The following is a 115343-nucleotide window of genomic DNA, read 5'->3' as shown; positions in this document are numbered from 1 at the left end:
CGCCGACATGGGCTTCGACGTGGACGTGGGGCCGCTGTTCTCCACCCCGGAGGAGGTCGCGCAGCAGGCGATCGACGCCGACGTGCACATCGTCGGCGTCTCCTCGCTGGCCGCCGGCCACCTGACCCTGCTCCCGGCGCTGAAGAAGGCGCTGGCCGAGCAGGGACGTGACGACATCATGGTCGTCATCGGGGGCGTCATCCCGCCGGACGACGTGCCGACGCTGAAGGAGATGGGCGCCGCCTCGGTGTTCCTCCCCGGCACGGTGATCGCCGAGTCCGCGCTGGACCTGCTCGCCAAGCTGCGCGACCTGCTCGGCCACTGAGCACGGTGGAGGTCGAGCGGCTGCTCGAGGGGATCCGCGCGGGCCACCGCGCGCAGGTGTCGCGGGCGATCACGCTGGTCGAGTCGACCGCGCCGCGGCACCGCGCCGCGGCGCGCGAGCTGCTGACCCGGTTGGTCGAGGACGCCGCCGGCCGCGCGCCGGCGGTGCGGGTCGGCATCTCCGGCGTGCCCGGGGTCGGCAAGTCCACCTTCATCGAGGCGCTCGGTGGCCGGCTGACCGCCGCGGGGCACCGGGTCGGCGTACTCGCGGTGGATCCGTCGAGCGTGCGCACCGGGGGATCGGTGCTCGGCGACAAGACCCGGATGGCGCAGCTGTCGGTGGACCCGAACGCGTTCATCCGCCCCTCGCCGTCCGCCGGCACCCTCGGCGGCGTCGCTCGCGCGACCACCCAGGCGATGGCGGTCCTCGAGGCGGCCGGGTACGACGTGGTGCTGGTCGAGACGGTCGGCGTCGGCCAGTCCGAGATCACGGTCGCGGGAATGGTCGACACGTTCCTCTTCCTGACGCTGGCCCGCACGGGCGACCAGCTGCAGGGCATCAAGAAGGGCATCCTGGAGATCGCCGACGTGATCGCGGTGAACAAGGCCGACGGTGACCGCGAGCGGGAGGCCCGGGGTGCGGCCCGCGAGCTGGCCGGCGCCCTGCGGCTGGTCCGCGGCCACGACGAGTGGGCGCCGCCGGTGGTCACCTGCTCGGGCCTGACCGGCGACCGGGTGGAGGAGGTCTGGGACCAGGTCCTGCGCCACCGCGACGACCTGGGCGCCGACGGGCTGACTCGCAAGCGTGCCGAGCAGCAGCTGGAGTTCACCTGGGCCCTGGTCCGCGACGAGCTCGACCAGCGGCTGCGCAGCTCCCCGGGGGTGCGGTCGGTGCGCGACGACGTCCGCGACGCGGTCCTGGGGGGCGCCCTGACCGCGCCGCTGGCCGCCGACCGGATCCTGGCGGCGTACGACGCCGACGGCCGCGGGGCTTGATGGCGCCGCACTTTTCGTCGATTTCGGGGATTACTGGCTGAGGTCTCCCGGGCGAAGTTGCGAGAGAGTCCGCATCCCGAGACAACGGAGCTACCACCATGCGCCTCTCCAGGATCCCCCTCGCCGCCGTCGCCGTCGCGCTCGGCGCCACCACACTGAGTCCCGCCCAGGCCGCACCGCCGCCCGCGGAGCCGGCCACGCTCGCCGGCGGCCTCATCTCGCCCCTGCGGGCCGCGATCGCGAACGACGGCACGGCCTACGTCAGCCAGAACTTCGCCGGCCAGCTCCTGAAGGTGCGCCGCGGCGCCGAGCCGCGGGTGGTCTACCAGGCGGCCGAGCCCGGGGCCGAGGTCGGCGCGGTCTCGGTGCTCGGGAAGAGGGTCGTCTTCGCCATCACCCCGGCCGAGGAGATGCCGGAGGAGCCGGTTCCCGGCGGCGCAGCGCCGCGTCTGTCCGCGGGGGCCGAGTCGCCCGCCACCCCCAGCGCCTCGGTGATGGTGCTGAAGCGCGGGGGGAAGGCCCGCGTACTGGCGGACGTCGGTGCGTTCGAGGCCGCGCACAACCCGGACGGCGACGTCACGTACGGGTTCTCGGGCCTCGACGAGGAGTGCGCGGCCCAGCTGCCGCCGTTCCTGCTGCCTTACCAGGGCGAGGCGTACTCGCACCCGTACGCGACCGCCGCGACGCCGCGGACCACGTACCTGGCTGACGCCGGCGCCAACGACGTGGTCGCGATCTCGCCCTCCGGTCGGGTCCGCGAGGTAGCGGTGCTGCCGGCGGTGAAGGTCGTCGCGACGCCCGAGGTGATCGAGGCCGCCGCGGCCGCCGAGGTGCCCCTGCCCGAGTGTGTGCTGGGCAAGGAGTTCACCGGAGAGCCGGTGCCCACCGACATCGAGGTCGGTCGCGACGGGTTCCTGTACGTGACCACGCTGGGCGGCGGGATCGGCGAGATCCTGCCCGTCGGCGCCATCCACCGCATCAACCCGCGCACCGGCGCGGTCCGCACCCTGGTCACCGGGTTGGCGGCGCCGACCGGACTCGCCCTCACCCCGCGCGGCGCGATGTACGCCACGGAGCTGTTCGCCGGCCGGATCGTCAAGATCTACCCCGGGTCCTCCCGGGTCTGGCCGTTCGCGGAGGCGCCGACCCCCGCCGAGGTCGAGATGAACGGCTGGCGTCTCTACGCGACCGTGAACGCGCTCGCCGAGGAGCCCGCCGGCGAGCTCGTCCGGTACCGCTGACCCGCCGTCCGCCGGATGTCCGCCGCCCCTCCTGCGGGTGGTGGGCATCCGGCGATCGGGCCGTTGGTGTCCGTCGCCCGCGAACCGCGTAGCCTGCCGACGTGGAACTGGACGGTGTCTCCGAGGCGGTCGCGACGATCGACGCCTGCGTCGGCAAGGTCGAGGACGAGCTGATCGAGCTGCGCCGCGACCTGCACCGCCACCCGGAGCTCTCCTGGCAGGAGCGGCGCACCACCGACCGGCTCGGCGAGGTGCTGGCCCGCGCCGGCTGGGACGTGCGGCCGATGCCGCGCAGCGGCCTGGTCGCCGACCTCGGCCGCGGGCCGCGCTGCGTCGCGCTGCGCGCCGACCTCGACGGCCTACCGGTGCAGGACCTCACCGAGGACCCGTGGACCAGCCAGGTGCCCGGCGTGGCGCACGCCTGCGGCCACGACGTCCACATGGCAGCGCTGATCGGCGCCGCGCACGCGCTGACCGAGCTGCACGACCGCAGCGCGCTGCCCGGCCGCGTGCGGCTGCTGCTGCAGCCCGCGGAGGAGGTGATGCCCGGCGGCGCCAAGCACCTGCTCGCCCAGGAGGTGCTCGACGGCGTCGACCGGGTGTTCGGACTGCACTGCGAGCCGGCCGTCGACTGCGGCACCGTCGGGCTGCGCGTCGGCCCGCTGACCAGCGCGGCCGACCGGCTGGAGGTCAGGCTGGAGGGCACCGGCGGCCACACCTCGCGACCGCACCTGACCGGCGACCTGACCTTCGCCCTGTCCAAGGTGACCACCGAGCTGCCCGCGGTGCTGAGCCGTCGGATGGACCCCCGCGCGGGGGTCAGCGTCGTCTGGGGCCTGCTGCGGGCCGGCGCGGCGCCGAACGTGATCCCCGACCGCGGGCTGGTGGCCGGGACCGTCCGGATCCTCGACGCCCAGGCGTGGACCGAGGTCGAGGCGGTGGTCCGCGAGGCCGTCCACGACATCGTCCGGCCCTACGGCATCACCGCGAACGTCGACTACCTGCAGGGTGTCCCGCCGGTCGTCAACGACGCCGACAGCGTCGAGCTGATCCGCGAGACGGTGCAGGCCCTCTGGGGACCGCACCGCACGATCGAGGTGCCGCAGAGCCTGGGCGGCGAGGACTTCGGCTGGTACCAGACCCAGGTGCCCGGCGCGATGTTCCGGCTCGGCACGCGTACGCCGGGCGGCCCGACGTACGACCTGCACCAGGGCGACCTGCGCGTCGACGAGGGCTCGATCGGCGTCGGCGCGCGGGTGCTGGCCGGCGCCGCCGTGCGATCGCTGGCCGCCGGCTCCTGAGCCTGCCGACCGGTCCCTCCTCCTGCGCGGCCCCGGTCTGGGTCGTGTGCCTGAGGCCCCGGTATGGCGATGTCTCGGGCACACGAGGCGGTTCTGGGTGCTGGGGGTCTGGCGCTGGTCTGGGTCGTGTGCCTGAGGCCCCGGTATGGCGATGTCTCGGACACACGACCCCGCCGCACCCCGGCGACCCCGCCTGCAGCCGCTGCGCGACCGGCGGCCACCGCGCCACCCGAACGCGACAGCGCCGCCCCGGCGGACCGGGGCGGCGCTGTACGAGCGGCGAGGCGCCGCGTCAGCCCTTGCGGTAGGGGATGCCGTCGGCGGCCGGTGGCCGGGAGTGGCCGACCAGGCCGGCGACCGCGACCACGGTCACGACGTAGGGCAGCATCAGCATGAACTGGCTGGGCACCGGCGAGCCGAGCACCGACAGCACGCCGGACAGGTTGGTCGCGAAGCCGAAGAGCAGCGCGGCGAGCGTGGCGCGGATCGGGTGCCAGCGGCCGAAGATCACGGCGGCCAGCGCGATGTAGCCCGCGCCGCCGGTCATCTCGCGGCCGAACTGCGGCACCGAGACCAGCGTGTACGTCGCCCCGCCGGCGCCCGCGACCATGCCGGCGATGAGCAGCGTGGTGTAGCGGGTCCGGTTGACCTTGATGCCGACGGTGTCGGCCGCCTTGGGGTGCTCGCCCACGGCCCGCACGCGCAGGCCCCACTTGGTCCGGAAGAGCGCGAAGTAGACGACCGCGACCGCGACGTACATCAGGTAGACGAGGATCGTCTGGCGGAACAGGACGGGGCCGACCAGCGGGATGTCGCCGAGCAGCGGGATCGTGATCCGGCTGAAGTGCGGCGGCGAGTTCAGCGTGTCCGGGTTCTCCGCCATCACCTGGCTGAACAGGAAGCTGGTCACGCCGATGATCAGCACGTTGAGCACGACGCCGACGATCACCTGCTGCACGTAGTAGGTGATCGCGAAGAAGCCGAGGAGCAGCGCGACCACCGCACCGGCCAGCATCGCCGCGACCAGGCCGCCCCAGGTGGAGGCGAGCAGGGTGCCGAACATGGCCCCGGCGAACGCGCCGAAGAGCAGCTGGCCGTCGATCGCGATGTTGACCACGCCGGCGCGCTCGCCGAGCACGCCGCCGAGGGCGCCGAAGACCAGCGGTACGGCGAGGGTGATCGACCCGGCCAGCAGACCGACCACGGGCACCGTCTCACCGGCGGCGGCCCAGGCCAGGAAGCCGATCATCGCGACCACCGAGAAGACACCGACCAGCCACAGGGAGGTCTGCCGGCCGCGGTAGGTCAGGTAGGCGGCGAACGCGGTCATCGCGATCAGCGCCAGGGTCACCACGCCCACCGCGGCGTTGGCCGAGACCGTCACCTCGGGCAGCTCGAAGAAGTCGTTGGCGGTCGCCAGGCGGAAGGTGGTCTCGCCGTCGCGCTGCTCGAAGAGCGCGAGGTAGGCCATCGCCAGGCTGACCACCCCGAGCATCACGGCGGCCTTCCATGTCACCGGCGCCTCCACGGTGCCCGCGCCCTCGACGTTGGCCGGGACGGGCATGTCGGTCGTGGTGCTCACGCCGTCGCCTCCTTCTGGGGGAGCCGGAAGATCGCACGCACCAGTGGCGGCGCGGCGATGAACAGGACGATCAGGGACTGGATGACCAGCACGATGTCGATCGGGATCCCCTCGGACACCGACATCACGAAGCCGCCGGCCTTGAGGGCACCGAACAGGATGCCCGCGGCGAGGATGCCGAGCGGCCGGGAGCGGCCGAGCAGCGCCACCGTGATCGCGTCGAAGCCGATGCCCGCGTCGAGGTCGCCCGCGACGCCGCTGGTCACGGTGCCCAGGACCTGGTTGACGCCGGCCAGGCCGACCAGGGCGCCGGCGATCACCATCACCATCACGTAGGAGCGGCCCACGTCGATGCCGGCCGACCGCGCCGCGTCCGGGTTCTCGCCGACCGCGCGGAAGCGGAAGCCCATCGCGGAGCTGTTGAGCAGCCACCACACGAAGGCCACCGCCAGCAGCGCCAGGATCAGCCCGGCGTGGAGGTTGAAGCTGTCACCGAGGATCTTGGGCAGGATCACCGAGTCCGGCATCGCCGCGGACTTCGGGTTGGTCGAGCCGGGTGCCTGGAGCAGGCTCTGTCGGGAGAGCGCGAAGAAGACCAGGTAGTAGGCGACGTAGTTGAGCATGATCGTGACGATCACCTCGTGCGCGCCGGTCCTGGCCTTGAGGAGGCCCACGATGCCGGCCCACAGCGCACCGGCCACCATGCCGGCCAGGATCGCCAGCGGCAGGTGGATCGCCGTCGGCAGGTCCATGCTGACGCCGACCCAGCCGGCGGCGGCGCCGGCCATCAGCATCTGGCCCTGGCCACCGATGTTGAACAGCCCGGCGCGGAAGGCCAGGCCGACGCCGAGTCCCGCGAGGGTCAACGGCGCGGCGAACTTGAGGGTCTCGGTGAGCGGGCGGATCTGGGCCTGGAACGTGTCGGCGTCGGTGTTCCAGATCGCGCCGCGGAACAGCGCCGAGTAGGCGCCCCAGACGGAGTCCCAGGCGGCCTGGAAGAAGTCGCTGGGGCGTGCCGTGATGTAGCTGAGGCTGCTGCGCACCTGCTCGTCGGTGGCCAGGATCATGATCGACCCGACGGCGAAGGCCAGCACGATCGAGAGCACGGCGACGATCGCGTGGCCGGAGGTGATGTCGCGGAGCGCCTCGCGCCACCGCTCGTCGTCGCGCTGCGGCGGCGCGGCCTCGGAGGTCGGCTCCGCGTCGGGGGTCGCGTCCGAGGGGGTGGGCTCGACCTGGTCGTTCACGCGTCCTCCTCCTTGAGGTGTCCTGGCTGCTCGGGATCCTCGCCGAGCCCCGGCGGTCGCTCGCCGGCCATCATCAGGCCGAGCGTCTCGCGGGCCGTGTCGGCCGGCACGATGCCCACCACGCGGCCGCGGTAGAGCACCATGATCCGGTCGGAGAGGGCGGCGATCTCGTCGAGCTCGGTGGAGACCAGGAGGACCGGGACCCCTTCGTCGCGGGCGGCGACGACCTGCTTGTGGATGAACTCGATCGAGCCGACGTCGACGCCGCGGGTGGGTTGGGCCGCGACCAGCAGCCGCAGGTCGCGGGAGAGCTCGCGGGCGACCACGACCTTCTGCTGGTTGCCGCCGGAGAGCTGCGACGCGGTCGAGGTGATGCCCGGGGCGCGCACGTCGTACTCGACCAGCTTGGTGTTGGCGAAGTCGTCCAGCTCCTTGCGCCGGATCGTGCCGCCGCGGACGAACGGAAGCCCGTGGCTGCGGTTGAGCATCAGGTTCTCGGCGATCGTGAACTCGCCGACCAGGCCGTCGACCTGGCGGTCCTCGGGGATGAAGCCGACGCCGCGGTCGAGGACCTTGCGCACGGACTTGCCGACCAGCTCCTCGCCGTCGAGGGTGATCGAGCCGGTGACGTGGTGCTGGAGGCCCATCACGGCCTCGCTGAGCTCGGTCTGCCCGTTGCCCTGGACGCCGGCGACGCCGAGCACCTCGCCCTTCGCGATGCTGAAGCTGATCCCGTCCAGGTGCACGTGGCCGTCGTCGTCGCGGACCCGCAGGTCGCGCACGACCAGCGCGTCGGGACCGGGCTTGGCCGGGTCCTTGTGCACGGTCAGCTCGACGGGGCGGCCGACCATCAGCGCGGCGAGCTCGGCGTTGGTCGCGGTGGGCTCGGCCTCGCCGACGACCTTGCCGCGCCGGATCACGGTGATCCGGTCGGCGATCTCGCGGACCTCGCGCAGCTTGTGGCTGATGAAGACGATGGCGGCGCCGGACTCCTTGAGCTGGCGCATGATGTCCATCAGCTCGTCGGTCTCCTGCGGGGTGAGCACCGCGGTCGGCTCGTCGAAGACGAGGACGCGGGCGTCGCGGGAGAGCGCCTTGATGATCTCCACGCGCTGCTGGACGCCGACGGGGAGGTTCTCGACGAGGGCGTCCGGGTTGACGTCGAACCCGAACCGCTCGGAGATCTCCTTGACGCGCGTGCGCGCAGCGTCGAGGTCGAGGGTGCCGGCGAACCCGGTCGCCTCGTTGCCGAGCATCACGTTCTCGGCGACGGTGAAGACCGGGATCAGCATGAAGTGCTGGTGCACCATGCCGATGCCGGCGGCGATCGCGTCGCCCGGACCGTCGAACGCCTGGACCTCGTCGTCGAGCAGGATCTCGCCCTCGTCGGCGTCGTAGAGGCCGTAGAGGACGTTCATCAGGGTCGACTTGCCGGCGCCGTTCTCGCCGAGCAGTGCGTGGATCTCGCCGGAGGCGACGGTGAGCGAGATCTGGTCGTTGGCGACCAGCGAGCCGAAGCGCTTCGTGATGCCCCGCAGTTCGAGCTTCATGATTGGGATCCTGTCTGAGCCGGCGCGTGATTGCCAGTGCTAGGTCGGCGACACGCGGCCGTACGCGGGCTGGACATGAGCCGGGGGAGGCCGGCATGAGCCGACCTCCCCCGCACCGTGGGTGCCTCAGGACCTCACTGGTTGAGGTAGGAGGTCACCGGGATCGAGCCGTCGATGATGCCGGCCTTGACCTCCTCCAGCTCGCCCGGCAGCGAGTCGGAGATCTTGTCCTCGTAGTTGTGGAACGGGGCGATGCCGACGCCGTCGTTCTCCAGGGTGCCGACGTAGGCCTCCGGGTCGAACTCGCCGCCGCCCGCGGCCACGACGGCCTCGTAGGTCGACAGCTTCATGTTCTTCAGGATCGAGGTGAGCACGATGTCCTGCGTGCTCGGGTCGGTCTCGTAGAAGTCGGCGTCGACGCCGATCATCGCGACGTCCTTGCCGCTGTCCCCGATCGCGGTCAGGGCGCCCTGGTAGATCGGGCCGCCGACGGGGAGGATCACGTCGGCGTTCTGGTCCAGGATCTGCTTGGCGGTGTTGGTGGCCTTCTCGTTGGCCTCGAAGCCGCCGGTGAAGACGCCCTTGTCGCCGCCGCTGTAGCCGACGAGCTTGACCTTCTTGCCCTTCTCCGAGGCGTAGTAGTCCACGCCCTGCTTGAAGCCGTCCATGAAGATGGTGACGGTCGGGTACGGCGCGCCGCCGTAGGTGCCCACGACGCCGGTCTTGGTGAAGTCCGCCGCGGCGTAGCCGGCCAGGAAGGCGGCCTGCGCGGTGTCGTAGAGGAGCGGCTTGATGTTGTCCGCGTCCTTGGTGCCGTCGAAGTCGTTGTCCGCGGCGTCGTCGATGAGGAGGTACTCGATGTCGGGGTTGGCGGTGGCCGACTCGACGGTCGCGGCCGACAGCGCGAAGCCGACGGTGACGATCATGTCGCAGCCCGCGGAGACGAAGCCCTCGAGCGCGCCCTGGTAGTCGTTCTCGCTCTGCGACTCGAACTCCTTGAAGTCGGCGCCGAGCTCCTCGGCGGCCTCCTTCACGCCCTCGTAGCTGAGCTGGTTGAACGACTTGTCGTCGAACCCGCCCGCGTCGGAGAGGATGCAGGGGAGGAAGTCGACCGACTCGGTGTCGCTCTCCTCCGGGGCGTCGCCGCAGGCCGCGAGCGCGGCGCTCGCCATGAGTGCCACGGCGGTGGCGGCGGTCGTCCTCTTCCAGGTCTTCACAGATGTCCTCCAGGTCAGCGCCCCGAGCCCGGGCGGGCAGGGCAGGTCGGCTGGTGCTTCGCTGCATAGTGGCCCAGCCACCCGGCTCCGCAAAGCCGGCAGGGCCAACGTTACGAAGTTGCGACCTTTTCTCCCCCCGAGACGTGCTAAGTGGGTGAGTCCGCGCACCGGGCCGGCCCGGGCGCTAGCGTGGCGGAGTGGTCGACGTGGATGCCGTCTGGGACGGCGACTGGGATGCACTGAAGCGAGCGGCGGTCGAGGTCGCGGCACGGGCCTACGCGCCCTACTCCGGCTATCGGGTCGGCGCGGCGGCTGTCGCCGACGACGGCCGGGTGCTGGTCGGCTGCAACGTCGAGAACGCGGCGTACGGCGTCGTGCTGTGCGCCGAGTGCGGGGTGGTCTCCCAGCTGCACGCCACCGGCGGCGGTCGCCTGACGCACTTCGTCTGCGTCAACGGGGTCGGCGAGGTGATCATGCCGTGCGGCCGCTGCCGCCAGCTCCTGTGGGAGAACGGCGGCGCGGAGCTCGAGCTGGTCACCCCTGAGGGGCTGCGCACGATGGCCGAGGTGCTGCCGATGGCCTTCGGGCCCGAGAACCTGGCCTGAGACCGCGTCGCCGCTGGTCGACCGTCGCGGCGCAACCCGTCAGGCGACCAGTCCGACGCTGAACCGGATCGGCACGCGGACGCGGTGGATCCGGGTCGTGGCGGGTCCGCCGCCGGGAGGTGTCATGCGCACGCGCACCCGGGCCGCGACGAGCTGGTAGGTCAGTGAGCAGGTGACGACCTGGCCGGGGTCCAGGGAGACGGTGGCGGCCGGGCGTGCCGGGGTGGAGGCCCGGAACACGATCCGGCGGTGGACCTGGGCACGGACGTTCCGCTTGACCAGGCGGAAGACGGCGGTCCGGGTCACCCCGAACGTGCGGCCGCTGACCTTGAGCTTGCGGACGTGGCGGTGGAAGAGGCAGTCCTTCTCGATCGGCTCGTCCGTCGTGTTCCGGAGGACGACCGACTCGACGATCCGGTTCGCGCGCTGATGGCGCAGGAGCTGGTAGCAGAGCGTGTAGCCGGTGGACGGGTCGAACGCGCACGGCGCACGGCGCGAGACCGCCGCGGTGCTGCTCGGTGCGAGCGCGGTGATGAGCCCCAGCAGCACGACGATGGTGGTGAGACGGACGGTCAGGCGCATCGGAGGTCCTTCCGCAAGGTGTGAGCCAGGTCACAGTAGCGCCTCGGGGGTGCCGCTGGGAGGGGGCGCTCGGACGAGTGGGCGGGGGCGCCACGCCGGGGGTCCGCGCACCGCTGGGTAGGGTCGCCGGGGCAGGTGCATTTCGAGCGCCGGATGCCGATCCGGTGCGTGCCGAGGAGGGCAGCGTGGCCGACCAGTCTCATGACGCCGTCGAGGTGATCACCACCAAGCGCGACGGTGGTGCGCTCAGTACCGGCCAGATCGAGTGGGTGGTCGACGCCTACACCCGCGGCGCGGTCGCCGACGAGCAGATGTCGGCGCTCGCGATGGCGATCCTCCTCAACGGCATGGAGCGCCGCGAGATCGCCGAGTGGACCGCCGCGATGATCGCCTCGGGCGAGCGGATGGACTTCTCCTCGCTGTCGCGGCCCACCGCCGACAAGCACTCCACCGGCGGGGTGGGGGACAAGATCACCCTTCCGCTGGCGCCGCTGGTCGCCGCCTGCGGGGTGGCCGTGCCCCAGCTCTCCGGGCGCGGGCTGGGCCACACCGGCGGCACCCTGGACAAGCTCGAGTCGATCCCGGGCTGGCGGGCCACGCTGAGCAACGCCGAGATGATGGCCCAGCTGGAGGACGTCGGCGCGGTGATCTGCGCCGCCGGCGACGGGCTCGCCCCGGCCGACAAGAAGCTCTACGCCCTGCGCGACGTCACCGGCACCGTGGAGGCGGTGCCGCTGATCGCCTCCTCGATCATGAGCAAGAAGATCGCCGAAGGGACCGGCGCCCTGGTGCTCGACGTGAAGGTCGGTTCCGGCGCCTTCATGAAGGACCTGGCCAAGGCCCGCGAGCTGGCCGAGGTGATGGTCGCGCTGGGCACCGACGCCGGCGTGCGCACCGTCGCGCTGCTGACCGACATGTCGGTCCCGCTCGGCCTGACCGCCGGCAACGCGATCGAGGTCGCCGAGTCCGTCGAGGTGCTCGCCGGCGGCGGGCCCGCCGACGTCGTCGAGCTGACGCTGGCGCTGGCCCGCGAGATGCTCGTCGCGGCCGGAGTGACGGACGTGGACCCCGCCGACCGGCTCGCCGACGGCTCGGCGATGGACGCCTGGAAGCGGATGATCCGGGCCCAGGGCGGCGACCCCGACGCGCCGCTGCCGGTGGCCCGGGAGTCGCACGTGGTCACCGCGCCCGCCGACGGCGTGCTGACCCGGCTGGACGCGATGGCCGTCGGCGTCGCCGCGTGGCGGCTGGGCGCCGGCCGGGCCCGCAAGGAGGACCCCGTGCAGGCCGGCGCCGGCGTGGTCTGGCACGCCCGCCCCGGGGACGCCGTGACCGCGGGGAGCCCGTTGTTCACCCTGCTCACCGACGAGCCCGCGCGCTTCGACCGGGCGATGGCGGCCCTCGACGGCGGCTGGGAGGTGGCGGCCGGCGGGTCGTCGTACGAGCCGGGGGCGTTGGTCCTCGACCGCATCTCCTAGCGAGCCGGGCCTCAGGCACCCCCGAGCCGGGCCTTGCGCACCGCTGAGTCCGCACGCAACGCGAGACGGGGCCCGCGGACTCGAAGGTCCGCAAGCCCCGTCTCGGAGGTGCGCGACCAACGGTTCGGGGGTGCGCAAGCCCCGGGTCGGCTCAGGGGAGGAGCAGGACGACCGTCTCGGCGACGCAGGCGGGCTTGTCCTGGCCCTCGATCTCGATCGTGTGCTGCACGGTCAGCTGCTTGCCCGTCGGGATGTCGGTGACGGTCGCGATCTTCACGTGGGCGCGGATCCGCGAGCCGACCAGGACCGGGGTGGGGAAGCGGACCTTGTTCACGCCGTAGTTCAGCTTGGCGCCCGGGGTCTGCAGGCTGAACACCTGGCTGCCCAGCCACGGAATGAGCGACAGGGTGAGGTAGCCGTGGGCGATGGTGCCGCCGAACGGGCCCTCCTTCGAGCGCTCGACGTCGACGTGGATCCACTGGTGGTCGCCGGTCGCGTCGGCGAACTGGTTCACCCGGTTCTGGTCGATGGTGAGCCACTCGCTGGCGCCGAGGTCCTCACCGGTGGCGGCCTCGATCTCGTCGAACGTGCTGAATACCTTCATCGCTGCTCCCTTGGTGCGATGCCCGAGCGGGCGTGGGCGGGTCGGTGTCCCTGGCGGTGCGTTGTTGGAACAATGCGCTCATGGAACCTACACGTGGCCTGCCGACAGCGCTGTTGAGGTCCGCGCCCAAGGTCCTGCTGCACGACCACCTCGACGGTGGCCTGCGCCCGGCGACCATCGCCGAGCTCGCAGCGGACTGCGGACACGAGCTCCCGACCACCGACCCGGACGAGCTCGGCGCGTGGTTCGCAGCCGCGGCCGACTCCGGGTCCCTGGTCCGCTACCTGGAGACCTTCAGCCACACCGTCGGCGTGATGCAGACCGGTCCGGCGATCACCCGGGTGGCCCGCGAGTGCGTCGAGGACCTCGCGGCCGACGGGGTGGTGTACGCCGAGATCCGGTACGCCCCCGAGCTGCACGTGGACCAGGGGCTGACGTTGACCGAGGTGGTCGCCGCGGTTCAGGAGGGCTTCGAGCAGGGGATGGAGGCCGCCGGCGGCCGGATCGTGGTGCGCCACCTGCTGACCGCGATGCGGCAGGCCGCGCGCTCCTCGGAGATCGCCGGGCTCGCCATCGACTGGCGCGACAAGGGTGTGGTCGGCTTCGACATCGCCGGGCCGGAGGCGGGCTACCCGCCGACCCGCTTCCTGGACGCCTTCGAGTACGTGCGTCGCGAGAACGGCCACGTCACCATCCACGCCGGCGAGGCGTTCGGGCTGCCCTCGATCTGGGAGGCGGTGCAGTGGTGCGGCGCGGACCGGCTCGGCCACGGCGTACGGATCGTCGACGACATCGACCTCGACGGCACCGCACCGCGGCTCGGGCGCCTGGCGGCGTACGTCCGCGACAAGCGGATCCCGCTGGAGATGTGCCCGTCCTCCAACGTGCAGACCGGCGCGGCCGCCTCGATCGCCGAGCACCCGATCAAGACGCTGGCCGACCTGCGGTTCCGGGTCACCGTCAACACCGACAACCGGCTGATGAGCGGGACCTCGATGACCCGGGAGTTCGCGCTGCTCAGCGAGGCGTTCGGCTACGGCCTGCGCGAGGTGGAGTGGTTCACCGTGAACGCCATGAAGTCGGCGTTCGTGCACTACGACCAGCGGCTGCGGCTGATCATGGACGTGATCAAGCCCTGGTACGCCGACCACGCCTGAGCAGGGGCAGCGCCGGTCCGGTGCGCGGTCAGATGACCGCCCACGGGTAGTCCCACCCGGCGATGCCGACCCGCTGGCCGCGCCAGCGGTCGGCCTCGACGACCACCAGCGCGCCGGCGGCCGGGTCGAAGACCCGCACCGAGGTGCCGCCGTCGAGCGACTCGAGGGCGAGCACCACGTGGCGGGGCAGCCAGGCGTTGCCCAGGTAGACCGCGGCCGGCCGGGTCCGCAGCTGGGCGAGGAGCACGTCGTACCCGGTCTCGGGGCGGGGACGGGTGATCACGGTGGCGACCCGCTCGCCGGCGAGCACGCCGATCGCGTCCGCGACCGCCCACGGCGGCGTGCCGAAGCGCCGCGGCCAGGGCACCTGCAGGCGGTCCCGGGCGCTGCGGGTCGACGTCAGCCGGCGGTGCTCGGCCGTGATCTCGGCGACCGGGTCCTCGGGGCGCCACGGCGCCCGCAGCAGCGCCCGGGCGGCGACGACCGTCGTCGCTCCGCAGCTGACCGAGTTCGGCTGCCGCAGCATCGAGGGAGGCAGGTCATCCGGCCACCGCACGGCCGCCCTCCCGACGGGTGAGCTGGCCGTAGGCCTGGTGGCCGGTGGCGACCCGACAGCCGGCGGAGACAGCGCCGCGCACCACACGTCGCTGGGCGCGGGCGAGCGCGAGCCCGCGCCGTACCAGCACCGTCGGCGCCTTGCGGCGCTCCTTGAGGTCCCGGCTCAGGCGCCGCCAGAACGTGACCATCGGGTGCTGGGTGATGCAGTACGCCGCCGCCAGCACGCCGGAGGCCTGGCAGTGCGCCACCACGGCCGGGGCGAAGATCCCCTCGGCGCAGAAGTGGGTCGCGCCGCCCAGGTCCAGGACCTGCGTGCCGATGCGCCGGCTCTCGGAGAGCGAGTAGACCGGCACCTCCGCGCGGCCCTCGCGGCACAGGGTCAGCAGGGTGGCGACGGCGTCCTCGTGGCTCCAGGTGTCGGCGTGGTCCCAGTCGACCATCCCGGCGTTGGCTCCCTCGGTGATCCGCGGGAGGTCGGGGGCGTCGGCGTCGCGGTAGAAGTCGTCGAGCCGCAGCGTCGGCCAGCCGTGGGTCTGCTCGAGCCGCGCCGCCAAGCGCGACTTGCCGGACCCCGAGGGACCGGCGAGGACGATGACCTGGGCGCCCACAGGTGTCCCCCGCAGGTCAGTAGCCGCTGCCGGCGGGGCCGCCGCTGAGCAGGGCCCGGCTGCCGGAGACGCCGAGCCGGGTCGCCCCGGCCCGGATCATGGCCTGCGCCTGCTCCATCGTGCGCACGCCGCCGGAGGCCTTCACGCCGAGCGACGGGACGGTGGCCGCCATCAGCCGCACGGCGTGCTCGCTCGCGCCGCCGGAGGGGTGGAAGCCGGTGGAGGTCTTCACGAAGTCGGCACCGGCGGCCTCGGCGGCCCGGCAGACGCCGACGATCTCGTCGTCGCCGAGCGCGGCGGACTCGATGATCACCTTGAGCACGGTCGGCGCCGGCGCGGCCGCGCGCACCGCGGCGATGTCCGCCTCGACGGCGGCGAAGCGGCCCTCCTTGGCGGCGCCCACGTCGATCACCATGTCGATCTCGTCGGCGCCCAGCGTCACCGACTCGGCGGCCTCGGCGGCCTTCACCTTCGAGGTGTGCTTGCCGCTCGGGAACCCGCAGACCACAGCCACCTTGAGGTCGCTGCCCTCGGGCACCGAGACCGGCAGCATGGAGGGGGAGACGCACACCGAGAACGTGCCGAGCTCGGCGGCCTCGGCCACCAGCGCCTCGACGTCCTCGTGCGTGGCCTCGGGCTTCAGCAGCGTGTGGTCGATCATCGCGGCCACCTCGGCCGCGGTGGGGTGGGGCTGGCCGGAGGTCGGTTCCGTGGTGCTCACCGACCCAGCATAGGCTGTCGGGGTGGGTGTCCAGCAGTCCGCGAAGGGCGAGGAGTTCCGGACCACGGGCTCGGTGGTCGTGGGGTGGATCGGCCTGGTGACGATCGCCGCGGTGCTGGCGCTGGGGCTGTTCGAGATGGGCACCGACTTCCCCGTGTGGGGCCTGGCGCTGTGCGGCCTGCTGGCGACGCTGGTGTGGTCGGCCCTGGTGCGGCCACGGATCCGCGTGGTCGGTCCGGAGCTGGAGCTGCGCGGGATGCTCGACACGGTGACCGTGCCGCTGGCCGGTGTCTGCGGGGTGGCGGTGCGGCAGGTCGTGGTGCTGCGCGTCGCCGAGCGTCGCTACGTCAGCGCCGCCGTGAGCCGCTCGCTGCGCGAGATCACCCGTGGCACGCCGCGGGGCGAGCCGTCGTACGCCGGCCTGGTCGAGCAGCGGCTGCAGAAGCTCTCCGACGACGCCCGCGCGCTGCGCGGCATCGAGGCCGACAGCGAGGAGCAGTGGGCCCTCGTCTCGGAGGTGCGCAGCAGCCGGGCCTGGCCCGAGATCGCGCTGCTGGTCGGGCTGTCGGTGGTGCTGCTCGTCGCCGCCCTTGGCTGAGCGGCTGTCGAGAGGCAACGTGGGGTGAGAGTGCCTACGCGTTGCGTGACAGCTCGCGGCACGTCGGCTGCGTGAGGTGGACGGCGTCGCGGTGGTCGATCGGCATCCGGGGGCGGGGCTGGCCTGCATGTAACACGCGGCGGTGCATCCCCGGAGGTGGCTCGTGTGCCCCACACCCCGGCATAGCGGGTTCTCAGGCACACGACCCGCCTGGTCGACCGGTGATGCCGACCCTCCTCAGATCCCCGCCGCCGCCGCGATGTCGGCGCGCAACGCCGCCAGTCGCTCGGCCGCGACCGAGCGCGCCGCCGCGACGTCGCCATCGGTGACCGGCACCACCACCTCCAGGTAGCACTTGAGCTTGGGCTCGGTGCCGCTCGGGCGGACGATCACCCGCGAGCCGCCGTCGGTGCGGTAGCGCAGACCGTCGGTCGGCGGCAGCTCCGCGCTGCCCTCGTTGAGGTCGTCGGTGGTGGTCACCGGCTCGCCGCCCAGCGTGGTCGGCGGGGTGGCGCGCAGCCGGGCCATGGCGGCCGCGATCTCGCCGAGGTCGCTGACCCGCACCGAGAGCTGGTCGGTGGCGTGCAGGCCGTGCTCGACCGCGATCTCGTCGAGCCGGTCCTGCAGCGTGCGCCCCGCCGCCTTGGCGCTGGCCGCCATCTCGCACAGCAGCAGCGCCGCCGAGACGCCGTCCTTGTCGGCGACGTGGTCCGGGTCCACGCAGTAGCCCAGCGCCTCCTCGTACCCGTAGGCGAGGTCGGGCAGCCGACCGATCCACTTGAAGCCGGTCAGCGTCTCGGCGAACGGCTGCCCGTGCGCCGCGGCCAGCCGACCGAGCAGCGAGGAGGAGACGATCGAGGTGGCGTAGACGCCCGTCCGTCCCGAGCGCAGCAGGTGGTCGGCGAGCAGCGCGCCGACCTCGTCGCCGCGCAGCATCCGCCAGGTGCCGTCCTCCGCGCCATCGCCGCCGGCGACCGGCACCGCCACCGCGCACCGGTCGGCGTCGGGGTCGTTCGCGATCACGATGTCGGCGCCGCTGAGCGCGGCCAGGTCGAGCGCCAGGTCCATCGCCCCCGGCTCCTCGGGGTTGGGGAACGCGACGGTCGGGAACGCCGGGTCCGGCTGCTCCTGCTGCTCCACGACCCGCGGTGCCGGGAAGCCGGCCTCCGTCAGCGCGCGCAGCAGCGGGCTGGCGCCGACCCCGTGCAGCGGCGTGTAGACGATGGTCAGGTCGCGGGGGCCGTCGCCGGCCAGCGCCTCCACGGTGCGCAGGTAGGCATCCAGGACCTCCTCGCCGAGGACGCCGCCGCCGGTGGACTCCGGCTCGGCCCTCACCACCGAGGTCAGGTGGCCGACCGCCTTGATCCGGGCCGCGATCTCCGCGTCGGCCGGCGGCACGATCTGCGACCCGTCGCCGAGGTAGACCTTGTAGCCGTTGTCCTGCGGCGGGTTGTGGCTGGCGGTGACCATCACCCCGGCCACGGCGTCGAGCTCGCGGATCGCGAACGCCAGCACCGGCGTCGGCAGCGGCCGGGGCAGCAGCAGCGGGCGCAGCCCGGCGCCCGCCATCACCTCGGCGGTGTCGCGGGCGAAGACCTCGGAGTTGTAGCGCGCGTCGTAGCCGATCGCGACCGCCGCCCCGGGCTCCGCCCCCTGGTCGAGGAGGTACGCCGCCAGGCCGGCCGCCGCGCGGGTGACCACGACCCGGTTCATCCGGTTCGGGCCCGCGCCGAGCGCGCCGCGCAGGCCGGCGGTGCCGAACTCCAGCGTGCCGTGGAAACGGTCGGTGAGGTCGGCGACGGCCGCCGCGTCGCCGCTCTCGGCCGCGGTGGCGACCTTCTCCAGCTCGGCCCTCGTCTCGGGGTCCGGATCCTCGGAGAGCCAGCCGTGTGCGCGGGACAGCAGGACGTCGACTTCTGGGGTCGTCATGCTGGCACGCTAACGCCGCACGCCCGGTTCGCGCTGCCCCTGGTGGCGGTGGCTTCGAGGCTCGCTCCGCACGCACCCCAACCACCGGTGGGCGAGCATGGGGCCGTGCGCGCCGGCTACCGCTTCGCCTCGACCTGGACGGTGCCGGTCCGCGCGGAGCGGGTGGCCGACCAGCTGCTCGACCTGGCGGCGTACCCCTCCTGGTGGCCGCAGGTGCGGGCGGTGGCCCGGCTCGGACCCGACTCCGCGCGGCTGCTGTGCCGCTCGACGCTGCCCTACACCCTCGACCTGGTGCTCGAAGCCGTCTCGCGCGACCTGCCGACGCTCGAGGTCCGGGTCGCCGGCGACCTCGACGGCTGGGTGCGCTGGACCCTGACGCCGGTCGGGGACCTCACTCGGATGGACCTGCGCCAGGAAGTGACGGTGGGCGGCGTGCTGGCCGTGGCGTCGGTGCCCGCCCGGCCGCTGCTGCGCTGGAACCACCGGCGGATGATGGCCGGCTGCGAGCGCGGGCTGCGGGCCCGGCTCGGCTCCGAGGTCAGCGGTCCGGCTTCGCCTGGGCCCGCTGCTGGTCGATGAAGCGCGTCGCCATCCGGTTCATCAGACCGGGGGAGAAGCGACCGAGGCGCCACGCCGCCCGCGCCTGGACCGGCTCCACCACCAGCGGCCGGTTGGCCGCGACGGCGGTCAGCGCGACGCGGGCGAGGTGGTCGGGGTCGACGGGCCGTCGTACCCCCTGGCCCTTGAGGTAGTAGTCGCGGCCGCGGAAGCGACCGATCTCGCCCTTGTCCAGGATCGGGGTGTCCACCGCCGCCGGGCAGATCGCGGTCACCCCGACGCCGTGGCCGGCGGCCTCGGTGCGCAGCGCGAGCGAGAGCCCGACCACGGCGTGCTTGGTGGTCACGTAGGAGGTCATCAGGCCCGCGGCCATCAGTCCGGCGGCCGAGGCGGTGTTGACGATGTGGCCCCAGCCCTGCCGGATCATCACGGGATAGGCGGCGTGCACGCCGTGCACCACGCCGCGGATGTTGACGTCGATGATCGCGTTCCACTGCTCCAGCGTCAGGTCCTCGGTCTCGCCGAGGAAGGTGATGCCGGCGTTGTTGAACATCAGGTCCAGACGCCCGGCGTCGGCGACGACCGCGTCGACCAGCTCCTGTACGCCGCCGGCGTCGGTGACGTCCACGCCGAACGCGCTCGCCCGGTCGCTGAGGCCGGCCGCGGTGGACTTGGCCGCGGCCTCGTCGAGGTCCGCGCACGCCACGCTCGCCCCGGCCGCGTCGAGCGCCCGGGCCAGGGCGGCCCCGATGCCGGATCCGGCGCCGGTGACGATCGCGGTCCGCCCGGCGTACTCCTCCAGCCGGGCGCTCATGCGAAGGCCTTCGTGACCAGGTCCATCAGGTCGGGGTAGCGCTGCAGGTGGGCCCCGCCGTTGATGTCGAGGGTCTCGCCGGTGATCCAGGCGGCCTCGTCGGAGAGCAGGAAGCGGCAGGCGGCGGCGATCTCCTCGGGGCGGCCGGGCCGGCCCAGCGGGGTGTTGGCGACGTACTCGTCGCGGACGCCGGGGATGTCCATCGCGGGCGCGGTCAGCGGCGTGACCACCAGGCCCGGCGCGACGGCGTTGACCCGCACCCGGCGCGGCCCGAGCTCGAGCGCGGTGACCTCGGTCAACGCGACCACGCCCGCCTTGGCGGCGCAGTACGCCGCCAGGCCGGTGCCCGGCTGGCGGGCGTTCAGCGAGCTCAGCGTGACCAGCGAGCCGCCGTCGGCGACGTGTCGGCCGGCGTGCTTGAGGACGAGGAAGGAGCCGGTGAGGCAGACGTCGACGACCCGGCGCCACTCGCCGGCGTCGTGGTCGACGACGGGGGAGAGGGTGCTCACCCCGGCGCAGTTGACGACCCCGTGGGGCGCGCCGTGGCGCGCGGTGACGTCGGCGAAGAGGGCCTCGACCGCCGCCTCGTCGGTGACGTCCACGGCGACTCCCTGGTGCCCGACGTCGGGCTCGCCGCCCTGGTCCGGAAGCTCCGCGGCGGCCCGCTTCGCGCCGTCGCCGTCGACGTCGCCGACGACGACCAGGTCGCCGCTCGCCGCGAGCAGTCGAGCGGTGGCCAGGCCCAGCCCGGACGCACCGCCGACCACCACGCTGACCCGCCTGCCTGCCGTGCTCATCGCGCCTCCTGAGGGACGTTTGACGCGTGTCAGTTGTCGTTGACACGCGTCTGAAACGGGTTCTAACGTGACGTGCGTCACGTCATCTGTCAAGCGGTTGCCGTGTCAAGAATCGGCGGGCGCTGGCCCGACCCCGGCCTCCAGGAGGACCTCGTGACCGCACCGACCACGGCCATCATCGGAGCCGGCATCAGCGGGCTGACCACGGCCAAGATGTGCGACGACTACGGCGTCCCGTTCGTCGTCTTCGAGGCCTCCGACCGGGTCGGCGGCAACTGGGCGTTCGGCAACCCCAACGGCCACAGCAGCGCCTACCGGTCGCTGCACATCGACACCTCCAAGCACCAGCTGTCCTTCAAGGACTTCCCGATGCCGGAGGAGTACCCCGACTTCCCCCACCACACCCAGATCAAGGACTACCTCGACTCCTACGTCGACGCCTTCGGGATCCGGGACCGGATCGAGTTCGGCAACGGCGTGGTGCACGCGCGACCGCGGCCCGGGGGCGGGTGGGAGCTGGAGACGCAGACCACCGGCGTGCGCACGTTCGACCGGCTGGTGGTGGCGAACGGCCACCACTGGGACCCGCGCTTCGCGGACAAGCCCGGCGACTTCACCGGGCTGACGATGCACTCGCACGCCTACATCGACCCGCGGACGCCGTACGACCTGACGGGGAAGCGGATCCTGATCATCGGCATCGGCAACAGTGCCGCCGACATCGCCGTGGAGCTGTCCAGCAAGACGCTGCAGAACGAGGTGGTGATCTCCACCCGCTCGAGCGCCTGGATCGTGCCGAAGTACTTCGCGGGCAAGCCGGCGGACAAGTACTTCAGGACCTCGCCCCACCTGCCCTACGCCTGGCAGCGCAAGTTCGTGCAGATGATGCAGCCGATGACCGCGGGGCGGCCGGAGGACTACGGGCTGCCCGCGCCGAACCACAAGTTCTTCGAGGCCCACCCGACCCAGTCGGTCGAGCTGCCGCTGCGGCTCGGCTCCGGCGACCTGCGCGCCAAGGGCGACATCGAGCGGTTCGACGGCTCCTGGGTGCACTTCGCCGACGGCACCAGCGAGGAGTTCGACGTCGTGGTGCACGCGACGGGCTACAACATCACCTTCCCGTTCTTCGACCCCGACCTGATCAGCGCGCCGGAGAACCACATCCGGCTGTTCAAGCGGATCTTCAAGCCCGGGGTCGACGACCTCGCCTTCGTGGGCTTCGCGCAGGCCGTGCCGACGCTGTTCCCGTTCGTGGAGTGCCAGACCCGGCTCGTCGCGGCCTGGTTGGTGGGTCGCTACCTGCCCCCGCCGGTCGCCGAGATGGAGCGGGTGATCAGCGAGGACGAGCAGCGCTACACCGCGCACATGGTGCAGCGGCCGCGGCACACCCAGCAGCTGGACTACTTCCTGTACGAGCACGACCTGCGCACCCAGGAGATCCCGGCGGGGGTGCGCCGGGCCGAGGCCGAAGCCGGGGCCGGGGCCGGGGTCGGGGCCGCGGCCGGGGGCCGGGCGGCGCGGCGGTGATGGCCGAACCGCTCGCCGGGGAGCGGGACTGGGCCCGGCTGGTCGACCGGCGCGCCGGGGCCCGGGGCGACGCCCGCCGCGACGCCCTGCTCGGGGCGTTCGACGAGCTGCTCCGCGAGCGGTCGCTGGAGGAGATCAACGTCGCCGAGATCTCCCGGCGCGCGGGCGTGTCCCGCTCGGCGTTCTACTTCTACTTCGAGTCCAAGGCCGTCGCGGTGATGGCGCTGATGGCCGACCTGTACGACGAGGCGTCGGCGACGACCGCGGTGCTGGTCAGCGCCGACGGCGAGCCCGCGGAGCGGATCCGCGGCGTGCTCGAGCGGCTCTTCGACTCCGTCGACCGCACCCCGCACACCTACCGCGCGCTGCTGGAGGCGCGGGCCGCCACCCCCTCCGTCCGGGAGACGTGGGACGCCGGACTGGCCGACTTCGCGGGCCGGGTCGCGGCGATGATCCGGGCCGAGCGGGCCGCCGGGCGGGCGGCGCCGGGAGCCGACGCCGATGCCCTGGCCGCCGTGCTCCTCGACCTCAACAACCACGCGCTGGAGCGCCACGCGCTGGGCAGCGGCCCGCCACGCGCCGCGCACGTGGAGGTGCTGACCAGCATCTGGCTCCGCTCGATCTACGGCACCGAGAGCCCGGCGCCGACGCAGCAGGCCCCGCAGCGACCCGATACCCGGAGGACCCCATGACCCAGACCGCCCTGAGCACCCTCTCCTTCACCTCCGAGGGCGTGACCTGCGCGGCCGACCACTACCCGGCCCGCACCGACGCCCTGGCCACCGCGGCCGGGCGCCCGGTGATGGTGATGGCCCACGGCCTGTCCTGCACCCGCGACACCGGGCTGGCGCCGTTCGCGGAGGCGTTCGCCGACGCCGGCATCGACGTGCTCACGTTCGACTACCGGGGGTTCGGCACCAGCGGCGGCGAGCCGCGCCAGGTGGTCTCGCTGGCCGGCCAGCTGGCCGACCTGCGCGCGGCGATGGCCGCCGCCGCCTCGCTCGAGGGCGTCGATCCGGACCGGATCGTGCTGTGGGGCGACTCGCTCGGGGGCGGTCACGTGATCAGCGCGGCCGTGGACCGCCCCGACGTGGCCGCCGTGGTCGCGGTCGTGCCGATGGTCGACGGGCTCGCCGCGGCCCGGCTCGCCGCCCGGCACCACGCGCCCGGCCAGCTGGTCGGCTCCACGCTCCGCGGCCTCCGCAGCAAGGTGGGCGTCGCCGTCGGCCGGGAGCGGACCATGATCCCGGTCGTCGCCCGGCCCGGCGAGGTCGGCGCGCTGACCGTGTCGGGCGCGCTGGAGGACCTCACCTCGATCGCCGGCCCGACCTGGCGCAACGAGATCGCCGCGGACGTGGTGCTCGAGCTGGGCGGGCGCCAGCCGGCCAAGGACGCTGCGCGACTCACCTGCCCGTGGCTGGTCCAGATCGCCGACTTCGACCGCAGCGCCCCGCCGCACGCGGCCGCCAAGGCGGCGTTCGCCGGGCGTGCGGAGGTGCGGCACTACCCGGGCGACCACTTCGACCTGTTCCCCGGCAAGCCCTGCCACGACGCGGCGGTCCGGCACGCGGTGACCTTCCTGACCCGCCACCTGGCGCCGGCCGGCGACTGACCCACCCGCGAGCCGGGGGTTGGGACCCGTCGAACCGGGGGTGAGGCCGGTCGAGCCGCCGGTTGCGGCCGTGCGGGCCCGGGGCCAGGCTGGAGCGATGGACGAGTACGCCGATCCGCGGGCCGCCCTGCTGCGCTACCTGCGGATGACCCGCGAGGCGCTCTGGTGGAAGCTCGAGGGCCTTGACGAGCGCCAGGTCCGGCTGCCCCACACCCACACGGGCACGAACCTGCTGGGCATCGTCAAGCACGCACTCAACATCGAGGCCGGCTACTTCGGGCCGACGTTCGGTCGGCAGTGGCCGACGCCGGGTGAGCTCGTCCCGTTCGAGCAGTACGTCGAGGATCCCCAGGTGGACCTGTACGCGACCGAGGACGAGACCCGCGACGGCCTGCTCGACCTCGCCGGCCGGGTCGCCGCGTTCGCCGACGAGGCGATCGAGACCCTCCCGCTGGACACGCCCGGTCGGGTGCCGTGGTGGCCGCCCGAGCGCGCCGAGGTCACCCTGCACCGGATCGTGCTGCACGTGATCACCGACCTGTCCCGCCACGCGGGGCACGCCGACGTGATCCGCGAGCAGATCGACGGCTCGGTCGGCATGACGGCCAGCGGGACCAACATCCCCGACGGCGTCGACTGGTCGGCGTACCGGGCGAAGCTGACGCGGATCGCCGAGGGTTTCGGATGAAACCCGGATGGCCGAAGGTGGGGTTGATCAGGCGCGGTAGGCGTCCAGGTTGCCGGCGAGCTCGGCGAACAGCTCCTGGTTGAGGCGGAAGGCCACCCGGACCTCGTCCACCACGCGGTCGCGGTCGGCCGGGCCGAGGGGGAGGGCGTCGAGGGCCGCGCGGTAGGCGTCCTTGTACGGCTTCGGCTTGGCGATCCCGGGGAACTCGAAGAACGCGACGCCGCGGCCCTCGGGCAGGTCGTAGGTCCGCGACAGCAGCCGCCCGATCACCTGGCCGCCGGAGAGGTCACCGAGGTAGCGCGTGTAGTGGTGCGCGACGAGCAGCCCGCCCCAGGAGGAGGCCGCGACCAGGCGCTCGGCGTACGCCGTGGCGGCGGGGGAGTCGACGAGGTCGGGGTCGGTCCCGGGCGCCCAGTGCGCGAGGTCGGCGTCGATCGCGGCGAGGCGCTCCAGCGCCGGGTCGTGCAGCGGCCCCACCAGCGGGTCCGCGGCTAGCTCGCGCGCCGCCTCCTCGAGCGCGGCGTAGACGCGACGCAGCCGCAGCAGCAGGTCGGCGTACGCCTGCGCGGTGAGTCGGCCCTCCAGCAGCTCGGACATGAACGCCGAGTTCTCGGCGGCCTCGTGCTCGGTCCGCGAGCCGTCGCGCATCGCCACGGAGAGGGCGGGCGCGACGTCGCAGGCGGCGAGTGCGGTCATCGGGCGGCCTCCGTGGGGCTCTTGTCGACGGGCTGTCGGGGACGTGGTGCTGGTTCGCGGTGCTCCGAGTGGGTGGAAGACGACGTGCGAGTCGTTCCGGCGCGACACCGGGATGTCGCGTTCGACCGACTGGGCCGGCGCTTTCCACCCACTCGGCGGTCGGGTGTCAGATGCGCGGCACGATCCGGCCGAGCAGGTCGCCCATCCGGCTGGCCGCCGCGCGCCCGGCCTCCATCACCTCGTCGTGGTTGAGCGGCTCGCCGGTGATGCCCGCGGCCATGTTGGTGACCAGGCTGATGCCGAGCACCTCCATCCCGGCCTCGCGGGCGGCGATCGCCTCGAGCGTGGTGCTCATCCCGACCAGGTGGCCGCCGATGATGCCGGCCATCCGCACCTCGGCGGGCGTCTCGTAGTGGGGGCCGGGGAACTGCACGTAGACGCCCTCGTCGAGCGTCGGGTCGACCTCGCGGCACATCTCCCGCAGGCGCGCCGAGTACAGGTCGGTGAGGTCCACGAAGTTGGCGCCGACGATGGGGGAGCGGCCGGTCAGGTTGATGTGGTCGCTGATCAGCACGGGCTGGCCGGGGCTCCAGGTCTCCTTCAGCCCACCGCAGCCGTTGGTCAGCACGATCGCCCGGCAGCCGGCCGCCGCCGCGGTGCGTACGCCGTGCACGACCGCGTCGACGCCCTTGCCCTCGTAGTAGTGGGTGCGGCTGAGGAAGACCAGCAGGTTGCGGTCCCCGGCCGCGATCGAGCGGATCCTGCCGCTGTGCCCGGCGACGGCGGCGGCGCTGAACCCGGGCAGGTCGGTGGTCTCGATCTCCGCTGTCGGCGTGCCGAGGGCGTCCACGGCCGGGAGCCAGCCGGAACCGAGCACGAGCGCCACGTCGTGGCGGGCGATGCCGGTCAGCTCGGCGAGTCGGGCGGCGGCCTGGTCGGCCAGGGCGTACGGCGTCGGCTGCTCGTTCACGGTCCTCGACTCTAGACCCGCGCGGCCCCGGCGGCCACGTCGCGGGTCCGGCCCGGCTGCCGGCCCGGGCACCGCGTCGGGCGCCGGATCAGAGCCCGGTCGAGCGGCAGGGCCGGCGGCGCATCGCGGCCACGTAGTCCGCGGGGGCGTCCGCCGCCTCGGCCGCGTCGGCCAGCACGCCCAGGTAGGAGGCCGAGGGCAGGCCGCCCTCGTAGGCGTCGATGACGTAGGTCCAGGCGACGACCTCGCCGATCAGGGTGGAGACGCGCACCTTCGTCTTGCGGTACAGCCCGGAGTCCGCCGCCTCCCACGTGTCCAGGTCGACCTCGTCGGCCGGCGTGACGTCGTACACGGCGACGAAGACCTGCTCGAGCGGGTCGGGCACGATCGTGGCCAGCGCGCCGTCCCAGCCGTGCTCCTCGCCGCCGAACGTGAGCCGCCAGCCGGTCAGCCAGCCGGTGGTCTGGAGCGGGGAGTGGGGGCAGCGCTCGCTCATCCGGGCGGGATCGAGGTTGGTCCCGTAGGCGGCGTAGGCGGTCACGGCGTCAGGGTAGTGCCCTGGTGTGGCCGTTTGTCGGCGAGGACCCGGACTCCCCGGGCCGCGCCCGGTCGCGGGCCAACTAGGCTGACCCCGTGACCCACTTCGATCTCCTCGTCCTCGGCGCCGGCCCCGGTGGGTACGTCGCCGCGATCCGCGCCGCCCAGCTGGGCAAGTCCGTCGCCGTGATCGAGAAGAAGTACTGGGGCGGTGTCTGCCTCAACGTCGGCTGCATCCCGTCCAAGGCGCTGCTGAAGAACGCTGAGCTGGCGCACACGCTCACCCACGAGAAGGCCAAGTACGGCATCGAGGGTGACGCGACGATGGCGTTCGGCCCGACCCACGCGCGCTCGCGCCAGGTCAGCGCCGGCATCGTCAAGGGCGTCCACTTCCTGATGAAGAAGAACAAGATCACCGAGATCGACGGCTGGGGCACGCTGACCGGCCCGAAGTCGGTCGACGTCACCGGCGACGACGGCTCGGTGACCTCCTACAGCTGCGACAACCTGATCATCGCCACCGGCGCCACGGTCCGCACCGTCCCCGGCGTCGAGGTCAACGGCAAGAACATCGTCAGCTACGAGGAGCAGATCCTCGACGAGAGCCTGCCGGGCTCGGTCATCATCGGCGGCTCCGGCGCGATCGGCGTCGAGTTCGCCTACGTGATGAAGAACTTCGGCGTCGACGTCACCATCGTGGAGTTCCTGGACCGGATGGTCCCCACCGAGGACGCGGCGATCTCCAAGGAGCTGGCCCGGCACTACAAGAAGCTCGGCGTGAAGGTGATGACCTCCACGGCCGTCAAGGGCGTCGAGGACACCGGCAGCGGCGTCAAGGTCCGGGTCGCCCCGGCCGCCGGCGGCGAGGAGCAGGTGCTCGAGGCGGACAAGTTCCTGGCCGCGTTCGGCTTCGCGCCGCGCACCGAGGGCTACGGCCTGGAGGCCACCGGCGTGCAGCTCACCGAGCGCGGCGCGATCGCGATCGACGAGTACTGCCGCACCAACGTCGAGGGCGTCTACGCGATCGGCGACGTCACCGGCAAGATGATGCTGGCCCACGTGGCCGAGGCGATGGGCATCGTCGCCGCCGAGACCATGTCGGGCGCCGAGACGATGCCGGTGGAGTACGACTTCGTGCCGCGCGCGACGTACTGCCAGCCGCAGATCGGCTCCTTCGGCTACAGCGAGCAGCAGGCCAAGGACCTCGGGTACGACGTGAAGACCGCGCAGTTCCCGTTCTCGGCCAACGGCAAGGCGATGGGACTGGGCGAGGGTGTCGGCTTCGTCAAGATCGTGGCCGACGCCGAGCACAACGAGATCCTCGGCGCGCACATGATCGGCCCGGACGTGACCGAGCTGCTGCCCGCGCTGACGCTGGCGCAGAAGTGGGACCTGACCGCCGACGAGATCGGGCGCAACGTCTTCGCGCACCCGACGCTGTCGGAGGCGGTCAAGGAGGCGATCCACGGGATCGCCGGCCACATGATCAACCTCTGACCAGCACCAGATCCATAGAGCCGGGAGGACGCCCCCGATGACCAGCATGCACGCAGAGACCCCGTCGCGGGTGGTCATCATCGGGGGCGGCCCCGGCGGCTACGAGTCCGCGCTGGTCGCGCGCCAGCTCGGCGCCGACGTCACCGTCGTGGACCGTGACGGCCTCGGCGGCTCGGCGGTGCTCACCGACTGCGTGCCGAGCAAGACGCTGATCGCCACCGCCGAGCTGATGGCGGAGATGAACGACGCCCACGAGCTGGGCATCGGGTTCCGCGACGCCGAGGGCGACCCGGCCGCCGCTCGCGTGGACCTGGCCCGGGTCAACGAGCGGGTCAAGCGGCTGGCGGCCGAGCAGTCCGCCGACATCGCCCGCCGGGTCGAGCGCGAGGGCGTCCGGGTGGTGCGCGGCCTCGGCCGCCTCGACGGCCCCGGCACCGTGGTCGCCGCGCTGGCCGACGGCGGCGAGGAGCGGCTGCCGGCCGACGCGGTGCTGGTCGCCACCGGTGCGTCCCCGCGGGTGCTGCCCACGGCCATGCCCGACGGCGAGCGGATCCTCACCTGGGAGCAGGTCTACGACCTCGACGAGGTGCCCAGCGAGCTGATCGTGGTCGGCTCGGGCGTCACCGGGGCCGAGTTCGCCAGCGCCTACCAGGCACTGGGCATCCCGGTCACGCTGGTCTCCTCCCGCGACCGGGTGCTGCCCGGCGAGGACGCGGACGCCGCGCAGGTGCTCGAGGACGTGCTGCGCCGACGCGGCATGAAGGTGCTCTCGCAGTCGCGGATGCAGTCGGTGGCGCGGGAGGGCGACGTGGTTACCGTGACGCTCTCCGACGGCCGCCAGGTGCGGGGCTCGCACTGCATCCTGGCGCTGGGGTCGATCCCCAACACCGCCGATATCGGCCTCGAGGAGGCCGGCGTGATCCTCAAGGACGGCGGCTTCATCAACGTCGACCGCGTCTCGCGCACCTCCGCACGCGGCGTGTACGCCGCCGGGGACTGCACCGGTGTGCTGATGCTCGCCTCGGTGGCGGCGATGCAGGGCCGGATCGCGATGTGGCACTTCCTCGGGGACGCCGTCCAGCCGCTCGACCTGCGCAACGTCGCCTCCAACGTGTTCACCGCCCCGGAGATCGCGACCGTCGGCGCCTCGCAGCGGGCGATCGACGCCGGCGAGATCCAGGCCGAGACGGTGATGCTGCCGCTGCGCGGCAACCCGCGGGCGAAGATGCAAGGGGTCTCCGACGGCTTCGTGAAGCTGTTCTGCCGCCCCGGCATCGGGATCGTGGTCGGTGGCGTGGTGGTCGGCCCGCGTGCCAGCGAGCTGATCCACCCGGTGGCGCTGGCGGTGGCCGAGTCGCTGACGGCCGACCAGCTGGCGCAGGCGTTCACCGTCTACCCGTCCATGAGCGGCTCGGTGGCCGAGGCCGCCCGCCGGCTGCACCAGTTCGGGCCGCCGCACCAGTTCTGAAAGGATGAGGCCATGCGCGTGCACCTCGGCTGCGACCACGCTGGCCTGGAACTGAAGTCCCACCTCATCGAGTGGCTCACCGCCAACGGCTACGAGCCGGTCGACCACGGTCCGTTCGTCTACGACGCCGTCGACGACTATCCGGTCTTCTGCCTGCGGGCGGCCGAGGGCGTCGTCGAGGACCGGACCGCCGGCCTGGACAGCCTCGGTGTGGTGATCGGTGGCTCGGGCAACGGCGAGCAGATCGCGGCCAACAAGGTGAAGGGCGTCCGTGCCGCGCTGGCCTGGTCGGAGCAGACCGCGAGCCTGGCGCGCGAGCACAACGACGCGTGGGTGGTCGCCGTCGGCGGCCGCATGCACACCCTGGACGAGATGACCCGCCTGGTCGAGGTCTTCCTGGCCACGCCGTTCCCCGGCGACGAGCGCCACGTGCGGCGCATCGGCCAGATGGCGGCGTACGAGGATACCGGCGTCCTGCCGCCCCTGCCCGACTCCGCGCTCGACGGCCCGCCTCCGGCAGTCGATGCCTGAGGGCCATACCCTCCACCGTCTCGCCCGCGAGCTCACCGACGTCTTCGGTGGCCGGCGGGTCGTCGTCGGCAGCCCGCAGGGGCGGTTCGCCGACTCCGCGGCTCTGGTCGACGGCGCGACGCTGGTCGACGCGGAGGCCTGGGGCAAGCAGCTCTTCATCCGGTTCGCCGGCGGCGCCGAGGAGCGGTTCGTCCACGTCCACCTCGGCCTCTACGGCACGTTCGCGGTGCACGACGGGGTCGACGACGTGCCGGCGCCCGTGGGCCAGGTGCGGCTGCGGCTGGTGCGGCCGGCAGATCGGACCGGCGCCGCGGCCTACGGCGACCTGCGCGGCGCGACCACCTGCGCCCTGGTGACCGGGGCCGAGCGAGCCGCGGTGGTGGTCCGCTCGGGCCCCGACCCGCTCCGCGAGGACGCCGATCCGGAGCGCGCCTGGGCCCGGATCGGTCGCAGTGCGTCCCCGATCGGCACCCTGCTGATGGACCAATCGGTTCTCGCGGGAGTGGGCAACGTCTACCGAGCGGAGGTCCTTTTCCGGCACCGGATCCATCCGATGCGGCCGGGACGCACGCTTCGGGCCTCACAGTGGCGCGCGATCTGGGACGATTTGGTGGTGCTCATGACCGAGGGTGTGCGCACCGGGCGGATCGACACCGTCCGGCCCGAGCACACGCCCGAGGCGATGGGCAGGCCGCCGCGGGTGGACGACCACGGTGGCGAGGTCTACGTCTACCGGCGGACCGGCCAGGCCTGCCACGTCTGCGGCCGTCCGGTCCGGACCGCCGTGCTGGGCGGGCGCAACCTCTTCTGGTGCCCCGGCTGCCAGCCCACCTTCCGGTCCCGGGCGGGTGTCCGGTGAGCAGCGCGCGATGGCGGCGGATGCTGCGCTCCGAGCGCGGCCTCACCCTCGCGCTGGGTCTGGCCTCGGTCGGCCTGCTGGTCTGCGTCGGACTCCTGCCCGACTCCTTCCCGGTCACGCTGCTGATGGTTCCCCTGCTGCTGGGGATCCTGCTGCTGAGCCGCCGGCGGATGGTGCGGTTCGCCTACTTCACGGTGCTGTGCCTGACCGCCGCGACGATCCTGCAGAGCAGCTACGAGGTCCGCGTGGTGTCGGCCTTGGCGGTGATGTACGCCGTCTGCCTGGCGGTGATCATCACCGGACGGCGGGCGACGCTGGGCGTCGGCCGGCTGCAGGGGGAGTCGATGCTGGTCGACCTGCGCGACCGGATCCTCGCCCAGGCCGAGCTGCCGCCGCTGCCGGCGCCCTGGCAGGTCGAGTCGGCGCTCTCCTCGGCCGGTGGCTCGCCGTTCGCCGGTGACTTCGTGGTCGCGACCCGGCGCCACCAGGGCCGCAGCCTGGAGGTGGTGGTCGTCGACGTCTCCGGCAAGGGGGAGCAGGCCGGCACGCGCGCGCTGCAGCTGTCCGGGGCGATGAGCGGCCTGATCGGTGCGCTGCCCCCGGCCGAGTTCCTGCCCGCCGCCAACGAGTACCTGCTGCAGCGGGAGTGGGAGGAGGGGTTCGCCACCGCCGTGCACCTCTCCCTGAACCTGGAGTCCGGGCGGTTCGAGGTCCGCACCGCGGGGCATCCGCCGGCGGTGCAACGGCACGCCGGGTCGGGACGCTGGGAGCCGCTGCGCAGCGAGGGCCCGGTGCTCGGCCTGGTCCCCGACGTCGAGTACGACGCCATCGGCGGCCGACTGGACCCGGGGGACGCGCTGCTGCTCTACACCGACGGCATGGTCGAGCGGCCCAGCCGCGACATCGAGCTCGGGATCGACGCGATGATGGGCGCCGCCGAGCGGCTCGTGATCAGGTCCTGGGACCGGCTGGCCGAACGGCTGGTCTCCTCGGTGGGCTCGCCCGACGACGACCGTGCTCTCCTGCTGGTCCACCACCAGCTGCGCTGAACGCGAGCGCCCCGTCGGGCCTCGGTGTCCAGGGTGGCCGCCGGTTGGGGACGGCGCCCCCGGTTGTGGCACCATGGCTCCCGCATCATGGGCTCGCTCATGACGCGGGGATGTAGCTCAATGGTAGAGCCTCAGTCTTCCAAACTGATTACGCGGGTTCGATTCCCGTCATCCCCTCTCAGAGGGGCCACCCGCGGTCCCTCTGGCGGGGCGTAGCGTAGTGGCTAGCGCGCCTGCTTTGGGAGCAGGAGACCGCAGGTTCGAGTCCTGTCGCCCCGACGCGGACGACGCCCGATCGCCCCGCAGCACCCACCCCGATCAGTAGGAGAACCACCTGTGAAGAGCGCCGTCGAGACCTTGAGCCCGACCCGGGCCAAGCTGACCGTCGAGGTGCCCTTCGAGGAGCTCAAGCCGAGCCTCGACGCGGCGTACAAGAAGATCGCGAAGCAGATCAACATCCCCGGCTTCCGTCGCGGCAAGGTTCCGCCGCAGGTGATCGACCGTCAGGTCGGCCGCGGTGTGGTCCTCGACGAGGCGATCAACGAGGTGCTTCCCAAGGCCTACACCGAGGCCCTCCAGTCCAACGACCTCACCCCGCTCGCCCAGCCGGAGATCGAGGTGACCAAGTTCGAGGACAACGACGGCCTCGAGTTCACCGCCGAGGTCGACGTCAAGCCCGAGATCGTGGTGCCGGAGTACGACGGCGTCGAGGCCGAGGTCGAGGACCTCGAGGTCACCGACGAGGACGTCGCCGAGCAGGTCGAGGCGCTGCGCGCCCGGTTCGGCACCCTCAGTGACGTCGAGCGCCCCGTCGCCACCGACGACTTCGTCGTGATCGACCTCGCCGCGACCCAGGACGGCGAGGCCGTCGAGGGCGCCGAGGTCAGCGACTTCTCGTACCAGGTCGGCAAGGGCGGCATGATCGACGGCCTCGACGAGGCCCTCGCCGGCCTCTCGGCCGGCGACTCCACCACCTTCACCACGCAGCTCGTCAGCGGCGACCTGGTGGGCCAGGACGTCGAGGTCGCCGTGACCGTCAAGCAGGTCCAGGAGCAGGAGCTCCCGGAGCTGGACGACGACTTCGCCAAGGACGCCTCCGAGTTCGACACGCTCGAGGAGCTGACCGCCGACGTGCGCGAGCGCCTCTCCCGCGGCAAGCGCCTGGAGCAGGCCTCGGCCGCCCGTGACGCCGTGCTCGAGGTGCTGCTGGAGAAGGTCGAGATCCCGCTGCCGGAGAGCATGGTCGCCGAGGAGCTCACCGCTCGCCGCCAGAGCGTCGAGCAGCAGCTCGGGTTCGCCGGCATCACCCTGGAGAAGTACCTCGAGGACGAGGGGCAGACCCAGGAGGAGTTCGAGGCCGACCTCGAGCGCCGTGTCCGTGACGCCGTCGCCGCGCAGTTCCTGCTCGACGAGATCGCCGTCAAGGAGGAGATCGGCGTCGACCAGAACGAGCTGACCCAGCACATGATCCGCCGGGCGCAGCAGTCCGGCCAGGACCCGCAGCAGTTCGTCAACCACATGCTCGAGCACAACCACGTGCCGGAGCTGGTCGCCGAGATCCGCCGCGGCAAGGCGCTCGCGCTGATCGTCGAGGGCGCGACCGTCAAGGACGCCTCCGGCAACCTGGTGGAGCTGAAGAACCTGCTGCCCGACGGCACCATCGGTGAGCCCACCGAGGAGTCCGCCGAGGAGTCCGCCGAGGCCTGAGCCCCGGTCCAGCCCGCACGACGGCACCGTTCCCCCTGGGGAGCGGTGCCGTCGTCGTTGTTCAGGGCCCCGGCGGTCGGCCCGCGATTCACGGTGTACAGGTGTGCACTGGAGGTTCTACGCTGACGGCATGCCCGTGCCCGGACCGCGCACCACCGACGCCGTCTCCCTGCTGAGCGAGGTCGCCGGTGACCTGGCCGTCGCCGGGGCCCGGGACGCCCACCTGGCCTGGCTGCGCCGGATCCACGGTGTGGCTGACCAGCTCGGCGTACCGGTCTCGCGCCTGGTGGGCCTCGCGCACACCGGCGTCGCGACGGCGGCCTACGGCGGCGCCGGGCTCGGCCTGCGTGCCTGCTCGGTGGGGTTCGACCGGGCCGCGGCCGCCGGCCTCGGTGCCCCGCTCGAGGCGAGCGCCCGCGGCCGGTTCGTGACCGCCGCCGTCAACGGCCTGATCGGCGACCGTCTGCTGGCGGAGCGCCCCCGGTGGGCGATCCCGATCGCGGTACGCGCCGGGGGACGCGACGTGGCGCCGGAGGCCGCGGACCTCGCCCGGGCCTACCCGGACGCGCCCGGTCGGCTGGCCGTCTTCGTGCACGGCCTGTGCGAGAGCGAGACGTTCTGGGAGATCGGCCGCGAGCGCACCGGGACGACCTACCCCGAGGCGGTCGCCGGTCTCGGCTGGGCGGCGCTCCCGCTGCGCGTCAACACCGGCCTCCCGCTGCGGGCGAACGGCGTCGACCTCGCCTCGCTGCTGGACCGCCTCGTCGCCTCCTGGCCGGTGCCGGTGACCCGGATCGCGTTGGTCGGACACTCGATGGGCGGCCTGGTGATCCGGGCGGCCACCGCCGTCTCGACGAAGGGCGCCGGGGCCACCGGGTGGAGCTCCCTGGTCAGCGACGTGATCACGCTCGGCACGCCGCACCTCGGGGCGCCGATCGCCAGCGGCTTCGACCGCGGCGACGCGGCGTTCGGCGGGCTACCCGAGGCCGCCGCGCTGGCGCGGTTCGTGGCGATGCGGTCGGCCGGGGTCCGCGACCTCGCGGCGGGGCTGGATGAGGAGGTGCCGCCGTTGCCGCACGCGCGCTACCGACTGGTCCTGGCGACGCTCACCGCCTCGCCGCGCCACCCGCTCGGCCACGTCCTCGGCGACCTCCTGGTCCGCCCCGGGTCGGCGCGCGGACGGGACCGGGGCGGCCGCGAGCTGTTCCCCGGGGCCGAGGTGCTGCACCTGGGCCGCACCGGCCACTTCGGCCTGCTCAACCACCCCGAGGCTCACGACGCACTGCGCCGGTGGCTGGCGTGACGCGACGCGTCGCCGGCATGCCGCCCGTCCGCGATCTCCCGGCGGCGGTCGCGGCCCTGTGACACCCTGTCGCGGTGACCGGCCTCGACGCCCGCCCGCGTGACGCCCCCGCGCGCCGCCCCGCGACCCTGCTGTGCGCCGGCGCGGCGATCGTGGTCGGGGCGCTGCTGGTGCTCTACGGCGCGATGCTGGTCCACTGGACGAACGAGGACCCGTCGGGGGACCCGCTGGTCGGCATCGGCTACCTCCTCGCGGGCGTGGCCGGCATCCCGGGGGCCGTCGGCCTGCTGCTGGCCGCCGGCGGGGCGGCGCTGTCCCGCCGTACCGCCGGGCTCGTGCTGGCCGTCCTGGCGCTCGCCACGGTGCTGGTCCCGATCCTCCTGGTCGCCTGGCTGCTGATCATCAACGTCTGATCGGCGCCCGTCGCGCACGCGGAATCCGCTGTCGGCGAACAGCGGGGTCGATCGCGTGGATCCGACGGGGGTGGCGGCTAGGGTCGCCCTGTGACTGCGATTCCCGAGACGGCCCGGCCCCAGATGAACGGTGGGGCGGGCCTCAACCTGCTCGACGACAACATCTACAGTCGGCTGCTCCGCGAGCGGATCGTGTTCCTCGGCTCCGAGGTCCGCGACCAGAACGCCAACGCCATCTGCGCCCAGCTGCTGCTGCTCTCCGCTGAGGACCCCGAGGCGGACATCTTCCTGCACATCAACAGCCCGGGTGGCTCGGTGGACGCCGGCATGGCGATCTACGACACCATGAACTACATCCCCAACGACGTGGCCACGGTCGGCATGGGCCTGGCCGCCTCGATGGGCCAGTTCCTGCTCTGCGCCGGCGCCAAGGGCAAGCGCTACGCCCTGCCGCACGCGCGGATCATGATGCACCAGCCCTCCTCGGGCATGGGCGGCTCCGCCTCGGACATCAAGATCCAGGCGCAGCAGTCCCTGCACATCAAGAAGGTGCTGCTCGACCTCATCGCCCAGCACACGGGTCAGACCGTGGAGCAGGTGACCGAGGACGCCGACCGCGACCGCTGGTTCACCGCGCAGGAGGCTCTCGAGTACGGCCTGGTCGACCAGGTCATCAGCAGCGCCCTCCAGGCGTCCAGCGAGGGCCGTCCGGCCCACAAGAAGGCCTGAGGAGGTCCCCGGACATGAACTACTACATCCCGCAGTGGGAAGAGCGCACCTCCTACGGCTTCCGTCGGATCGACCCCTACGCCAAGCTGTTCGAGGACCGGATCATCTACCTCGGCACGCCGATCTCCGACGACGTCGCCAACGCCGTGATCGCGCAGCTGCTGTGCCTGCAGTCGATGAACCCCGACCAGGACATCAGCATCTACATCAACTCCCCGGGTGGCTCGTTCACCGCGCTGACCGCGATCTACGACACCATCCAGTTCATCAAGCCCGACGTGCAGACGGTGTGCATCGGCCAGGCCGCTTCGGCCGCCGCGATCCTCCTCGCGGCCGGTGCGCGGGGCAAGCGGCTGGCGCTGCCCAACAGTCGGATCCTGATCCACCAGCCCTACACCGAAGGGACCTTCGGCCAGACCTCGGACATCGAGATCCAGGCCAACGAGATCCTCCGGATGCGCGAGCTGCTGGAGAAGATGATCAGCGACCACAGCGGCAAGCCGATCGACGAGGTCAGCAAGGACATCGAGCGGGACAAGATCCTCACCGCCGACCAGGCCATCGAGTACGGCCTGATCGACTCGGTGCTCGCCTCGCTGAAGACCCCCGCGCTGGCCTGAGCGGCCTCGCACACCAAGATTCATGACGACCCCGACGTACCCCTCGTGTCTGCCCCCGGTTCCGGGGGCGGCGGGGGTACCGTCGGGGAGTTCACACCAGAGGAGGACCGTCCGTGGCGCGCATCGGTGACGGAGGCGATCTGCTGAAGTGCTCTTTCTGCGGGAAGAGCCAGAAGCAGGTGAAGAAGCTCATCGCCGGCCCCGGCGTCTACATCTGCGATGAGTGCATCGACCTGTGCAACGAGATCATCGAGGAGGAGCTCGCCGAGGGCTCCGAGGTCGAGCTCGCGGAGCTGCCGAAGCCCAAGGAGATCTTCGAGTTCCTGAACTCGTACGTGATCGGGCAGGAGCAGGCGAAGAAGTCGCTGGCGGTGGCGGTCTACAACCACTACAAGCGCGTCCAGGCGGGGGTGCAGCCGGTCAGCGGCAAGCACAGCAAGGACGAGATGGTGGAGGTCGCCAAGTCCAACATCCTGGTGATCGGCCCGACCGGCTGCGGCAAGACCTACCTGGCGCAGACCCTGGCCCGGATGCTCAACGTCCCGTTCGCGATCGCTGACGCCACCGCGCTGACCGAGGCCGGCTACGTCGGCGAGGACGTCGAGAACATCCTGCTCAAGCTGATCCAGGCGGCGGACTACGACGTCAAGAAGGCCGAGACCGGGATCATCTACATCGACGAGATCGACAAGGTGGCCCGCAAGGCCGAGAACCCGTCGATCACCCGGGACGTCTCCGGCGAGGGCGTCCAGCAGGCGCTGCTGAAGATCATCGAGGGCACCACCGCCTCGGTGCCGCCGCAGGGCGGTCGCAAGCACCCGCACCAGGAGTTCATCCAGATCGACACCACGAACATCCTGTTCGTGGTCGGCGGTGCGTTCGCCGGTCTGGAGCACATCATCGAGCAGCGGGTCGGCAAGAAGTCGCTGGGCTTCACCGCCGAGGTGAAGACGCAGGCCGACCGCGAGGCCGAGGACCTGCTGCAGCTGGTGCGTCCCGAGGACCTGACCAAGTTCGGTCTGATCCCCGAGTTCATCGGCCGCCTCCCGCTGATCGCCAGCGTGAACAAGCTCGACCGGCCGGCGCTGGTGCAGATCCTCACCGAGCCCCGCAACGCGCTGGTCAAGCAGTACCGCAAGCTCTTCGAGCTCGACGGCGTGGAGCTGGAGTTCACCGACGACGCCGTCGAGGCGATCGCCGACAAGGCGATGGAGCGCGGCACGGGCGCTCGCGGCCTGCGCGCCATCATCGAGGAGGTACTGCTCCACGTGATGTACGACGTCCCCTCGCGCGGCGATGTCGAGAAGGTCGTGGTCACCCGCGAGGTGGTCGACGACGACGTGGCGCCGACCCTGGTGCTGCGCGAGACCAAGAAGAAGAAGTCCGCCTGAGCCGCTGAGGGCGGCGGGCGACCACGAAGGGCCCGGTCCGGGGAGTGCGCTCCCGGGACCGGGCCCTTCGTCATGCGCCGCGAAGCCTGCCCGAGCCGGGGGTTGGGCACCACCGACCCGGGCCTGAGGCACCGCCGAGCCGTGAGTTGGGCACCACCGACGCGGCGCCTGAGGCCCGGCTCGCGCTACTCGGCGGGCTGCTCCGCGATCTCTGCGGTGACCGAGAGCTCGGTCAGCGCGTCGTCGACGGTGAAGACCAGGTCGCCCACGATCTTGCCCGCGTTGCACAGGTCGGTCGCGGCCGACTCGGCGTCGGCGACCAGCTTGGCGGGACCGGTGACGGTGACCAGCGACAGCGGGGTCTTCATGTTGACCTTCGCCTGCGACTTGGCGCCGCGGATGCCGGCCAGGGCGGCGGCCACGGAGTCGATGATCCGGCCGTCCTCGGCGGCGGCCGAGCCGAGCGCGGTGACGGTCGGCCAGCTGGCCTGGTGCACCGAGCCGGGGCGCCACCACGACCAGACCTCCTCGGTCACGTACGGCAGGAACGGCGCCAGCAGTCGCAGCTGGACCTCCAGGGCGACCGCGAGGGTCGCCTTGGCCGACTCGGTGGCCTGGCCGCCGTCCTCGGCGTACGCGCGCTCCTTGACCAGCTCCAGGTAGTCGTCGCAGAACTCCCAGAAGAACTTCTCGCTGGCCTCCAGGGCGGAGGTGTAGTCGTAGTGGTCGAACGCCTCGGTCGCCTTGACGACGACGTTGGCCAGGCGGCCGATCAGGGCGCAGTCGACCTTCTCGGTGATCGCCAGGCTCGACAGCTCGGTGGCCTTCACGCTGCCGAGGACGAACTTCGAGGCGTTGAGGACCTTCATCGCCAGCCGGCGGCCGACCTTCATCTGGGTCTCGTCGAACGGCGAGTCCAGGCCGGGGCGGGCGATGGCGGCGCGCCAGCGCACGGCGTCGGCGCCGTATTTGTCCAGGATCTGGTTGGGCACCACGACGTTGCCCTTGGACTTCGACATCTTCTTGCGGTCGGGGTCGACGATGAAGCCGGAGATCATCGCGTGCGACCACGGCGCCGCGCCGTTCTCGAAGTGCGCGCGGACCACCCGGGAGAACAGCCAGGTGCGGATGATGTCGTGCGCGTGGGTGCACAGGTCCATCGGGAAGACGCGGCCCCACAGGTCCTCGTCCGACTCCCAGCCGCCCGCGATGTGCGGGGTCAGGGAGGAGGTGGCCCAGGTGTCCATCACGTCCGGGTCGCCGATGAAGCCGCCCGGCTTGCCGCGCTGGTCCTCGGCGTAGCCGGTCGGGGCCTGCGTCGACGGGTCGACCGGCAGCTCGGCCTCGGTGGGCAGCAGGAGCCGGGCGTAGTCGGGCTCGCCGTCCTCGTCGAGCGGATACCAGACCGGGAACGGGATGCCGAAGAAGCGCTGGCGCGAGATGAGCCAGTCGCCGTTCAGGCCGCCGACCCAGTTGTCGTAGCGGTGCTTCATGTGGGCCGGGAGCCACTCGATCTCCGCACCCCGGGCCAGCATCTGCTCGCGCACGCCGGCCTCGCGACCGCCGTTCTTGATGTACCACTGGCGGGTCGAGACGATCTCGAGCGGCTTGTCGCCCTTCTCGTAGAAGTTCGCCATCCGCTGCGTCGGCTTCGGGTCCCCGTCGAGGTCGCCGCTCTCCTTGAGCTTGGCGACCATCGCCTCGCGGGCCGAGTGCGCGGTCTTGCCGGCCAGGTCGGCGTACGCCGCCGCGGCGGGCTCGGCGGTCAGCCACTCCGGGACCTCGCGGGAGAACCGGCCGTCGCGGCCGATCACGGTGCGCACGGGGAGGTTCAGCTCCCGCCACCACTGCACGTCGGTCAGGTCGCCGAAGGTGCAGCACATGGCGATGCCGGCGCCCTTGTCCATCTCCGCGGCCGGGTGGGAGAGGACCGGGACCTCGACGCCGAAGATCGGCGAGGTGACCGTGGTGCCGAACAGGTCCTGGTAGCGCTCGTCGTCGGGGTGCGCGATCAGGGCGACCACGCTGGCGATCAGCTCGGGACGAGTGGTCTCGACGTGGACCTTCGTGCCGTCGGGACGGTGGTAGGCGACGCGGTGGTACGCGCCGGCGTACTCACGGGCCTCCAGCTCGGCCTGGGCGACGGCGGTCTGGAAGGTGACGTCCCACAGGGTGGGGGCCTTCTGCAGGTAGGCCTCGCCGCGGGCCAGGTTGCGCAGGAAGGCGCGCTGGCTCACGGTCTGGGCCGTGGTGCCGATGGTCGTGTACGTGGTGTCCCAGTCGACGCTGAGGCCGAGCGTGCGCCACAGGTCCTCGAAGACCTTCTCGTCCTGCTCGACGAGCTGCTCGCACAGTGCGATGAAGTTCGGGCGGCTGATCGGCACCTGGCGCTTCGGGTCCGGCTTCTCCGGCGGGGTGAAGTCGGGGTCGTAGGGCAGGCTCGGGTCGCAGCGCACCCCGAAGTAGTTCTGCACCCGGCGCTCGGTGGGCAGGCCGTTGTCGTCCCAGCCCATCGGGTAGAAGACCGACTTGCCCTGCATCCGCTGGTAGCGGGCGATCAGGTCGGTGTGGGTGTAGGAGAAGACGTGGCCCACGTGCAGGCTGCCCGACACGGTCGGCGGCGGCGTGTCGATCGCGTAGACGTTCTCGCGCGGCTGGCTGCGGTCGAAGGCGTAGGTCTTGTCGGCCTTCCACTGCGCGGCCCACTTCTGCTCGAGACCTTCGAGCGCGGGCTTGTCCGGTACCGCGACGACGGGGGCCGTCGTGGCCGGTGTCGTCTCCGCGTTGTCGGTGCCCTGGGACTCAGTCATAGTGCCAAATCCTAGAGTGATGCAGGTCCGGGACAGAATTCGACCGGTTAGCATCGCGCGGGTGCGTTCGTTGAGACTCTCCGCCACGGTGCCCGCGACGACCTCGGGGACCGGTGCGAACCGGGCTCGCTCCCGGGGCTCGGCCCGTGCGGCGACGCTTGTCCCGATGCTCGTCTGCGCGCTCGCGATGACGGGGGTCGGGGCCTCTCCGGCGGCGGCCTCGACCGACGGCTGGACCGACGGCTGGACCGACGGCTCGACCGACGGCTCGGCCGCGGGTCCGGCCAGCGACGCCGTCGCGGCGGAGTGGCCGGTGGCGGCCGCGGGCGACCGCGCGTCGGCGCCGGCGTCGGCGTCGGCGCCGGCCCCGCGCCGGTCCAGCCGCCGCGCCGCCGGCGACCTGGAGCTGGAGGGCCGCGGCTACGGCCACGGCAAGGGGCTGTCCCAGTACGGCGCGCAGGACGCCGCCAAGAACTTCGGCAAGACCTACCGCGAGATCCTCGCCTTCTACTACCCGGGCCTGACGCTGGAGAAGGCGCAGGGCCGGATCCGGATCCTGATCACCGCCGACACGACGCCGGACGTGATGGTCCGCCACGAGTCGGGACTGCGGGTGCGCCGGACCTCCGACGGTCGCGTCTGGAAGCTGAACCGCGCCGGGGCCAGCCGCTGGAAGATCACCAAGGCGCCCGGCGGGCGCAGCAGGATCATGGTGCGCAACCGGACGGGCTGGCACGTGGTCCGCACGGTGCCCGGCACCCTCGAGTTCCGGCGTACCGGCGGCCCGTTGCGCCTGATCACGCCGACCGGGACCCGTGCGTACGCCGGCGCGCTGCGCTCGGTGCCCGGCTCCCGCGGTCGCGACACGGTGAACGTGCTCGGGATCGACGCCTACCTGCGCGGCGTGGTGCCGCGCGAGGTCCCGGCGCTCTGGCACGAGCAGGCCGTGCGCGCGCAGGCGGTCGCGGCCCGCAGCTACGCGGCGTACGAGCGGGCGGCCAACCGCGGCGACGCCTACGACCTGTGCGACACCTCCGCGTGCCAGGTCTACGGCGGCGTCGGTGACGCCCACCCGGCCGCCGACGCGGCGATCCGCGCCACCCGGCACGAGGTGCTGCGGGACGGGGGAGAGGTGGCGTTCACCCAGTTCTCCGCGAGCAACGGCGGATGGACGGTCGCCAGCTCGCTGCCCTACCAGCGGGCCGCGAAGGACCCGTGGGACCGGTGGTCCGGCAACCCGTACACGGACTGGACCGTGACGGTGCCCGCCGCGGCGATCGAGCGGGCCTACCCGGCGATCGGCGCCTTCGAGGGGATCGAGGTCACCGAGCGGGACGGCAACGGCGCCTGGGACGGCCGTGCGCTGAGCGTCCGGATCGACGGGGCGGACAGGTCCGTCACCGTCAGCGGCGACACGTTCCGCGTGGTCTTCGGGCTGCGCTCGACGTGGTTCCGGGTGGTCTAGTCCGGTGGGTGCGGGAATCACCGGTCGACCGGTGATTCCCGCGCATGACAGGCACGGCACCCCTGTCATGCGTCAGGAAACCTCCGCCGGAGCGGCGGATGGTGCCCGTGTGGCCGGTGGCCTGGACCGGCCGCGTAGCACCGCCCGCACCACGAGGCCGGCGACCAGGGCCCAGAACGCCGCCCCGATGCCGAGCAGCGTGACCCCGGACGCCGCGACCACCAGCGTCGCGGCCGCCGCCTCGCGGTCGGACGGGTCGGCCAGGGCGTCGCTGAGCGAGGTCGCCAGGGTGCCCAGCAGCGCCAGCCCGGCCGCGGCCTGCATGACCCCGCCGGGGGCCGCCGCGACCAGGGCGGCGAGGGCCGCGCTGGCGACGGCGAGCGCCACGTAGGCGGTCGCGGCGGTCACGGTGGCGATCCAGCGCCGTACGCGGTCGGGTCCGGCCGCGGGGCCGGCGGAGAGGGCTGCCGTGATCGCGGCGAGGTTGATCGCGTGCCCGCCGGTGCCGGCGCCGGCGATGGTGCCGAGGCCGGTCACCGCCAGCGTCTCCCGCCACGGCACGCGGTAGCCGAAGCTCGCCATCACCGCCACGCCGGGCACGTTCTGCGACGCCATCGTCACCACGTAGAGGGGGAGCGCCACGCCGATCGCCCCGGCCAGCGTCCAGTGCGGCGTCGTCCACGTCGGGTGCGGCCACCAGGAGTGCGGGGCGACCTCCGCGGTGACCACCACCGAGACCAGTGCCACCAGCAGTGCGCCCGGGACCGCCCACCGTCGCGCCGCGCGCAGCAGCACCAGCCAGGCGGCCACCACCGGGCTGACGGCCCACGGCTCGGCCACCAGGGCGGTCGCCGGGGCGACGCACAGCGGCAGGAGGACGCCGGCCAGCATGGCCCGGGCCAGCGTCGTCGGGATCGCGGTGACCAGGTCGCCCAGGCGGGGGAGGAGCGCGGTGGCGAGGATCAGTGCGCCGGTGACGGTGAACGCCCCGACCGCCACCGGCCAGCCGCCGGCGGCGCCGGCCGAGGTGGCGAGCAGGGCCGCGCCCGGGGTGGACCAGGCCAGGGAGATCGGCATCCGGTGGCGCAGGCTGAGCCAGGCCATGCCCAGCGCCTGGGTCAGGCAGAGCGTGAAGAGTCCCGACGCCGCCTGGGCCGGGGTGGCGCCCATCGCGGTCAGGCCGGCCAGGACCACCACGAACGAGCTCGAGAAGCCGACGACGGCGGCGACCAGCCCGGCCAGGACCGGTCCGTGCGAGGTCTCCTCCGGCATGGCTCGCCCTTCCCTGGGGCCCGGGGCGCGCGCCGCGGGTAGTGTTCCGTATGCGGAACACTACGACATGTGTTCCGTATACAGAACATGGAGACGTGATGGTGGACGGAGACGCGGCCGGCGCCGGCGTCGGCGCTCGGATCCGCGCACTGCGGGCCGCGCGCGGCCTCTCCCTGTCCGCGCTCGCGGCCGACGCCGGCATCGGCAAGGGGTCGCTCTCCGAGCTCGAGACCGGCCGCCGCAACCCGACCCTCGACACGCTCTACGCGGTCGCCCGGCCCCTCGGCGTACCGCTGGCGGCGCTGCTGGACGACCACGACGGCGCCAGCATCACCGGCGACGGCATCGTCGCGACCCGGGTCCGCCTGGTCCGTGAGCCGGACCGCGTCACCGAGGTCTACCTGCTCCGCCTGGCTCCCGGCGTACGCCGCTCGTCGCCGGCGCACGTGGCCGGGGTCGAGGAGCAGCTGGTCGTGCTGACCGGCGCCGGGACGGTCGAGTACGGCGGGGCGCCGGCGTCGCTGGGCCCGGGCGACCACCTGCGCTTCCCGGCCGACCGCCCGCACGCCTACGTCGCGGGACCAGAGGGCCTGGAGGCCGTCAACGTGATCACCACGCCGGCCTAGGCCGGGTCCCGGGCCGAGAGAGCCGAGAAGCCGGGGTCGACGGCCACCCCACGGGCCGCCGACCCCGGCGGTCCGTGGTCAGCCGATGACCAGCACCAGGTCGCCGCCCTCGACGGGGCTGGTGCCGGCCAGGGCCACCCGCTTCACGGTGCCGCCGGTGGGCGCGGTGATCGCGGCCTCCATCTTCATCGCCTCGATGGTGGCCACGGTCGCGCCCGCCTCGACCGTGTCGCCCTCGACGACGGTGACGGTCACGGCGCCCTGGAAGGGGGCCGCGACGTGGCCGGGGTTGGCCGGGTCGGCCTTCTCCGCGGCGGCGACCTCGGCCGAGATCGACCGGTCGCGCACGCTGACCGGGCGCAGCTGGCCGTTGATCGTGCACATCACGGTGCGGAAGCCGCGCTCGTCGGGCTGCCCGATCGCCTCCACCCCGAGCAGCAGCCGCTTGCCCTCCTCGATGTCGACCTCGTGCTCCTCCCCGCTGTGCAGGCCGTAGAGGTAGTCCGTGGTCGGCAGCACCGACACGTCGCCGAACGTCTCCCGCGCGGCCTCGAACTCCTTGGTCGGTCCGGGGAAGAGCAGGTGGTTGAGGGTGCGGCGCCGCTCCAGCCGGTCGGTCGAGGCCAGCCCCTTGGCCTGGTCGTCGGTGAGGTCGGCGGCCGGAGGGGTCCACGAGCGTCCGGCGAGCGCTTGGGTCCGGAACGGCTCGGGCCAGCCGCCCGGCGGGTCGCCGAGCTCGCCGTTGAGGAAGCCGATCACCGACGCCGGGATGTCGTACCTGTCCGGGTGGGCGGCGAAGTCGGCAGGGTCGGCGCCGGCGCCGACCAGGGCGAGCGCCAGGTCGCCGATCACCTTGGAGCTCGGGGTGACCTTGGGGACGTTGCCGAGGATGTCGTTCGCGGCCGCGTACATGTCCTCGACCTGCTCGAACTTCTCGCCCAGGCCCAGTGCGATCGCCTGCTGGCGCAGGTTGGAGAGCTGGCCCCCGGGGATCTCGTGGCGGTAGACCCGGCCGGTCGGCGAGGCGAGGCCCGACTCGAACGGCGCGTAGACGCGACGCACGGCCTCCCAGTACGGCTCCAGCGCGCTGACCGCGGCGAGGTCCAGCCCGGTCTCGCGGTCGGAGTGGTCGGTGGCTGCCACCAGTGCGGTCAGCGACGGCTGCGAGGTGGTCCCGGCCATCGACGCGGTCGCTGCGTCCACGGCGTCCACGCCGGCGTCGATCGCGGCCAGCAGGGTGCCGAGCTGGCCGCCGGGGGTGTCGTGGGTGTGCAGGTGGACGGGGAGGTCGAAGCGCTCGCGCAGCGCGGTGACCAGGCGTCGCGCGGCCGGGGCACGCAGCAGGCCGGCCATGTCCTTGATCGCCAGCACGTGTGCGCCGGCCTCGACGATCTCCTCGGCGAGCCGCAGGTAGTAGTCGAGGGTGTAGATCCGCTCGCCGGGGTCGTTGAGGTCGCCGGTGTAGCACAGCGCCACCTCGGCCAGGGCGGTCCCGGTGCCGCGCACGGCCTCGATCGCCGGCCGCATCTGCGAGACGTCGTTGAGGGCGTCGAAGATCCGGAAGACGTCCAGCCCGGTGGCGGCGGCCTCCTCCACGAAGGCGTCCGTCACGGCGGTCGGGTACGGCGTGTAGCCGACCGTGTTGCGACCGCGCAGGAGCATCTGCAGGCAGATGTTGGGCATCGCCTCGCGCAGCTTGGCCAGCCGCTCCCAGGGGTCCTCGGAGAGGAACCGCAGGGCCACGTCGTAGGTGGCGCCGCCCCAGGCCTCCATGGAGAGCAGCTGGGGCGTCATCCGGGCGACGTGGCCGGCGACGCCGAGCAGGTCGGCGGTGCGGACCCGGGTGGCGAGCAGGGACTGGTGGGCGTCGCGGAACGTGGTGTCCGTGACGGCCACGGTGTTCTGGGCGCGCAGCCGGCGGGCGAACTCCTCGGGGCCGACCTCGGCGAGCAGCTGGCGCGAGCCCGGGGGCGGCGGTGACTTCAGGTCGACCTGGGGCAGCTTGTCGGTCGGGTCGATGGAGACCGGGCGGTCGCCGTACGGCTTGTTGACGGTGACGTCGGCCAGGTGGCGCAGCAGCTTGGAGCCGCGGTCGGCGGCGGTGCGGGCGGCGAGCAGCTCGGGGTGGGTCTCGATGAACGAGGTGGTCACCCGGCCGGCGTTGAAGTCGGGGTCGGCGAGCACGGCCTGCAGGAAGCCGATGTTGGTGGCCACCCCGCGGATCCGGAACTCGGCGACCGCCCGGCGCGCCTTCTCCGCGGCCAGTGCGTGGGTGCGGCCGCGGCAGGTCAGCTTGGCCAGCATGGAGTCGAAGTGCGGGCTGACCTCGGCGCCGGTGTAGGTGGTGCCGCCGTCGATCCGGACGCCGGGGCCGCCGGGGGACCGGTAGGTGGTGATCTTCCCGGTGTCGGGGCGGAACCCGTTGGCGGGGTCCTCGGTGGTGATCCGGCACTGCATCGCGGCCCCGCGCAGGCGGACCGTCTGCTGGTTCAGGCCGAGGTCGGCGAGCGTCTCGCCGGCGGCGATCCGCATCTGGGACTGGACCAGGTCGACGTCGGTCACCTCCTCGGTGACGGTGTGCTCGACCTGGATCCGCGGGTTCATCTCGATGAAGACGTAGTTGCCGTTGGGGTCGAGGAGGAACTCGACGGTGCCGGCGTTCTTGTAGCCGATGGCCCGGGCGAAGGCGACGGCGTCGGCGCACATCCGCTCCCGCAGTTCGGGGTCGAGGTTCGGTGCGGGCGCGATCTCGATGACCTTCTGGTGGCGCCGCTGCAGCGAGCAGTCGCGCTCGAAGAGGTGGATCACGCCGTCCTCGCCACCGGTGCCGTCGGCGAGGATCTGGACCTCGATGTGGCGCGGCTCGATGACGGCCTGCTCGACGAAGACGGTCGGGTCGCCGAAGGCGGCCTCGCCCTCGCGCATGCAGGTCTCGATCGCCTCGCGGAGGTTGTCGGGGTCGTCGACGCGGCGCATGCCGCGGCCGCCGCCGCCGGCGACGGCCTTGACGAACAGCGGGAAGGGCAGCGCGGAGGCGGCCTCGACCAGGGCGTCCACGTCGGTGGAGGGCGGGACGCTGGCCAGCACCGGGACCCCGGCGGCCTTCGCGGCCGCGATCGCGCGGGCCTTGTTGCCGGTCAGCTCGAGGACCTCGGCGCTGGGGCCGATGAAGGTGATCCCGGCGGCGGCGCAGGCCTCGGCGAGGTCGGGGTTCTCCGAGAGGAAGCCGTAGCCGGGGTAGATCGCGTCCGCGCCGGCGCGGACCGCCACCTCGACGATCCCCTGCGGATCGAGGTAGCTGCGCACGGGGTGCCCGCGCTCGCCGATCTCGTACGCCTCGTCCGCGCGCAGCCGGTGCTCGGAGCCCCGGTCCTCGTAGGGGAAGACCGCCACGGTCCGGGCGCCCATCTCGTAGGCCGCCCGGAACGCTCGGATCGCGATCTCGCCCCGGTTGGCCACCAGTACCTTGGAGAACATGGCCTCACCCTAGGCGGGACAGATCACCGCCGCGTGAACTCGTTTCGCGGATTGGCCGGACCCGGTCACGCGCCCTGGGAGCGCCACCAGGCGACGGTCTCCTTCAGCGCCAGCTCGGTCGGGGTGGGCTCGAGGTCGAGCAGGCGCTGGCTCTCGCTCGACTCCATCACCAGCGGCCGGCTGAACTGGAAGCCCATCTCGGCCAGCTCCCGGGTGTCGGCGTGGACCAGGCCGATCGCGCGCATCGCCCACACCGGGATGGCGGAGGTCCGAGGCATCGGTACGCCGCCGGCGCCGGCGATCGCCGCGATCAGCTCGCGCTGGGTCAGCGGGGCGGCGGTGGGGGCGTGCAGCACGGTGTTCCACAGCGCCGGCTCCTCGGCGGCGCGCACCATCGCGGCCGCCAGGTCGGGCACGTAGGTCCACGAGTGCGGCTGGTCGAGGTCGGCCACCACGGTCATCCGGCGGCCGGCGAGGACCGTGGGGATCATCCGCTCGCCGGCGTGGGCGTTGCGGACGTGGGGACCGAAGAAGTCCGACGCCACCACGCTGACGGTCGGCGTCGGGCTGGCGGCGCGGGCGGCGAGCAGCGCGGTGCGCACGCCGGGCTTGCCGCCCGTGGCGGTCCGCGGCGTCGCCTCGGTGATCGGGGCGTCGACCTCGCCGTAGGAGTAGAGGCTCTCGGGGAACACCACGACCGCGCCGATCCGTCCGGCGGCGTCGAGGACCACCCGCTCGGCGGCGGGCAGCTCGGCGGCCCAGGTGGCGGCGCGGTACCTCGAGCCGTGGATGCAGTGGTGGATCGCCGTGGCGCCGGCGAAGGCATCGCCGACCGCGGCCGGATCGGAGACGTCGACGCGGCGGCGCTCGATCCGCGGGTGCTCGGGCCCGCTGCCGGAGCGGGTCAGCAGGCGCACGTCGTGGCCCCGCTCGGCGAGCTGGAGCGCGACGGTGGTGCCGACCGGGCCGGCGCCGGTGACGACGTGGATCTGGTGCGTGGGGGTGGTCATGGCGGGCCTTCCGACGGTTCCGGGATAGTTAGAGAGCGGTGCTCTCGTTTTCGACTGTGTCACCGTCCGGGCGGAAAGGCAAGAGCGCTGCTCACTTTTGTTGACGGTGATCTCGTCAAGGCTGCAGGATGTCGGCATGATCGGTACCCCGAGGGAGCGAGCCCGCGCCGCGACGATGGAGGAGATCACCCGGATCGGCCGGGAGCACCTGGCCCTGCACGGAGCCGCAGCCCTCTCGTTGCGGGCCGTGGCCCGCGACCTCGGCGTCGTCTCCTCGGCGATCTACCGCTACGTCGCCAGCCGGGACGACCTGCTCACCCTGCTGCTCGTCGACGCCTACGGCGAGCTCGGCGACGCCGTCGACGCCGCGGTCGACGGCGTGCCGGCCGAGCGCCACCGGGAGCGCTTCCTGGCGCTGGGGCGCGCCGTGCGGGGCTGGGCGATCGCCGAGCCGGCGCCCTACGCGCTGCTCTTCGGTGCGCCGGTGCCCGGCTACCGTGCGCCCGAGGCCCGCACCGTCGAGCCCGGCACCCGCGTGCCGCGGCGGATGATCCGGATCGCTGCCGACGCGCTCGCCGCCGGCGCCCTGACCGCGCCCGCCCCCGCCCTCGACGCGCCGGTCCCGGCCGCCCTCGCGGTCGGCCTCGACGCCGTCCGCGAGCAGGCCGGCGCCGACCTCCCCGACGACCTGCTGGTGCGGGGCGTCCTCGCCTGGTCGGCGCTCTTCGGGTGCGTCAGCTTCGAGGTCTTCGGCCAGTACGGGCCCGACCGACTCGGCGACCCCGACGCGCTCTTCGAGCGGCACCTCGCGGTGCTCGCCGACGACCTCGGTCTCTCGGCCGCTAGCTCCCGGCCCTGAACTGGGCGAGCAGCCCGGGCGTCGCCTGGTCGGCGAGCCGCTCGGCGTCGGCGGTCGGGACGTCGTACACCTCGGTGGACCCGCTGCCGCCCGCCGTCGTCGCGGCCACGGTGACCAGCCCCGCGCGGCGCTGGAACCACGAGGCGCGCAGGTTCCAGCCGATCACGTGCTCGCCCGCCAGCGCGGTACGGCGCCGCGCCAGCGACCCGGAGCGCATCACCACGTACCCGTCGACCCAGGCGTGGCCGAGGCTGCGGGATCGATCGCGGCCGAGCAGCAGCAGGAGTGCCACGAGCGCCGGCGCGGCGGCCAGCGTCCAGAGCGGCGCCCCGCCCACGGCGACGGCGATGGCGGGGGCGGCGAGGGACGGGGAGCCGGCCAGCAGGGCGCGGGTGTAGCGCCGCTGTCGGGCGGCGGCACCGTGGTGGCGCAGCGGCGCGTCCACCGGTGCCGGGGTGTCGAGTGCGGCGGCCGCCGCGGCGCGCACGGTCGCCCGGGGTGCCGGTGGGACCAGGTCGACCGCGCCGGCCGCGGCGCCGGTCAGCCCGGTCGCGATCGCCCGGAGGCGACCTCCGCGCGCCAGCCGCATGGCGGCCGCCTCGCCGATCTCGACCCCGGCCAGGCGGTCGAGGTCCAGGCTCGTCTCGCGCGTGGTCAGCAGCCCGCGGTGCACGTGCCAGGCCCGGCTGTCCCGGGTGAGGCTGAAGTTTCCGTTGGTGACCAGGTAGCCGCCCAGCGTCAGGGCGAGCGCGAGGATCCCGGCGCTGACGACCACGCCCGCCACCGTGGCCACCGACACCCTCGGCACGCTCAGCTCCTCGGCCAAGAGCTCGACGTCGACGTCGACGAGCTCGGCGAAGTAGGCGGCCGCGCCCAGCGCGGCACCGAAGGCCACTAGCCCGGCGCTGGTGAACACCGAGAAGAGCAGCCAGGTGGGCTCGAAGCGGGCCACCGTCTCGCGGGCCGGCGCGGCCTGATCGCTGGCCGGTGCACCCGCGCCGTCGGCCGGCTCGGCGTCGGCCTGAGCGCGGTGCAGCAGATCGGTACGGAGCGCGCCGGCGGCCGGGGTGGGCAGCGCGTCCAGGGAGATCCGGTCGCCGAGCGACGCGGCCTCGCCCGTGCCCACGACGACCGTGGTCAGGCCCAGCACCCGGTGGGGCAGGGTGGCGGTCAGGTCGATGCTGCGGACCCGGTCGAGTGGCGCGGACGTCGTACGGCGCTCCAGGAGGCCGCGGCGCAGCTCGACCCGGTCGGCGGTGACGCGGTACTCGGTCGTCAGGTAGCGGATCACGCCGATCGCGACCGGCATGCCGACGCCGAGGTAGAAGAGCGCCGACCCGAGGCCGTTGCCCACCGCGGCCAGGCCGATGAGGACCGGGACGAACTTCCACAGCGCGTTGAGCGCGTGGATCAGCAGCATCCGCGGATCGAGTCGGCGCCACTCGCCTGGGCCCCCGGCTGGAACCCCGCCTGCGTTCACGTGGCGTCGCCCTCGATCAGCTGCGCACGGGCGGTCAGCTCCTCGGAGAGCCGCAGCGCGGTCGGAGCCTCCAAGCCGTCGATCCTGAGCGGGCCGGCGGCGGAGGCGGTGGTCACGGTGATGCTGGCGAGCCCGAGGACCCGGTCCAGGACCCCCTGCTCGAAGTCGACCGTCTGGACGCGCGACATCGGCGCGATCCGCCGTTCCCGGGTCCACCAGCCGCGCTGGGTGTAGACGGCCGAGGCGGTCGCCTCCCACCGGTGCACGCGGTAGCGCCACTGCGGCACCACCGCGACCGCCAGCGCCCCCAGGGCGGCGACGGTGGCCGGGACGATCCAGGTCCAGGGCGCGGTGAGCCAGATGGTGGCCACGACGAGGGCGGCAACGGTGGCCAGCGCGGCCTGCAGGGCCGTCGTGGCCAGCCACATCGTCCGGGCCCGGGGGCTGACCCGGTGGGCGGGGTCGCGCAGTTCGCTCACGGTGCGGAGCCTAGGGCGTCTCTCCCAAGCGGCGTCGTCGCGAACGTCGCGCAGCGTGCACGGGGGTGGGCGACGCGCCCTGGCGGCTCGGTGGACAAGCAGGCGGACCGCGGGCGTTCGCCCGCGGTCCGCGCTACTCGTGTCGGGGAGCTCAGTCCTTGAGCTCGCAGATCACCTGGCCGTTGGTGACGGTGGCACCGACCTCCGCGGTCAGGCCGGTGACGATGCCGGCCTTGTGCGCCTTGAGCGGCTGCTCCATCTTCATCGCCTCCATGACGACCACGACGTCGCCCTCGGCGACCTCCTGGCCCTCCTCGACGGCGACCTTGACGATGGTGCCCTGCATCGGACTCGCCACGGCGTCGCCGGAGGCGGTCGCGCCGGCCTTCTTGCCGGCCGCGCGCTTCGGCTTCTTCGCCCCGCCGCCGGCCGCGCCGGTGCCGATGCTGCCGAGGCCGCCCGGCAGGACGACCTCGAGTCGGCGGCCGCCGACCTCGACGGTGACCTTCTGGCGCTCCTCGGCCTCCTCGGCCTCGCCCGCCTCGCCGCCGAACGGCTCGATGTCGTTGACGAACTCGCTCTCGATCCAGGTGGTGTAGACGTCGAAGGAGCCCTCGCCGGTCTTGTTCGAGGAGCCGACGTACGCCGGCTCGTCGAGGACCTTCTCGAAGAAGGGGATGATCGTCGGCATGCCGTCGACGCGGAACTCGCTCAGCGCGCGCTTGGAGCGGGCGATCGCCTGGGTGCGGTCGGTGCCGCTGACGATCAGCTTGGCCACGAGGGAGTCGAACGAGCCGGGGATGGTCTCGCCCTTCTCGTAGCCGGAGTCCAGGCGGATGCCCGGGCCGCTCGGCGGGGCCCACTCGGTGAGGGTGCCCGGGGCCGGCATGAAGTTGCGGCCCGCGTCCTCGGCGTTGATCCGGTACTCGATCGCGTGACCCTTGATCTCCGGGTCGTCGTAGCCGAGCTCCTCGCCGGCCGCGATGCGGAACATCTCCTGCACCAGGTCGATGCCGGTGACCTCCTCGGAGACGCAGTGCTCGACCTGGAGGCGGGTGTTGACCTCGAGGAAGGAGATGGTGCCGTCGGCGGCGACCAGGAACTCGCAGGTGCCGGCGCCGACGTACCCGGCCTCCTTGAGGATCGCCTTCGAGGACGAGTAGAGGCGCTCGAGCTGCTCGTCGCTGAGGAACGGCGCGGGGGCCTCCTCGACGACCTTCTGGTGCCGGCGCTGCAGCGAGCAGTCGCGGGTCGAGACGACCACGACGTTGCCGTGCTGGTCGGCCAGGCACTGGGTCTCGACGTGGCGGGGGCGGTCGAGGAACTTCTCGACCAGGCACTCGCCGCGACCGAAGGCGCCGACGGCCTCGCGGGTGGCCGACTCGAAGAGCTCGGGGATCTCCTCGAGGGTGCGGGCGACCTTGAGGCCGCGGCCGCCGCCGCCGTACACGGCCTTGATGGCGACCGGCAGGCCGTACTCCTTGGCCAGGGCGACGACCTCGTCGGCGTCCTTGACCGGGTCCTTGGTGCCCGGCGCGAGCGGGGCGTTGGCCTTCACCGCGATGTGCTTGGCCTTGGCCTTGTCGCCGAGGGCGTCGATGGCCTCGGGCGAGGGGCCGATCCAGATCAGGCCCGCGTCGAGGACGGCCTGGGCGAACTGGGCGTTCTCGGCGAGGAAGCCGTAGCCCGGGTGCACCGAGTCGGCGCCGGAGCGCTGCGCGACGTCGATGATCTTGGCGATGTCGAGGTAGGAGTCCGCCGGCGTGGCGCCGTTGAGCGCGTAGGCCTCGTCGGCCAGACGGACGAAGAGCGCGTCCCGGTCGGGGTCGGCGTAGACGGCAACACTGCCGATGCCGGCATCCTTGCAGGCCCGAATGACACGGACCGCGATCTCACCGCGGTTGGCGATGAGCACCTTCTGCAGGGGCTGGGGCACGAAGACTCCTCCGACGTACGGGTGTGGTGGCAGGCGCTCCGGGCGCTGCGCGGCCGTGGACGCGCGAGCAGGGAGCACCGTGCCGGATTGTAGGACCTCCAACCGTCTGGCAGCCGCGCGGGACCAGGGAGCGGGCGACCGCGGTGGTTAACAATCGCTAACCGGATCGGTACGATGGGGGCATGACCGCCTTCGAGTTGTCCCGTGAGCACGAGGAGTTCCGCCGCAGCGTGCGGGAGTTCGCCGAGGCCGAGATCGCCCCCCACGTCGCCGGCTGGGACAAGGAGCACCACTTCCCGGTCGACGTCGTCCAGAAGATGGGCGGTCTCGGGCTGATGGGCCTGACCGCCCCCGAGGAGTACGGCGGCGCGGGCGAGGACGGCGACTTCACCTCGCTGTGCGTGGCGATCGAGGAGATCGGCCGGGTCGACCAGGCCCTCGGGATCACGCTGGAGGCCGCGGTCGGCCTCGGCATCAACCCGATCCTCACCTACGGCACCGACGCGCAGAAGGACACCTGGCTGCCCGACCTGGTCGCCGGCCGCACGCTCGCCGGCTTCGGCCTGACCGAGCCCGGCGCCGGCTCGGACGCCGGCGCGACCCGGACCCGCGCCGAGATCGACCCCGCCTCGGGGGAGTGGATCGTCAACGGCGGCAAGCAGTTCATCACCAACTCCGGCTCCTCGATCACGTCGGTGGTCACCGTGACCGCCCGCACCGGCACCCGAGCGGACGGCTCCCCGGAGATCTCGGCGATCATCGTGCCGGCCGGAACGCCCGGCTTCGTCGCCGAGCCGGCGTACGACAAGCTCGGCTGGAACATCTCCGACACCCACCCGCTGACCTTCACCGACGCCCGGGTGCCCGGCGAGAACCTGCTCGGCGACCGCGGCCGCGGCTACGCGCAGTTCCTGGCCACGCTCGACGACGGTCGCGTCGCGATCAGCGCGCTGGCGGTCGGCCTGATCCAGGCCTGCCTCGAGCAGTGCCTCACCTACGCCGGCGACCGGCAGACCTTCGGCGGCCCGATCGGCCGCAAGCAGGGCGTCGCGTTCCAGATCGCCGACCTCGAGGTCATGCTGCAGGCCTCGCGGCTGCTCACCTACAAGGCCGCCGCGATGAAGGACGCCATGCTGCGCGGCGACTCCTCGGCGCCGTCGGTCGGGGAGTTCAAGCGGGCCGCCTCGGTGGCCAAGCTCTACTCCTCGGAGTCCGCGGTCACCGCGACCCGGATCGCCACGCAGGTGTTCGGCGGGTACGGCTTCATGGAGGAGTACCCCGTGGCGCGGTTCTACCGCGACGCGAAGATCCTGGAGATCGGCGAGGGGACCTCCGAGGTGCAGCGGATGCTGATCGCGCGGGGGTTGGGGCTGCCGGTCGAGTGAGGGTGCAGGGATCACCGGTCCACCGGTGGTTCCTGCGCGTCTCGGGGGCTGCAACCCCCGAGACGCGCAAGGAAACCTCCAACTGCGGGACCGCCGGGATCCCTGAGGTCAGCCGGCCGCCGAGCCCGACCACAGGTCGGTCCAGGCCACCCCGAGCACGGCGGTCATCGTCCGCAGCAGCGGCAGGCTGACCCCGATCACGTTGTGGTGGTCGCCCTCGATGCCCTCGACGAACGCCCCGCCGAGGCCGTCGATGGTGAAGGCGCCGGCGACGTGCAGCGGCTCCCCGGTGGCGACGTACGCCGCGATCTCGGCGTCGGTGACCTCCGCGAACCGGACGGTGGTCGACGCCACCGCGGTGGCCACCTGGTCGGTGCCGGCCACCCGGAGGCAGTGCCCGGTGTGCAGCACCCCGGCACGTCCCCGCATCGCCCGCCACCGCGCCACCGCCTCCTCGGGCGACGCGGGCTTGCCGAGGGGCTCGCCGTCCAGCTCCAGCACCGAGTCGCAGCCGAGCACCAGCGCACCCGCCGCGACCTCGGGCAGCTCGGCGACCGCTCCGCACTTCAGCTCGGCGAGTCCGAGCGCCAGGGGTGCGGAGGCCAGCCCGTCCAGCACGGACTCGTCGACCCCGGACACGATCACGTGCGGGTCCAGGCCCGCCTGGCGGAGCACCTTGAGGCGGGCGGGGGAGGCGGAGGCGAGCACGAACGTCGGCACGGGCCGAGCCTACGCACCGGCGGCGCCCGGTCGCCGGCCACCGGGGTGGCACGCAGATTCCTGAAACTCGATGCAACCTTCCGTCCGCGCACGGTGTCGTGGGGGTGACCGCGACGACCGGCGCGGAGCCCGAGGGGGACAGGTGGACGAAGGAACGGGGAGTGCTCCCGACCCGATCCGGGTCTGTTTCGACGCCAGCTACCGGCGGCTCGTCGGCCAGCTGTACGGCGTCTGCGGCGACCTGAGCGAGGCCGAGGAGGCGGTGGCCGAGGCGTTCGTCCGGGCCGTCGACCGGCGGCGGACGTTCGAGCGGCTCGACAATCCCGAGGCATGGCTGCGCACGGTCGCGGTCAACGTCGCCCGCAGCCGCCACCGGCGCCGGGAGCTGGGCAACCGCCTCCTGCGCCGCACCGCTGATACCGCCGCCGACGGGCGCGGCGGCCTCAGCGACGACCGGATGGCGCTGGTCGCGGCGCTGCGCCGGCTGCCCGCCGGCCAGCGGGAGGCGCTGGCGCTGCACTACCTGGCCGACCTGCCGGTGGTGGAGGTGGCCGCGACGCTCGGCGTGGCCGAGGGCACCGTGAAGGCGCGCCTCAGCCGGGGCCGGGCGGCACTGGGGGCCCTGCTCGACGGGACCGATGGCGACCCGGTCGACCCGCGCCCCGACATGGTAGGAGGCACCCATGTCTGACCTCGACAGCCAGCTCGTCCAGGACGGGGGCGCGACCTCCGTCGAGGCGGCGTACGCGGCCCGCGTGCCGTCCTACGACGCGCTCCGGGCGCGCGGCGAAGGGCGGCGGGCCCGGCGGCGGGCCTCCGCTCTCGGCCTGGTCGCCGCGACCGTCGCCGGGGTGATCGGTCTCGCCCGGGTGCTGGCGGGTGGGCCGGTCGCGGAACCCCAGCCGGCCCCGACGCCCGGGCAGGACCGGGACGTGCACGCCACCGCGGAGATCGAGGTGCCCTACTGGTCGCGCGGCATCCTCCACGTGGGCGACGCGGCGATCGAGACACCGCTGCGTGACATCGTCTTCGCCTCCGGCACCACCGTGGTCGGGCGCGCCGGCAGCGAGCGCAGCGCCTGGTACCTGGTCCGCGGCGGCGAGCTCGAGCCGTTGGTCGCCGCGGACGCTTGGGTCGACGTCACCCTGGCCCCCGACGGGGCGGCGGTGGCCCTCCGCGAGCGGGTCGGGGACGGGCTCCGGCGGCTCTCCCTGTACGACGTCGCGGCCCGCGCCGAGATCGGCTCCGTCGACGTCCCCGTGGACGTCCAGTGCTGTGACCAAGCGGGGGAGCTGGTCGTGCACGGGGTCGACCTCCGGCACCGGGTCGTGTACACCACCGACAAGCCGTGGGTCTGGTCGCCGGGGGAGCCGCCGGTCGCGATCACCGGGGCCGAGGTCGGCTCGTTCCTCAGCCAGCCGTGGCCCGGCGGCACGATGATCCAGGGCGCCACATCCTTCGGCAGCGCCGGTGGCGTCTACGGCACGTTGTCCGACGACGGCGTGTTCGCCGCTGTCGGCGAGACCCCCACCGACCAGCAGGGCCTGTGGTCGCCGGCCGGTCATTACTTCGCCTACGACGACGGTGGCGGGCTCCGGGTCCAGCACCTCGACGGGACCGACGAGCCGCTACCGATGGACGACCGGGCTTCGTCCAAGGGTGGTTGGTGGAGGCCGATCGCCTGGTCCGGCGACGACCGGGTCTACGTCGGCGCGCCGGGCGGCCAGCTCGCCCGGTGCTCGGCGGTCACGCTGGCCTGCGAATCCTTCGATCCGCCCGTGGGGCGGGTCATCTGGACCGGTGGGTGGACCTGGTGACGGCGAGACCCAGCCAGTCGGCCAGGGCCTCGATCTCGGCGTCGACCCCGTCCGCGACCGACGGGGACCACGGCTCGTCCTGGTGCACGGCGTGGACCCGCAGCACCCCGGCCTTGCGGTCCGCCTTCGCGTCGAGCTTCCCGATGAGCCGGTCCCCGGCCAGGATCGGCAGCGCGAAGTAGCCCCACCGACGCTTCGCCGCCGGCTTGTACATCTCCAGCACGTACTCGTAGCCGAACAGCTCCAGCGACCGCGCCCGGTCGTAGACGAGCCGGTCGAAGGGGGAGAGCAGCGCGGTGCGGCCGAGGAACGGCTCGCCGGGGTCGTCGAGCGCGTCGAGGGCGTCGGGGTCGGCGAACCACTCGCCGCCCAGGCCGTCCACGACGCAGCGCACCCCGAGCCCACCGGTGCCCAGCTCCTCCCCGTTCGCGGCGGACCGCTCGCGCGCGATGCCGGTGGCCGTCAGCCGCCGGCGGTCCAGCTCGGCCCGCGCCTCGTCGTACGACGGCACGACGAGGTCCGTGGGATAGACCCGCTCGGGCAGGTCCCACGTCCGCAGCCGTCCATGGCGGCCGCTGACCGCGACCTGCCCGGTCCGGCAGAGAAGGTCCAGCAGCCGGTTGACGTTCTTCGCGTCGTTCCACCCCGAGGACTCCCAGGGCTCCTGGCAGGTGTCGGGGATGACCGCGGCGGTCAACGGCCCCTCGTCGGCCAGCAGCGCGAGCACGTCGGCGCGGAAGCCGGCGTTGGCCGCCAGCCACCCGCGGGCCCGCGGGTGGACGATGTCGTCCTGGGTGGCCAGCAGCAGCCCGATGTCGGCCATCGGGCGGACGAACGAGACGTGCTCGGCCAGGGAGCGCTCCTCCTCCAGCGCGAACCGCAGGTCCGAGGCGGCGTACGTCTCCCCGAGGCGGCTCCACGAGACCAGGTCGACGTTGGGCGCGACCGCCGCGGTGGGGTCGACCTGGAGCCCGGTCAGGTGGTCGACGAGCGCGACCAGGGACTCCGGCCTCGGCTCGTCGAGCAGCTGCGCGCGGACCGCCACCTGCCGCGCCTCGGCGCGGCTCAGGCGGCGTGGCCCGGCACCCATCCCGCGTGCTGCTCGGGGGCGTCGCTCAGAGGCGGGCCAGCGCGGCCTTGAGCGGGTCCAGCCCCAGCGAGCCCAGGTTGAGCGCGTCGGTGTGGAACTGCTTGAGGTCGAACGCGTCGCCCTTGCGGGACCTGACCTCGTCGCGTGCCTGCAGCCAGATCCGCTCGCCGACCTTGTACGACGGCGCCTGGCCCGGCCAGCCGAGGTACCGGTTGACCTCGAACCGCAGCGACCCGTCGTCCATCCGGGAGTGGGCGCGCATGAACTCGTAGACCAGGTCGGCGTCCCAGGTCTCCCCGCCGCGCCAGCCGAACGGGTTGTCGGTCGGGATCGTGAGGCCGAGGTGGACGCCGATGTCGACGATCACCCGCGCGGCGCGGAACCCCTGCATGTCGAGGAAGCCGAGCCGGTCGCCCGGGTCGGCGAAGTAGCCGAGCTCGTCCATCAGCCGCTCCGAGTAGAGCGCCCAGCCCTCGCCGTGGCCGCTCACCCAGCACATCAGCCGCTGCCAGCGGTTCAGCAGGTCGGCCCGGTGCACGACCTGGGCGCACTGCAGGTGGTGGCCCGGGACGCCCTCGTGGAAGACGGTCGTGGTCTCCCGCCAGCTCGAGTAGATCTCGTGGTCGTCGGTGAAGGAGAACCACATCGTGCCGGGGCGCGAGAAGTCCTCCGAGGGCGGCGTGTACCAGGCGCCGCCGTCGTTGATCGGCGCCACCTTGCAGGCGATGGTGCGGATCGGCTCCGCGATGTCGAAGTGGACCCCGTCGAAGCTGGTCAGGATGTCGTCGGCCTTGGCCTGCATCCAGGCCTCGAACGCCTCGCGGCTGCCCAGGTCGCGGGCCGGGTCGGCGTCGAGCGCCCTCACCGCGTCGTCGATCGAGCCACCGGCGACGATCCGCCGCGCGGTCGCGGCCATGTCGTCCTCGATCCGCTTCAACTCCTCCCAGCCCCAGCGGTAGGTCTCCTCCAGGTCCACCTCGGCGCCGAGGAAGTAGCGGGAGGCGAGCGCGTAGTGGTCGCGCCCGACGCCGTCGACCTCGCGGCCCCGCGGGGCGAGCTCGGTCTCTGCGAAGCGCCCGAACTCCGCGCAGGCCGAGGAGGCCTGCGCGGCGGCGGAGGCGAGGCGGTCCCGCAGCGGCGCCGGGGCCGGGGCGACCAGGCTGGCGAAGAAGTCGCCGCCGGCGCCCTGCTGGCCGGTCCAGCCGCGGATCTGGTCGGCGACCTTCAGGTATTGGCGGCGCGCGGAGACGCGGCCGGCGTCCGCCTCGACGCCCAGGGTCGTCCGGTACCCGGCGAGCGCCGTCGGCATCGCCGCCAGCCGCTCGCCGAGCGCCTCCCACTGCTCCGTGGTCTCGGTCGGCATCAGGTCGAAGGCCTCGCGGATCTCGTGCAGCGCGCTGCTGATCACCGAGAGCTCGCTGCGGTCCACCCCCTGCTCCGCGCGCTCGACGGCGAGCCCGACCCGCTCGGCGAAGGCGTCCTGCGCGACCTGCTCGCGCTCGTCGGAGGCGGTCAGCGCGGCGACCTCGGCGAGCGCGCGCCGGTTCAGCTCGTCGCGGGCGTCGAACCCGTCGGGGGAGAGGTCCGGCAGCAGGTGGTCGCTGCCGGGGATCCCGGCGAACGTGGCGGCCACCGGATCGAGCGCGCAGACCTGCTCGACGTACTGATCGGCCCGGGCGTCGACTGGTCGCGTCATGCCGGTCAGCCTAGGCCGTGGCCCCGACACCGGAGGCGACCCGCCGGCGAGGCCCGGGCGGCCGCTCAGCGACGCCGTACGACGCGGAGCCGCTTCGTGGCGTGGGCGGCCTCGGTGGAGGCGTTGCCGCGGTAGGCCACGCGCAGCACCGGTCGGGACCTGCGCGGGGCGAGCCGGGGCAGGCGGATCGTGGCCACGCCGTCGTCGAGGCGGACGGTGCCCAGGCTCTGACCGCCGAAGCGGATCCGGACCCGCCCCGAGGCGGCCTGCAGCCCGTCGTCGCCGGTACGCCGAACGGCGACCCGCACCGTGGGGCGGGTCCAGGCCCGGGCCCGCCGCGGTGCCCGCAGCCGCACCCGCGCGGCCGCGACCTGCGCCGCGTCGAGGGTCTCGGCGCTGACGCCGGGGGCGCCGGCACCGCCGGTGCAGCTGCCGGTGACGGCGATCCGGTAGTCGCCGATGCTGCCGTAGTCGCTGTAGCCGGTGGCGGGCGTGGCGTACCCGACGCCGTCCACGCGGACGTAGTAGGAGGCGGAGGCCTCGGCGTCGGCCGCGACGCCGACCCGCGCGCCGAGCCCGGAGGCGACGGCGCTGTCGACCCGCGTCACCGCGGGGTCGTCGCTGTCCAGCACGGCTCCGGTCTCGTCGAGCAGGCTCAGCCGGAGGTCGAGGTTCGCGCCGGTCTCGGCGGGGGTCGCGGTCACCGCGACCGGCCCGGTGCACTCGCCCAGGGCGAACGTGTCGCGGTCCTGGCGCGTGGTGACGGTCCCGGTGCCGCCGCCCAGCGGCGCCGCGTCGGCGACGCCGGCCCCGGCCTCGTCGGCGCGCAGCCCGAGCTGGTCGGTGAGCAGGGCGACGTCGTCCTCGGCGTTGGTGGCGCCCGGGTAGTCGCCGTTGCTGAAGTGCGTGACCGGACGCAGGTACCCGGCGCCCATGATCGGGGCCCAGGCGCCGTGGCCGTCGTCGTAGGCGTCGTCGTCCTTGCCGTCGTGGCTCAGGCCGAGGGTGTGGCCCGCCTCGTGGGCGGCGGCGTCGGCGATGTACTTGGCGTTGTCCTGCAGCGGCCCGGTGAAGACCCAGCCGATGCGGTAGCCGTTGTTGGTGAGGTCGAAGATGTCGAGGTAGGCCAGCCCGCCGCAGACGGAGCAGAGCTGCTCCTGCGCTGCCGCGGACGGCGTGATCAGCATCCGTACGCCGTACACCTGGTCGCTGGAGCTGCTGCGGTCCAGGCCGGCGCTGCCCGGGTCCTCGGTGGTCACGTCGACGTCGAACGGCGCGAAGTCCTCGGCGACGCGGCGCCAGACGTCCTGGACCAGGGTGCGCTCGGCAGGGCTGAAGGCGGCGCCGTCGCCCGCCGGGTCCCAGGCCGGGTGCGTCGTCGCCGGCAGGCCGCTGGCGTTCCAGGCGGTGTCCGCGACCCGCTGGCCGTCGAAGTCCAGCAGGATGGTCCGCGCAGCGCCGGGGTTGCTGTGCAGGGCGAACGTCTCGCCCGGGCCGGCGACGGCCTGCGGCTGCGGCGCGGGCGCGGCGGCCTCGGCCGCGGAGAGCGCGCGCTCGGCGAAGCGGAGCCGACCCTCGTCGGTGACCTCGAGCGTCGGGTCCTCGTCGATCCGCTCGCGCAGCTCGCCGACCGAGAGGCCGGCGCGTCCGGCGGCGCGGGTCAGGGCCTCGGCGGCCGCGGAGTCACCCTGGGGGCGGGCGGCGCTGGGGCTCGCGGGCACCAGCAGGAAGGCGGCAGCCACCGCGCATCCGGCGGCCGCGCTCGTCCAGCGCTGCAATGTCACGTCCGTGCCCCTTCCCCATGGGTTCCGGGGGGAGGATCGGGTGCGGTACGCGCGGACTTGAGGGGGCGCCGGGAGGTGGGGTCGGTCGCGACGTGGCGCTGGTCAGAAAAGACCAGTCGCCCGGGACCAGGGTCCCGGGCGACTGTCGAGTCAGTGCTGCGTCACTGCGGCAGGCCGCTGGCGCGCCAGGCGCCTCGGCCGGCCGCGACGCCCGCGCCCGCCGTACGGCGGACCTGGCGGGCCGGGGAGGCCCACAGCGAGCGCGGCGGGGCCGGCTGCTCCGGTGCGCCGCCGAGGGAGGCGAAGACCGCCACCAGGGCGGCGATCTCCTCCGGGGTCGCGTCCGGGTTGACCACCCGCAGCACCGGGGGTGCCGCGGGGGTCGCCTCGGGTGCTGCCTGCTCCCCGGTCACAGCGGGATGTTCCCGTGCTTCTTGGGCGGCAGGGTCTCCCGCTTCGTGCGCAGCAGGCGCAGCGCGCGGACGACCTCGACCCGGGTCTCGTGGGGCTGGATCACCGCGTCCACGTAGCCGCGCTCCGCGGCGATGTAGGGGTTGGCCAGCGTGGTCTCGTACTCGTCGATCAGCTCGGCCCGCTTCGCCTCGACGTCGCCGCCCTCGGCCTCGACCGCGGCCAGCGTCTTGCGGTGCACGATGTTGGCCGCGCCCTGGGCGCCCATCACCGCGATCTGCGCCGTCGGCCAGGCCAGGTTGATGTCGGCGCCGAGGTGCTTGGACCCCATCACGTCGTACGCGCCGCCGTAGGCCTTGCGGGTGATGATCGTGACCAGCGGGACCGTCGCCTCGGCGTAGGCGTAGATCAGCTTGGCGCCGCGGCGGATGATGCCGGTCCACTCCTGGTCGGTGCCGGGCAGGAAGCCGGGCACGTCGACGAAGGTCAGCACCGGGACGTTGAACGCGTCGCAGAAGCGCACGAAGCGTGCGGCCTTCTCCGAGGCGTCGATGTCGAGCGTGCCGGCGAACTGCATCGGCTGGTTCGCGACGACGCCGACGGTTCGGCCCTCGACGCGGCCGAAGCCGACGATGATGTTCGGCGCGAACAGCTCCTGGACCTCGAGGAAGTCCTCGTCGTCGAGCACGGTGGTGATCACGTCGTGCATGTCGTAGGGCTGGTTCGGCGAGTCCGGGATGATCGCGTCCAGCGCCCGGTCGAGGTCGCTGACCGCCGTGTCGGCCACGTCGTCGAAGGACGGCGCCTCGTCGAGGTTGTTCTGCGGCAGGAAGCTGAGCAGCGCCTTGACGTACTCGATCGCGTCCTCCTCGTCGGAGGCCATGTAGTGCGCGTTGCCCGACTTGGTGTTGTGGGTGCGCGCGCCGCCGAGGTCCTCCATCGAGACGTCCTCGCCGGTGACGGTCTTGATCACGTCGGGGCCGGTGATGAACATCGCCGACGTCTGGTCGACCATGATCGTGAAGTCGGTGACCGCGGGGGAGTAGACGTGGCCGCCCGCGCAGTTGCCCATGATCAGGCTGATCTGCGGGATCACGCCGGAGGCGTGCACGTTGCGCCTGAAGATCTCGCCGTACAGGCCGAGCGAGACCACGCCCTCCTGGATCCGGGCGCCGGCACCCTCGTTGATGCCGATGATCGGGGAGCCGGTCTTGATCGCCAGGTCCATGACCTTGGTGATCTTCTCGCCGTAGACCTCGCCCAGCGATCCACCGAAGACGGTGAAGTCTTGGGAGAACACGCAGACCTGGCGGCCGTTGACGGTGCCGTAGCCGGTCACCACGCCGTCGCCGTAGGGGCGGTTCTTCTCCAGGCCGAACGCCGTCGAACGGTGCCGGGCCAGCTCGTCGAGCTCCACGAAGGAGCCCTCGTCGAAGAGCATCTCGATCCGCTCGCGAGCCGTCTGGCGACCCTTGGCGTGCTGCTTCTCCACGGCCTTGTCCGACCCGGCGTGGACCGCCTCGTCGATGCGGCGTTCGAGGTCGGCGAGCTTGCCGGCGGTGGTGTGGATGTCGATCTCGGGAGCGTTCCCGGTCGCTTCGGGCTGGGCGGTCACTTGGCCTCCTTCAAGGTCGTGCGACAGGGTAGTCCCCGTGACCGACGACCCGACCCGGCGCCCACCCTTCGAGGCTGCGGCCCTGGTCGCGGCGTTCGCGGAGCACCCCGACCTGGTGGTCGAGCTGCTGGAGCAGGCGCCGTCCACCAACGCGCTGGCGGCCGCCCGCGCGCGGGAGGGGGCCCCGGACGGGCTGCTGGTGGTCGCCGACCACCAGTCGGCGGGGCGCGGACGTCTGGACCGCACCTGGCAGACGCCACCCGGCGCAGCGGTCACCTTCTCGCTGGTGCTGCGCCCGTCGGTGCCCCCGGGCCAGTGGCCGTGGCTGCCCCTGCTGGTCGGTCACAACGTGGCCAAGGCCCTGCTCCGCCTCGGGTACGACGCGGCGGTCAAGTGGCCCAACGACGTGCTCGTCGGCGGCCTCAAGGTCGCCGGCATCCTGGTCGAGCGGGTCGAGACGCCGCAGGGCCCGGCGGCCGTCGTCGGCGTGGGGATCAACGTCGCCACCACCGCCGAGGAGCTGCCGGTGGAGACCGCGACGAGCCTCGCGCTCGCCGACTGCACGCGAGCCGCCGGCGCCCCGGGGCGCACCGAGGTGCTGGTCGCGGTGGCCACGGCGATCCGTGAGGCGTTCGACGCCTGGCAGGCCGGTGGGGAGGAGGCCACGGCGCGGCTGCGCACCTCCTACGCGGCGCACTGCGCGACGGTCGGCCAGGACGTCCGGGTCGAGCTGCCCGGCGGCGGGGTGCTGGTCGGCACCGCCGTGGACGTCGACCCCGACGGCCGACTGGTCGTGGAGACCTCCGCCGGTCGGGAGCGGGTCGGGGCCGGCGACGTGGTGCACGTCCGCCGCCACGGCTGACACGGTCCGAGGCCGGGCGCCCGCCCGCTCGCCCGCCGCCGGCCGATCGTGCCGCTCGGCGCGGAGTCGGCGTGATTGGCGCGCTTTCCTTCCTCGCGGTGGGATGATCTGCACCGTGGCGATCTCGAAGAAGCTGCTGAACCCCGGCGAACGGCTGTTGATCAGCACCCGCCAGCACCCCAAGGCCCTGATCGGGCCCGTGCTGGTGGCGGTGCTGCTGCTCGCCGTCGGCATCTTCGTCCAGGTCCGCGCCGACCAGGAGTGGCTGACGCTGACCGTGTGGGTGCTCTGCCTGCTCGGCATCCTGTGGTGGTCGGTGCGTCCGTTCCTGGCCTGGCTGAGCACCGTGCACGCGTTCACCGATCGCCGCCTGATCACCCGCCGCGGCATCATCACCCGCCGTGGCCACGACATCCCGCTGGCCCGGATCAGCGACGTCTCGATCGAGATCCACCTGCTCGACCGTCCGTTCAGCTGCGGCAGCCTCCTGATCGCCGACGCCTCCACCCACGGCCTGGTCCGGCTCAACGACATCCCCGACGTCGAGGCGACGCAGCGCCAGCTCAACGAGCTCCTCCACCAGCTGCACACCGGTCGCGGCGGCTCCGAGGGCGTGTGAGCAGTGAGCACGACGTCCGGGACGGCGGAGGGCGCGCGGTGACGGCGGACCTGCCGCGTCCGACGCCGCAGGAGATCGACCTCACCTTCCTCGGGTCCGTTCCGACGTACACCGCCGCGGAGGTCGCCGAGCGCGCCGGGATGTCGCTGGAGCAGGCCCGGCGAATCTGGCGCACCCTCGGCTTCCCCGACCGCGGCGAGGAGGTCGCCTACACCGACGCCGACGTGGCAGCGCTGTCGGTGCTCGGCGACGTGATCGGCGAGGGACTGCTCGACCTGGACATGGCGCTCAACGTCGCCCGCGGCGTGGGGCTGAGCATGGCGCGGCTCGCGGACTGGGAGGTGGGCGCGCTGACGCAGCGCGCCGACGACCTCTTCCGGGAGAGCCCGGAGGTCGCCGAGGGGGAGACGCCGAGCTCGCTGATGTTCGGCCAGTACGGCGCCCGCTTCGAGCTGCTGATGTCGTACGCCTGGCGCCGCCACCTGGCGGCCGCGGTGGCCCGGATGGAGGCGACCCGCGACCTGCGCCTGCAGCCCGGCACCACGCACCTCACCGTCGGCTTCGCCGACATCGTCGGCTTCACCGCCCTGTCCAACGAGGCCACGCGGCAGGAGATCGGCGACCTCGTCGAGCTCTTCGAGTCCCGCTGCGCTGACGTGATCGGCAGCAACCACGGCCGGCTGATCAAGTCGATGGGCGACGCGGTGCTGTTCGTCAACGACGAGCCGCTGCGGGCCTTCGCGACCGCCGAGGGGATCATCAACGTGATCGGGCGCGACAAGCGGATGCCGGACGTCCGGGTCGGGCTGGCCACGGGATCGGTGGTGCTGCGCCTGGGTGACGTCTTCGGACCGCCCGTGAACCTGGCCTCGCGGCTGACCGCGGTCGCCCGCCGCAACCGGATCATCGTGGACCACGCCACCGCCGGCGCGCTGCCCCGCGACCAGGTCGAGTCGCGGCCGCTGCCGCCGCGCCCGGTCCGCGGCTTCGGGGTCGTCGAGCCGGTCGCCGTACGGCGTACCTGAGGGCGCCACACGCCGGGTCGGCGGTCGCTCCGTCGCGGTGCCCGGGGTGCCCCGCGGCGCCCGGGACCCGGTCCCGGGGCTGCTGACGCATCGGACGATTTTGTCCAAACCTCCCGCGTGCGCGGGTCCGGATGCCTACCTTGTCGGTTGTGATCGAGGTCCAGGACGTCCGGCTCGACCCGGTGGCGCGCCGTGCATGGCGGGCCGGCCGGGAGGTCGAGCTGTCGCGCAAGGAGTTCGACCTGCTGCAGGCGCTGATCGAGCGCGCCGGTGACGTGGTCACCCGCGAGGAGCTGATGCGCGAGGTGTGGCAGGTGAACTTCTGGACCTCCTCGAAGACCATCGACGTGCACCTGGGGTGGGTCCGCCGCAAGCTGGGTGACAACACCCGCGACCCGCGTCTGATCACCACGGTCCGGGGGCGCGGTCTGCGCTTCGAGGTGACCGAGGGCCTCGATCATGGCGCGGAGGCCGCGGTCTAGTAGCGTCTCCGGGCGTGCCCGAGCATGCCCCCCGCGTCGCCGTGATCGGCGGCGGACAACTCGCCCGGATGATGGCTCAGCCCGCGGTCGCCCTCGGCGTGCCGCTGCGGCTCCTGGCAGAGGCCGAGGGGGTCAGCGCCGCCCAGGTGATCGGCGACCACGAGGTGGGTGACTACCGCGACCTCGACGCGCTGCTGCGGATCACCGACGGCTGCGCCGCGGTCACCTTCGACCACGAGCACGTGCCGACCGAGCACCTGCACGCGCTGGAGGACTCCGGGCTCGCGGTGCACCCCGGGCCGGAGGCGCTCGTGCACGCCCAGGACAAGATCGTGATGCGCGAGGCGATGACGCGGCTCGGCGCCCCGCAGCCGCGCTGGGCGCAGGTCGCCACCCACGCCGACGTCGAGGAGTTCGGACTGCCCTGCGTGCTCAAGGTGAGCCGCGGCGGCTACGACGGCAAGGGCGTGTGGGTGGTCCGCACGGTCGACGACATCGACGAGCCGTTGGCCGCGGCCGAGCGCACCGGCGTGCGGCTGCTGGCCGAGGAGCTCGTCGACTTCAGCCGCGAGCTCTCCGCGCTGGTGGCCCGCGCGCCCAGCGGTCAGGCGGCGGCGTACCCGGTGGCGGCGTCGCTCCAGGTCGACGGCGTGTGCAACGAGGTGATCGCCCCCGCGCCGGACCTGGCCCCCGAGCTGGCCGCGCAGGCCCAGCAGCTGGCGCTGCGGATCGCCGGCGAGCTCGGCGTCACCGGCATCCTCGCCGTCGAGCTGTTCGAGGCCCGGGACGCCGCGGGCGAGACCGTGGTGCTGGTCAACGAGCTGGCCATGCGCCCGCACAACACCGGCCACTGGACCCAGGACGGCGCGGTCACCTCGCAGTTCGAGAACCACCTGCGCGCGGTGCTCGACCTGCCCCTGGGCTCGCCCGAGCCGCGGGCGACCTGGTCGGTGATGGTGAACATCCTCGGGGGCGACAACCCCGACGTGGGGCGGCTCTACGACGGCTACCCGCACGCGCTGGCCCGCGACCCGCGGCTGCGGGTGCACCTGTACGGCAAGGACCTGCGCCCCGGGCGCAAGGTCGGCCACGTGAACGTCTACGGCGAGGACCTCGAGGACTGCCTGGAGCGGGCGCGGCACGCGGCTGCCTGGTTCCGCGGCGACCTCGGCAACCACAGCGAGTAGCCCGCTCGTTAGGGTTTCGCCCATGACTGCTGCGCGCGTGGGCATCGTGATGGGCTCGGACTCCGACTGGCCGGTGATGGAGGCCGCGGCGCAGGCGCTGGCGGAGTTCGACATCGCCTACGAGGCCGACGTGGTCTCCGCGCACCGGATGCCCGAGGAGATGCTCGACTACGGCAAGCGGGCCGCAGGCCGCGGGCTCGAGGTGATCATCGCCGGCGCCGGCGGCGCCGCCCACCTGCCCGGCATGCTCGCCTCGGTGACCCCGCTGCCCGTGATCGGCGTGCCGGTGCCGCTGAAGTACCTCGACGGCATGGACTCGCTGCTCTCCATCGTGCAGATGCCGGCCGGCGTGCCGGTGGCGACCGTGGCGGTCGGCGGCGCGCGCAACGCCGGCCTGCTCGCCGTACGGATCCTGGGGGCGGGCGACCCGGACCTGCAGGCCCGGATGACCGCCTTCCAGGCCGACCTCAAGGCCGCGGCCCACGCCAAGGGCGAGGTCGTCCGCCGAGCCGCGGGTTAGGGACCGCCGAGCCGGGGCTTGGGCACCGTCGACCCGGCGCTTGCGTCGGTCGGTGACATGGGGACGATCCCCATCGGGATGTTTGGCGTCCGACGACACGGGTATCTGAGGGTCATGGCCAAGAAGACGAAGCTGCACTACACGACTCCCGGCCTCAGCGAGTCCGACGCGGTCCGCGTCGTCGAGCTCCTGCAGGACCGGCTGAACGCCACCAACGACCTGCACCTGACGCTCAAGCACGTGCACTGGAACGTCGTCGGCCCGCACTTCATCGCGGTCCACGAGATGCTCGACCCGCAGGTCGACGCCGTGCGCGGGTTCTCCGACGACCTCGCCGAGCGGATCGCCACCCTTGGCGGCAGCCCGGTGGGCACGCCGGGCGCGCTGGTCGCGGACCGGACCTGGGACGAGTACTCGATCGGTCGCGCCACCACCCAGGAGCACCTGGGCGCGCTCGACCTCGTCTACCAGGGCGTGATCGAGTCCTACCGGGCAGGGATCAAGGAGCTCGGCGAGCTCGACCCGGTCACCGAGGACATGTTCATCTCCCAGACCGACCAGCTCGAGCTGTTCCACTGGTTCATCCGCGCGCACCTGGAGGACAAGGGCGGCTCGCTGTCCACCGCCGGTGCCACCACCGAGGCCGAGGCCGCGCGCGCCGCGAGCTGACCAGCCGCCTCATCGCACGTCGTACGCCGCCGTCCCGGGTCGCCCGGGGCGGCGGCGTCGTGCCGTGGGGTGCTGTCCCGGCCGCCGCCGGGATGGGGTCGTGTGCCTGAGGCATCGGTAGGGCGGGTTGTCGGGCACACGACCCCGGCAGGTGGGGGCGTCGTGTGCCCCACGCACCGCCATAGCGGGTTGTCGGGCACACGACCCCGACCCGCGGCAGCGTCGTGTGCCTCAGGCACCGCCATAGCGGGTTGTCGGGCACACGACCCGCCTCCGGCAGGCCGACACCCCGCGACACCCCGCGACACCCCGCGACACCCCGCGACACCCCGCTGCGCAGCGTCAGGCCCCGCGCCTCACGCCGCCCGGCGCCGCCACTCGATGGCGGGGCAGGTGTCCATCACCATCGGCACGCCGGCGGCAACGGTCCGCTCGAACGCGTCGGCGTCGACCACACCCAGCTGGAACCAGACGCCACCGGCGCCGACCGCCACCGCCTCGTCCGCGAACGATCCCGCGGCCTCCGAGCGGCGGAAGACGTCGACGACGTCGATCTCGAACGGGACGTCGGCCAGGGTGGGGTAGGCCTTCTCGCCGAGCACCACGAGGTCGCGTCGAGCCGCGGCGGGGTGGATCGGCACGATCCGCTTGCCTCGCTCCTGCAGCATCCGGGCGATCCCGTACGCCGTGCGCGAGGGGTTGTCGGACAGGCCGACGATCGCCCAGGTGTGGGCCGCCAGCAGCCGGTCGACGGTCGCGGGGTCCTGCCAGTCGCGGTCGGTCATGTCCGCACAACCCGGCGGGGCGCCCCGGGATTCCCCAAGGTCAGGGCTGGTCGAGCAGCCGCCGCACCTCGGGCAGCACGTCCTCGAACGAGCGCCCGGAGCGGAGCACCACCACCTGGGTCTCGGTGTCCTCGCCCGACCGCAGGCTCCGGGTGGCCAGCGCGACCGCGTCGTTCAGCTCGGCGGTCGGGTCCTCGCTCTGCCCGCGCAGCCAGCGCCGCAGCACGTGGTTGTGCGCGGTGGTCACCGCGTTGGCGAGCAGCTCGGCGAGCAGGTCGTCGTCGCGGTCGCCGACGCCGAGCCAGCGGCGCAGGTGGTCGCGGAAGAGCTGCTGGTAGCTGCGCTGGTTGGCGATCTCGGCGGCCCGCAGGGCGGGCACGGTGGTGGTGAGCGCGTAGCGTGCGCGGGCCACCTCGCCCTCGGCCAGGTAGGTGTCCAGCACGATCCGCGACGCCTCGACCAGGGCGATGTCGGCCGTGGCGCGGGACGCGCTGGCCAGGCGGGCGTCGACCGCGGCCAGGATCGGCGCGTGGTCGGGGAAGACGACGGCCTCCTTGCTGGCGAAGGAGCGGAAGAAGGTGGTCCGGCTGACGCCGGCCTCGGCCGCGATGGCGTCGACGGTGGTCTGCTCGAACCCCTGGTCGGCGAAGAGGCGGAACGCCGCCTCGACCAGCCGGGCACGGGTGGCGGTCGCGGGCACGGACCCTCCTCTGTCGTCGGCTGCACGTTACCGGGCGGTACTGAGTACCATATATCCCGTACTGAGTATCCCCAGTGATGAGACGGGTGACCACCGTGACCAACTCCGACTTCGCCGCCTACGGACTCTCCGAGGAGCACCGCGCCATCCGCGAGGCCGTCCGCGACCTCTGTGACGCGAAGGTGGCGCCGTACGCCGCCGAGGTCGACGAGGAGGCGCGCTTCCCGCAGGAGGCGGCCGACGCGCTGCGGGCCGCCGACTTCCACGCCCCGCACGTCCCGGAGGAGTACGGCGGCGCCGGCGCGGACGCGCTGGCCACCTGCATCGTGATCGAGGAGGTCGCCCGCGCGTGCGTCTCCTCGTCACTGATCCCGGCGGTCAACAAGCTCGGCTCGCTGCCGATCCAGCTCGGCGGCAGCGAGCAGCTGAAGAAGGAGTACCTGTCGCGGCTGGCCGCGGGGGAGGGCGGCTTCTCGTACTGCCTCTCCGAGCCGGACGCCGGCTCGGACGCCGCCAACCAGCGGACCCGTGCGGTGCGCGACGGCGACCACTACGTGCTCAACGGCGTGAAGCGATGGATCACCAACGCCGGCGTCTCCGAGTACTACACCGTGCTGGCCACCACCGACCCCGACAAGCGCTCGCGCGGGATCAGCGCCTTCGTCGTCGAGAAGTCCGATGAGGGCGTCTCCTTCGGCGCCCCCGAGAAGAAGCTCGGCATCAAGGGCTCGCCGACCCGCGAGGTCTACTTCGACAACGTGCGGATCCCCGCCGACCGCCTGATCGGCGAAGAGGGTCAGGGCTTCGAGATCGCGCTGCGCACCCTCGACCACACCCGGGTCACCATCGCGGCCCAGGCCGTCGGCGTCGCCCAGGGCGCGCTCGACTACGCCATCGGGTACGCCAAGGAGCGCCAGCAGTTCGGCAGGTCCATCGCCGACTTCCAGGGCCTGCAGTTCCTCATCGCCGACATGGGCATGAAGGTCGAGGCGGCCCGCCAGATGACGTACGCCGCGGCGGCGAAGTCCGAGCGCGGCGACGAGGACCTCACGTTCTTCGGCGCCGCGGCCAAGTGCTTCGCCTCCGACGTCGCGATGGAGGTGACCACCAACGCGGTCCAGGTGCTGGGCGGCTACGGCTACACCCGCGACTACCCGGTGGAGCGGATGATGCGCGACGCGAAGATCACCCAGATCTACGAGGGCACCAACCAGGTGCAGCGGATCGTGATGGCGCGGCAGCTGCTGGCCGGGGTGCAGTCGCAGATCTGAGGCTCGTAAAGCCCCTCTGAACTGGGGCGATGGGGTACCGCGAGGCGGTCTGCATGATGCGAGCCTAACTCCGAAAGGGACCGATCTGGCGACGCACGATGCAGCGCCGCCCGGGCACTCAACTACATGGCTTGTGTGTCAGTTGGTTGCTCCGGTGTGTCGCTGGCCGCCGAAGTTGTGGCTGCCCCGCCTCGTGGCAGGCCCTGGTTGCATCAGGGGTTCGTACGCGGCCCGGGCAGCAGTGACGTATCGTGCGAGCGCTGTGCGAACCCGAGGCAGTGGCCGCGCCTCGGATGCGACAGGGGGTAGCCATGGCAAGCGCGGTTTCCGCGAGCAACGAATCCGAGATCACCGGTTCCAAGAGGCCGAGGAGACGATCTGGGCGCGAGCGGCTTCTGGGGCTACTGGTGGGCCTCGTCGCGCTGGCCCTTGTCGTTGGCGTCGCGATTGAGATTCGAGCGCTCACCGGCGACGACGCCAAGGAGCAGGCTCGCAGCGATGCAGCCTCCGCCATCAGCGCGCTGCGCGACCAGAACCTCGTCGCCCTCGGCGAGCAGTTGTCGGTTCACCGGGCCGACCCCGAGTTCGCCTTCCAGTTCACGAGCCGCGCGACTCCCCGCGACCTCGGCGACGCGCTCGGCAGCGTCGTCGACGTCCCGTCAGGTGCGGATGCTGGATCAAGCTCGGGGGAGCCAGGCGCTTCCGGCGTCGGACTGGGCGAGGACGCCTACGCGCGGGTTCTCACCGACCTTGCCGACACCCTCGCCCTCGCGACGCGTGGCAGCGGCGACCTGGTGCTGCCGACCTCCTGGACGGATGACTTCCTCCTGGCAACCACCATGCCCGCCGCATACGGCGACGACACGGGCGACGACCCGGCGCGGGCTGACCAGGACCTGGCCAACAAGCAGAACCTGCTCCTGCTGCTGTCCCGCGGCCGCTGGTCCACGGAGTTCCTCCAGGCGACCACCCGCGCCTACTGGGCGTGGGAGCAGGAGGGCGAGGTGCCCTGGCCGGGACTGACCGCCGAGGATGCGAAGTACGCCCCCGCGCCGAGCGGGACCTACCTCACCGACGGCCTGGTCGCACTGATGGCTGCGCTGACCGCCAACCCCGAAGCAGCGGGCTGGGCCTTCACCGACTTCCAGCCCGACACGACCACGGTCAGCATCGACGACACCGACCGCATCATCGGAACATTCGCCCACTACGTGTTCTTCGAGCACGCGTACGGCGAGGTGGAGGACTCCGGCGCCGAGAACTCCGGAGCGACCGCCTCGGTCACGGCGCTGATGTCCGCGATCCAGGCGACAGGCGGCTCGTACGGTGACGACGCCGCCGGCCCGATGGCTGACGCATTCGTTCTTCAGGACTTCCAGGATGCAGCCGTCGCGGAGCGCGCCGACGCTGAGTCGGCGCACTGGTACGAGAAGCTGGGCGACGTACTCCGGGAGTGGGGCCGCACCGCCCTCGACGTCGTCGGTCTGGTCCCCGGCGTAGGCATTGTTCCCGACGCGGCCAGCGGGATCTGGTCCGCCATTGAAGGCGACTGGACAGCCGCCGGGCTCTCGGTGGCGGCGATGGTTCCCTTCGTCGGTGTCGTTGCCGCGGGCAGCAAGCTCGTCAAGGGCGGAGTCAAGGCCGCGGAGGTCGTCGAGGAAGGTGCCACTGCGGTCAAGCTCGTCGATCACGCGGGCGGCACGATCGACGGGTCCAGTGACGCCGGCAGGCTCCTATCCGTCGCGACGGGCGTTGATGACGGCGTCTACGACTTCCCGAGCGCCGACGGCTTCCTCGCGGCGCTGGAGAATCCGGTGCCTGGTGTCACCTACAAGTACGGCGACACCACCTACGAACTCGCCCCGGACGGCACGCTCACGCACGTCAGCGGCCCCGACAAGGACGTGATCGCGCGCAATGGCCGCAACGAGAAGGGCCAGATCGTCTCGGGCACCCTCTCGCGGGCGGTCTCCGCGGAGGCGGAGGAGCGAGGCCTCAAGGCCTACGAGGCGGAGACCGGCGCAATCCTGGATCGGCGTCAGGTGCTGTCGCGGATCGATGGCGTCGAGAACGGTCGTTTCTACGACGGGCTTGCCCGGAAGCCCGGCGGGGACTACGAAGGCGTCGAGGTGAAGAGCGGGGGCGCGACCCGGTCCGCGAACCAGACCGCGTTCGACCAGCTCGTCAGCCCCGAAAACCCGGCCCTCGCGACGCTGCCCGACGGAAAGGTCATCGAGATCACCTCCGTCAGGCTCGTCCAGGTCGACTAAGAAGGGCGGCATGTTCATCATCAAGGTCGGCGGTCGCAGCAGCATGGAACTGACCGACAGCTTCCGGAGCTACGAGCAGCAACTGCGTCACGGCATCGGCCTGCTCGACGGTGGAGAGCGCTCGTCGTATCTGTTGTTTCATGTGCCCGACGACGCGGGCTGGCCCGACGCACCGGGTTTCAACGTCGGCGACTACGACGGCGACTACCTCCAGTGCGCCGGAACCGCTGGCGCGATGGTCATCGAGGTCCGCCGGCTGGAGGCGGACGGCCGACACCACCAGTACGCCCTGGGGCGGCCGACTTCGGCGACCTCGGCGCCGAGTGTCGAGGTGGACTTGGGTGGGGTTTCGTTGATGGTGTCGGCCAACGAGGTCTTCGACGCGGACGAGGCCGTGAGGATCTTCCTGCACTACTTCGAGAGCCGCAGCGTTCCTGACACCTGTGCCCTCCGCGAGTTGGACTTGCACTGATCTACCGGACGACCGAGCCCGCACTGTGAGCATCACGACGACCTATGCCGAGGCTTCAGAGCGCCAGCCACGAGCGAAGTCGATGGCCCGCTTGGCCGCCGGCGGGATCGGTCGAGGTCGCGGTAGGGCCAACCTGCGAATTCGCGATTGACGGCCCCAATCGCCACGGCGCCGGTCTCGCCCGTGAAACGCTCGGTTGAGGCTCGCGGTGTGCGGCCGAGAAGCCCGGTGGCCACCGCGCCGCCCGCGCCTTCTTGCTTGGCCAGCTCCCACCCTCGATCGCCGGCACGCCAACCGCTTGCTGCTGGGCGCGCATCACGCCTGGGTCGTCGCCCGGTGGTGGACTACGCCGGACCCGGTGCTCCGGAAAGGCCGGTCGAATCCCTCGAACACCAGACGCTGGCACGGACCCTCCTGGGCCGCGCCGCCGCGCAGGCCGCGGCCTCCGAGAGCCGCGAGCGGCCTCGCAGATGCCGGACCACGCGTCTCAGGCGAGGCCGTAGGCCCCTTCGCGAGCAGCCACCGATCACCGGAGCGCGTGACGTGCACTGGCGCTCGGCCACGCTCCGGCGATCGGCGGGCCACTGTCAGACCTTCCAGCGTGGCGTGGCCGAGGTGAGAAGGTCCTCCGGGATCACCGTGCTCGGCAGCGCGAGCTGCCCGTAGAGCGGCGGGAACCGGAGTGTGGGGAGCGCCGGGGCGACCAGGCAGGTCCGGCACAGCAGGGATCCGGGGACCTCCGGCACCCGAACCACTGCCGTCGCTGGCAGCCCGCACTCCGGGCAGCGGATGCTCTCCACGCGATTGTCCGAGGTGCCACGTCGCCAGCCATCGGCGTGCCGGACCGACGCGTCCCACGGGGGAGTCTGCGGGTTGGCTGGCTTCCGGGCGGTGAAGTAGACGCCGAGGTTGCGCACAGTCACGCCGTACGACGCCAGCACCCGTCGTACATCGGCGACGTACGCGATACCCCCGTACGCGGCGACGATGTCGGTCACCAGTTGTCTGTCGGGGTTGGTCTCGTTGTAGACACCTCTTCGCCAGGCGAGGTCTTCCGGCCAGTGGCGGCGCACATGGTTGTTGAACGCCTCGTGGTCGTAGCCCGCCGGGGTGTCGGGCCAGATCACTGGCTCGCCCATGAGCACCCGCGCCAGGTAGCCGTCCGGAGCCATCGCCGCCGGCGCAGCGGTCTCCTTCGGAACGCCGTGCGCCACCAGTTCAGCGGTCAGCGCCCGACGACGCTCTGGTAGGTCGAATACGGTCTCCAGCCCCTGCTTCTCAGCCGGGCTCATTCGACGCCCGTGCCCCTTTACCTCGCCGGTGAAGGGTCCCAGGGACATCACCCGCCCGTCGGCCGGAACGTCGAGCCAGGTACTCCAGCGCAGGGGTTCGGAGAACGGCTCGATCTGGAAGTCCCGCAGCAGACTGGTGAAGGCCTTCGCGACGGAGGCGTCCGCAGCGTCCGGGTCGAGCAGCAGAGCTGTGACCCCGGTGAGCAGGAGTTCGACGCCGGTCGTGAAGTGCAGGGGCAGCGCTTCGCTGTCGACACGACTTTCGAGGTCGCGCAGTTGGGCCTCCAGTCGCCGTGCGGACTCGAAGTGTGCGTCAGCATCAGCGACGTAGGGTGCGCTCTTCTCGGGATCGTCGTGTTCGGCCGCCAGGCGCCTGAACCGGGCGCTTCGGTGGCGCTCGTCAACCACGCGCTCGCGGAGGTGGTCGATCTGGGCGCGCCGGGCGTTGATGACCATGTGGCCGTCGAGGTCGTTGCCCCTCGTCTCGTGGCCGTCCAGCCTGACCCCGGGCACTCCTCGGCGCAGACCCTCAGCGATCCCCTCTGCGATGCTGCGGTGCAGGTCAGCGATGCGGACCTGCGCCACTTTCGCGCCGCTTGCCTGGTTGCCGATGGTCGCCTTCCTCATGCGACACCATCCGCGATGCTGTCCTCGTCTGAGCGCTCGGCGTCGCCGAGTGCGCGCAGCGCGTACATGCCCCGAGTGGCTCCCGCCAGCCGGTACTCGATGCCGTCAGCGATCCACCGCAGGCCGTTGAGTGCGGGCACGTGCGACTTCGCGGCACCGCCGGTGGGACGTGATGTACGCCGCGCTCGCACCGCGGCCGTGATCAGGGCCGGGTCCAGATTCGGGCGTCCGAAGTCGTAGTCGAACTCGAGCACCCCGATCTCGTCGCGGACGCCGGACTCGTCGATCTCGTAGAGGACCGGGCATCCGGCGAGGTGCTCCGCGCCCGGGAACGGGTTCTTGAACCGCATGGTGTACTTGCCCGTCATGTAGAGGTCCGCCCACCACAGCTGGGTCTGGATCCAGGAGTGGTGACCCACCAGCTCCGCGATCGTTTCTCCATCCTTCCGGGTGCGCGGTGTCGACACCCCTCGTGCGGCCAGCCTCATCACGATCTCGGTCGAGCTCAGGTTCGGGTCGGCCATCAGCGTCCAGGCGAGATTGAGCAGCTCGGTCTGTTCGGGGTCGACGACGAGGGTCTTGCCGGTCAGTTGATAGCCGAGCGGGACCGAGTTGTTGCCCTGGATCCACTCGCCTCTCGAGTACTGGTTGACCTTGCCGGCCGAGGTCCGCTGGACGATGAGATCGCGCTCGCTCGAGGCGATCATCGAGAGCATCGTCCAGAGCAGGTGGCCGACGGATCTGTCGCCGCCGCGCATGTCCATGGTGGTGGTGCCGGCGTGCACGCGGTCGACGTGTCTGGCCACCGCGCTGCTGAGGTTCGCACCGTGCGTCAGTCCGCGCACCAGCCGACTGTGGGTGGCGGCGTACATGTCCAGCGGGCGAAGCCGTTCGAGCACCCGGCAGAGCAGGGTCGTGAATTCGTTGTTGCCTCGTTCGTCGAACTTCGCGGCGCTCGCCATCGAGTACAGGTAGTAGTCGCCGTCGATCTCCATGAGTGATGCCCTGGTCTTGCCCTCGACGAGCGTGATGACCGGGACGTCCGGTGGAAGTTGGCCCGGGTCGGTCAGCGGGAGGATTCCGTACAGCCGTGCTGTCGGTACGGATGCGAGATCGAGGTACGCGAAGGTCTGTTCGAGGAGTCCCTCGAGCAGCAGGCAGTCGTATTGATTGGACTCTCGGCAGACCACCAGCGAACGAGCTCGGGTCGCTGTGTCGGGGGCGATGTTGGGCTCCGATGTCACGGCGTGGGACGGAGCGGGAGTACTGGTCCGCTGGTGGCGGGGCATGGCGATTCCTTCTCTATAGCGATTGGCTTCGGGTCGGTTGGGCATCTCGCGGAACGTCGCGAGTTGCCGGGCCTCGGCGGTGGCGCACGGTCTCGCGGGCGGTGGGTCCCGAGGAGCGGGCACTGCACGGGTCGTCGTCGATCTGGGAGGGGCCGGGCCGACGGGCGGCGGCGCGGGCGAGGGTGAGCCAGGCCCGGACAACCTCGCTGCGAACCAGGGGCGAACTGCCTCCAGGGACGCTGCGGACCCGGATACGCGGACGTCGCGAAACCACCGGGATCACCTCTCTTCGCATCTCCCGATGACTTGTCGACCTTACACATCGGATTACAAGTCATTCGAGGATGCGAGAGGTCCGAGGAGACGAGACGAAGGTGGCCTCGGTCATCTCCGAAGGACGGCCAGCGAGGAGCGCAGAGATCGCCTCGGCGAGCTCTTCGGAGCGGTAGATCCGCTCCTTGGCGGGGGCGGTCTCGTCGGGTAGCGGCCGGGCGGCGTTGGTCGTCATGGGACGGGACGGTGCGGACGGCCTCGCCAAATTCACGTACGACCAGCGGGCAACGTGGGCGCGGCCCGCGAACCCCAGGAGTACGCCGCTGAGCGTGCCCCGATACCTCGTTGGCCTGCGAGCGACGACCTTGTCAGGTCACGTCGGTTGTGCAGGTTCCCCGGGTGAACGCGGCCAGGATCCGCTGGTGCGTCTGCCGCGGAAGCGCACGCGTCCCAGGTTCGCCCAACGGCGTCCCCGGCCGCGCGGCGGCTCCGTCGAGCAGGTCGTCGAGCCCGGCGCGCGCCAGCAGCAGGAGCCCGTGGGTCGCCCGCGTGCAGGTAACGGCGAGCCGTCCGAAGGCGGAGTTGAACTCGTCGAGCTGGTCGGCGCCCGACAGCGGGTGGAGGGCGACGGTGATGCGGTTGGTCTGGCCTTGCCAGGAGTCGACGGTCGAGGCCACGAGGACGCCCTCGGGCAGGTCGAGCTCCTTGGTGAGCCGCTCGACCATCGCGGTGGCGTCGTCGACGGCCTGGTTGCGGGTCGCGAGCACAACCACAAGGGGGTCGCCGGTCGGCTGGTCGGAGGTGACGCGGTGCTCCTCGAACGGGTCGCCGACGTCGTCGTACCGGGCCTCGACGGTGCTGAACCCGCCCTCCAGCAGTGGGCGGAGCAGGTCCTCGAGGTATGCCAGCAGCGGCGGGTCGATGTCTGGGGCCTCGGCCTCGGGGAGGCCGTCGACCTCCAGGAGGACCGGGTGCCCCGTTGCGACGGCGGACCACACCGCCCCGGCGTCTCCGTCGAATACGGGCAGGTCGATGTGCCGGTCGCCCGGGGCCGCCACGCAGTCGAGCCGGTCCCAGTCGCCGTAGAAGGCTCGCCACAGTGGCAGCTGCTCGGCGGTGGGCCGCCACACGGCCGGAAGGTCGCGGGCGAAGGTCGTCGCCAGCCCCTCGTACGCCGTGGGCCAGGCGCGGTACGGGTTGTAGCCCGGGTCGCCGCGCCACGGGTTCTCGCTGGGGTCGATCGGCGGCAGCTGCCCGACATCGCCGACGCCGACCGCGACCGGCGCATACCCCTCGACTCCGGTGAACAGGTGCAGCGGCATCTGCCACGCCTCGTCCACGAAGAGCACGTCGAAGATCCGCTCGCCGTTCGCTCCGGGACCGAGGCGGGCGTGCATCCGCGAGTACTCGCCAATGACCTTGAACTTGTGGGAGACGCCGAGCACGATCCGCGCCGACTCCGGGATCTCCTTGGACTTGGTGACCACGGTGGCCATGTCGGCGAGGTCCTCGGGGAGCTTCGGCTCCCACGCCTTCGACACGAACAGGCACACCTTGTCCGGCCCGTACGCAGCCCCGAGGCGTTGCGCCAGCGGGATCACCTGCTTGTTCGCGAACGCGGTGACCGCGATCCGCAGGCAGTTCGGGTTGGCAAGGGCCTCGCCGACCATCGATACCAGCGCGACGGACTTCCCGGCACCAGCCGCGGCGCGCAGCAGGACCTTCTCGTACTCGGCCATCCCGTTCAGCGTGGCCATCAGGGCGGCGGCGGCCTCGGCCGATGCGACCACGTTCTGGGCGGCCGCCCGCGCGTGGTGCTGGGCGTCGGTGGGCGCGTCCGCCACCGGGGCGGTGAACTCGATCGCCATACTCACTCAGCCCGTCAGTCCAGGTCGTCCAGGGTGAGGTCGGCCGGCACGGGGCCAGGGTCGGTGCCGGGGACCGGGTCCTCGCCGTCGGCGGGGTCGAAACGCTCCTCGTCGATCACTGGCGGCCACACCTCGGGGTTGAGCTCGCCCCGGGACCGGCGTTCGGCGATGGTGTCGGACCACTCGGCCTCGGCGGCCTCGTGCGGGCGGCAGCACCACTGGTGACCGGCGGGATCGGTCGCGTATGAGTCGGGAGTGCAGTCCTGGCCTGGGGCCGCCAGCCCGTCGACGCCGGGACGCTTGATCGCCATCTCGTGGCCCGACTTGTAGCCGCCGCCGAGCCACTCGGCGTCACCGAGCACGACGCGGTCGCCCAGCGCCAACGCAGGCGTGACGACCGGCTCCCAGAGCAGCCCGGGCTCGCCGTCGTCGGTCAGCCTTCCGATCGCCATCCGACCGAGCTTGAAGCTGGTCGCCTGCACGGTCAGGTCGACGTCCCCTTCGACGGCCGGCCCCGAGGGGCCGTGGAGCAGGACGACCACGCTACCGTCCTTCATCTGCCGCGACGCGACCTCCAGCCGCAGCGGGGCGAGTCCGACGACCGTGGCCACCGCGAGCTCGCGTACGCCGGCGTCCGCCGCACGGTCGTGGGCGACCTGGTCGTCGACCAGCGCCGCCAGTTGGTCGCGGCACTTCCGGTCGGCGTCGAGCATGTCGACCTGGGCGTTGCGCCAGTACCGGTAGGTGCGGGAGAACCGGACCAGGTCGGACGCCTGAAGCGCGAGCCTGCGTCCCCACACGGTCTGGGCGTCCTGCTCGAGCGCCCGGTAGGCGGGCCGCAGCCGCGAGTTCGGCAGCGTGTCCAGGAAGGCGACGGACCGGTTCAGAACGTCGATGCGATAGTCCAGGGCCTCGTCCACCAGCTGCTGGTACCGCACCGGATCGCCCCGACCGGGGCGGCCGGCGTCGTGGACCTGGTCGGAGAGCTCGGTGGAGAGCCGGGCGCCGGGGGTGTCACTGCCGTCGGCGATGGCGTCGGTGACGGCTCGGTGTTCCAGGGGAGTGGTGGCCTCGGCCCAGGCGAGGAGGTAGTCGAGGCGGCCGGCGTCGGAGCGCGGGCCACCGGGGGTGAGGTAGGTGGTGACCACCGCCCGGAGGTCGACCACCGGCTGCCGCAGCCCGAAGGCCCGTGCCCGGTCCTCCTCCAGCAGCAGGCTCACGGCGGTCCGGGCGTCGTCGTCCAGCGCGTCGGGCAGGGTGGCGGGCTCGCCGTCGAAGGTGAGGATCTCCCGGCCCTCCGCCAGGTCGCGTAGCCACCGCAGCCGGCTCAGTTCGACGCCGGCCAGTGAGTCGGCTATCGAGACCAGCAGGTCGGCGGTCGGCTTGTCCGGCACCACCAGGTGCACCGGCCCGTGCCCGGCCGCGAGAACCTCCCGCACGCCGGCGCCGAGCAGGCTCATCGCCGCGTGCCGGGTCTCGGTGGCGTTGGTCCGCTCGAAGGTGCGCCGCTGCCACGGTTCCGTGCCGGACCCGTCGATCCGCTGGACCGCGATCCCATGCACGCCGAGCGCGGCCGCGTCGGACTTGACCGCGACCACGTTGATGCAGCCCGGCTGCCCGACGGCGTCGATGCGCAGGCGTCCGGTCCGGACCGGCAACCCGCTGACCGTGGCCTCGACGGCAGCGACCAGGGACGCCGGGGCCGACGGGGGAGGAGCGACCCCCGTGCCGTCGACCAGACCCAGCACGGCGGCCCGCTGGGCGGGCCGGACCCCGATCTCAGTCAGCACCGCCGTCGGGTCGCCGGAGCCGCGCAGTTCCCCGCGGCAGTACCGGAACAGTGAGCAGGTCGGACAGGTCGTCGGGTCGTAGGTCGCCGCGACGTGGTCCACATGGGCACGCAGTTCGTCGGGGGTCGACGGCACCGCCTGCAGTGCGCCGAGCGCCGCGATCCGCTCCTCGACCCGGACTCTGACTTCTCGGCGGTGGTCGGCGAGGTCCTCCACCACGGCCTCCGGACGCAGGTAGGCGTTGCGAGGCACCGCGAGCACCCCGAACCGGTGTACCGCCATGGCCCGGGGCAGCTTGGACCAGGCGGCGGCGGACTCGGCTCCGAGCGCGACCTGGAGGAATCCCTTGAGCATCCGTCCGTCGTCGATCCGCGCCCGCACCCGCTCAAAGTCCTTCGCATCGCCCATCACCAGCCACGAGCCCGGCGCGGGGCTGCCGGACTGGGGGACGACGATCGCGAAGTCGGGGCGTACGTCGGTCGCGCCCGCCTCCTTCTCCAGGTGCAGGAACGGCACCCGGAGGCTGAACAGCATCGTGGCCTCGCCGGCGTGCCGCGCCTTCAGGTCGGCGGCCGCCAGCTCGGACGCGGTGACCGCGACCGCGTCCTTGCCCGAACGGATCCGGACCGCCTTCGGCCGCTCCAACCCGAGGAGCCCCACCGCGCGGGTCAGCAGCTCGGAGACGAAGGACTCGTCGTGCACCATCCGCTCGAACGCCATCGCCCGCACCCACCGCGCGGTCGGGATGCCCGCGCCGATGTCGGGCGCACCGAGATCGGCGGCCAGCGCCCGGCGGCTGCGGCCCAGCAGCATCGGATCGGTCATCCGGAACCGCTCGCACCCCGCGTGCGCCGAGGACGCGACGGCACCGCTGCCACCGCCGGCGATCAGACCGCTCACCAAGTACCCCTCCCCGCGGCCGTGCCAAGGCACGGACCCATCGAGGGTAGGTCGCTCGATTGCATGCCGTGCGATTTGTTCCGAAACCGCCGACGGAGGGGGAGTGCGCCCCATGCGACGGACCGGTGAGGTATCAAGAGGGCGTGACGACGATCTACGAGGTGCTGGACCACCTGCGCGCATCCGCTCTGTCCGAGGCGGACAAGGGCACGAAGTTCGAGCGGCTGGTGCAGGCGTACCTGCGGATCGACCCGGTCTTCGCCGACCAGTTCTCCGACGTCTGGCTGTGGGGCGAGTGGCCCGGCAACCAGGGCAAGCACGACACCGGCATCGACCTGGTCGCCAAGGACGCGATCACCGGTGACCTGACCGCGATCCAGTGCAAGTTCTTCGCGCCGCACGTCTACGTCACCAAGCCGATGATCGACTCCTTCCTGGCTGCCTCGGGCACCAATGCGTTCACCGACCGGATCGTCGTCTCCACCACCGAGAAGTGGAACGCCAACGCCGAGCAGACGCTGAAGGACCAGGCCAAGCCGGTACGCCGCATCGGGCTGTCCGACCTCGAGCATTCCCGGGTCGACTGGAAGCTGCTCGACCCCACCCAGATCACCGTCGAGCTCGAGCTCCACGAGAAGAAGCAGCCCCGCCCGCACCAGGCCACCGCCATCGAGAAGGTCACCGCCGGGTTCGGGGAGACCGACCGCGGCCGACTGATCATGGCCTGCGGCACCGGCAAGACCTTCACCTCGCTGCGCCTGGCCGAGCAGAACGTCGGCGCAGGCGGCAGCGTCCTGTTCCTGGTCCCCTCGATCTCCCTGCTCTCCCAGACCGTCCGGGAGTGGGTCTCCGAGTCCGAGCTCCCGATCCGCCCGCTCGCGGTCTGCTCCGACGCCAAGTCCACCAAGCGCTCGGCTAACGACGAGGACATCTCGACCGTCGACCTCGCCCTGCCGGCCACCACCAACGTCGACATCCTCCGCGCCCGCCTCGACGCCGCCGCCAAGGACACCGACGCGATGACGGTGGTCTTCTCCACCTACCAGTCCATCGACGTCGTCGCCCGTGCCCAGCAGGGCCGGGAGCCGTTCGACCTGATCGTCTGCGACGAGGCCCACCGCACCACCGGCGTCACCCTCGCGGGCGCTGAGGAGTCCGCGTTCGTACGGGTCCACAACAACGCCTACCTCCCGGGCGCCCGCCGTCTCTACATGACGGCTACCCCGCGGATCTACAACGATGCTTCCCGCGCGAAGGCGGGCGAGGCCAACGCTGTAGTCGTGTCCATGGATGACAAGGCCGACGATTTTGGTCCCGAGTTCCACCGTCTCGGATTTGGCGAGGCCGTCGAGCGGAATCTGCTCACGGACTACAAGGTGCTCGTCCTCGCCGTCGACGAGGAGTCGGTCGCGAGGACGTTCCAGCAGCAGCTCTCCGACGCCGACAACGAGCTCCAGCTCGACGACGCCGCCAAGCTGGTCGGCTGCTGGAACGGCCTGGCCAAGATCGGCAAGGCCGAGCACTCCTTCGCCCCCGACACCGATCCGATGCGCCGCGCGGTCGCCTTCGCCGGGAACATCAAGGACTCCAAGCGGGTCGAGCAGATGTTCACCGACATCACCGAGCACTACGCGCGTTCGACCGGCCTGGAGGAGGACGGCGAGCTTCCGCTGAAGTGCACGGTTCGCCACGTCGACGGCACCTTCAACGCCCTCGAGCGCAACGAGCGCCTCGACTGGCTTAAGGAGGAACCCGCACCGAACAGCGCCCGGATCCTGACGAACGCCCGCTGCCTCTCCGAGGGCGTCGACGTCCCCGCCCTGGACGCGGTGATGTTCCTGTCCCCGCGCAAGTCGATCGTCGACATCGTCCAGTCCGTCGGCCGCGTGATGCGGCTCGCGCCCGGCAAGCAGTACGGCTACATCATCCTTCCGGTTGGGATCCCCGCTGGAATGACCCCGGAGCAGGCGCTCGCCGACAACAAGCGGTACGCCGCCGTGTGGGAGGTTCTCCAGGCCTTGCGTGCCCATGACGAGCGGTTCGACGCGATGGTCAACCGCATCGAGCTCACCGCCAAGCGCGACGACAAGATCAACGTCATCGGCGTCACCGACCACGACCGCACGGACGAGCAGCTCGAGCTGCCGCTGGCCTTCCGCGACCTCGACCTGCTCCGCGACGCCATGTACGCCAAGATCGTCGCCAAGGTCGGATCACGCCGGTACTGGACCGACTGGGCCAAGTCCGTCGCCGACATCGCCACCCGCCAGACCACCCGGATCCACGCCCTCCTGAACGACCCCAACACGGGAGTCCGGGACGAGTTCGACCACTTCCTAACCGGCCTGCGTAACAACCTCAATGACGGCATCACCGAGGCCGACGCGATCGACATGCTGGCCCAGCACCTGATCACCCGGCCCGTCTTCGACGCACTCTTCGCCGGTTCTCAGTTCCTCGAGCACAACCCCGTCGCCACCACCATGGAGCGGATGCTCGCGGCACTGGACGCCCACAACGTCGACGACGAGAACCGCACCCTGGAGAAGTTCTACGACTCCGTTCGGATGCGGGTCGCGGGCATCGACTCTGCCGAGGGCCGGCAGCGGATCATCGTCGAGCTCTACGACACCTTCTTTTCGACCGCCTTCAAGAAGACCGTCGACAAGCTCGGCATCGTCTACACCCCCGTCGAGATCGTCGACTTCATCCTCCGCTCCGCCGACACCGTTCTACGCCAGGAGTTCGGACAGGGCCTCACCGACGAGGGCGTCCACATCCTCGACCCGTTCACAGGCACGGGCACCTTCCTGGTCCGGCTGCTCCAGCTCGGACTGATCGAGCCGCACGACCTCGCCCGGAAGTACGCCGAGGAACTCCACGCCAACGAAATCCTGCTGCTCGCCTACTACATCGCCGCGGTCAACATCGAGACCACCTACTACGACGTGATGACGTCGGTCGCGGCGCCAGGTGGCGGCAAGCGTGCCGCCGATCCCGGCCACGAATACGTCGAGTTTCCAGGGCTCGTCCTCACGGACACTTTCCAGTCGTGGGAGGACGACGACACCCCCGACCTGGAGGTCTTCCCCGAGAACAACGAGCGCCTCGAGAAGCTCAAGCAGACGCCCGTCACCGTCATCGTCGGCAACCCGCCCTACTCGTCTGGCCAGGACTCGGCCAACGACGACAACGCCAACGAGAAGTACCCCGGCCTCGACGACCAGATCCGTAGGACCTACGCCGACCGGTCGACCGCGACCAACAAGAACTCGCTCTACGACTCCTACATCCGTGCCATCAAGTGGGCCACCCTCCGCATCCAAGATCGTGGCGTGATCGCCTACGTCACCAACGGCGGCTGGCTGGACTCCAACACGGCCGACGGCATGCGCAAGACCCTCGCGGACGAGTTCTCCTCCATCTACGTCCTCAACCTGCGCGGCAACGCCCGAACTGCTGGCGAGCAGCGGAAGAAGGAGGGCGGGACGGTGTTCGAGTCAGGCAGCCGCGCCACCGTCGCAGTGACCGTGCTGGTGCGTAACCCCGAAAGGCCCGGCCCGGCCACCATTCACTACACCGACATCGGCGACTACCTCACCGCTGAGCAGAAGCTCGCCAAGACCGCGGAGGCCGGTGACGTCACGAGACTCGAACCCGTCACCCACATCACTCCAAACGAGCACGGCGATTGGCTCAACCAGCGTCGTGATGACTTCGATAAGTTCCTACAGATTGGACTTAAGAGCGAGGGGCCGGATCGGATCTTCGGTGCCTATGGCGATGGCGTCAAGACCAATCGCGATGCATGGGCATATAACTCGTCGCTTGGCGCGCTCACGGCCAACATGCAGAGCATGATCGCGACTTACGAAACTTGTCGCGTATCGCGGACCGCTATCTCCGATCCAGCCAGGATCAGTTGGAGTCGTGCGCTCCTTCGAGACCACGAGCGCGGAAAGCAGCATGAATTCGATCCGCAGGCCATAACTGTCGCTGCTTACAGACCCTTCATGAAGCAGAGGATCTACTTCAGCCGGTCGATGAACGACAGCGTCTCGAGGCAACCTGCGTTCTTCCCGAAGCCTAACCTCGCGAACGACGGCTTTTATGTGTCAGCTCCAGGCGCGGCTGGCTCCTTCACATCGATCATGATCAACTGTGTTCCGGATCTGGTCTTGCCCGGTGCTGGCAACCCTGGGCAGTTCTTCCCGCGCTGGCGGTACGAACCAGTTTCCGATGACGGCATGCTGTCCTTCGGAGCGGATGCCAACGACATCGACGGCTACAGACGCATCGACAACATCACCGACGAGGCGCTGAAGCGCTTCGTGACCGCCTACGGCGAGTTCGCCAAGGACGACATCTTCTTCTACGTCTACGGGCTGCTGCACAGCGGGGAGTACCGCGAGACCTATGCGGCGGACTTGAAGAAGATGCTGCCCCGGATCCCGCTGGTCGAGGACCCGTGGCCGTTCGTCGAGGCGGGCCGTCAGCTCTCCGAGCTGCACCTCGGCTACGAGTCGGTGACGCCGTACCCGCTGGACGGTCTCGACGCGAGGCCCCCGGTGGGGGCGGACGAGTATGACTTCTACCGCGTGCAGAAGTTGGCGTTCGCCAAGGTCCGCGACCCCGAGACCAAGAAGCTCGTTGCCGACCGCACAGGCATCATCTACAACTCCAAGATCACGGTCAGCGGCATCCCAGAGGCGGCGTACCGCTACCAGCTCGGCTCCCGCTCGGCGGTCGAGTGGATCCTCGACCGCTACCAGGTGAAGACCGACAAGGCGTCTGGCATCGTCAACGACCCCAACGACTGGAGCCGCGAGGTCGAGGACCCCCGATACATCCTCGACCTGCTCGCGCGCATCGTGACGGTCAGCCTGGAGACGATGGTGATCGTCGACGCCCTCCCCGCCCTCGCGATCCGGGAGCAGCAGTGAGCCGGGCTGCAGCCGGGCTGCCCGGCGAGCGGACTCTCGCGGCACGCTACGTGGTGGGCAAGGGCCGTGGTCGGCGGCGGCTGCTGCCGCCCGGATCTGAGGACTGGGCCGACGCGCTCACCGTCGAGGACTGGGTCGCGCGGCACTTCGTGTCGAGCGGGAAGGTAGTGCTGCGCGGGGAGTACCCTCCGTTCGGCCATTTACTGGGCGGGTTGATGCACCCGGTGTTGCCGCTGGGGCGGATTCGATACAGCGACGACCCCGACCCGTGGCCGAGCGCCGAGGTCGCGGCTGCCCACATCCGAAGCCTCCCCGACGACTCCGAGGAGCTTCTTAGCCGCTTCATCGCGAACCGTTCGCCGACGGTGGCAGCACGCGAGATGCTGGCGAGAACAGCCCACCCGCTCGAGGACCTGGCCATCGAGCTGACGGCTGCTCTGCTCCTGGGAGCGATGTCCGCGGCGCAGACGAAAGCGGTTCTCTCCTACCTGATCGAGGACTACTGGGGTCGTCGAGCCGGCTGGCCCGACCTGATCGTGCTCGCTTTCTCGCCGCAGGGGACGGTGGAAGGCCTGGAGTTGGTCGAGGTTAAGTCGCATTCCGATCGTCTTGGCCGGGATCAGCGCGCCTGGTTTCTGGCCAACGATGCGACCCTGCACCTTCCGGCGGGCATCGTGCGAGTCACTGAGGAGGGCGAGAGCGACCAGGCGGGTGAGCTCGAGTGGCCCTACGCGCCGCCGCAGCACATCTGGGTGCCCGAGCATCTCGCGGAGCATCCTCTCCTGCGACCGGCCATCGCGGCAGATCAGAAGTTCGCATTCAATCTGACCGCGGAGATTGCAGAACGCCGGACGGCGTCCTCGATGAGGCAGCATGCCGCGGCAGGGACCGGGGGCACATAGCGGTCCCACCGTGACGTCCAGCCGGTCGACGGCCTGCTGCGGCTGACAATGGCCCACGGTGTACTACGGCTCGTGCTTGACTGGCTCGGCTCGGGCGGGCCTCGGCGGAGCAGCCGAGCGAAAGGAGCGCAAGCGTGAAGGCACTGACCCACAGTCCGGCGGAGATCTTCGGCAATGCGATCCGGTACGTGGTCCCGTTGTTCCAGCGTCCCTATGTCTGGAACGAGAAGGATCAGTGGCAGCCGCTCTGGGAGGACGTCCGTGCGGTGGCGGAGCGCCTCCTCGACGCGCCGGCCGCCGCCTACGGCGCTCCGCAGGTACCGCCCCATTTCCTCGGCGCGATCGTCATCGAGCAGCAGATCTCCCCGGTGGCCCACATCGGGGTGCGGCACGTGATCGACGGGCAGCAGCGGCTCACGACCCTGCAGCTGCTGCTGGACGCGGCGCAGTGGGTGGTGGCAAGGCACGGCGCCGAGATGGACGCCCAAGCTCTCCTGGTCCTCGTGGAGAACAACCGGGCGATGTCCGCGAACCCCGACGACGTGTTCAAGGTGTGGCCGACTGACCGGGACCAGGACGCGTTCCGGGCCGCGATGGACGACGACACCGTCGTGCCGGCCTCGCTGAGCGGCTCGCGCATCGCGCAGGCCCACAAGTTCTTCGTTGAGGTAGTCCAGGAGTGGGCAGACCTCAGCGGTGACCCGGGCAAGGTGGTCGCCCGCCTGTCGGCGCTGACCCGGGTGCTGCGGGACCATCTCCGGCTGGTGGTGATCGACCTTGAGCCCGGCGACAACGCCCAGGTGATCTTCGAGACCCTCAACCACCGCGGTAGCCCGCTGCTCGCCTCCGACCTGGTCAAGAATCTCGTGTTCCAGATCGCCACCCACCAGCAGCTCGACGTCGAGGCCCTCTATCGGAAGCACTGGCGCGACCTGGATGACGACCACTGGCGGCAGTCGGTCGCGCAGGGACGGCTCTACCGTCCGCGGATCGACGTCTTCCTCAACCGCTGGTTGACGATGAAGCTGTTGAGGGAGGTGCAGTCGGACCGGGTCTTCTCCGACTTCCGCGACTTCCTCATGACCGGTGGCCAAGACGACGTCGCCGGGTTGCTCGCGGAGATCTCACGGGACGCCCGGATCCATCGTGAGATGGAGTCGCTGCCACTCGACACCGTGCCGGGTCGCTTCCACTACCGCGTCCTGAAGGCGATGGACACCCAGGTGGTCGCGCCGTTCCTGCTGTGGCTGCTTCGCCAGCCGGAGGGGCATCTGCCCGAGGAGCAACGCGACAAGGCTCTGGGCAGCCTCGAGAGCTGGCTCGTGCGCCGTGCGCTGTGCCGGGTGACCACGAAGGATCACAACCGCGTCGTCCTGGAGCTGCTCAAGGAGGTGGAGGAGCACGGCGCCGAGGTCGCTGGCGACACTGTCGAGCGGTTCCTGGCAGGGCAGTCGGCCGACTCGCGCTACTGGCCGAACGACGCGACGCTCGCCGTACGGTTGAGCGAGGAACCCGTCTACAGCTCGTTGATCCGGGCCCGGATGCGGATGCTTCTCGAGGCGATGGAGGACCGTCTTCGTGGCCCGCTGGGGGAGGGGCAGCCGTGTCCGCAGGGGCTGACCGTCGAGCACGTGATGCCGCAGGCATGGCGCGAGCACTGGGGAGCCGACATCGCCGGCGACGAGCTCGCAGGTTTGCGCCGGGACCGGCTCGTGCACACGCTGGGCAACCTCACGCTGGTCAACGCCAAGCTCAACCCGACGCTGTCGAATCGTCCGTGGACCGACGCGGAGTCCGCCTCCCGCGGCCTCCCTGGCGGCGGCAAGCGGGACTACCTGCTCCAGCACAGCCAGCTCTCGCTGAACAGCCGGATCGTCACCGCGCACCCGGTTTCCTGGACCGAGGACGACATCCGTGCCCGCACTGCGGAGGCGGTCGAGGCGTTGGTCGAGATCTGGCCGTGTCCGTCGGATGCGGTGCAGGCGGCCACTGCCCGCTCCGCCGACGAATCGGTCGGAGGAGCCACGGGCATGGTCGGAAAGTACGAGCCGCTCCGCGCCTGGCTGGCCGTGCAGGAGGGTGATGAACTGCGGCTCACCTTCGCCGAGATCGAAGAGGTGTTGCCAGAGCCGCTCCCTGACTCGGCGCGCAAGCACTACACGATCTGGTACGCCGGTGGCGGCTCGCCGCTCTCACGCTCCATCAAGGACGCCGGCTGGCGGGCCCGCAACGTCAGCCTCGGCGAGGAGCGCCTGACGCTCCAGCGCCTCGAGGCCGAGGCGCCCTCGGAGAGCGAGGAACTCCTCGGCTGGGGAGACAGCGAGGAGGACGTGGCGGCGGCACGCTACCTGTGGCAGAGCCTGAGTCCCGCCGGTCGACGCTTCTTCCAGGCCTTGATGGACGCCTCCCCTCGGCCGCTTCCGGCGGATGAGTTGGCCGAGGTGTGCGACATCCCCAACGGTGCGTTAGGGGTGGCAGGCGTGCTGGCTTGGCCCGGGCGGTACGTCGCGCAGATGGGCCGGCATCTGCCATCGGAATGGGCGCCCGGTGACCCCGCGACCTACCGGATGAAGCCGGAGGTTTCGCGCCTGTTCGCCGCCGTCGCCTCGGAGGCCGGGCGCGAGACCTGAGCTGTTCGGAACGTCGGCCTGCTCGCCGCTTCGGAGCCCATCTGCGCCGGTAGCCGCGTGCAAGCGCTCCTCACCGGTGCGAACTACCGGGCGCCTATCAGCCCCGACAACCGGGTCGCCAAGTGCGTTGGTCAGGCCCGCTCGCCCAAGCCCGCCGATTCTTCCTGCGCCACGACGAGAGCTGAGTTCGGCCTTCTGCGACTCCGGCGCGGTCCAGAAGGCGCGTTCCAGGCGCCGATCTTGGTTTCAGCGCGCCGGTGATCACCCAGTCGCCCTATGCATCGGGTCCGTCGGCATCAGCGGATGGCGGTGACGGATGCTCCTCGTGACCCGGATGCTGCGCATCGTGGCTGGCGGGTAGGCGGCGGATGCTGATGATGTGGGTGGACCATCTGAGCATGGGGTTGTCTCCGTGTTCGTCCTCGCAGAAGGCGAGGAGCGGGAACCCGATCCGGCATTGCCAAAGCTCGACGAGGGTGAGCCAGGCGCGGTCGCCAGCAAGGTCTGTGACCCTGACGAGGACACCGTCGGGGGCGACGTGGGGTCCGAGACCGGCGCCGGGTGTCCGCATGAGCCGGCCCCGCTCGAGATCGAGGATGTAGAGCGAGGCCTCGGTGACGATCTGCCAGACCCCGCCCTCCTCGCCGGAGAGTGCGCTGGGCTCGGGCGGCACTTCTTCGCTCGTGGCGTCCTGGGTGGTCACGGTGGGCTCGCTTGGTCATGGTCGCCATCCGGATTCTGCCGGTGGTGGTCCTCGATGTGCTGCTGGTGGTCGGTGTGGCGGGGGTTGCCGGTGCTGGCCATCGCGGCGGCGCGGTCCAGGAGCGTCCTGGCGAGTGACCGGTGTTCGAGGGCGTCGACCGGCCTCATCTGCAGAACCTCGTCGGTGGTGGTCCACCACCGAGCGACGGCCGACGCGCGGTGGCTGCCGAGGAGGAGAAGGTTGACGTGCACGGCGACCGGATTCAGGCCATGCGCGGTGAACTGGAACACCGGGTAGTGCCGGCGCCCCTCGATCGGAACCGCCAGCACGACGCGGGCATCGACCAGGCTCCGCAACGCGATCCCGTTGGCGGCGCCTGGGGTCACGAGCTCCCGTACCCGGGTCTCGGTCAGGTAGGGCAGTGCGAGCAGGCGGTCCCGGGCGCCTTGGCGGAGCTGGTCATCGCGGCCCCACACCGCATCGGGTAGCGGCTGGGCCGGTGCGGGGTGGTTGGTGTCGAAGCCGCGGTTGAAGACGGTGACCATCTCGTCGGCGACCGCGTGCTCCTGGGCGGTGGGCTCCCGCACCTCCCCGTTGCCCGTGCGCTGACGAAGGCCTTCCCAGAGCAGGTGGAGGCCGGTCGTGCCGTTGGGGGAGGGAACGACCAGGCGGCGCTCGTGCCCGGCGCCGAGTCGGATGACCGCCAGCAGCCCGAGGGAGCCGCGATTGGAGACCTCGGTGGCGAGCACGTGGCCGAGCACGACGCTGCGGGAGGGGTCTCCTCCGGTCCACTCCTGGAGGGTCAGCACGATCATGCCCGGGAACGTGCCGGTGTCGCCGAGTCGTGCACACTCGACCGCGGCACCACCCGGACATCCCAGGTGGCTGTGCTGACGCGCCAGGCCGAGGAGGCCGCGCAGGCGTAGCTGGCGGCGAAGGTTCGGCAGGTTCGGTCAGTGGCCCGGCCGGGGTGGTGGCGGCGTGCCGGTGTGGCGATCACACCCGCATCCTGGCCGCGTCGGCATCTGCGCTGACAAGCGCGGCAGACCCCTTCGGCACGGCGACGCCGATCGCGACCCCTAACCACGAAATCGCCCGGCCGGTCCCCTCGAGCGGCTTGACAGCACGCGCAGCGGACATTGGGCAGGGGTCGTATCCGAGCAGTCGCGTCCGTTGGCGCGGGGAGTTGCGACGACGCGGACGAGGTGTTGCCCGTTCTGAAACGGCTTTGTAGTCCTGGGGTTGGTGCAGCGCCGAAATATGCCGGGGGAGCCGAAGCTTGGGGCAGGCATCCGGGCCGGTTCCGGAGCCCGGCAGAAGGTTGGAGTCTGGTCCATGCCTTTGGCCGACTGGGCGGCCGCGGGCGCGGCGCAGGCGTGCTCGGAGGCCGGGGAGTCGGCGGTCGAGTTTCCGATCGCCCCCGACGACCGAGATGCCCCCGAGAACCGCCCAGGGCGTGGTGTCGAACGCCGCATTAAGACCGTTGTTGGCGAGCCCGTCGGACGTTTCCGGCACACGCTGGTCGAGGCGCGGAAGGCACCCGGACTCTGCTTGCCAAACCCGCGTGCCACGCCAACGCACCAGAAGGAGCAACGCTGTGCCTGAGAACCAGCCTGAGAACCAGCCCGACCAGACCCAGAGCGACGAGCCGTCACGGAACGCGGCGCCGACCGCCGACCAGGTCGCGCAGCCGGCCGCCGGTCCGGCGCCCGACGAGCGGGCTGCCGGACCGGCGAAACCCGAGCAGTCTGCGACCACGACGGAATCCAGCACGACGACCAGGTACGAGAACGTCGGCGGCGTGCACCGAATCACCCGCCGCACCGTGCGCCGCACGGAGACGGTCGAGGACCGGCACGAGACGGTCGAGGAACGCTTCCCCGCCGCCGGTGCGTACGCGCCCGCCCCGGTCCCGTACGCGCCGCCCGTTGCGTCGGATCACCCGACCCCGGTCGGCTAACCCCGGGGGGCACCGTGATGACCGGACGTGAACCCGGATCCGCGACAGATGCCGGCCAGCGTGGGCTCGAGCCGGACTGGGCTGGCTGGTATCCCGGTCGGTGGCGCACCGAGCTCGCAGAGTTGGACGCCACCGGCTGGAACTACCGGCTCGGTGTGGACGCCGGCCTGGTCAGGGTCGACATCGACTGGCCCATCCCGCCGGGACTGCCCGGGTCTGCGCCGGCCGAGCGCTCCGGCAGACCAGCCGATCCTGCCCAAGTCGACGAAGCCTCACCCGCCGGAGACGCCGGCTCCCAGGTATGCCGGATCCAGGTCGTCTTCCCCCATGAGTACCCCTTTTTTCCGCCCGAGGTTCGTGACCACGACGATCGCCTTGGGCTGCGCCGCCACCGGGGCCCGCTGGGAGTTCTGTGTCTGCTCGAGCCCGAGGACTGGAACTCGGACCTCACGGTGGCGGCCCTCCTCACCCGTCAGCTCCCGCAGATCCTGGCCGGCGGGCTCAGCCCGGACGCCCCTCCTGCCGGGGTCGAGGTCCAAGCTCCCGAACCGGTTGGTCTCCGACTGGGCCACGCGACCGCCGATATCGCGCTCATCATGGCCGACGCGAGGCCACCCACCGACGTCACAGAGGGTGCTCTTCTGGCACGTTTCTACGTCCAGATGAGCAGGCACATTGGCCCCGGGATCGTGGAGGCCATCTACGCACCCGGCTACGAACACCCCGGCCCGCGACCCGCGCACGAGCACGGCTACCCGCTCCTTGTTCCTGGCCGGTGGGCCCGCGACGCGGCCTTCGATCCAAATGCCTCGCCGGAGCAGACCTGGACCAGGCTCGAGTCGCGACTGCACCCGGTCGAACTCATCCATGAGGGACCCGCGGACGCCACCCACGATGACGGCACGGCCGGCGCGGATGGGGCCGGCGCGGATGGGGCCGGCGCGGATGGGGCCGGCGTGGATGGAGCAGGTGCCGACGCGGCCGATGCGGAGGGGGTCAGGAACGCGAGCGAGGACCTGGAGGTCTTGTGCCTCCTCGTGCCGAGCGAGCAGGGGTATCGGGAGCCTGGTGAGGGCTGGGTCGCGCTCCTGCGCGCCAACCTGGAACCGAGTCCGAAATACCACTACCTGCAAGTTCAGGCGATGGGCGCCGACCTCGACGGGGGGCGCACCCGATTCGTTCGCGATCTGCGGGGAGCGCACGTGGTCGTGGTCGGCATCGGCGCCCTGGGCGGCCACGTCGCCACCGACCTCGCCCGCGCCGGCATCGGCCGCCTCGACCTCGTCGACGGCGACGTCGTGGACATCCAGACCGCCTGTCGGCAGTTCGCGCCCACGGCCGCCGCCGGACGAACGAAGGTCGAGACCCTCGGCGGACACCTGCGCTCACAGCGGCCCGGCGTCGAGGTGCGGGCCTTCCACCGTCACCTCGGGCGAGTCAGCCGCCGCGACGCCCTGGACGCCACCGAGCGGGACCGTCTCGAGGAGGCGCTCCGTACCGCCGACCTGGTCATCGACGCCACCGCCGCCCCCGCCGTAACCCGCTACCTGGCTGCCCTCCGGCAAGCCGAAGGCAAGGCTCTCTTGCATGTCAGCGGGACCGCCGGCGGATGGGGCGGGTGCGTCTACCTCTATCGGCCCGGCGGCGGATGCTGGGCCTGCTTGCAGCATCATCGTGCCGACAACGCCGTGCCAATTCCGACGGCAGATCCGGACGGGATGGTCAACACCGGCTGCGCCGACTCGACGTTCACCGGCACGAACGCGGACCTCGCCACGATCGCCCACCACGGCTCCCGAGTCGCGCTCGACCTGCTCGACGGAGGTGACGGCCTCGCCGGCGGGAGTCCGAGCGTCCTGGATGTCGCCCATCTACGCGACCGCCACGGGCGCCCTCAACCGGTTCGCTGGGACACCCGTCCGCTTCCCGTCCACCCGGCCTGCCCGCTCCACGTCACAGTTGCCTTGGAGCCAACGAATCCGCCGAACGAAGCCACCACTTCTGTTCCGGGTGGTGCCGATTCTCATCGAGCGCGCGACGGATCGTGACCCGACTTCCGCCGCCCAGGTGATCCCGATGAGGAGCGAGTCCGAAGGGCCTTGCCCGGATGACGGTGGGGGTCTACCCCGAGTCCGGGTTGGCGGTGATGGCTCCGCGCAGGTCCGCGGTCGTCCTGCCGCGAGAGTCACAATTCGCGGAATGTGATCCCTCGGCGAGGTCGCACAACATGCCGAGCTTCTGCGCGGTCGCCTTGCCCCACACGTTGTTGCGCAGCACCCAGGTGTTGCCACTCTGGTAGACCGGCTCGTCGAGGAACCACAGCTTCTCCTCGTGCGACCCGAGCTCGTACGCGGCAGCCATCGCCGGCCACAGGTCGCGCGGGTCGACGGTGCCGCGGATGCACCGGAACGGGCCGGGGTTGAGCACCTCCTGGATCGTCTCGCAGCTCACCCCGGCCTCGACCAGAAGCTGGACCACCGCGAGCACGGCGTGCTTCTGCGTCAGTGGGCCGATCGGCTCGGTACCGGCGTGCACCTCGAAGCGCTTGCCCTTCGTCGTGGGCCCGCTGTCGACCGAACCGGCGTCAGCGGGGCGGGCGGAACTGGCTGCTGAGGATGCCGAGGCATCGGCCGACAGAGCGTAGGGCTTCAGGGCCGCGCGCAGCGCAGGGTTGGGGTGAGTCGTGGTGTAGAGGCCGTCGACCTTCCACGCTGCGGTGTCCAGGTACGTCGCGTGCTCGGCGCAGAGGTCGACCAACGCGTCGTGGTCGATCACGTGCCACACACCGTGGATGTGGAAGGCGATGTGGAGGCCCTTCTCGGCGTACTTGCTGGCGATAGTGAGCGAGGTCTTGAGTTGTACGCGGAGCGTGTGCTCCCAGTCCTTGTGGTAGGCGAGGAAGTCGGCGCCCTGCCAGTCGTCCGACAGCTTGATGCAGTTGAAGCCGTGGTCGGCGAGGAGCGCGGCAACCTTCTGGAAGTTGTAGATCTCCTTCTGCTTCGCGTTCAGGTCGGCGTAGCTGATCCGCGGCGGCAGGCCGGCGCCAATCCGCTCCTCGTGCTGGTCCGTCGTCATGGCTGGTTCCTCTCCCTGCAACGTCTGTGGTGTGTCGACCCGGCGTGATGGTCCGGTCACCTGTGGCGGCGCGCCCGCTCGTCGGTCACGCCCTGCATGATCCTGAGCTGGAGCCGGGACAGCGCCTCCAGGCGCACGGAGGTTGGCAGCGATTCGATCTGCCGCGCCGCACCGTCCACCGCCTGCTCGAGCGTCGGACGCTGACGTGGGGACGACGTGCTTGGCGGGATGTCGGGGTGGGCCTCAGCGGTGCCGAACAGCTCATCCAGGGACAGGCCGAGAGTCCTCGAGAGCGCCACCTGGTGTTTCGTCGACGGCAACCGGTAGCCGGTCTCGATCTGGGCAATGTAGGGGTACGACAGACCGGTGGCCTGGGCGAGCTCCTTGCGGGACATGCCGAGCTCCTCGCGTCGGGCCGCGATGGCCCGCCCCAGTTCCAGATCGCCGGTCTTGGGTGACGCTGCCATGGGGCAACCTCCTCGCTGTTATGCGTGGAGCATAGCAGAATCAACGCTTCCGGAATCTCTCGTGGTACGGTGGGCGAAGTTCTGGCAATGCGGAAAGCATAGATGGGGTGGAGTGATGGCACGGATGAACCTCACCTCGGCACAGTTGGACCGGGCGGTCGGCGTGGTGCTCGCCTCGGCGGCCGGCGACGCCTTGGGCGCGGGCTACGAGTTCGCCGAGATCCCGGCAGGGTTGGTGCCCGAGATGATCGGCGGCGGTCTCGGCGGGTTCGCACCGGGGGAGTGGACCGACGACACCGCCCAGGCGCTCGCCATCGCAGAGGTCGCCGCCGACGGCCTGGATCTGCGCACCCCCGACGCGCTCGATCGCATCGCCACCCGGTTCGCCGACTGGTACGCCGGAGGTCCGGCCGACGTGGGCGTGCAGACCTCGGAGGTGCTGCGCCGCGCCGGCCGGCGGCCGACCGGCGCCGCGATGGCCGAGGCCGCCCGTCGAGTGCACGAGTTCCGCGGTCGCAGCGCCGGCAACGGATCGCTGATGCGGACCGGGCCCGTGGCGCTCGCCCACCTCGGCGACCCCGGGGCACTGGTCGAGGCCGCCCGTGCGGTCGGCGCACTGACCCACCACGAGGAGGTGGCGCGCGACGCCTGCGCGGTGTGGTGCCTGATGATCCGCCACGCCGTCCTGACCGGTGACCTCCCGTCGTTCGAGGACATCGCCCCGTGGTGCCCCAACCCCGCCTACTGGCGCGGCGTGCTCACCGAGGCCGAGACTGCCGCACCAACAGCGTTCGCGACCAACGCGTGGGCCGTCGGGGCGCTTCAGGCGGCGTGGTCGGCCATCACCCACACCCCGGTACCGACTCACGGTGACGCCTGCGAGCACCTGGTGGATGCGCTGACCGCGGCGATCCGGATCGGGCACGACACCGACACCGTCGCCGCCATCGCCGGTGCGCTGCTCGGTGCCCGCTGGGGCGCCAGCGCGGTGCCAGCGCGGTGGCGACGGCTGCTGCACGGCTGGCCCGGCGCGACCGTTCGGGACCTGGAGAGGTGGGCGCACCTCGCCGCCACCGGCGGCCGCCCGGGAGCACACGGCTGGCCGCTGACCGAGCACATCGACTACACGGACTGGCAGGGACCGGCCCCTGCGCTCGCGCGGCACCCCCACGACCCCGGTGTCTGGCTCTCCTCAGCCACGGCGCTCGACAACCTCCCCGACGGCGTCGACGCGGTCGTCAGCCTCTGCCTCGTCGGCGACCGGCAGGTCCCGGCCCGGGTGGAGCAGGTCGGGTTCCGCCTGATCGACGTACCCGACCGGGACGCCAACCCACACCTCGACTTCGTCATCAGCGACGCGGCACGCACGGTCGCGGCCATGCGCGCAGAGGGCAGGACGGTGCTGGTCCACTGCGTGGCCGCCCAGTCCCGCACCCCGACCATCGGCATCGCCTACGCACTCCGCAACGGCGTCGATCTCGACCGCGCGACCGCCGAGGTCTGTGCGGCGCTGCCCTACGCCCGTCCCAACCGAGCATTCCGTGCCTCCCTGAAACGACTCGCCAAGAAGGAGGCGCGCGGTTGAATCTGCCCATGACCACGGCGACCAACCGGCAGAGCGGGCGCAACGACGCCCCCGTGACGTGGGAGAGCAAGGTCCGCGGCCTGATGCTCGGCCTCGCGCTCGGCGACGCCATCGGCTCCCGGCGCAGCGACGTCCCCGAGGCGGGGACGCTGACGGCCGGTGCCGCGACCCAACTCGCCGCCTGGACCGCCGAGGGGCTGCTGCGTACCGCGACCCGGTACGGCGGCTACGTCGTCGGCAACCCCCTCGACGTCGTTCGACACGCCTACCAGCGATGGCTCCTCACCCGCGGCGGAGTCGGCCGCGGGGACCACTGGAACCCGGTCATCGAGCTTGACGGCACCGCCACCCGCGGCTGGCTGCTCGACGTACCGGCAATGGCCGCGCCCCGTGGCAGCTCGCCGGCTACCGAGAAGGCACTGACCTCTGGCCGCCCGACCCGGTCGGCAGGGTGCCAGGCGCTGCTGCGTTCGCTCCCGATCGCGGCGTTCGTCCGGCAGGGCACGCCAGCGGGCATCGACGAGTTCGCAGCATCGGCGGCGAGCCTCACCCACGACGACGGTGCCCGCAACGCCCCCACCGGGTTCGCCGTCCGGTTGGCCGCGGCCTGCCTGGAGGCCGACGGCTTCGGGCGCGCCTTCGACTCCACCCTCGCCGCGGGCGTGCCGGAGACGATCCACGGGCACGTCGACCGACTCGTCGGCGACGGCATGTCCCAGCCGTGCGTACCCCAGCTCCTCGAGCGGATCGCGCCCGACAAGACCGCCGCCTCAGCACTCGCCGGGGGCGTCTACGTCGCCCTCTCCTTTCCCGACGTCGACACGCTCGAGGAGGCGCTCGAGTTCGCCGGTTGGGCGCCCGACGGCGACTCCGTGGCCGCGGTCGCGGGCGCGCTCCTCGGGGCCATCCACGGTGTTGAGGCGCTGCCGCCGGCTCTGCGTGCCCGCCTCGAGCTGGGCTGGGTGATGGATACCCTCGCGCGGGACCTCGTCGTGCAGACGACGAGGAACCAGGCCGGGGACGGTTGGAAGGGCGACGGCTTCGAGCACCCCGTCGATCCGTGGTGGGACACCAAGTATCCCGGGGTCTGACCGCCTTCCCAGGCCCTACCCGACTGCAGGCGCCCTTGGGGCGTCAACTCGCCTCACGGCAGGAACGCGACAAGGCATTCGAGAGGTGTTGGGCTGCCTGACACGTCAGCACCCGTCGATTGGACACGCCCCGTCGCCGGCCCACGCGTCATCGCGCAGGAGGTTCCAGGTCCCCTCGTCGACAAGACCGTTGGCGGGCGCATAGCCCCTGTAGCGCTGGTAGGCGCGGACCTCGCTCGCTGTGTTGGGGCCGTAGATCCCGTCCTCGACCAGGCAGCCCCAGCCAAGGGTGTTGAGCACGTCCTGCACCGTGCGCGTGGCGGCCGAGTGCGCGCGGGGCGCGTAGGGCGTGAGGACGAAGCCGGGCCAATCGCCGATGGTCCTGGTGCCCTGCGCGCACTCGTCCTGGACACCGAGGTCCGCCGCGGGCGTCAGGCCGCCGGACGGGGCTGGCGTTGGCGCCGCCGCCGCATCGGGCGATCCCACGGCGCGGAGGTCCAGTGCGATGAATCCGCCGGTCCCGACGTCGACACGCTGGAGTAGGAACCTTCCGGTCAGTTTCCCCTCAAGACCGACGCTCGACACCGACGCATCTCCCGAGGCGGACATCCCGGCGATCAGCACGGTTAGTCCGCACAGCGAGCAGTCGTCGTAGGGCTGGTGATCGCGTAGGTACTCCAGTCCGTAGATGCCGGACGCACGGTGATCTACGTCCACGCTGCCCCCGATGGGCGCTGACAGGAGGAGGTCGAGGACTACCTCGCGCTGGATGTTGTCGTGGGCGAAGTCCAGCATCCTCTGCATGTCGCGCTCGGTCTCGATGGTGGTCACGAGCCCCGGGGCGGTGTCGTCAACAGGAACGGCGGCCGTCACGACCGAGGTCGGCATCTCTGGCGTCGATTCTGCTCCGGCCCGTGTCGGGCTTGCCGTCTGTTGCGGTCCATCCGATGCCGATGCCGATGCCGATGCCGACGCCGGCGGCGAGACCGAGGTGCGGTGCGCCGGCGTCGGATCCCAGAGAAGGAGCGTGGCCGTAGGAACCGACACGCCGAGCGCTGCGACCAGAGCGGCCGCCACTACGAGGTTTCGGCGCCGACGCCGGCGATGGGCCGTCCGCAACGTGCCCGCGCCCCCACCCGGCATCACCGGATCCGCGACGCGGGTCAGGACCGAGGTGGCAGACGACCAGGTCGAGACGATCTGTGTCACCGCCTCCGCGGTGCCGGCGTCATCGTCGGCGCCGCTGAGACGGCGCCGGAGCGCGGACGTGCTCGGCCTGCGTCCGGGTGACTTGGCCAGGCATTCTGCGATGACCGTGGCGAGGGGATCCTCAAGGCCCACCAACTCAGGGTGAGCGTGGACGACGCGGAAGGTGACCGCCTCGCCGGGGCCGCGGCCGAACGGCCCCTGCCCCGTAGCGGCGTAGGCGACCAGCGCGCCCCAGGCGAAGACGTCCGCAGCGGTGCCTGCGCTTTGACCCAGCAGGACCTCAGGTGCGATCCACCCGGGGGAGCCCACCTGCTGACGTGTGGCGGTGATCGCGGTTCCGTCGGTGAGCCGGGCGATCCCGAAGTCGATCAGGACCGGGCCGTCGGGGGTCAGGATCACGTTGGCGGGCGTGAGGTCCCGGTGCAGCACGCCGCGGGCGTGCAGTTGATGGACCGCCTCGAGTGTCGTGAGAGCGAATGCCTCCAACGCGACCCCGGCCAGGGGACCGTGGTCTCGTACGGCCTCCTCGAGCGTTGGACCGGCGACGTACTGCACGGCGAGCCATGGTGGGCTGGCGTCCGGGGCCGCGTCGTACAACCGGGCGATGAAGGGGCCGGCGACGGCCGAGGCCACCGCGACCTCCCGGCGGAAACGGCTGCGGAACTCCTCCGAGTCAGCGAGGTACGGCGCGATGGTCTTGACCGCGGCCAGGCGCGAGCCGTCATGGCCGAGGTACACCACGCCCATGCCGCCGGCACCGAGCCGACCACGAAGCTCCCACGGCCCAAGCCGGCGGGGGTCGTGGGGGCCCAGCGGTTGAACGGTGCGCGTGTCGATCACGGGGCGAGCGTTCACCACGAGGTCTCGGTCAGCAGGTGGTGGCCCATGCTCCGCAGCCGGTTGCCAAGCATGCTGCGCGCCCGCTCCTCGCCGTGCACGAGCATCAGGCCGCTGGGCTGCAGACGCTGCACGATCTGGGACAGCTGTGTCGCGTTCGCGTGCGCGCCCAGGCCGAACTTGGTCACCGACGCCCGAACCTCGACCTTCTCGGGGTCTCCACCATCCCGGCCCGGTAGCTCGAAGTAGCCACCGCCGGCTTCGGCGAGGCGAAGCAGGCGACGTCCCGGCGACTCCGCGTCCTGGTAGCCGACCACTGCAAGCCCCGATCTCGGGTCGTCCAGGACGCGGCGGGCCCAGGACAGCACCGGTCCCTGGTGGAGCATCCCTGAGGTCGATATGACGACGCCTCCGCGGAAGGTCTTGACGGCCTCGGCGGTGCCGCCCCGTGCCACCGACCTGACCGCGCCCCCGAAGACCCGTCTGCCCTCGGGAAGATGCCGCTCGTAGACCTCCGAGACCTCGCGGGCCAAGCCGTCGATCAGGACCGGGACGCCAGGAAGCATCTCCTGGCACAGGAGAGCGACCTCCTGGGCGCGGCCGAGCGCGAAGGCTGGGACGAGCAGGACTCCACCGGCATCTGTCACCTCGCGGGCGGTCGAGACGAAGGCCGAGACCGCCTCAGCGCGCGGCTGCTGGGCGAGGTCTGCGCCGTAGGTCGACTCCAGCACCAGGAGGTCGGGGGCCTGGGCAAGGCTCGAGGGGGCGAAGCCGTCGACGGTCGCCTGCCGGGAGGTCGAGACGTCTCCTGAGACCACCACCCGCCGCTCTCCGGCGCGCACGACGACAGAGGCCGCCCCGACGATGTGCCCGGCTGGGAACAGCTCGATCTCGAGGTCGCCGAGTCGGAGTGTCGAGCCGAATCCGATCTCGGTGAGTGCGTCGACCGCACGGTCGACTTCGCGGTTGCCGTAGGCGGGCGAGGGACGGCGGGCGAGCACCTTCGCCGAGTCGCGCCACATGGTCGCGAGCAGGTCGACCGTCGCCGGGGTGGCGAAGACCCCGAGGCCGGGGTGGCGAGCAACGAGCGCCGGGACGAAGCCCGCGTGGTCGTTGTGAGCGTGGGTGATCACCACCCCGGTGAGCCGGCGGCGTCCGATCCGGTCCAGGTGCGGGGGGCCGTTCTCGGCGCCGGGGCCGGCGCCGCAGTCGACCAGGACCGCGTCGTCGCCGGCCGTGACGAGGACGCAGGAACCACCGATGTCCACCCCGCCGAGCATCTCCACCCGCAGGTCGAGGTCCCGGGTCGTCGCGGGCGCCGACGTGAGCGTCCGGAGCGCGGCCTGCAACGGTTCGAGTTGTGCCCCCAGCGGCTCGAGCAGACGCTGCGCCGTGGTGTCGCGCTCCTCCCGCTGCCTGCTCAGCCGGCCAATGGTCGTGTGCAGCGCCCCTGCCAGCCACGTCAGGTCCTCGTGGCGCTCCCGGAGACCGGACAGGTGCCGGGCGGCGTCCTCTGCCTGACGCTGCGCGTCGGCGAGCGCAGTGGTGGTTTCCGCCAGCTGCTGCCGCAGGTCGGCGGCCTCCCGGGTTGCGTACTCGGCCTTGCGGCGTGCAGCGTTGCGGTCCTCGCGCGCAGAGTCGCGTTCGCGGCGCATGCGATCGAGCTGGACCTGATCGACGGACGCTGACTTCGCGGCACGTCGCTCCCGCCGCCTGGCCTGCGCCGCATCGCGGACGGCACCGTCGACCTGCGCGCGGACCTCGTTGGCGGCGGACGTCGCGGCCGCAGGGTCAGCCGAGAGGAGGCGCTCTGCGCTGTCGGACAGGGACGCACCGTTGGCGAGGGTGCGTGCGGTCAGCTGCCTCAGCGACGCCGACTGGGCCAGCTGGGCCAGCACCTCCTTGACTCCCCGCACCTCGCCCAGGAGCCCGCCGTTACCGGTCAGGCGTTCCAGTGCCCCCGCCGCCGCCGCGAGCGCGGCGACGACGGAGGGATCGAGACCGGCGAGCGACGGGTGCTGCGGCGCGGTGTCGGGTGTGCTGGTGCTCATCCGGGCAGGACCCGCAGGGCCTTCGCGAGCAGCGGCTCGGCGGTGATGCCACTGGCTCCGGTGACCAGGGCGCCGGTCGCGGCGAGGACGTCCACCAGGCTCGCGACCGAGCTGTAGCCGAGAACCCTGGCGACGTCGTCGAAGGTGTGCTGGGCGTCGTAGTCGCCGAGGGCGATCACCTCCGCCACGTCCTCGGGTGCGGTCGGCCCGGCACTGGTCAGGACCGCGATCTGGTCGAAGACCGCGCGGAGGACCCGGGATGCCTCGGTGCTGCCGCCCAGGCCGGCGGCGCTCAGCAGCTCCCGCGCGCCGGCCTCGGTGGCGATCCGGCTGGCGATGCGAGCGGTCAGCCAGTCGACCGCCGCGGCGGCCGCTGGCGCCTGGTTGAGCTCCATCAGGAGCCGGGGCCAGCCAGAGGTGATCACATGCACCTGACGTCCCTCGGCGGGAGCGTGGGCTCGGGTTCCGGCTTCGTCACACCACATGACGGTGGCCGGCACGTCCAGCCGCCCGACCTCGATGCGGTTCGGGCGGCCGATCCACGACGGGCCGGAAGCCTGGTCCACCAGTACCACGACCGAAGTCCCGCCGGGTGCCGAGCGGTCGCCGATCACCCGGTCGGCGGCCTCCAACAGAGCGGTCACGGCGGCCGGGGTGCGGCCGCACGCGTCGACCACGAGGAGGCCCGGTACCTGCAGCGCCGTCGCAGCCTCCGAGAGGGCCTGCGGGGTCGGGCTCTCCACCGGCCAGACGGCGAGGCGGTTGCTGGTGCGATCGGTGTGGAGTCGCTTGAGGTAGTCGGTGACCCGGTCGATGCCGGTCGCCGGAGTTCCCGCAGCGATGATCACCCGGGGTTGCCCGTTGAGCATCGTCGAGGTCTGCCGGGCCGTCAGCGGGGCCGGTGCCTTGTTGCCAGTCAGTGCGCGGTGCGAGAACACGTCGGTCTGGGCAGGGAGCGTCAGGCGCTCCGACGCAGAAGCCAGCACGTCGGTGACCTGGTCCTCGGTGCCGAGAAGTGACAGCAGCGTGCGTGTCCGGAGCCGGTAGCGCTCGCCGTCCCTGGTGAGCACGCCGAGGTGGCAGCACTCCTCGGCCAGCGACTCGAAGTGGTCCGCGGAGAGCTCGCCGAACCCCTCGGGCCACTGCGATCGGCACGTCTCCTCGAGGTCGCCGACCAGCTGGCCTGTCGAGGCCGGATCGGCATACGCGTGCAGCGCGCAGGCATAGACGATCACCTTGTACCTCGGGTCCAGGTTGAGCGTGAGCAGGTACTTCTCGCGGAACTGAGCCTGGAGCTTGGTGTCGTCCATGATCGCCGTCAGGTCCTCGTCGGTGATCTCCCAAGTCGGTCCGTTGCCGACGGGGCGCGCCGCGAGGTAGGTGACCAGCGCCTGCCCGAACAGCTGCATCAGCGACGGGACGCTGTTCGTGAACGTCATCACCCGAGCTGCCTGGCTTCGCTCGTCGGCGAACCGGTAGCCGAGGGCGGCGAGCGGTCGGGTCACCAGGTCGAACGCCGGTTGCGGGGCCAACGGCCCGACGACGACCGGTCGGCCGAGGTGGGCCAGCGGTTGGTTCGGCAGCTTCTCGAACCGTGTCGTCGTGTGCAGTCCAGCGAAGACGAACTTCACCCGGCGGTCGGTCGACTCCATCAGCTGCTTGCACAAGGTGATGTGGTGGAACCTGCCGGCGTGGGCGTCGGCCTCCAAGAAGGCGTCGGCCTCGTCGCACATGATCAGCAGGCGGCGCCGGTCGTCGGCGTCGAGCCAGGACACGATCGCCGACGCGATCGCGTCGGGGGAGTCGTCGGCGTCGACCGGCGGCCGTTCGAGGACGTTGTCCTCCACGAGCGCCCGCCGCACCTCGACCCAGATTCGCTCCGGGTCACCGGTCGCGCCCACGGTGCGGATGTCGCAGACCACCGAGCGCCGGGCGTCGTGGTCGTCGAACGCCTCGTCGGCCGCCCACAGCAGCGCGGACTTGCCGAGCTGACGCCCGCCCGAGACGAACGAGGGGCCATCCAGGTCCATCACCTGGGCGCGCTCGACAGTCCGCCCATAGAACATCTCGCGGGGCGTGCGCGTGGCGCGGTCGGCGTACGGTGACTCGCCGGTGAACGGCAGCGTGAGGGTGGCCAGCGTGTGTCGCGGCCGCCCCGGGGCCAGCGCCACGAAGCAGAACGCGGCCTGGTCCACCACGATGACGGGCGGTCGGGCGTGGCGCCGGGAGTCCTGCGCGATTCGCTGACGCGCGACCGTGGACAGTGAACCGGGCAGGTACAGCACGACGACGGTTTCCTCGCTCGGCAGCCGAGAGAACAGGCCGACCAGCTGGGCAGGATCCACGACCTTGGGCACCACGGCCACATGCAGCACGTTCGGGGTCCGCGACGCTCGCGAGCCGAGGACGGGCGTCAATGCCTTGCCGTGACCGGTCACCCCGGACAGGCGCCAGTAGCTGCCGGGGCCGGTGTAGGCGCCCTTCTCCCGGGTGGCGATTCGGAAATCGAAGCCGATCTGGGCGAGGACCTGACGCAGCGCGGTATCGATCTGGACCCCGCTGGTCTTGCGGAGGCCGGACCAGGACTCCAACGCCGCGCTCAGCCCCGGACGGAGCTCGGCGATGCCGTCCGGGTCGGCTGCGGCACGCAGCGCAGCGACCGTCGCGTCGTCGTTCGCAGACGCCATCGAGTCGCGCAGCCTCGTCACGACGGTGTCGACCCCGTCGAGGCTGGGCACCGCCGGGTAGAAGGCCTCGAACACCTCCCGCGACGTGTCGGTCTCAGGGAGTCGCCCGGTGGTCAGGAGCTGGTCGACGTACTCCAGCGCCACCGCCACGTCGCCGGAATCCATCGACGCGAGCAGCAGGGACTGGTGCTGCGCGATCGTGGCATTGGTCTCCGCCAGGTGTGCGACCTGCGCCCGCGCCGCCTCGGTCGCCTGCGTCTGTGCCTTGTCGCACGCGTCCTGCACGGTGGCCAGCTCGGCTCGCAGGGCGGGGAAGTCGGCGCTCGGATCGGCATCGATCACGGCCAGCCGCGCGGCCAGCTCCTCCGCCTGGTCGGCGGAGAGGGTGGCTTGCCGGCGACGGTAGCGCAGCGACTGCTCGACCGCGGCGGACTCCTCGGCCAGGCGCCGCCGTGCCGCGGTGACGTCGTCGCGGCGGCGGGTGGCCAAGGTGTCGGCCGCCTCCGCGCCGGCCGAGTCGAGGTGGCGGACCAGGACACTCGTGAGGTGGTGCTGATCGCAGGAGGCGAGCCGGTCGTAGGTGGCGATCGGACCGAACGGGACGTCGCTGATGGCGGCGATGGCGGCGACCACTTCGTCGTGCGGCACCCCCGCGGTGAGCGCGAGCGGCTTCGCAGTCAACGGCAGGCCGCTGGCGAGGAGTTCGTGGCCGGTCAGCCACGAAGGGTCGGCCTCCGGGCCGCGCGGAGGATGGCCGTTGGCGAACTCGATGGCGTCCTCCATCATCCGCGCCGCAGCGCCGACGGCGGCCGACTCGACCGGGTCGGGGCAGGCTGCGGCGTGGCGGCGCAGCTCCTGTCGTGCCGGGTCCACGAGGGGGTAGAGGTCGCGGCGCAGCTTCTCCAGGGGCCGCGCGTGCTGCTGGTCGGCCCACACCGCTTCGCGCCGCTGGCTGGCGTCGCCTGCTCGGGCGGCCCAGCGGCGCGCCAGGTCGACCCTGTCGGCCCAGAGCCCGAGGAGCTGTTGGCGGGCGCCGCCGTTGATCTCGTTGCGCTTGTTGCGTCCGCGCATCCCGTGGAACGTGTCGTCGATGGCGCGATCAGCGTCCCGCTCGAGCGACCCCACCTGGCGCAGAACCTCCGGCACCGTTTCCGGGTCGTTCGCGGCGACCAGCGTGAGCAGGCGGCCCAGGCGCCCGTCGCGTGACATCCACGCCTTGTACACGCCGGTCGCGGGAACATACTTGATCTTGAAGGTGGCGGCTCCGTCGAGCAGCGCCCTGGCCTCGTCGGCGGCCGTCTCGGCGCCGGCTTCGGCCTCGCCGACGTCGGAGACCATGGGGAGCGCGATCGCGCCGGCTTGGGCGGCCTGGATGAAGGCCTCCGCGACCTGGCTGGTCGCTCGCAGGTCCGCCAGGGTCGGCTGCAGCTCGGTAAGCAGCAGGGGCGCGCCGACGGCCGGCGAGATCAGCGAGACGCGGAGCGCTGCGGCCCACGCCAGCCACTGCCCGGCACGGTCGTCGGCGAGCGCGGAGCGGGAGATGTCGTGGGTGGCAGCCGAGAAAGCCGTGGCGACTGGGCCGGCCGAGCCGACCATGCCGACAGCCCACGCGGCGAGGCGTCGAGCCGCGATCGAGGCAGCCGTGGTGTGCAGGTGGGAGGCGAGGCCGAACCGGTCTGCGTCGAGCAGACCCACCTCGACCTCTGCGGCCCGTGCCTCGGAGGCCGGGTGGGCAGGGCGTGCCGGGAGATCCGCCTCCGGCTCCTCAACGACCGCAAGCTCGGATGCGCCATCGCGGCCTTCTGATAGGCCGTCGGCCCGGTCCTCCTGCGAATCGGACGTCGATGCGGCGGTCTCCGACGCCTGGGAGGGGCTGCGCAGGAGCCGTGACCCAGTGCGGGCCAGGTCCGCGAGCACGGCGGCCTCGAGGTCTTCCACGCTGCCCTTGTCCGCGGCGGAGAACTGTCCGGACTCGGGGGAGACGCCCTCGGGCTGCTGGCCGTCGGCGGTAACGGAGTGGTTGGCGGCGTCGGACGAGCCGAGCGCATCCCCCGCGGGAGTCGGGGCCTCCGTGTCGAGCGCGGTACTCGTGGAGCGTGATGCGTCGGCAGCGTGGTCGCCCGACCCCGCGAGGGTCGGCACCTCGTCGGCTTCGGAGGGAGTTGGGGCGCTCGCCGTGGGCTCCTGCGGCTGCATGGCGTCGTCGCTGCGGCTGCCCGAGGTGCCCTCCGGCTGGGCGCTGTCGACCTCGGATGGTCCCGCCGGGTCAGCGGCGTCGTTGCCGTCCGCCGTGGCGGCCGGGTCATCTTCAGCGTTCGCCGCTGCGGCGGGGGCCTCGTCGGGGATGCTGAGGCGTGAGCGGCCGGCATGGGCCACGACGTGGCTCAGCTCCACCGGGAGGCCGGACTCGGCGCGGCTCTCCAGCTCAAGGAGATCCTCGACCGGCGTGTCCGCGTTGCTCGAGGCGAGCAGCGCGAGCGCGAGCAGTCCGTCGAAGGCCTCGTGCTCCTCGCCGATGGCGACGGCTTCCTCGACCAATCCGCGCAGCCGTGCGAGCTGGTCCACGAGGCCACCGGGCGGCCGGGTGTCGACGCCGAGCAGGCGGCCCAGCAGCTGGAGCTGCTCGGTGCGCACGTCGTCCTCGTGCTCGAGGCGGGCCAGGGCGTCGAGGATCGCGGCCCGCTCTGCGGGAACGGGGAGTCCTGTGGTCGACGAAAGCTCCTCGGCAAGGTCCGCGACGGCCTCGGCGAACTCGAGCAAACCTTCGAGGAGCCCGGTCGAGGGCATGCGCCCTTCGTCGATATCGCGGGTAACCGCGCGTGACATCTCAGATGCGCGCTCCCAGTCCGCCGCCGGGTCGAGTGGGGCCGTGCCGGTCGGCTCGAGGACAGAGGCATTGGGGGTGTCCGTGGCGTCCGCAGGGGCGTCCGCGGTCGACGGGGCCGCCGCGTCCGCTGGTGTGTCGTCGGCGCCTGCAACCTCGTCGGCCGGGTCGGGGTCGGGCGAGGAGCAGCTGTCCTCAGGAGGCGTCCATCCCCGCCAGGCTGGCGGCCTCGGCACCCGGGGGTGGTCCACAGCCAGCTTCTCGAGCGCTTCGGCGGCATCGGAGTCCACCCCAGCCAGCAGGATCAACGCCGGCATGACGGCACCCCCGGGCCTGTCCATCTCGGCCAAGGCTCCCAGGCGGACGAGAGCGTCCCCGAGCATGTCGACCACCGTCGGCAGTATCTCCGCGAAGGTGTCGTCAGATCCGAACCAGCCGAGTGCGGTCCCGTCGCCCTCGGTCCACCGCGCCCAAGCCTCGGGGTCGTCGTCGAGGGTGCTGATGATGCTGCCGGCGGACTGCCCCAAGAGGTGCCACCGGGAGTCCTCGCAGGTGCGCGCAAGATCCAGCGCACGCCCCGCCATGGCCTGCTTGAAGAACTTACCCGAGCTGAGCCCAAGCATCCTGGCCAGCGAGTCGCGCAACCCGTTGTTCGTCTTCGCGGCGCGGAACACATCCGCCGCGGTCACCCGATCGAGGACCTCACGTGCCCGGGCTTCGGGGTCGTAGACCGCGAACACCTCCTTCGCATCTGGCCATGCTGCGTCGAGATGATCTGCGGCGTCGGTCACGCGGTTCCTCCTTGCCCGTTGCTGAACCCCGCGAAGGTTAGTTCTGGGATCCGACAGATACGTCGATCCTTCGGAAATCGATGGTCACGAGCGAACGCTTCGCCTCGATTCCGGCGGCCGAGCACACCCGACGCGGTAGCCAGGGCGGGCCGGGCAAGCAAGATCATCATCCCGCCGCTCTCCCTGCCGACCTCGCACCCTGCCGACCTTGCACCGTGCCGTCCTGAGGACCGGGACGCGGAGCGGGGGCGACGCCGGGCGTAGCCTCGAGGGCCATGATCACAGCGATCCGGTACGACGCGGCCTTCCACGGAGCCGGAACGAAGGCGGCTGCCGGGCAGTGCTCCTGGCACGGAGAGACCTGCGCTGAACCGCCGGTGATCTCGTTCAGGGACGAGGCTGGCGCCCGCCAGTCCGGCTGCAGCAGAGCAGTGCGAGAACTGGTCGGCCGCGGCGAGCTTGTCGGGCCGCCGACGAGCTAACTGTCGACCTCGCTTGAGGCCATTGCGAGGCTCGGCGACGAGGCCACCGGTTCGTCGGTCCCTTGTCGCCCTCCGGGGCTGTCTCGGGTCGGGAAGATGCCGGGACGTGCCACATCCGTCGGGCCCCAATGCCACAATCCGAACGCTCGGCCGACGGTGCAGCCGCATCGTGCGGCCGCCGCGCAGCCATTGGTGGTGTGACAGATGCGACCGCCCGGTTTGGAGGATCGATGGCGCCTGGACCCGACAATGACGTGCCGCAGCCCACCGTTGAGTCGGCGCCGGGAGACGACGAGCAAGCCGGCGAGCACTCCGAGGAACAGCGCGCTCGAGCCAATGACCGCTTTCGAGACGCTGAGGCGGCGCTGCTCGCAGCCCACGACGATGCGATCGACAAATTGCTCGCCCCGTTTGCCGAGGCATTCCGGGCGATCCATGACGTCCGGTTGGGCGACGTTCCCACGGTGGACGCCGTCCCCGAACTCGGTGAGGTCGACGCTGACGTCCGCGTGGCCGCGCTCGATGTTGTCGACGCTCTCGTCAAGGCTGGCGGGGTGGCCACCAACGTGGCGTACGCGCTCGGCTCGCTCCGACACCTCCCGGCAGGCGTAAACCGTGCCCTGCAGTCCAGGGCCACCAAGCAGACGATCAAAGCCCTGCGCGGCGTACGTGGCCAACTCCTGGCGAACAAGGGACTGGTCGCGGGCAGCCTGTTGGCCGCAGGATCCGTCGCCCTACTGCTGTGGTCAACCCGCGACGATTCGACCGAGCAGCGCAAGCAGCAGGTGTCCGAACTGGCTGCCGCGCAAGATGAGCTGCTGAAGCAGCTCGCCACCGATCAGACGCAGTTCGCCGCTCGTCGGTACGAGGACGCCGCGCAGGTGCTGACGCGACTGACGGACTTGGGGATCGGGCGGCTTCCGGCGTTCCGTGCCTTGGTCCAGAGCAACAACAGCTACGAGACCTACGCAGCCGACGAGCGAGCGATCGTTGCCGAGCTTGTCGGTCTCGCGCAGATCGTCGCCGCGGTCATCGCGACCTCGCGCATGACCACCGAAGGTGAGTTCGAGCCGCATTCCCCGCAAACTCTCGATGCCGCCAAAGCAGCGGCTGCGGCGCGTTCCACCCCGCGCACCGGTGCAACGGTCACCGACATCGCGGCCTGGGAGATCGCGCGAGTAGCGACTGAGCGCGAACGCCAGCAACTGGGCTACCTACTGGAACAGCCAGACCTGATTCGACGCATGCAGGCACGGTTCTCAAACCGCACGATCGCTCAACAGCGTGGCCACTACTTCGAGTGGAAGCACGAACTGTCGTTCAACCTCAACGCCATGGCCGAAGGCTCAGACATCCGGCTACGGATGACCGAGTGGCTCGGACGACCCACTGACCCTGCCGATCTCGTGCTGCATGACGGTGCCGGCAACGTCATCGGCGAGGCTCAAGCCAAGGTCCTCAGCACCAACGTCCAGCGCATGTCGTCCAACGGACTGCCCAATGACAAGTACGGGCACATGCAACTCCTGGTCCCAGAGGATCATCGGGTCGAGACTGCGGACTTCCTGGAACGGCGCCTCGAGATGCCCCGCGGCCTGTTCCACGACCGATACGAGAGTGTCCAGGAACGCCTCACCGACAGGATCACGGCCGGCGACGTCGCCTCGGACCCAGTGAGCACCACCCGGCTCGCCGACATCACCGACGATCCACTCAGCTATGTGAACGGCCTCTTTGGCGACACTCAATTCCGTCAAGCAGTAGGTGCGGCCGTCTCCGCAGGTGGATCTGCTGCACTCGTGACAATCGCGACCGACACCGCGCGGCATGTGTTGGAACACGGGACCTTCGATGGTCTGTCGTGGACAGACGCCACCATTCGCACGGCTCGCGCAGGTGCCGCCTCGGCAGCTACCGCCGCCGCCGGGAGCATCATTCAATCCACGGCGCAGAAGGCCGTTGCCGATGGAGCAACGAACCCCTTCCGGAGAGTCCTCGCCGAGAGCGATCTCGGTGTCGCGATGGCGAAGGCGAGCCTGGACGTCGCAGTCGTGGCACACGGACTCGCAACGGGACGCCTCACGGCGGCCGAGGCGGCCCTCGCTGCGACGGAGACCGTGACTGAATCCGTGGCGGTCTGGGCATGTGCGGCGGTCGGGCGCAAAGTGATCCCGAACCAGGCCGTCGGCGCGCTGGTTGGCGGCATCGTTGGCCAGTACGCCGCGGCCATCATTGTGCGGGGAGTCCGACTTGCACTCGTCGGCCGGGACCCAGCGCAGGAATGGGACGCGGCGTACGACGCTCTGATCCAGGAGACTGCCGAACTGGAAGTCCGCTGTGCAGACGAGCGGGCGGAGCTCGGTCGACTGGCCGAGCAGTACCGGATCGGATTCACCGAGCACGTGCTGCCGGCCCTCGACCGGCTCACCCACGACGCCGACGGTGAAGACCCCGATGCCAGGCTGCGCGATCTTGCCGCGATCGCCACTCAATACGCCGGCGCCCCGATCTTCGGTAGCCAGGACGAGTTCGACGCCTTCATGGCGGACCCGAGCACCACGCTTGTTCTCGACATCGGCAAGGAGATCGCGCCTTGACGCAGGCTGTTCGGCACCTCCGCCCCCAGCTCTCGCGGCCCGGCGCCCCAGACCCCGCACCCCAGGTGCCTCACGCGACGGGTGCGGCCGTCAGGCCCTACTTCCCAACGCAATCCGCCACCAGCTGAAGCAGCCGGGGCTGCTGGGCACTCAGGCGGCACGTGGAGTTGTCAACTCATCGTGCGGAGCTCTCTCGCGACTGCTGTCTCGGTGGCGACTCCACCGCTGCGGGGTAGAGGGTGTGAATCACTGCCGAAGGGCAGATCCCGCCCAGATCAGCCTGACTTTGTTTCGCGGGTCGGTGGCTGGCGCAATTTCGGGGTCCTGCCGTCGCCGAGACTGGAGGGTTCGTCTGGTTAGTTCACCACGGTCTCCGCGGGCGACGGCCCGGGCGTCGGAGCATCGCGGGCGGTCGCCCGTGCGCGCTCTCGGTGACTCTCTCGAAGGAGACCCGTCACCTTGCACAACCCATTCGCGCGGGGCGTTGCCGCCGTTGCGGTTCTTGTCTCAGCATCTCTGGTCACGGCTGGACTCTCCTCGGCGAGTCCGGCGCAGGCGACTCCCAATGCCGTTGTCGACACGGGCGTTCGGACCTCGGCCGCCACCCCGGTCCCCGGACTCGCCTCGACCTCGGCGTCGGACGCAAGCGCGCCGCCCGCCGTCCGGCTGAGCGACCAGAACGCGGCACAAGTCGTCGTGCTCTCCGAGGATGAGCTGTCGGTGCCGAACGAGCCGCCGTTTAGCGATCTGCAGGTCGGTCAGGCGCTCGTAGCTCCACGCGATGCTGAGGACGTCGTGATCCGCCGAATCGACGCGATCCATCCCACAGACAACGCGATCACCCTGCATGGGCCGTCTCTCAGCATCTGGGAGGTCGCGCAGAACGTCGATGCGGACTTGTCCTGGGACAACTCTGACCTGGTCGTGCCGTCCAGCCCGCGCGCGAGCGCACGGGCGGCGCGGGCGGGTATCAACGTCTCCAAAGCGAACCAGTGGACGCTTACCGCGCAATGGGGCTCGGGCGCGAACTACATCCGCGGCGCTCTCACCCTCACCAACGACTTCTCGCTCGGGTTCAACGTGGACGGCGGCGTGCTGCCTCCCCGCGTCGACGCGACCGCGACGGTTGCCAACACAGTCACCGCGAAGGTCGCGCTCACCGCCGCTGCAGCAGGCTCGTGGTCGGGGGAGAAGACCTTCGACAACGCCCGGGTCAAGATGACCTGCGCCGTGCTCCCGTACGGCCTCGGACAGGTGTGCCCCACCCTTACCCCCTCGATCTACGGCGAGTTCAACGCCTCGGTCAAGGGCGGCGCACAGGCCACCTTCCGACAGACGACCGCAGCGGAACTGACCTACAGCAAGGGCAAGTACGCCTTCAACACCGACGAGACCACCAAACCCGCGCTGGTCAGCAGAACCTGGGGAATCAAGGGCAACATCGACGCGAAGGTGACCGCCTTGGTCAACGTCGACTTCCACTACCTCTCCTATGACGGCCCCAGTCTCGGCGTGGACGTCGGGCCCTATGTACGGGCCTACGCCTCGACCGGGACTGCTGCACGGACAGGTGACAGTTGGGGTTAGGCCGCCTGGACGGCGGTCGGGGCCA

General features: G+C 71.8%; 91 protein-coding genes and 2 tRNA genes (1 of these 93 running past the window's edge). 51 read left to right on the top strand and 42 right to left on the bottom strand.

What is annotated here, in order from left to right; all coding sequences use genetic code 11:
- The 4 genes from scpA to E8D34_RS11060 form a co-directional block, all read left to right on the top strand.
- Positions 1-325: the 3' end of a methylmalonyl-CoA mutase gene (scpA, locus tag E8D34_RS11075; RefSeq protein WP_136594691.1), read on the top strand. The gene continues 1841 nt to the left of window position 1, outside the view; the window shows 325 of its 2166 coding nt (coding positions 1842-2166); its start codon lies off the left edge, out of view; it ends in the stop codon at positions 323-325.
- On the top strand, positions 322-1320 hold the full coding sequence (gene meaB, locus E8D34_RS11070; protein ID WP_136594690.1) for a methylmalonyl Co-A mutase-associated GTPase MeaB: 999 nt from the start codon (positions 322-324) through the stop codon (positions 1318-1320). Before scpA ends, meaB begins: the two co-directional genes overlap by 4 nt.
- A gap of 98 nt (positions 1321-1418) precedes the next feature.
- Complete coding sequence (locus E8D34_RS11065) at positions 1419-2561, top strand: ScyD/ScyE family protein (RefSeq protein ID WP_136594689.1); 1143 nt, start codon at positions 1419-1421, stop codon at positions 2559-2561.
- Positions 2562-2662: 101 nt separating this feature from the next.
- Entirely contained in the window at positions 2663-3862 is a 1200-nt protein-coding gene (locus E8D34_RS11060) for an amidohydrolase (RefSeq protein ID WP_206056676.1), read from the top strand.
- A gap of 292 nt (positions 3863-4154) precedes the next feature.
- Here E8D34_RS11060 and E8D34_RS11055 read toward each other — a convergent pair whose 3' ends face one another.
- From E8D34_RS11055 to E8D34_RS11040, 4 genes are all read right to left on the bottom strand, one after another.
- Entirely contained in the window at positions 4155-5444 is a 1290-nt protein-coding gene (locus E8D34_RS11055) for an ABC transporter permease (RefSeq protein ID WP_240771293.1), read from the bottom strand.
- The gene (locus E8D34_RS21070) at positions 5441-6691 is read right to left on the bottom strand and encodes an ABC transporter permease (RefSeq protein ID WP_240771292.1); all 1251 of its coding nucleotides are present in this window, start codon (positions 6689-6691) and stop codon (positions 5441-5443) included. The genes E8D34_RS11055 and E8D34_RS21070 overlap by 4 nt, the downstream gene beginning before the upstream one ends.
- Complete coding sequence (locus tag E8D34_RS21065) at positions 6688-8241, bottom strand: ABC transporter ATP-binding protein (protein WP_136594688.1); 1554 nt, start codon at positions 8239-8241, stop codon at positions 6688-6690. The genes E8D34_RS21070 and E8D34_RS21065 overlap by 4 nt, the downstream gene beginning before the upstream one ends.
- Before the next feature lie 134 nt (positions 8242-8375).
- Positions 8376-9458, bottom strand: coding sequence for a BMP family ABC transporter substrate-binding protein (locus E8D34_RS11040; RefSeq protein WP_240771291.1), 1083 nt, complete (start codon positions 9456-9458; stop codon positions 8376-8378).
- A 206-nt stretch (positions 9459-9664) separates the two neighbouring features.
- Between E8D34_RS11040 and E8D34_RS11035 the strand changes: the two genes are divergently transcribed.
- Positions 9665-10063 (top strand): cytidine deaminase, encoded by a 399-nt coding sequence (locus tag E8D34_RS11035; RefSeq protein WP_136594746.1) that lies wholly within the window; start codon positions 9665-9667, stop codon positions 10061-10063.
- Between the two features lie 39 nt (positions 10064-10102).
- Here E8D34_RS11035 and E8D34_RS11030 read toward each other — a convergent pair whose 3' ends face one another.
- Positions 10103-10645, bottom strand: coding sequence for a hypothetical protein (locus tag E8D34_RS11030; protein WP_136594687.1), 543 nt, complete (start codon positions 10643-10645; stop codon positions 10103-10105).
- Positions 10646-10830: 185 nt separating this feature from the next.
- On the opposite strand from E8D34_RS11030, the gene E8D34_RS11025 reads away from it, so the two are divergent.
- The gene (locus E8D34_RS11025; protein WP_136594686.1) at positions 10831-12123 is read left to right on the top strand and encodes a thymidine phosphorylase; all 1293 of its coding nucleotides are present in this window, start codon (positions 10831-10833) and stop codon (positions 12121-12123) included.
- A gap of 151 nt (positions 12124-12274) precedes the next feature.
- Here E8D34_RS11025 and E8D34_RS11020 read toward each other — a convergent pair whose 3' ends face one another.
- Positions 12275-12727, bottom strand: coding sequence for a MaoC family dehydratase (locus E8D34_RS11020; RefSeq protein ID WP_136594685.1), 453 nt, complete (start codon positions 12725-12727; stop codon positions 12275-12277).
- Positions 12728-12807: 80 nt separating this feature from the next.
- On the opposite strand from E8D34_RS11020, the gene E8D34_RS11015 reads away from it, so the two are divergent.
- Complete coding sequence (locus E8D34_RS11015) at positions 12808-13884, top strand: adenosine deaminase (protein ID WP_136594684.1); 1077 nt, start codon at positions 12808-12810, stop codon at positions 13882-13884.
- 28 nt (positions 13885-13912) lie between these two features.
- Here the strand turns inward: E8D34_RS11015 and E8D34_RS11010 are convergent, their stop codons facing one another.
- The 3 genes from E8D34_RS11010 to deoC are packed head-to-tail and all read right to left on the bottom strand — an operon-like array spanning position 13913 to position 15711.
- The gene (locus tag E8D34_RS11010; protein ID WP_136594683.1) at positions 13913-14410 is read right to left on the bottom strand and encodes a hypothetical protein; all 498 of its coding nucleotides are present in this window, start codon (positions 14408-14410) and stop codon (positions 13913-13915) included.
- Between the two features lie 13 nt (positions 14411-14423).
- On the bottom strand, positions 14424-15050 hold the full coding sequence (locus E8D34_RS11005) for an AAA family ATPase (protein WP_136594682.1): 627 nt from the start codon (positions 15048-15050) through the stop codon (positions 14424-14426).
- A gap of 16 nt (positions 15051-15066) precedes the next feature.
- Positions 15067-15711 (bottom strand): deoxyribose-phosphate aldolase, encoded by a 645-nt coding sequence (gene deoC / locus E8D34_RS11000; protein ID WP_136594745.1) that lies wholly within the window; start codon positions 15709-15711, stop codon positions 15067-15069.
- Positions 15712-15793: 82 nt separating this feature from the next.
- Here deoC and E8D34_RS10995 point away from each other — a divergent pair, with 82 nt between their 5' ends.
- Positions 15794-16369: a hypothetical protein gene (locus tag E8D34_RS10995; protein ID WP_136594681.1), complete on the top strand. Its 576-nt coding sequence runs from the start codon at positions 15794-15796 to the stop codon at positions 16367-16369.
- Between the two features lie 237 nt (positions 16370-16606).
- Here E8D34_RS10995 and E8D34_RS10990 read toward each other — a convergent pair whose 3' ends face one another.
- The gene (locus E8D34_RS10990) at positions 16607-18298 is read right to left on the bottom strand and encodes a phospho-sugar mutase (protein WP_136594680.1); all 1692 of its coding nucleotides are present in this window, start codon (positions 18296-18298) and stop codon (positions 16607-16609) included.
- Between the two features lie 105 nt (positions 18299-18403).
- On the opposite strand from E8D34_RS10990, the gene E8D34_RS10985 reads away from it, so the two are divergent.
- Positions 18404-18877, top strand: a complete 474-nt coding sequence (locus E8D34_RS10985; RefSeq protein ID WP_136594679.1) for an SRPBCC family protein — start codon at positions 18404-18406, stop codon at positions 18875-18877.
- Here E8D34_RS10985 and E8D34_RS10980 read toward each other — a convergent pair.
- Together E8D34_RS10980 and E8D34_RS10975 are read right to left on the bottom strand one after the other, a co-directional pair.
- Positions 18837-19670 (bottom strand): SDR family NAD(P)-dependent oxidoreductase, encoded by an 834-nt coding sequence (locus tag E8D34_RS10980; protein WP_136594678.1) that lies wholly within the window; start codon positions 19668-19670, stop codon positions 18837-18839. The two genes, E8D34_RS10985 and E8D34_RS10980, sit on opposite strands and share 41 nt — an antisense overlap.
- Positions 19667-20467, bottom strand: coding sequence for an SDR family NAD(P)-dependent oxidoreductase (locus tag E8D34_RS10975; RefSeq protein ID WP_136594677.1), 801 nt, complete (start codon positions 20465-20467; stop codon positions 19667-19669). The genes E8D34_RS10980 and E8D34_RS10975 overlap by 4 nt, the downstream gene beginning before the upstream one ends.
- Positions 20468-20620: 153 nt before the next feature.
- Here E8D34_RS10975 and E8D34_RS10970 point away from each other — a divergent pair, with 153 nt between their 5' ends.
- The 4 genes from E8D34_RS10970 to E8D34_RS10955 all read left to right on the top strand — a co-directional run bounded on the left by E8D34_RS10970 (position 20621) and on the right by E8D34_RS10955 (position 24294).
- On the top strand, positions 20621-21994 hold the full coding sequence (locus E8D34_RS10970) for an NAD(P)-binding domain-containing protein (RefSeq protein ID WP_136594676.1): 1374 nt from the start codon (positions 20621-20623) through the stop codon (positions 21992-21994).
- Positions 21994-22686 carry a TetR/AcrR family transcriptional regulator gene (locus tag E8D34_RS10965; protein WP_136594675.1) on the top strand — a complete coding sequence of 231 codons (693 nt, stop codon included), beginning with the start codon at positions 21994-21996 and terminating at the stop codon, positions 22684-22686. Before E8D34_RS10970 ends, E8D34_RS10965 begins: the two co-directional genes overlap by 1 nt.
- A complete protein-coding gene (locus tag E8D34_RS10960) occupies positions 22683-23606 on the top strand; it encodes an alpha/beta hydrolase (RefSeq protein ID WP_136594674.1) in 924 nt (307 codons plus the stop codon). The genes E8D34_RS10965 and E8D34_RS10960 overlap by 4 nt, the downstream gene beginning before the upstream one ends.
- 97 nt (positions 23607-23703) lie before the next feature.
- On the top strand, positions 23704-24294 hold the full coding sequence (locus tag E8D34_RS10955; protein ID WP_136594673.1) for a DinB family protein: 591 nt from the start codon (positions 23704-23706) through the stop codon (positions 24292-24294).
- 27 nt (positions 24295-24321) lie between these two features.
- Here E8D34_RS10955 and E8D34_RS10950 read toward each other — a convergent pair whose 3' ends face one another.
- From E8D34_RS10950 to E8D34_RS10940, 3 genes are all read right to left on the bottom strand, one after another.
- The gene (locus tag E8D34_RS10950) at positions 24322-24990 is read right to left on the bottom strand and encodes a biliverdin-producing heme oxygenase (protein ID WP_136594672.1); all 669 of its coding nucleotides are present in this window, start codon (positions 24988-24990) and stop codon (positions 24322-24324) included.
- A 166-nt stretch (positions 24991-25156) separates the two neighbouring features.
- On the bottom strand, positions 25157-25960 hold the full coding sequence (locus E8D34_RS10945) for a purine-nucleoside phosphorylase (protein WP_136594671.1): 804 nt from the start codon (positions 25958-25960) through the stop codon (positions 25157-25159).
- A gap of 88 nt (positions 25961-26048) precedes the next feature.
- Positions 26049-26501, bottom strand: coding sequence for a gamma-glutamylcyclotransferase family protein (locus E8D34_RS10940; RefSeq protein WP_136594670.1), 453 nt, complete (start codon positions 26499-26501; stop codon positions 26049-26051).
- Positions 26502-26593: 92 nt separating this feature from the next.
- On the opposite strand from E8D34_RS10940, the gene lpdA reads away from it, so the two are divergent.
- The 13 genes from lpdA (at position 26594) to clpX (ending at position 38064) form a co-directional block, all read left to right on the top strand.
- On the top strand, positions 26594-27994 hold the full coding sequence (lpdA, locus tag E8D34_RS10935; RefSeq protein WP_136594669.1) for a dihydrolipoyl dehydrogenase: 1401 nt from the start codon (positions 26594-26596) through the stop codon (positions 27992-27994).
- Positions 27995-28040: 46 nt separating this feature from the next.
- Positions 28041-29462 carry an NAD(P)H-quinone dehydrogenase gene (locus E8D34_RS10930; RefSeq protein WP_136594744.1) on the top strand — a complete coding sequence of 474 codons (1422 nt, stop codon included), beginning with the start codon at positions 28041-28043 and terminating at the stop codon, positions 29460-29462.
- A 12-nt stretch (positions 29463-29474) separates the two neighbouring features.
- Positions 29475-29993, top strand: a complete 519-nt coding sequence (locus E8D34_RS10925) for a ribose-5-phosphate isomerase (protein WP_136594668.1) — start codon at positions 29475-29477, stop codon at positions 29991-29993.
- Positions 29986-30852 (top strand): DNA-formamidopyrimidine glycosylase family protein, encoded by an 867-nt coding sequence (locus tag E8D34_RS10920; protein ID WP_136594667.1) that lies wholly within the window; start codon positions 29986-29988, stop codon positions 30850-30852. The genes E8D34_RS10925 and E8D34_RS10920 overlap by 8 nt, the downstream gene beginning before the upstream one ends.
- On the top strand, positions 30849-31901 hold the full coding sequence (locus E8D34_RS10915) for a PP2C family protein-serine/threonine phosphatase (RefSeq protein ID WP_136594666.1): 1053 nt from the start codon (positions 30849-30851) through the stop codon (positions 31899-31901). Before E8D34_RS10920 ends, E8D34_RS10915 begins: the two co-directional genes overlap by 4 nt.
- A 106-nt stretch (positions 31902-32007) precedes the next feature.
- Positions 32008-32078, top strand: a tRNA-Gly gene (locus tag E8D34_RS10910).
- A gap of 29 nt (positions 32079-32107) precedes the next feature.
- Positions 32108-32180: transfer RNA gene (locus E8D34_RS10905), tRNA-Pro, on the top strand.
- Between the two features lie 57 nt (positions 32181-32237).
- Positions 32238-33608, top strand: a complete 1371-nt coding sequence (tig, locus tag E8D34_RS10900) for a trigger factor (RefSeq protein ID WP_136594665.1) — start codon at positions 32238-32240, stop codon at positions 33606-33608.
- Between the two features lie 130 nt (positions 33609-33738).
- Positions 33739-34911 carry an alpha/beta hydrolase gene (locus E8D34_RS10895; RefSeq protein WP_136594664.1) on the top strand — a complete coding sequence of 391 codons (1173 nt, stop codon included), beginning with the start codon at positions 33739-33741 and terminating at the stop codon, positions 34909-34911.
- 74 nt (positions 34912-34985) lie between these two features.
- Complete coding sequence (locus E8D34_RS10890; RefSeq protein WP_136594663.1) at positions 34986-35324, top strand: hypothetical protein; 339 nt, start codon at positions 34986-34988, stop codon at positions 35322-35324.
- Between the two features lie 123 nt (positions 35325-35447).
- Positions 35448-36053, top strand: a complete 606-nt coding sequence (locus E8D34_RS10885; RefSeq protein ID WP_136594743.1) for an ATP-dependent Clp protease proteolytic subunit — start codon at positions 35448-35450, stop codon at positions 36051-36053.
- A gap of 14 nt (positions 36054-36067) precedes the next feature.
- Complete coding sequence (locus E8D34_RS10880; protein WP_136594662.1) at positions 36068-36673, top strand: ATP-dependent Clp protease proteolytic subunit; 606 nt, start codon at positions 36068-36070, stop codon at positions 36671-36673.
- 113 nt (positions 36674-36786) lie between these two features.
- Positions 36787-38064, top strand: a complete 1278-nt coding sequence (clpX, locus tag E8D34_RS10875; protein ID WP_136594661.1) for an ATP-dependent Clp protease ATP-binding subunit ClpX — start codon at positions 36787-36789, stop codon at positions 38062-38064.
- A gap of 185 nt (positions 38065-38249) precedes the next feature.
- Here clpX and valS read toward each other — a convergent pair whose 3' ends face one another.
- Positions 38250-40874, bottom strand: a complete 2625-nt coding sequence (gene valS, locus E8D34_RS10870) for a valine--tRNA ligase (RefSeq protein ID WP_136594660.1) — start codon at positions 40872-40874, stop codon at positions 38250-38252.
- Between the two features lie 166 nt (positions 40875-41040).
- On the opposite strand from valS, the gene E8D34_RS10865 reads away from it, so the two are divergent.
- On the top strand, positions 41041-42339 hold the full coding sequence (locus E8D34_RS10865) for a SpoIID/LytB domain-containing protein (protein ID WP_168929406.1): 1299 nt from the start codon (positions 41041-41043) through the stop codon (positions 42337-42339).
- Between the two features lie 72 nt (positions 42340-42411).
- Here the strand turns inward: E8D34_RS10865 and E8D34_RS10860 are convergent, their stop codons facing one another.
- A complete protein-coding gene (locus E8D34_RS10860) occupies positions 42412-43611 on the bottom strand; it encodes a benzoate/H(+) symporter BenE family transporter (protein ID WP_136594658.1) in 1200 nt (399 codons plus the stop codon).
- 98 nt (positions 43612-43709) lie between these two features.
- On the opposite strand from E8D34_RS10860, the gene E8D34_RS10855 reads away from it, so the two are divergent.
- On the top strand, positions 43710-44237 hold the full coding sequence (locus E8D34_RS10855) for an XRE family transcriptional regulator (protein WP_136594742.1): 528 nt from the start codon (positions 43710-43712) through the stop codon (positions 44235-44237).
- A 78-nt stretch (positions 44238-44315) separates the two neighbouring features.
- Here E8D34_RS10855 and E8D34_RS10850 read toward each other — a convergent pair whose 3' ends face one another.
- Both E8D34_RS10850 and E8D34_RS10845 read right to left on the bottom strand, forming a co-directional pair.
- A complete protein-coding gene (locus tag E8D34_RS10850) occupies positions 44316-47714 on the bottom strand; it encodes a pyruvate carboxylase (protein ID WP_136594657.1) in 3399 nt (1132 codons plus the stop codon).
- Positions 47715-47779: 65 nt separating this feature from the next.
- Entirely contained in the window at positions 47780-48724 is a 945-nt protein-coding gene (locus E8D34_RS10845; protein WP_136594656.1) for an NAD-dependent epimerase/dehydratase family protein, read from the bottom strand.
- Between the two features lie 136 nt (positions 48725-48860).
- Between E8D34_RS10845 and E8D34_RS10840 the strand changes: the two genes are divergently transcribed.
- Entirely contained in the window at positions 48861-49583 is a 723-nt protein-coding gene (locus E8D34_RS10840; protein WP_136594655.1) for a TetR-like C-terminal domain-containing protein, read from the top strand.
- Here the strand turns inward: E8D34_RS10840 and E8D34_RS10835 are convergent.
- From E8D34_RS10835 to E8D34_RS10825, 3 genes are all read right to left on the bottom strand, one after another.
- Positions 49567-51003, bottom strand: a complete 1437-nt coding sequence (locus E8D34_RS10835) for a PH domain-containing protein (RefSeq protein ID WP_136594654.1) — start codon at positions 51001-51003, stop codon at positions 49567-49569. The two genes, E8D34_RS10840 and E8D34_RS10835, sit on opposite strands and share 17 nt — an antisense overlap.
- 56 nt (positions 51004-51059) lie before the next feature.
- On the bottom strand, positions 51060-51542 hold the full coding sequence (locus tag E8D34_RS10830) for a PH domain-containing protein (protein ID WP_240771290.1): 483 nt from the start codon (positions 51540-51542) through the stop codon (positions 51060-51062).
- Between the two features lie 151 nt (positions 51543-51693).
- Positions 51694-53478 carry a biotin carboxylase N-terminal domain-containing protein gene (locus E8D34_RS10825; protein ID WP_136594653.1) on the bottom strand — a complete coding sequence of 595 codons (1785 nt, stop codon included), beginning with the start codon at positions 53476-53478 and terminating at the stop codon, positions 51694-51696.
- Positions 53479-53660: 182 nt separating this feature from the next.
- Here E8D34_RS10825 and E8D34_RS10820 point away from each other — a divergent pair, with 182 nt between their 5' ends.
- Positions 53661-54863: an acyl-CoA dehydrogenase family protein gene (locus tag E8D34_RS10820; RefSeq protein ID WP_136594652.1), complete on the top strand. Its 1203-nt coding sequence runs from the start codon at positions 53661-53663 to the stop codon at positions 54861-54863.
- A gap of 108 nt (positions 54864-54971) precedes the next feature.
- Here E8D34_RS10820 and E8D34_RS10815 read toward each other — a convergent pair whose 3' ends face one another.
- A complete protein-coding gene (locus E8D34_RS10815; protein ID WP_136594651.1) occupies positions 54972-55583 on the bottom strand; it encodes a nucleoside triphosphate pyrophosphatase in 612 nt (203 codons plus the stop codon).
- 142 nt (positions 55584-55725) lie between these two features.
- Here E8D34_RS10815 and E8D34_RS10810 point away from each other — a divergent pair, with 142 nt between their 5' ends.
- Both E8D34_RS10810 and E8D34_RS10805 read left to right on the top strand, forming a co-directional pair.
- Positions 55726-56274, top strand: coding sequence for a sigma-70 family RNA polymerase sigma factor (locus E8D34_RS10810; RefSeq protein WP_240771289.1), 549 nt, complete (start codon positions 55726-55728; stop codon positions 56272-56274).
- Positions 56267-57400, top strand: coding sequence for a hypothetical protein (locus tag E8D34_RS10805; RefSeq protein WP_136594649.1), 1134 nt, complete (start codon positions 56267-56269; stop codon positions 57398-57400). The genes E8D34_RS10810 and E8D34_RS10805 overlap by 8 nt, the downstream gene beginning before the upstream one ends.
- Here E8D34_RS10805 and E8D34_RS10800 read toward each other — a convergent pair.
- From E8D34_RS10800 to E8D34_RS10780, 5 genes are all read right to left on the bottom strand, one after another.
- Positions 57372-58490 (bottom strand): crosslink repair DNA glycosylase YcaQ family protein, encoded by a 1119-nt coding sequence (locus E8D34_RS10800; RefSeq protein WP_136594648.1) that lies wholly within the window; start codon positions 58488-58490, stop codon positions 57372-57374. The two genes, E8D34_RS10805 and E8D34_RS10800, sit on opposite strands and share 29 nt — an antisense overlap.
- A gap of 25 nt (positions 58491-58515) precedes the next feature.
- On the bottom strand, positions 58516-60186 hold the full coding sequence (locus E8D34_RS10795; protein WP_136594647.1) for a DUF885 domain-containing protein: 1671 nt from the start codon (positions 60184-60186) through the stop codon (positions 58516-58518).
- 65 nt (positions 60187-60251) lie between these two features.
- A complete protein-coding gene (locus tag E8D34_RS10790; RefSeq protein WP_136594646.1) occupies positions 60252-61970 on the bottom strand; it encodes a hypothetical protein in 1719 nt (572 codons plus the stop codon).
- Positions 61971-62131: 161 nt separating this feature from the next.
- Positions 62132-62383 carry an acyl-CoA carboxylase subunit epsilon gene (locus E8D34_RS21540; protein WP_136594645.1) on the bottom strand — a complete coding sequence of 84 codons (252 nt, stop codon included), beginning with the start codon at positions 62381-62383 and terminating at the stop codon, positions 62132-62134.
- Positions 62380-63996 (bottom strand): acyl-CoA carboxylase subunit beta, encoded by a 1617-nt coding sequence (locus E8D34_RS10780; protein ID WP_136594644.1) that lies wholly within the window; start codon positions 63994-63996, stop codon positions 62380-62382. Before E8D34_RS10780 ends, E8D34_RS21540 begins: the two co-directional genes overlap by 4 nt.
- A gap of 37 nt (positions 63997-64033) precedes the next feature.
- Between E8D34_RS10780 and E8D34_RS10775 the strand changes: the two genes are divergently transcribed.
- The 7 genes from E8D34_RS10775 to dps all read left to right on the top strand — a co-directional run bounded on the left by E8D34_RS10775 (position 64034) and on the right by dps (position 69360).
- Positions 64034-64858 (top strand): biotin--[acetyl-CoA-carboxylase] ligase, encoded by an 825-nt coding sequence (locus E8D34_RS10775; RefSeq protein ID WP_240771288.1) that lies wholly within the window; start codon positions 64034-64036, stop codon positions 64856-64858.
- A gap of 115 nt (positions 64859-64973) precedes the next feature.
- The gene (locus tag E8D34_RS10770; protein ID WP_136594642.1) at positions 64974-65477 is read left to right on the top strand and encodes a PH domain-containing protein; all 504 of its coding nucleotides are present in this window, start codon (positions 64974-64976) and stop codon (positions 65475-65477) included.
- A complete protein-coding gene (locus tag E8D34_RS10765) occupies positions 65474-66502 on the top strand; it encodes an adenylate/guanylate cyclase domain-containing protein (protein ID WP_240771286.1) in 1029 nt (342 codons plus the stop codon). Before E8D34_RS10770 ends, E8D34_RS10765 begins: the two co-directional genes overlap by 4 nt.
- Positions 66503-66651: 149 nt before the next feature.
- Positions 66652-66984 (top strand): winged helix-turn-helix domain-containing protein, encoded by a 333-nt coding sequence (locus E8D34_RS10760; RefSeq protein ID WP_136594641.1) that lies wholly within the window; start codon positions 66652-66654, stop codon positions 66982-66984.
- Between the two features lie 14 nt (positions 66985-66998).
- A complete protein-coding gene (locus E8D34_RS10755) occupies positions 66999-68171 on the top strand; it encodes a 5-(carboxyamino)imidazole ribonucleotide synthase (RefSeq protein ID WP_136594640.1) in 1173 nt (390 codons plus the stop codon).
- Between the two features lie 22 nt (positions 68172-68193).
- Positions 68194-68691: a 5-(carboxyamino)imidazole ribonucleotide mutase gene (gene purE, locus E8D34_RS10750; RefSeq protein WP_136594639.1), complete on the top strand. Its 498-nt coding sequence runs from the start codon at positions 68194-68196 to the stop codon at positions 68689-68691.
- A 114-nt stretch (positions 68692-68805) separates the two neighbouring features.
- On the top strand, positions 68806-69360 hold the full coding sequence (gene dps / locus E8D34_RS10745; protein ID WP_136594638.1) for a DNA starvation/stationary phase protection protein Dps: 555 nt from the start codon (positions 68806-68808) through the stop codon (positions 69358-69360).
- A 356-nt stretch (positions 69361-69716) separates the two neighbouring features.
- Here dps and E8D34_RS10740 read toward each other — a convergent pair whose 3' ends face one another.
- Both E8D34_RS10740 and E8D34_RS10735 read right to left on the bottom strand, forming a co-directional pair.
- Positions 69717-70145 carry a CoA-binding protein gene (locus tag E8D34_RS10740; RefSeq protein WP_136594637.1) on the bottom strand — a complete coding sequence of 143 codons (429 nt, stop codon included), beginning with the start codon at positions 70143-70145 and terminating at the stop codon, positions 69717-69719.
- 40 nt (positions 70146-70185) lie between these two features.
- On the bottom strand, positions 70186-70845 hold the full coding sequence (locus E8D34_RS10735; RefSeq protein WP_136594636.1) for a TetR/AcrR family transcriptional regulator: 660 nt from the start codon (positions 70843-70845) through the stop codon (positions 70186-70188).
- Positions 70846-70922: 77 nt separating this feature from the next.
- Here E8D34_RS10735 and E8D34_RS10730 point away from each other — a divergent pair, with 77 nt between their 5' ends.
- The 3 genes from E8D34_RS10730 to E8D34_RS10720 all read left to right on the top strand — a co-directional run bounded on the left by E8D34_RS10730 (position 70923) and on the right by E8D34_RS10720 (position 74858).
- A complete protein-coding gene (locus E8D34_RS10730) occupies positions 70923-72116 on the top strand; it encodes an acyl-CoA dehydrogenase family protein (RefSeq protein ID WP_136594635.1) in 1194 nt (397 codons plus the stop codon).
- A gap of 311 nt (positions 72117-72427) precedes the next feature.
- Positions 72428-74386 carry a hypothetical protein gene (locus tag E8D34_RS10725; protein WP_136594634.1) on the top strand — a complete coding sequence of 653 codons (1959 nt, stop codon included), beginning with the start codon at positions 72428-72430 and terminating at the stop codon, positions 74384-74386.
- 10 nt (positions 74387-74396) lie between these two features.
- Complete coding sequence (locus tag E8D34_RS10720; RefSeq protein ID WP_136594633.1) at positions 74397-74858, top strand: hypothetical protein; 462 nt, start codon at positions 74397-74399, stop codon at positions 74856-74858.
- A 587-nt stretch (positions 74859-75445) separates the two neighbouring features.
- On the opposite strand, the gene E8D34_RS10715 is transcribed toward E8D34_RS10720, so the two are convergent.
- The 5 genes from E8D34_RS10715 to E8D34_RS10700 all read right to left on the bottom strand — a co-directional run bounded on the left by E8D34_RS10715 (position 75446) and on the right by E8D34_RS10700 (position 82897).
- Positions 75446-76777: a hypothetical protein gene (locus E8D34_RS10715; RefSeq protein WP_136594632.1), complete on the bottom strand. Its 1332-nt coding sequence runs from the start codon at positions 76775-76777 to the stop codon at positions 75446-75448.
- A complete protein-coding gene (locus tag E8D34_RS10710; protein WP_136594631.1) occupies positions 76774-78111 on the bottom strand; it encodes a recombinase family protein in 1338 nt (445 codons plus the stop codon). The genes E8D34_RS10715 and E8D34_RS10710 overlap by 4 nt, the downstream gene beginning before the upstream one ends.
- Positions 78112-78400: 289 nt before the next feature.
- Positions 78401-78574: a hypothetical protein gene (locus E8D34_RS20760; protein WP_168929404.1), complete on the bottom strand. Its 174-nt coding sequence runs from the start codon at positions 78572-78574 to the stop codon at positions 78401-78403.
- Between the two features lie 133 nt (positions 78575-78707).
- On the bottom strand, positions 78708-80207 hold the full coding sequence (locus E8D34_RS10705) for a hypothetical protein (RefSeq protein WP_136594630.1): 1500 nt from the start codon (positions 80205-80207) through the stop codon (positions 78708-78710).
- Positions 80208-80221: 14 nt separating this feature from the next.
- Positions 80222-82897, bottom strand: a complete 2676-nt coding sequence (locus tag E8D34_RS10700) for a hypothetical protein (protein ID WP_206056674.1) — start codon at positions 82895-82897, stop codon at positions 80222-80224.
- A 143-nt stretch (positions 82898-83040) separates the two neighbouring features.
- Between E8D34_RS10700 and E8D34_RS10695 the strand changes: the two genes are divergently transcribed.
- The 3 genes from E8D34_RS10695 to E8D34_RS10685 all read left to right on the top strand — a co-directional run bounded on the left by E8D34_RS10695 (position 83041) and on the right by E8D34_RS10685 (position 91372).
- Positions 83041-87840, top strand: coding sequence for a type ISP restriction/modification enzyme (locus tag E8D34_RS10695; protein WP_206056673.1), 4800 nt, complete (start codon positions 83041-83043; stop codon positions 87838-87840).
- Positions 87837-88742: a VRR-NUC domain-containing protein gene (locus E8D34_RS10690; protein ID WP_136594629.1), complete on the top strand. Its 906-nt coding sequence runs from the start codon at positions 87837-87839 to the stop codon at positions 88740-88742. The genes E8D34_RS10695 and E8D34_RS10690 overlap by 4 nt, the downstream gene beginning before the upstream one ends.
- Positions 88743-88876: 134 nt before the next feature.
- On the top strand, positions 88877-91372 hold the full coding sequence (locus E8D34_RS10685; RefSeq protein ID WP_136594628.1) for a DUF262 domain-containing protein: 2496 nt from the start codon (positions 88877-88879) through the stop codon (positions 91370-91372).
- 274 nt (positions 91373-91646) lie between these two features.
- Here E8D34_RS10685 and E8D34_RS10680 read toward each other — a convergent pair whose 3' ends face one another.
- Both E8D34_RS10680 and E8D34_RS10675 read right to left on the bottom strand, forming a co-directional pair.
- A complete protein-coding gene (locus tag E8D34_RS10680; protein WP_136594627.1) occupies positions 91647-92075 on the bottom strand; it encodes a hypothetical protein in 429 nt (142 codons plus the stop codon).
- On the bottom strand, positions 92072-92824 hold the full coding sequence (locus tag E8D34_RS10675) for a hypothetical protein (protein WP_136594626.1): 753 nt from the start codon (positions 92822-92824) through the stop codon (positions 92072-92074). The genes E8D34_RS10680 and E8D34_RS10675 overlap by 4 nt, the downstream gene beginning before the upstream one ends.
- 848 nt (positions 92825-93672) lie before the next feature.
- On the opposite strand from E8D34_RS10675, the gene E8D34_RS10670 reads away from it, so the two are divergent.
- Both E8D34_RS10670 and E8D34_RS10665 read left to right on the top strand, forming a co-directional pair.
- Positions 93673-94035, top strand: coding sequence for a hypothetical protein (locus E8D34_RS10670; protein WP_136594625.1), 363 nt, complete (start codon positions 93673-93675; stop codon positions 94033-94035).
- A gap of 17 nt (positions 94036-94052) precedes the next feature.
- The gene (locus E8D34_RS10665) at positions 94053-96083 is read left to right on the top strand and encodes a ThiF family adenylyltransferase (protein ID WP_136594624.1); all 2031 of its coding nucleotides are present in this window, start codon (positions 94053-94055) and stop codon (positions 96081-96083) included.
- 73 nt (positions 96084-96156) lie between these two features.
- Here the strand turns inward: E8D34_RS10665 and E8D34_RS21060 are convergent, their stop codons facing one another.
- Entirely contained in the window at positions 96157-97110 is a 954-nt protein-coding gene (locus tag E8D34_RS21060; RefSeq protein WP_206056672.1) for a hypothetical protein, read from the bottom strand.
- Between the two features lie 56 nt (positions 97111-97166).
- Positions 97167-97577 (bottom strand): helix-turn-helix domain-containing protein, encoded by a 411-nt coding sequence (locus tag E8D34_RS10655; protein ID WP_136594623.1) that lies wholly within the window; start codon positions 97575-97577, stop codon positions 97167-97169.
- 115 nt (positions 97578-97692) lie between these two features.
- Between E8D34_RS10655 and E8D34_RS10650 the strand changes: the two genes are divergently transcribed.
- Together E8D34_RS10650 and E8D34_RS10645 are read left to right on the top strand one after the other, a co-directional pair.
- On the top strand, positions 97693-99162 hold the full coding sequence (locus E8D34_RS10650) for an ADP-ribosylglycohydrolase family protein (protein WP_206056671.1): 1470 nt from the start codon (positions 97693-97695) through the stop codon (positions 99160-99162).
- Between the two features lie 8 nt (positions 99163-99170).
- On the top strand, positions 99171-100253 hold the full coding sequence (locus E8D34_RS10645; protein WP_136594622.1) for an ADP-ribosylglycohydrolase family protein: 1083 nt from the start codon (positions 99171-99173) through the stop codon (positions 100251-100253).
- Between the two features lie 105 nt (positions 100254-100358).
- Here E8D34_RS10645 and E8D34_RS10640 read toward each other — a convergent pair whose 3' ends face one another.
- From E8D34_RS10640 to E8D34_RS10630, 3 genes are read right to left on the bottom strand one after another with little or no spacing between them, the layout of a single operon-like run.
- Positions 100359-102302, bottom strand: coding sequence for a serine/threonine-protein kinase (locus E8D34_RS10640; protein WP_136594621.1), 1944 nt, complete (start codon positions 102300-102302; stop codon positions 100359-100361).
- Positions 102303-102313: 11 nt separating this feature from the next.
- The gene (locus E8D34_RS10635; RefSeq protein WP_136594620.1) at positions 102314-104350 is read right to left on the bottom strand and encodes an MBL fold metallo-hydrolase; all 2037 of its coding nucleotides are present in this window, start codon (positions 104348-104350) and stop codon (positions 102314-102316) included.
- Positions 104347-110652 carry a hypothetical protein gene (locus tag E8D34_RS10630; protein WP_136594619.1) on the bottom strand — a complete coding sequence of 2102 codons (6306 nt, stop codon included), beginning with the start codon at positions 110650-110652 and terminating at the stop codon, positions 104347-104349. The genes E8D34_RS10635 and E8D34_RS10630 overlap by 4 nt, the downstream gene beginning before the upstream one ends.
- 712 nt (positions 110653-111364) lie before the next feature.
- Here E8D34_RS10630 and E8D34_RS10625 point away from each other — a divergent pair.
- Both E8D34_RS10625 and E8D34_RS10620 read left to right on the top strand, forming a co-directional pair.
- Complete coding sequence (locus E8D34_RS10625) at positions 111365-113731, top strand: hypothetical protein (protein WP_136594618.1); 2367 nt, start codon at positions 111365-111367, stop codon at positions 113729-113731.
- Between the two features lie 459 nt (positions 113732-114190).
- Positions 114191-115318, top strand: coding sequence for a hypothetical protein (locus E8D34_RS10620; protein ID WP_136594617.1), 1128 nt, complete (start codon positions 114191-114193; stop codon positions 115316-115318).
- Positions 115319-115343: the final 25 nt, after the last annotated feature.

The sequence above is a fragment of the Nocardioides sp. GY 10113 genome, assembly GCF_004919105.1.
GTDB lineage: Bacteria > Actinomycetota > Actinomycetes > Propionibacteriales > Nocardioidaceae > Nocardioides.
Note: the sequence above shows the minus strand (reverse complement) of the source record. Positions and strands in the feature narration are given on the sequence as shown.

Coding starts and splice junctions, on each gene's coding strand:
- E8D34_RS11065 (WP_136594689.1), top strand. CDS start 1,419: ATGCGCCTCTCCAGGATCCCCCTCGCCGCCGTCGCCGTCGCGCTCGGC.
- E8D34_RS21065 (WP_136594688.1), bottom strand. CDS start 8,241: ATGAAGCTCGAACTGCGGGGCATCACGAAGCGCTTCGGCTCGCTGGTC.
- E8D34_RS11030 (WP_136594687.1), bottom strand. CDS start 10,645: ATGCGCCTGACCGTCCGTCTCACCACCATCGTCGTGCTGCTGGGGCTC.
- E8D34_RS11020 (WP_136594685.1), bottom strand. CDS start 12,727: ATGAAGGTATTCAGCACGTTCGACGAGATCGAGGCCGCCACCGGTGAG.
- E8D34_RS11015 (WP_136594684.1), top strand. CDS start 12,808: ATGGAACCTACACGTGGCCTGCCGACAGCGCTGTTGAGGTCCGCGCCC.
- E8D34_RS11010 (WP_136594683.1), bottom strand. CDS start 14,410: ATGCTGCGGCAGCCGAACTCGGTCAGCTGCGGAGCGACGACGGTCGTC.
- deoC (WP_136594745.1), bottom strand. CDS start 15,711: ATGATCGACCACACGCTGCTGAAGCCCGAGGCCACGCACGAGGACGTC.
- E8D34_RS10990 (WP_136594680.1), bottom strand. CDS start 18,298: ATGACGACCCCAGAAGTCGACGTCCTGCTGTCCCGCGCACACGGCTGG.
- E8D34_RS10980 (WP_136594678.1), bottom strand. CDS start 19,670: ATGAGCGCCCGGCTGGAGGAGTACGCCGGGCGGACCGCGATCGTCACC.
- E8D34_RS10975 (WP_136594677.1), bottom strand. CDS start 20,467: ATGAGCACGGCAGGCAGGCGGGTCAGCGTGGTGGTCGGCGGTGCGTCC.
- E8D34_RS10965 (WP_136594675.1), top strand. CDS start 21,994: ATGGCCGAACCGCTCGCCGGGGAGCGGGACTGGGCCCGGCTGGTCGAC.
- E8D34_RS10960 (WP_136594674.1), top strand. CDS start 22,683: ATGACCCAGACCGCCCTGAGCACCCTCTCCTTCACCTCCGAGGGCGTG.
- E8D34_RS10955 (WP_136594673.1), top strand. CDS start 23,704: ATGGACGAGTACGCCGATCCGCGGGCCGCCCTGCTGCGCTACCTGCGG.
- E8D34_RS10950 (WP_136594672.1), bottom strand. CDS start 24,990: ATGACCGCACTCGCCGCCTGCGACGTCGCGCCCGCCCTCTCCGTGGCG.
- E8D34_RS10930 (WP_136594744.1), top strand. CDS start 28,041: ATGCACGCAGAGACCCCGTCGCGGGTGGTCATCATCGGGGGCGGCCCC.
- E8D34_RS10925 (WP_136594668.1), top strand. CDS start 29,475: ATGCGCGTGCACCTCGGCTGCGACCACGCTGGCCTGGAACTGAAGTCC.
- E8D34_RS10920 (WP_136594667.1), top strand. CDS start 29,986: ATGCCTGAGGGCCATACCCTCCACCGTCTCGCCCGCGAGCTCACCGAC.
- E8D34_RS10895 (WP_136594664.1), top strand. CDS start 33,739: ATGCCCGTGCCCGGACCGCGCACCACCGACGCCGTCTCCCTGCTGAGC.
- E8D34_RS10885 (WP_136594743.1), top strand. CDS start 35,448: ATGAACGGTGGGGCGGGCCTCAACCTGCTCGACGACAACATCTACAGT.
- E8D34_RS10880 (WP_136594662.1), top strand. CDS start 36,068: ATGAACTACTACATCCCGCAGTGGGAAGAGCGCACCTCCTACGGCTTC.
- valS (WP_136594660.1), bottom strand. CDS start 40,874: ATGACTGAGTCCCAGGGCACCGACAACGCGGAGACGACACCGGCCACG.
- E8D34_RS10865 (WP_168929406.1), top strand. CDS start 41,041: ATGCTCGTCTGCGCGCTCGCGATGACGGGGGTCGGGGCCTCTCCGGCG.
- E8D34_RS10860 (WP_136594658.1), bottom strand. CDS start 43,611: ATGCCGGAGGAGACCTCGCACGGACCGGTCCTGGCCGGGCTGGTCGCC.
- E8D34_RS10855 (WP_136594742.1), top strand. CDS start 43,710: ATGGTGGACGGAGACGCGGCCGGCGCCGGCGTCGGCGCTCGGATCCGC.
- E8D34_RS10850 (WP_136594657.1), bottom strand. CDS start 47,714: ATGTTCTCCAAGGTACTGGTGGCCAACCGGGGCGAGATCGCGATCCGA.
- E8D34_RS10845 (WP_136594656.1), bottom strand. CDS start 48,724: ATGACCACCCCCACGCACCAGATCCACGTCGTCACCGGCGCCGGCCCG.
- E8D34_RS10840 (WP_136594655.1), top strand. CDS start 48,861: ATGATCGGTACCCCGAGGGAGCGAGCCCGCGCCGCGACGATGGAGGAG.
- E8D34_RS10835 (WP_136594654.1), bottom strand. CDS start 51,003: ATGCTGCTGATCCACGCGCTCAACGCGCTGTGGAAGTTCGTCCCGGTC.
- E8D34_RS10820 (WP_136594652.1), top strand. CDS start 53,661: ATGACCGCCTTCGAGTTGTCCCGTGAGCACGAGGAGTTCCGCCGCAGC.
- E8D34_RS10805 (WP_136594649.1), top strand. CDS start 56,267: ATGTCTGACCTCGACAGCCAGCTCGTCCAGGACGGGGGCGCGACCTCC.
- E8D34_RS10800 (WP_136594648.1), bottom strand. CDS start 58,490: ATGGGTGCCGGGCCACGCCGCCTGAGCCGCGCCGAGGCGCGGCAGGTG.
- E8D34_RS10795 (WP_136594647.1), bottom strand. CDS start 60,186: ATGACGCGACCAGTCGACGCCCGGGCCGATCAGTACGTCGAGCAGGTC.
- purE (WP_136594639.1), top strand. CDS start 68,194: ATGACTGCTGCGCGCGTGGGCATCGTGATGGGCTCGGACTCCGACTGG.
- dps (WP_136594638.1), top strand. CDS start 68,806: ATGGCCAAGAAGACGAAGCTGCACTACACGACTCCCGGCCTCAGCGAG.
- E8D34_RS10740 (WP_136594637.1), bottom strand. CDS start 70,145: ATGACCGACCGCGACTGGCAGGACCCCGCGACCGTCGACCGGCTGCTG.
- E8D34_RS10730 (WP_136594635.1), top strand. CDS start 70,923: ATGAGACGGGTGACCACCGTGACCAACTCCGACTTCGCCGCCTACGGA.
- E8D34_RS10725 (WP_136594634.1), top strand. CDS start 72,428: ATGGCAAGCGCGGTTTCCGCGAGCAACGAATCCGAGATCACCGGTTCC.
- E8D34_RS10720 (WP_136594633.1), top strand. CDS start 74,397: ATGTTCATCATCAAGGTCGGCGGTCGCAGCAGCATGGAACTGACCGAC.
- E8D34_RS10715 (WP_136594632.1), bottom strand. CDS start 76,777: ATGAGGAAGGCGACCATCGGCAACCAGGCAAGCGGCGCGAAAGTGGCG.
- E8D34_RS10710 (WP_136594631.1), bottom strand. CDS start 78,111: ATGCCCAACCGACCCGAAGCCAATCGCTATAGAGAAGGAATCGCCATG.
- E8D34_RS20760 (WP_168929404.1), bottom strand. CDS start 78,574: ATGACGACCAACGCCGCCCGGCCGCTACCCGACGAGACCGCCCCCGCC.
- E8D34_RS10705 (WP_136594630.1), bottom strand. CDS start 80,207: ATGGCGATCGAGTTCACCGCCCCGGTGGCGGACGCGCCCACCGACGCC.
- E8D34_RS10665 (WP_136594624.1), top strand. CDS start 94,053: ATGACCGGACGTGAACCCGGATCCGCGACAGATGCCGGCCAGCGTGGG.
- E8D34_RS21060 (WP_206056672.1), bottom strand. CDS start 97,110: ATGACGACGGACCAGCACGAGGAGCGGATTGGCGCCGGCCTGCCGCCG.
- E8D34_RS10655 (WP_136594623.1), bottom strand. CDS start 97,577: ATGGCAGCGTCACCCAAGACCGGCGATCTGGAACTGGGGCGGGCCATC.
- E8D34_RS10650 (WP_206056671.1), top strand. CDS start 97,693: ATGGCACGGATGAACCTCACCTCGGCACAGTTGGACCGGGCGGTCGGC.
- E8D34_RS10645 (WP_136594622.1), top strand. CDS start 99,171: ATGACCACGGCGACCAACCGGCAGAGCGGGCGCAACGACGCCCCCGTG.
- E8D34_RS10635 (WP_136594620.1), bottom strand. CDS start 104,350: ATGAGCACCAGCACACCCGACACCGCGCCGCAGCACCCGTCGCTCGCC.
- E8D34_RS10625 (WP_136594618.1), top strand. CDS start 111,365: ATGGCGCCTGGACCCGACAATGACGTGCCGCAGCCCACCGTTGAGTCG.